Annotated in this window: 98 protein-coding genes; 46 read left to right on the top strand and 52 right to left on the bottom strand. The window is 70.6% G+C overall.

Annotation, left to right across the window (positions count from 1 at the left end; genetic code table 11):
* The coding region (gene mshA / locus ACFVWY_RS30495; protein WP_389878031.1) for a D-inositol-3-phosphate glycosyltransferase at positions 1 to 1324 on the bottom strand (1324 nt) is incomplete at its 3' end.
* Positions 1325 to 1519: 195 nt separating this feature from the next.
* Between mshA and ACFVWY_RS30490 the strand changes: the two genes are divergently transcribed.
* The 3 genes from ACFVWY_RS30490 (at position 1520) to ACFVWY_RS30480 (ending at position 5322) form a co-directional block, all read left to right on the top strand.
* Positions 1520 to 2296: a class I SAM-dependent methyltransferase gene (locus tag ACFVWY_RS30490; protein WP_389878029.1), complete on the top strand. Its 777-nt coding sequence runs from the start codon at positions 1520 to 1522 to the stop codon at positions 2294 to 2296.
* A gap of 216 nt (positions 2297 to 2512) precedes the next feature.
* Positions 2513 to 3568: an NlpC/P60 family protein gene (locus tag ACFVWY_RS30485; protein ID WP_389878027.1), complete on the top strand. Its 1056-nt coding sequence runs from the start codon at positions 2513 to 2515 to the stop codon at positions 3566 to 3568.
* A gap of 467 nt (positions 3569 to 4035) precedes the next feature.
* Positions 4036 to 5322 carry a PP2C family protein-serine/threonine phosphatase gene (locus tag ACFVWY_RS30480; protein WP_389878026.1) on the top strand — a complete coding sequence of 429 codons (1287 nt, stop codon included), beginning with the start codon at positions 4036 to 4038 and terminating at the stop codon, positions 5320 to 5322.
* A 114-nt stretch (positions 5323 to 5436) separates the two neighbouring features.
* Here the strand turns inward: ACFVWY_RS30480 and ACFVWY_RS30475 are convergent, their stop codons facing one another.
* The 3 genes from ACFVWY_RS30475 to ACFVWY_RS30465 form a co-directional block, all read right to left on the bottom strand.
* A complete protein-coding gene (locus tag ACFVWY_RS30475; RefSeq protein WP_389878025.1) occupies positions 5437 to 5772 on the bottom strand; it encodes a DUF2516 family protein in 336 nt (111 codons plus the stop codon).
* Between the two features lie 114 nt (positions 5773 to 5886).
* Entirely contained in the window at positions 5887 to 6537 is a 651-nt protein-coding gene (locus ACFVWY_RS30470; protein WP_389878024.1) for a hypothetical protein, read from the bottom strand.
* 118 nt (positions 6538 to 6655) lie between these two features.
* On the bottom strand, positions 6656 to 7081 hold the full coding sequence (locus ACFVWY_RS30465; RefSeq protein ID WP_389878023.1) for a helix-turn-helix domain-containing protein: 426 nt from the start codon (positions 7079 to 7081) through the stop codon (positions 6656 to 6658).
* A gap of 222 nt (positions 7082 to 7303) precedes the next feature.
* Here ACFVWY_RS30465 and ACFVWY_RS30460 point away from each other — a divergent pair, with 222 nt between their 5' ends.
* Positions 7304 to 7795 (top strand): hypothetical protein, encoded by a 492-nt coding sequence (locus tag ACFVWY_RS30460; RefSeq protein WP_389878022.1) that lies wholly within the window; start codon positions 7304 to 7306, stop codon positions 7793 to 7795.
* Between the two features lie 561 nt (positions 7796 to 8356).
* Here the strand turns inward: ACFVWY_RS30460 and ACFVWY_RS30455 are convergent.
* A complete protein-coding gene (locus tag ACFVWY_RS30455) occupies positions 8357 to 9475 on the bottom strand; it encodes an FAD-dependent oxidoreductase (protein WP_389878020.1) in 1119 nt (372 codons plus the stop codon).
* 53 nt (positions 9476 to 9528) lie between these two features.
* Between ACFVWY_RS30455 and ACFVWY_RS30450 the strand changes: the two genes are divergently transcribed.
* On the top strand, positions 9529 to 10221 hold the full coding sequence (locus ACFVWY_RS30450; protein WP_389878018.1) for a TetR/AcrR family transcriptional regulator: 693 nt from the start codon (positions 9529 to 9531) through the stop codon (positions 10219 to 10221).
* A gap of 467 nt (positions 10222 to 10688) precedes the next feature.
* Here ACFVWY_RS30450 and ACFVWY_RS30445 read toward each other — a convergent pair whose 3' ends face one another.
* Entirely contained in the window at positions 10689 to 11333 is a 645-nt protein-coding gene (locus ACFVWY_RS30445) for a glyoxalase (RefSeq protein ID WP_389878016.1), read from the bottom strand.
* A gap of 62 nt (positions 11334 to 11395) precedes the next feature.
* Positions 11396 to 11806 carry a VOC family protein gene (locus ACFVWY_RS30440; RefSeq protein WP_389878014.1) on the bottom strand — a complete coding sequence of 137 codons (411 nt, stop codon included), beginning with the start codon at positions 11804 to 11806 and terminating at the stop codon, positions 11396 to 11398.
* A 140-nt stretch (positions 11807 to 11946) separates the two neighbouring features.
* On the opposite strand from ACFVWY_RS30440, the gene ACFVWY_RS30435 reads away from it, so the two are divergent.
* The 3 genes from ACFVWY_RS30435 to ACFVWY_RS30425 all read left to right on the top strand — a co-directional run bounded on the left by ACFVWY_RS30435 (position 11947) and on the right by ACFVWY_RS30425 (position 14674).
* Positions 11947 to 13080, top strand: a complete 1134-nt coding sequence (locus ACFVWY_RS30435; RefSeq protein WP_389878012.1) for a MerR family transcriptional regulator — start codon at positions 11947 to 11949, stop codon at positions 13078 to 13080.
* A gap of 72 nt (positions 13081 to 13152) precedes the next feature.
* Positions 13153 to 14070 carry an oxidoreductase gene (locus ACFVWY_RS30430; RefSeq protein ID WP_389878011.1) on the top strand — a complete coding sequence of 306 codons (918 nt, stop codon included), beginning with the start codon at positions 13153 to 13155 and terminating at the stop codon, positions 14068 to 14070.
* A gap of 79 nt (positions 14071 to 14149) precedes the next feature.
* Entirely contained in the window at positions 14150 to 14674 is a 525-nt protein-coding gene (locus ACFVWY_RS30425) for a DUF2199 domain-containing protein (protein ID WP_389878009.1), read from the top strand.
* 4 nt (positions 14675 to 14678) lie between these two features.
* Here the strand turns inward: ACFVWY_RS30425 and ACFVWY_RS30420 are convergent, their stop codons facing one another.
* The 4 genes from ACFVWY_RS30420 to ACFVWY_RS30405 form a co-directional block, all read right to left on the bottom strand.
* Positions 14679 to 15356, bottom strand: a complete 678-nt coding sequence (locus ACFVWY_RS30420) for a TetR family transcriptional regulator (protein WP_389878007.1) — start codon at positions 15354 to 15356, stop codon at positions 14679 to 14681.
* Between the two features lie 39 nt (positions 15357 to 15395).
* A complete protein-coding gene (locus ACFVWY_RS30415) occupies positions 15396 to 16655 on the bottom strand; it encodes a GNAT family N-acetyltransferase (protein ID WP_389878006.1) in 1260 nt (419 codons plus the stop codon).
* Between the two features lie 228 nt (positions 16656 to 16883).
* Positions 16884 to 17876, bottom strand: coding sequence for an asparaginase (locus tag ACFVWY_RS30410; protein ID WP_389878004.1), 993 nt, complete (start codon positions 17874 to 17876; stop codon positions 16884 to 16886).
* Positions 17877 to 17923: 47 nt separating this feature from the next.
* Positions 17924 to 18538: an ABC transporter substrate-binding protein gene (locus ACFVWY_RS30405; protein ID WP_389878002.1), complete on the bottom strand. Its 615-nt coding sequence runs from the start codon at positions 18536 to 18538 to the stop codon at positions 17924 to 17926.
* 116 nt (positions 18539 to 18654) lie between these two features.
* Between ACFVWY_RS30405 and dtd the strand changes: the two genes are divergently transcribed.
* Complete coding sequence (gene dtd, locus ACFVWY_RS30400; protein WP_389878001.1) at positions 18655 to 19104, top strand: D-aminoacyl-tRNA deacylase; 450 nt, start codon at positions 18655 to 18657, stop codon at positions 19102 to 19104.
* An 8-nt stretch (positions 19105 to 19112) separates the two neighbouring features.
* On the opposite strand, the gene ACFVWY_RS30395 is transcribed toward dtd, so the two are convergent.
* The 6 genes from ACFVWY_RS30395 to ACFVWY_RS30370 all read right to left on the bottom strand — a co-directional run bounded on the left by ACFVWY_RS30395 (position 19113) and on the right by ACFVWY_RS30370 (position 24228).
* Positions 19113 to 20078: a YgfZ/GcvT domain-containing protein gene (locus ACFVWY_RS30395; protein WP_389878000.1), complete on the bottom strand. Its 966-nt coding sequence runs from the start codon at positions 20076 to 20078 to the stop codon at positions 19113 to 19115.
* A gap of 71 nt (positions 20079 to 20149) precedes the next feature.
* A complete protein-coding gene (locus tag ACFVWY_RS30390) occupies positions 20150 to 20611 on the bottom strand; it encodes a Fur family transcriptional regulator (RefSeq protein WP_389877998.1) in 462 nt (153 codons plus the stop codon).
* 76 nt (positions 20612 to 20687) lie between these two features.
* Positions 20688 to 21260 carry an FABP family protein gene (locus ACFVWY_RS30385; protein ID WP_389877997.1) on the bottom strand — a complete coding sequence of 191 codons (573 nt, stop codon included), beginning with the start codon at positions 21258 to 21260 and terminating at the stop codon, positions 20688 to 20690.
* Between the two features lie 339 nt (positions 21261 to 21599).
* Positions 21600 to 22535, bottom strand: a complete 936-nt coding sequence (locus tag ACFVWY_RS30380; protein WP_389877996.1) for a hypothetical protein — start codon at positions 22533 to 22535, stop codon at positions 21600 to 21602.
* Complete coding sequence (locus tag ACFVWY_RS30375) at positions 22532 to 23347, bottom strand: hypothetical protein (protein WP_389877994.1); 816 nt, start codon at positions 23345 to 23347, stop codon at positions 22532 to 22534. The genes ACFVWY_RS30380 and ACFVWY_RS30375 overlap by 4 nt, the downstream gene beginning before the upstream one ends.
* Positions 23344 to 24228 carry a hypothetical protein gene (locus ACFVWY_RS30370; RefSeq protein ID WP_389877992.1) on the bottom strand — a complete coding sequence of 295 codons (885 nt, stop codon included), beginning with the start codon at positions 24226 to 24228 and terminating at the stop codon, positions 23344 to 23346. The genes ACFVWY_RS30375 and ACFVWY_RS30370 overlap by 4 nt, the downstream gene beginning before the upstream one ends.
* Positions 24229 to 24334: 106 nt before the next feature.
* On the opposite strand from ACFVWY_RS30370, the gene ACFVWY_RS30365 reads away from it, so the two are divergent.
* Positions 24335 to 24697: a DsrE family protein gene (locus tag ACFVWY_RS30365; RefSeq protein WP_389877991.1), complete on the top strand. Its 363-nt coding sequence runs from the start codon at positions 24335 to 24337 to the stop codon at positions 24695 to 24697.
* A 97-nt stretch (positions 24698 to 24794) separates the two neighbouring features.
* On the opposite strand, the gene ACFVWY_RS30360 is transcribed toward ACFVWY_RS30365, so the two are convergent.
* The 8 genes from ACFVWY_RS30360 to ACFVWY_RS30325 all read right to left on the bottom strand — a co-directional run bounded on the left by ACFVWY_RS30360 (position 24795) and on the right by ACFVWY_RS30325 (position 30633).
* The gene (locus tag ACFVWY_RS30360; RefSeq protein ID WP_389877990.1) at positions 24795 to 25052 is read right to left on the bottom strand and encodes a DUF3099 domain-containing protein; all 258 of its coding nucleotides are present in this window, start codon (positions 25050 to 25052) and stop codon (positions 24795 to 24797) included.
* Between the two features lie 336 nt (positions 25053 to 25388).
* Entirely contained in the window at positions 25389 to 25676 is a 288-nt protein-coding gene (locus tag ACFVWY_RS30355; RefSeq protein ID WP_018490348.1) for a DUF1416 domain-containing protein, read from the bottom strand.
* A gap of 49 nt (positions 25677 to 25725) precedes the next feature.
* The gene (locus ACFVWY_RS30350; protein ID WP_389877988.1) at positions 25726 to 26571 is read right to left on the bottom strand and encodes a sulfurtransferase; all 846 of its coding nucleotides are present in this window, start codon (positions 26569 to 26571) and stop codon (positions 25726 to 25728) included.
* Between the two features lie 174 nt (positions 26572 to 26745).
* Positions 26746 to 26853, bottom strand: coding sequence for a putative leader peptide (locus ACFVWY_RS30345; RefSeq protein ID WP_350983699.1), 108 nt, complete (start codon positions 26851 to 26853; stop codon positions 26746 to 26748).
* 204 nt (positions 26854 to 27057) lie between these two features.
* The gene (locus ACFVWY_RS30340) at positions 27058 to 27747 is read right to left on the bottom strand and encodes a DUF2993 domain-containing protein (RefSeq protein WP_389877986.1); all 690 of its coding nucleotides are present in this window, start codon (positions 27745 to 27747) and stop codon (positions 27058 to 27060) included.
* A gap of 136 nt (positions 27748 to 27883) precedes the next feature.
* The gene (locus tag ACFVWY_RS30335; protein WP_389877985.1) at positions 27884 to 29413 is read right to left on the bottom strand and encodes a hypothetical protein; all 1530 of its coding nucleotides are present in this window, start codon (positions 29411 to 29413) and stop codon (positions 27884 to 27886) included.
* A 10-nt stretch (positions 29414 to 29423) separates the two neighbouring features.
* Positions 29424 to 29678 carry a MoaD/ThiS family protein gene (locus ACFVWY_RS30330; RefSeq protein WP_389877983.1) on the bottom strand — a complete coding sequence of 85 codons (255 nt, stop codon included), beginning with the start codon at positions 29676 to 29678 and terminating at the stop codon, positions 29424 to 29426.
* A gap of 61 nt (positions 29679 to 29739) precedes the next feature.
* Positions 29740 to 30633 (bottom strand): alpha/beta hydrolase, encoded by an 894-nt coding sequence (locus ACFVWY_RS30325; RefSeq protein ID WP_389877982.1) that lies wholly within the window; start codon positions 30631 to 30633, stop codon positions 29740 to 29742.
* Between the two features lie 258 nt (positions 30634 to 30891).
* On the opposite strand from ACFVWY_RS30325, the gene ACFVWY_RS30320 reads away from it, so the two are divergent.
* The 5 genes from ACFVWY_RS30320 (at position 30892) to ACFVWY_RS30300 (ending at position 36292) form a co-directional block, all read left to right on the top strand.
* Positions 30892 to 31695, top strand: coding sequence for a response regulator transcription factor (locus ACFVWY_RS30320; protein WP_389877981.1), 804 nt, complete (start codon positions 30892 to 30894; stop codon positions 31693 to 31695).
* A 24-nt stretch (positions 31696 to 31719) separates the two neighbouring features.
* Positions 31720 to 32763: a LacI family DNA-binding transcriptional regulator gene (locus ACFVWY_RS30315; RefSeq protein ID WP_389877980.1), complete on the top strand. Its 1044-nt coding sequence runs from the start codon at positions 31720 to 31722 to the stop codon at positions 32761 to 32763.
* A gap of 175 nt (positions 32764 to 32938) precedes the next feature.
* On the top strand, positions 32939 to 34000 hold the full coding sequence (locus ACFVWY_RS30310; protein ID WP_389877978.1) for a S1C family serine protease: 1062 nt from the start codon (positions 32939 to 32941) through the stop codon (positions 33998 to 34000).
* A gap of 106 nt (positions 34001 to 34106) precedes the next feature.
* Positions 34107 to 34838, top strand: coding sequence for a response regulator transcription factor (locus ACFVWY_RS30305; protein WP_389877977.1), 732 nt, complete (start codon positions 34107 to 34109; stop codon positions 34836 to 34838).
* Positions 34835 to 36292, top strand: coding sequence for a sensor histidine kinase (locus tag ACFVWY_RS30300; protein WP_389877976.1), 1458 nt, complete (start codon positions 34835 to 34837; stop codon positions 36290 to 36292). The genes ACFVWY_RS30305 and ACFVWY_RS30300 overlap by 4 nt, the downstream gene beginning before the upstream one ends.
* A 42-nt stretch (positions 36293 to 36334) precedes the next feature.
* On the opposite strand, the gene ACFVWY_RS30295 is transcribed toward ACFVWY_RS30300, so the two are convergent.
* Both ACFVWY_RS30295 and ACFVWY_RS30290 read right to left on the bottom strand, forming a co-directional pair.
* On the bottom strand, positions 36335 to 37633 hold the full coding sequence (locus ACFVWY_RS30295; protein ID WP_389877974.1) for a PQQ-binding-like beta-propeller repeat protein: 1299 nt from the start codon (positions 37631 to 37633) through the stop codon (positions 36335 to 36337).
* Positions 37634 to 37714: 81 nt separating this feature from the next.
* Entirely contained in the window at positions 37715 to 38305 is a 591-nt protein-coding gene (locus ACFVWY_RS30290; RefSeq protein WP_389877972.1) for a TetR/AcrR family transcriptional regulator, read from the bottom strand.
* 258 nt (positions 38306 to 38563) lie between these two features.
* Between ACFVWY_RS30290 and ACFVWY_RS30285 the strand changes: the two genes are divergently transcribed.
* Positions 38564 to 40516 (top strand): protein kinase, encoded by a 1953-nt coding sequence (locus tag ACFVWY_RS30285; RefSeq protein ID WP_389877971.1) that lies wholly within the window; start codon positions 38564 to 38566, stop codon positions 40514 to 40516.
* A 16-nt stretch (positions 40517 to 40532) separates the two neighbouring features.
* Here the strand turns inward: ACFVWY_RS30285 and ACFVWY_RS30280 are convergent, their stop codons facing one another.
* Positions 40533 to 41426 (bottom strand): phosphatidylinositol-specific phospholipase C, encoded by an 894-nt coding sequence (locus ACFVWY_RS30280; protein WP_389877969.1) that lies wholly within the window; start codon positions 41424 to 41426, stop codon positions 40533 to 40535.
* Positions 41427 to 41838: 412 nt separating this feature from the next.
* On the opposite strand from ACFVWY_RS30280, the gene ACFVWY_RS30275 reads away from it, so the two are divergent.
* Positions 41839 to 42369, top strand: a complete 531-nt coding sequence (locus ACFVWY_RS30275) for a hypothetical protein (protein WP_389877967.1) — start codon at positions 41839 to 41841, stop codon at positions 42367 to 42369.
* Between the two features lie 96 nt (positions 42370 to 42465).
* On the opposite strand, the gene ACFVWY_RS30270 is transcribed toward ACFVWY_RS30275, so the two are convergent.
* From ACFVWY_RS30270 to ACFVWY_RS30225, 10 genes are all read right to left on the bottom strand, one after another.
* Complete coding sequence (locus ACFVWY_RS30270; protein WP_389877965.1) at positions 42466 to 43467, bottom strand: hypothetical protein; 1002 nt, start codon at positions 43465 to 43467, stop codon at positions 42466 to 42468.
* A gap of 286 nt (positions 43468 to 43753) precedes the next feature.
* On the bottom strand, positions 43754 to 44200 hold the full coding sequence (locus tag ACFVWY_RS30265) for a hypothetical protein (RefSeq protein ID WP_389877963.1): 447 nt from the start codon (positions 44198 to 44200) through the stop codon (positions 43754 to 43756).
* Between the two features lie 68 nt (positions 44201 to 44268).
* Positions 44269 to 44550 carry a hypothetical protein gene (locus ACFVWY_RS30260; protein ID WP_389877962.1) on the bottom strand — a complete coding sequence of 94 codons (282 nt, stop codon included), beginning with the start codon at positions 44548 to 44550 and terminating at the stop codon, positions 44269 to 44271.
* On the bottom strand, positions 44528 to 45043 hold the full coding sequence (locus ACFVWY_RS30255; RefSeq protein WP_389877960.1) for an HAD domain-containing protein: 516 nt from the start codon (positions 45041 to 45043) through the stop codon (positions 44528 to 44530). Before ACFVWY_RS30255 ends, ACFVWY_RS30260 begins: the two co-directional genes overlap by 23 nt.
* A gap of 238 nt (positions 45044 to 45281) precedes the next feature.
* Positions 45282 to 46148, bottom strand: a complete 867-nt coding sequence (locus tag ACFVWY_RS30250; RefSeq protein ID WP_389877959.1) for an immunity 49 family protein — start codon at positions 46146 to 46148, stop codon at positions 45282 to 45284.
* Positions 46145 to 48802: a hypothetical protein gene (locus tag ACFVWY_RS30245; RefSeq protein ID WP_389877957.1), complete on the bottom strand. Its 2658-nt coding sequence runs from the start codon at positions 48800 to 48802 to the stop codon at positions 46145 to 46147. The genes ACFVWY_RS30250 and ACFVWY_RS30245 overlap by 4 nt, the downstream gene beginning before the upstream one ends.
* Complete coding sequence (locus ACFVWY_RS30240; RefSeq protein ID WP_389877956.1) at positions 48799 to 49224, bottom strand: DUF6507 family protein; 426 nt, start codon at positions 49222 to 49224, stop codon at positions 48799 to 48801. The genes ACFVWY_RS30245 and ACFVWY_RS30240 overlap by 4 nt, the downstream gene beginning before the upstream one ends.
* A gap of 188 nt (positions 49225 to 49412) precedes the next feature.
* A complete protein-coding gene (locus ACFVWY_RS30235) occupies positions 49413 to 49787 on the bottom strand; it encodes a hypothetical protein (RefSeq protein WP_389877954.1) in 375 nt (124 codons plus the stop codon).
* 335 nt (positions 49788 to 50122) lie between these two features.
* Positions 50123 to 50317, bottom strand: coding sequence for a DUF397 domain-containing protein (locus ACFVWY_RS30230; protein WP_389877953.1), 195 nt, complete (start codon positions 50315 to 50317; stop codon positions 50123 to 50125).
* Positions 50318 to 50336: 19 nt separating this feature from the next.
* Positions 50337 to 51188: a Scr1 family TA system antitoxin-like transcriptional regulator gene (locus ACFVWY_RS30225; RefSeq protein WP_389877951.1), complete on the bottom strand. Its 852-nt coding sequence runs from the start codon at positions 51186 to 51188 to the stop codon at positions 50337 to 50339.
* Between the two features lie 247 nt (positions 51189 to 51435).
* Here ACFVWY_RS30225 and ACFVWY_RS30220 point away from each other — a divergent pair, with 247 nt between their 5' ends.
* On the top strand, positions 51436 to 51897 hold the full coding sequence (locus ACFVWY_RS30220; RefSeq protein ID WP_389877949.1) for an ATP-binding protein: 462 nt from the start codon (positions 51436 to 51438) through the stop codon (positions 51895 to 51897).
* Between the two features lie 163 nt (positions 51898 to 52060).
* Here the strand turns inward: ACFVWY_RS30220 and ACFVWY_RS30215 are convergent, their stop codons facing one another.
* Together ACFVWY_RS30215 and ACFVWY_RS30210 are read right to left on the bottom strand one after the other, a co-directional pair.
* A complete protein-coding gene (locus ACFVWY_RS30215) occupies positions 52061 to 53911 on the bottom strand; it encodes a bifunctional metallophosphatase/5'-nucleotidase (RefSeq protein ID WP_389877947.1) in 1851 nt (616 codons plus the stop codon).
* A 281-nt stretch (positions 53912 to 54192) separates the two neighbouring features.
* A complete protein-coding gene (locus tag ACFVWY_RS30210; protein WP_389877945.1) occupies positions 54193 to 54639 on the bottom strand; it encodes a hypothetical protein in 447 nt (148 codons plus the stop codon).
* A 128-nt stretch (positions 54640 to 54767) separates the two neighbouring features.
* Here ACFVWY_RS30210 and ACFVWY_RS30205 point away from each other — a divergent pair, with 128 nt between their 5' ends.
* From ACFVWY_RS30205 to pstB, 12 genes are all read left to right on the top strand, one after another.
* Positions 54768 to 55595 (top strand): helix-turn-helix domain-containing protein, encoded by an 828-nt coding sequence (locus ACFVWY_RS30205; protein WP_389877944.1) that lies wholly within the window; start codon positions 54768 to 54770, stop codon positions 55593 to 55595.
* Between the two features lie 65 nt (positions 55596 to 55660).
* Positions 55661 to 56584: a mycothiol synthase gene (mshD, locus tag ACFVWY_RS30200; protein WP_389877942.1), complete on the top strand. Its 924-nt coding sequence runs from the start codon at positions 55661 to 55663 to the stop codon at positions 56582 to 56584.
* A gap of 89 nt (positions 56585 to 56673) precedes the next feature.
* On the top strand, positions 56674 to 57081 hold the full coding sequence (locus ACFVWY_RS30195; RefSeq protein WP_389877940.1) for a GntR family transcriptional regulator: 408 nt from the start codon (positions 56674 to 56676) through the stop codon (positions 57079 to 57081).
* On the top strand, positions 57081 to 57992 hold the full coding sequence (locus tag ACFVWY_RS30190) for an ABC transporter ATP-binding protein (RefSeq protein WP_389877938.1): 912 nt from the start codon (positions 57081 to 57083) through the stop codon (positions 57990 to 57992). Before ACFVWY_RS30195 ends, ACFVWY_RS30190 begins: the two co-directional genes overlap by 1 nt.
* A complete protein-coding gene (locus ACFVWY_RS30185; RefSeq protein WP_389877937.1) occupies positions 57989 to 58939 on the top strand; it encodes an ABC transporter permease in 951 nt (316 codons plus the stop codon). Before ACFVWY_RS30190 ends, ACFVWY_RS30185 begins: the two co-directional genes overlap by 4 nt.
* A gap of 308 nt (positions 58940 to 59247) precedes the next feature.
* Positions 59248 to 61506: an RNA degradosome polyphosphate kinase gene (locus ACFVWY_RS30180; RefSeq protein ID WP_389877935.1), complete on the top strand. Its 2259-nt coding sequence runs from the start codon at positions 59248 to 59250 to the stop codon at positions 61504 to 61506.
* On the top strand, positions 61493 to 62488 hold the full coding sequence (locus tag ACFVWY_RS30175) for a CHAD domain-containing protein (protein WP_389877933.1): 996 nt from the start codon (positions 61493 to 61495) through the stop codon (positions 62486 to 62488). The genes ACFVWY_RS30180 and ACFVWY_RS30175 overlap by 14 nt, the downstream gene beginning before the upstream one ends.
* Positions 62485 to 62958 (top strand): NUDIX hydrolase, encoded by a 474-nt coding sequence (locus tag ACFVWY_RS30170; RefSeq protein WP_389877931.1) that lies wholly within the window; start codon positions 62485 to 62487, stop codon positions 62956 to 62958. Before ACFVWY_RS30175 ends, ACFVWY_RS30170 begins: the two co-directional genes overlap by 4 nt.
* A 187-nt stretch (positions 62959 to 63145) precedes the next feature.
* Positions 63146 to 64282, top strand: coding sequence for a phosphate ABC transporter substrate-binding protein PstS (pstS, locus tag ACFVWY_RS30165; protein ID WP_389877930.1), 1137 nt, complete (start codon positions 63146 to 63148; stop codon positions 64280 to 64282).
* A gap of 202 nt (positions 64283 to 64484) precedes the next feature.
* The gene (gene pstC / locus ACFVWY_RS30160) at positions 64485 to 65480 is read left to right on the top strand and encodes a phosphate ABC transporter permease subunit PstC (protein ID WP_389877929.1); all 996 of its coding nucleotides are present in this window, start codon (positions 64485 to 64487) and stop codon (positions 65478 to 65480) included.
* On the top strand, positions 65477 to 66562 hold the full coding sequence (pstA, locus tag ACFVWY_RS30155; RefSeq protein ID WP_389877927.1) for a phosphate ABC transporter permease PstA: 1086 nt from the start codon (positions 65477 to 65479) through the stop codon (positions 66560 to 66562). The genes pstC and pstA overlap by 4 nt, the downstream gene beginning before the upstream one ends.
* A 28-nt stretch (positions 66563 to 66590) precedes the next feature.
* Complete coding sequence (pstB, locus tag ACFVWY_RS30150; RefSeq protein ID WP_389877925.1) at positions 66591 to 67367, top strand: phosphate ABC transporter ATP-binding protein PstB; 777 nt, start codon at positions 66591 to 66593, stop codon at positions 67365 to 67367.
* 170 nt (positions 67368 to 67537) lie between these two features.
* Here pstB and ACFVWY_RS30145 read toward each other — a convergent pair whose 3' ends face one another.
* Positions 67538 to 68536 (bottom strand): anion permease, encoded by a 999-nt coding sequence (locus ACFVWY_RS30145; RefSeq protein WP_389877923.1) that lies wholly within the window; start codon positions 68534 to 68536, stop codon positions 67538 to 67540.
* A gap of 5 nt (positions 68537 to 68541) precedes the next feature.
* Positions 68542 to 69162, bottom strand: coding sequence for a DUF47 domain-containing protein (locus tag ACFVWY_RS30140; protein ID WP_389877921.1), 621 nt, complete (start codon positions 69160 to 69162; stop codon positions 68542 to 68544).
* Between the two features lie 199 nt (positions 69163 to 69361).
* Between ACFVWY_RS30140 and ACFVWY_RS30135 the strand changes: the two genes are divergently transcribed.
* Entirely contained in the window at positions 69362 to 69712 is a 351-nt protein-coding gene (locus ACFVWY_RS30135) for a metal-sensitive transcriptional regulator (protein ID WP_389877919.1), read from the top strand.
* A 22-nt stretch (positions 69713 to 69734) separates the two neighbouring features.
* On the opposite strand, the gene ACFVWY_RS30130 is transcribed toward ACFVWY_RS30135, so the two are convergent.
* Complete coding sequence (locus ACFVWY_RS30130; protein WP_389877917.1) at positions 69735 to 69929, bottom strand: hypothetical protein; 195 nt, start codon at positions 69927 to 69929, stop codon at positions 69735 to 69737.
* 126 nt (positions 69930 to 70055) lie between these two features.
* A complete protein-coding gene (locus tag ACFVWY_RS30125; protein WP_389877915.1) occupies positions 70056 to 70955 on the bottom strand; it encodes a hypothetical protein in 900 nt (299 codons plus the stop codon).
* 131 nt (positions 70956 to 71086) lie between these two features.
* On the opposite strand from ACFVWY_RS30125, the gene ACFVWY_RS30120 reads away from it, so the two are divergent.
* Both ACFVWY_RS30120 and ACFVWY_RS30115 read left to right on the top strand, forming a co-directional pair.
* Complete coding sequence (locus tag ACFVWY_RS30120) at positions 71087 to 71275, top strand: hypothetical protein (protein WP_389877913.1); 189 nt, start codon at positions 71087 to 71089, stop codon at positions 71273 to 71275.
* A gap of 52 nt (positions 71276 to 71327) precedes the next feature.
* A complete protein-coding gene (locus ACFVWY_RS30115) occupies positions 71328 to 72941 on the top strand; it encodes an FAD-binding oxidoreductase (protein ID WP_389877912.1) in 1614 nt (537 codons plus the stop codon).
* Between the two features lie 170 nt (positions 72942 to 73111).
* Here ACFVWY_RS30115 and ACFVWY_RS30110 read toward each other — a convergent pair whose 3' ends face one another.
* The 7 genes from ACFVWY_RS30110 to ACFVWY_RS30080 all read right to left on the bottom strand — a co-directional run bounded on the left by ACFVWY_RS30110 (position 73112) and on the right by ACFVWY_RS30080 (position 81388).
* A complete protein-coding gene (locus ACFVWY_RS30110) occupies positions 73112 to 73843 on the bottom strand; it encodes a phosphatase PAP2 family protein (protein WP_389877910.1) in 732 nt (243 codons plus the stop codon).
* Between the two features lie 410 nt (positions 73844 to 74253).
* A complete protein-coding gene (locus ACFVWY_RS30105; RefSeq protein ID WP_389878034.1) occupies positions 74254 to 75216 on the bottom strand; it encodes an NlpC/P60 family protein in 963 nt (320 codons plus the stop codon).
* A gap of 217 nt (positions 75217 to 75433) precedes the next feature.
* Positions 75434 to 76054 carry a hypothetical protein gene (locus tag ACFVWY_RS30100; protein ID WP_389877909.1) on the bottom strand — a complete coding sequence of 207 codons (621 nt, stop codon included), beginning with the start codon at positions 76052 to 76054 and terminating at the stop codon, positions 75434 to 75436.
* Positions 76051 to 78375 carry an alpha/beta hydrolase gene (locus ACFVWY_RS30095; protein ID WP_389877907.1) on the bottom strand — a complete coding sequence of 775 codons (2325 nt, stop codon included), beginning with the start codon at positions 78373 to 78375 and terminating at the stop codon, positions 76051 to 76053. Before ACFVWY_RS30095 ends, ACFVWY_RS30100 begins: the two co-directional genes overlap by 4 nt.
* A gap of 273 nt (positions 78376 to 78648) precedes the next feature.
* Positions 78649 to 79203, bottom strand: a complete 555-nt coding sequence (locus ACFVWY_RS30090) for a hypothetical protein (RefSeq protein WP_389877906.1) — start codon at positions 79201 to 79203, stop codon at positions 78649 to 78651.
* Positions 79200 to 80987, bottom strand: a complete 1788-nt coding sequence (locus ACFVWY_RS30085; RefSeq protein WP_389877904.1) for an alpha/beta hydrolase — start codon at positions 80985 to 80987, stop codon at positions 79200 to 79202. Before ACFVWY_RS30085 ends, ACFVWY_RS30090 begins: the two co-directional genes overlap by 4 nt.
* The gene (locus ACFVWY_RS30080) at positions 80984 to 81388 is read right to left on the bottom strand and encodes a hypothetical protein (protein ID WP_389877902.1); all 405 of its coding nucleotides are present in this window, start codon (positions 81386 to 81388) and stop codon (positions 80984 to 80986) included. Before ACFVWY_RS30080 ends, ACFVWY_RS30085 begins: the two co-directional genes overlap by 4 nt.
* Positions 81389 to 81915: 527 nt before the next feature.
* On the opposite strand from ACFVWY_RS30080, the gene ACFVWY_RS30075 reads away from it, so the two are divergent.
* From ACFVWY_RS30075 to ACFVWY_RS30035, 9 genes are all read left to right on the top strand, one after another.
* Positions 81916 to 82677, top strand: a complete 762-nt coding sequence (locus tag ACFVWY_RS30075) for a DUF4232 domain-containing protein (protein WP_389877900.1) — start codon at positions 81916 to 81918, stop codon at positions 82675 to 82677.
* A 395-nt stretch (positions 82678 to 83072) separates the two neighbouring features.
* A complete protein-coding gene (locus ACFVWY_RS30070) occupies positions 83073 to 83507 on the top strand; it encodes a DUF6892 domain-containing protein (protein ID WP_389877898.1) in 435 nt (144 codons plus the stop codon).
* An 82-nt stretch (positions 83508 to 83589) separates the two neighbouring features.
* On the top strand, positions 83590 to 84216 hold the full coding sequence (locus ACFVWY_RS30065) for a DUF402 domain-containing protein (protein ID WP_389877896.1): 627 nt from the start codon (positions 83590 to 83592) through the stop codon (positions 84214 to 84216).
* A gap of 303 nt (positions 84217 to 84519) precedes the next feature.
* Complete coding sequence (locus ACFVWY_RS30060; protein ID WP_072489575.1) at positions 84520 to 84828, top strand: hypothetical protein; 309 nt, start codon at positions 84520 to 84522, stop codon at positions 84826 to 84828.
* 184 nt (positions 84829 to 85012) lie between these two features.
* On the top strand, positions 85013 to 85888 hold the full coding sequence (locus ACFVWY_RS30055) for a hypothetical protein (RefSeq protein WP_389877895.1): 876 nt from the start codon (positions 85013 to 85015) through the stop codon (positions 85886 to 85888).
* A gap of 58 nt (positions 85889 to 85946) precedes the next feature.
* The gene (locus tag ACFVWY_RS30050; RefSeq protein ID WP_389878032.1) at positions 85947 to 87221 is read left to right on the top strand and encodes a hypothetical protein; all 1275 of its coding nucleotides are present in this window, start codon (positions 85947 to 85949) and stop codon (positions 87219 to 87221) included.
* Complete coding sequence (locus ACFVWY_RS30045; protein WP_389877893.1) at positions 87218 to 88768, top strand: SCO6880 family protein; 1551 nt, start codon at positions 87218 to 87220, stop codon at positions 88766 to 88768. The genes ACFVWY_RS30050 and ACFVWY_RS30045 overlap by 4 nt, the downstream gene beginning before the upstream one ends.
* Before the next feature lie 46 nt (positions 88769 to 88814).
* Positions 88815 to 90245 (top strand): ATP-binding protein, encoded by a 1431-nt coding sequence (locus ACFVWY_RS30040; RefSeq protein WP_389877891.1) that lies wholly within the window; start codon positions 88815 to 88817, stop codon positions 90243 to 90245.
* A 1-nt stretch (position 90246) separates the two neighbouring features.
* The gene (locus ACFVWY_RS30035; protein ID WP_389877889.1) at positions 90247 to 91896 is read left to right on the top strand and encodes a type VI secretion protein; all 1650 of its coding nucleotides are present in this window, start codon (positions 90247 to 90249) and stop codon (positions 91894 to 91896) included.
* 17 nt (positions 91897 to 91913) lie between these two features.
* Here ACFVWY_RS30035 and ACFVWY_RS30030 read toward each other — a convergent pair whose 3' ends face one another.
* Positions 91914 to 92480: a GNAT family N-acetyltransferase gene (locus ACFVWY_RS30030; RefSeq protein WP_389877887.1), complete on the bottom strand. Its 567-nt coding sequence runs from the start codon at positions 92478 to 92480 to the stop codon at positions 91914 to 91916.
* Positions 92481 to 92671: 191 nt separating this feature from the next.
* Here ACFVWY_RS30030 and ACFVWY_RS30025 point away from each other — a divergent pair, with 191 nt between their 5' ends.
* Genes ACFVWY_RS30025 through ACFVWY_RS30010 form a run of 4 tightly spaced genes read left to right on the top strand, consistent with a single transcriptional unit; the run spans position 92672 to position 96507 of the window.
* Complete coding sequence (locus ACFVWY_RS30025) at positions 92672 to 93709, top strand: ABC transporter ATP-binding protein (RefSeq protein ID WP_389877886.1); 1038 nt, start codon at positions 92672 to 92674, stop codon at positions 93707 to 93709.
* Positions 93706 to 94512: an ABC transporter permease gene (locus ACFVWY_RS30020; RefSeq protein WP_389877884.1), complete on the top strand. Its 807-nt coding sequence runs from the start codon at positions 93706 to 93708 to the stop codon at positions 94510 to 94512. The genes ACFVWY_RS30025 and ACFVWY_RS30020 overlap by 4 nt, the downstream gene beginning before the upstream one ends.
* Before the next feature lie 34 nt (positions 94513 to 94546).
* Entirely contained in the window at positions 94547 to 95845 is a 1299-nt protein-coding gene (locus ACFVWY_RS30015; protein ID WP_389877883.1) for a sensor histidine kinase, read from the top strand.
* The gene (locus ACFVWY_RS30010; RefSeq protein WP_389877881.1) at positions 95842 to 96507 is read left to right on the top strand and encodes a response regulator; all 666 of its coding nucleotides are present in this window, start codon (positions 95842 to 95844) and stop codon (positions 96505 to 96507) included. The genes ACFVWY_RS30015 and ACFVWY_RS30010 overlap by 4 nt, the downstream gene beginning before the upstream one ends.
* Positions 96508 to 96614 lie beyond the last annotated feature (107 nt).

Genomic DNA, 96614 nt, shown 5'->3' with positions numbered 1-96614 from the left:
GGTGTTCCTGCATCGCGGCCGTATACACCTCGGCGGTCGCGGCGGCGGCGGTGTCCCAGCCGAAGCCCCCGGCGTGCGCGGCGGCCGCCGCGCCCATCCGGGTGACCAGCTCCGGCGAGGCGGCGAACCGGGCCAGCGCCCGCGCGTACGCCGCCGGGTCGTGCCCCGGTATCAGGAAACCGCTCACCCCGTCCCGCACGGCCACCGGGAGTCCGCCCACGGCCGCCGCGACGACCGGCGTGCCCGCCGCCTGCGCCTCGATGGCGACCAGGCCGAAGGACTCGCTGTGCGAGGGCATGACCAGCACGGACGCGGCCCGGAACCAGTCGGCGAGCTGCTCCTGCCCGACGGGCGGCTGGAACCGTACGACGTCGGCGATGCCCAGCCGCGCCGCGAGCTTCTGCAGCCCCTCCGGCTTGGCGAGCCCGCTCCCGCTCGGGCCGCCGACGATCGGCACGACCATCCGTCCGCGCAGCGAGGGGTTCTCGTCCAGCAGCACCGCGACCGCCCGCAGCAGCACGTCGGGCGCCTTCAGCGGCTGTATCCGGCCCGCGAAGAGCGGGATCAGGGCGTCCCGCGGCAGCCCGAGGCGGGCCCGTGCGGCGGCCCGGCCGTCGGCGGGGCGGAAGCGGTCCAGGTTGACGCCGGGGTGGACGACGGCGACGGCCGCGGGATCGGCCTCGTAGAAGCGGACGAGCTCGTCCGCCTCCTCGGCGGTGTTGGCGATCAGACGGTCCGCCGCGTCCACGATCTGGGTCTCGCCGATCACGCGGGCGGCCGGCTCGGGGGTGTCGCCCTCGGCGAGCGCCGCGTTCTTGACCTTCGCCATGGTGTGCATGGCGTGGACGAGCGGGACGCCCCAGCGCTGGGCGGCGAGCCAGCCGACATGGCCGGAAAGCCAGTAGTGGGAGTGGACCAGGTCGTAGTAGCCGGGGCGCTGACCGGCCCATGCCTGCATCACGCCGTGCGTGAAGGCGCAGAGCTGGGCGGGCAGCTCCTCCTTGGCCAGGCCCTCGTACGGCCCCGCGTCGACATGCCGGACCAGGACGCCGGGGGCCAGGTCGACCGACGGGGGCAGCCCGCCGGTGGTGGACCGGGTGAAGATCTCGACCTCGATGCCGATCGCGGCGAGCCGCCGGGCCAGCTCCACGATGTAGACGTTCATCCCGCCCGCGTCGCCGGTGCCCGGCTGGTGGAGCGGCGAGGTGTGCACGGAGAGCATCGCGATACGGCGGGGCTTGCGGTGGCCGCCGGGAAACGCGGCGGAGAACCTGCGGCGCGGCGCGGCGCGGCCACTGCCGAGCCGGGAGACGTACTGACTCACGTCGTCCGGTCCTCCTCATCCAGGGCATGACGGCGGAGGGACCGAGCCCCTGCCAAGGGCAGCAACATCGGAATTTCCCCTTTCATTTCCGCTTTACCAAATCATTACGGTGCGGCAGGCGCACGCCGGGTGCGCACCACGCGCACAGGCGGCTCGCCCCTCAACGCGCTCCGCGGAATCGTTACGCTCGGTGTCATGCGCCCCATCGGCACCGCGACCCGCGGGACCACCAACCCGAACCGGCTCCGCCGCATGGACCGCTGGATCGCCGCCACCCACGGCCCGGCCCTGCGCCGTGCCGACCACCCCGTCGCCGTCGACCTCGGGTACGGTGCCGCCCCCTGGACCGCCGTCGAGCTGCTGCACCGGCTGCGCACCGCCGAGCCGCGCACCGCGGTGGCCGGGATCGAGATCGATCCGGAGCGGGTCGCGGCGGCGAAGCCGTACGAGTGCGAGGGCCTGACCTTCCTGCACGGCGGCTTCGAGATCCCGCTGCCCGAGCGCCCCGACCTCATCCGCGCCGCGAACGTGCTGCGCCAGTACGAGGAGGGCGAGGTGGCCTCGGTCTGGCAGCGGCTGTGCGCCCGCCTGGCGCCGGGCGGGCTGCTGGTGGAGGGCACCTGCGACGAGATCGGGCGGCGGCACGTATGGGTGGCGCTCGGCCCCGAGGGTCCGCGCACGGTGACGTTCGCGGCCCGTCTCGCCTCCCTGGACCGCCCCTCCGACCTGGCGGAACGCCTGCCCAAGGCGCTGATCCACCGCAATATGCCGGGCGAGCCGGTCCACGCGTTCCTGCGGGACTTCGACCGGGCGTGGGCCGCGGCGTCCCCGTACGCCTCACTGGGCGCCCGGCAGCGCTGGATCACGGCGGTGCGCTCGCTGTCGGGCGACTGGCCGCTGGCCGACGGGGTACGGCGGTGGCGGCAGGGCGAGGTCACGGTGGAGTGGGCCGCCCTCCGGCCGAACCCGTAGGTCCCCACCGCCTCACTTCTGGCGGGAACGGGAACGGCGCTCCGTTCGTCCAGGGAGAGGGGAGCAGGGGGAGCAGGGGGAAGTGGCACCGGGGGGAAGCGACCGTCAGGACAGCTGCCGTGCGCCCCTGTTGCTTTTCGGTACGGCATGGCACGATCTCGACATCGGCGAAAAGTTACTGACGGTAAATCAGATTTATTCGGAGGGGTATCTCTCGTGAACCGACGTCACTGTGCCTCAGCCGCGATCACTCTGGTCTGCGCGCTGTCCGTGCTCATCACGCCGGTCCAGGCCCTCGCCGCGCCCACACCGCCGTCGCCCTCGGCCGGGGCGCCGAAGAAGACCCTCGAAGAGGTCCGCCAGGAGATCGACGCCCTCTACCGCAAGGCCGGGGCGGCCACCGACGCGTACAACCTCGCCGAGGAACAGGCCGAGAAGCAGTCCACCGAGATCGTGAAACTGGCCCGCTCCATCGTCGTCGGCCAGGCGAAGATCACCGAGCTCAAGGAGCAGGCGGGCGCCCAGGCCCGCGAGCAGTACCGCACCGGAGGGCTGCCGCCCAGCGCGCAGTTGATGCTCAGCGACGACCCCCAGCTCTTCCTGGACGGCGTGAGCCGGGTCCGGGAGGGCCAGCAGGCCGCCCAGGGCGTGCTCGGTGAACTGACCAGGACCCAGGAGGACCTGGAGACGTACACCAAGGACGCGAGCATCAACTGGAAGAAGCTCGAAGCCGGCCGGGTCAAGCAGGCCAAGGCCAAGAAGCGGATCAACGCCCAGATCGCCGCGGCGAAGAAGCTGGAGTCCCGGCTGAAGAAGGAGGAGCGGGCCCGCCTGCTCAAGCTGGAGGAACAGGCCGCGTACCAGCAGCAGACGGCCTGGCTCAGCTCCGGCGCCCTGCAGGACATCAACCGCGAGGCGAGCGCCCGCGGCAAGCAGGCGGTGGCCTTCGCGACCTCCCAGATAGGCAAGCCGTACGAATGGGGCGCGGAAGGGCCCGGCTCGTACGACTGCTCGGGGCTCACGTCACAGGCCTGGTCGGCGGCCGGTCGGCCGATCCCCCGCACCTCGCAGGAGCAGTGGCGGCTGCTGCCGCGCATCGCCATCAAGGACATGCGCCCCGGCGACCTGATCATCTACCACTCCGACGCCAGCCATGTGGGCATGTACGTCGGTGACGGCGCGATCGTGCACTCCCCCCGCCCCGGCCGCAACGTGACGCTGGCGGGCGCGGGCTCGATGCAGATACTCGGCGTCGTACGCCCGGACAAGTAGCCGGGCCGGGGCCGTCCGGGCCGGAGGGGTGGGCGGCCGGAGGGTGTGCGGCCGGAGGGTGTGCGGGCCGAGGAGTGTGCGGGCCGCCCGCCGGGCCGTTCGCTCCGGCTGGCGGGCCAGGTCGGTGCACCTGAGGGGCCTGAGCGCCTGCGAGCCGTGCGCACCGGCCGGAGGGCCGTCGTCACGTCCGGTGAACCGGGGCGGCGGAGCACCCGCCGACGGGGAGTGACCCGCGCCACCCGCCGTCCGGCGACCGCGTGACCTTTGTCATGTCCGGGTAGCAGCCCGTTCCTTGGTCCGGCGTGCCGGTTCCGTGACCTGACGCGGCTTATGCCGGTGCGCAGGCCCGAGGCCGGCCGCGGGACGCCATTCCGTTCCCCCGGCACAGACCGCTATCGTCCCCGTCTGGCGGATCGTCGATCGTCGTTCCGCCGTGCCCTCGGGGGGAGGGAAGGAAAACCGAACCGATGCCCGTACCCGTACCGCAGCACGATGCCGACGCCGCTGCGGAGGCCTCCCACGACGCCGTCCTCACCCTCCTGGTGATCGAGGACGACCCGGCGGGCACCTTCACCGCCCCCGAGCTCCCGGCCGCGGCCGGTACGAGGGTGCGCGTCCGTACCGCCCGCAACCTGACCGAGGCGGAACGGCTCCTCACGGACGACGTCGACTGCATACTGCTGGACCTCTCCCTGCCCACCGGCAGCGAGACCCGGGCCGCCAGGAGCGGCGCGGCAGGAGCGGACGGGCTCGCCACCCTTGAGCACGTCCTGCGGATCGCCCCGCGCCACGCCGTCCTCGCCCTCACCGCGGAGAACGACACCGAGCTGGCCGCCGCGGCGGTACGGGTGGGCGCCCAGGACTACCTCTGCCGCGACGAACTGGACGGACGGCTGCTCAGCCGCGCCATCCGGTACGCCGTCGAGCGCAAGCGCGCCGATGTCGCCCAGCGTCGGCTCACCGAGTCCACGCTGCGCGCCCAGGAGAACGCCCGCCTCGAACGCGGGCTGCTGCCCACCCCGCTGCTCGAAGGCTCCGACCTGCGCTTCGCGGCCCGCTACCGCCCCGGCCGCAGCCGCGCCCTGCTCGGCGGGGACTTCTACGACACCGTCCGCACCCCCGACGGCACCGTCCATGTGATGATCGGCGACGTCTGCGGGCACGGCCCCGACGAGGCGGCCCTCGGTGTGGAACTGCGCATCGCGTGGCGGGCGTTGACCCTGGCCGGGCTCTGCGGCGACGAACTGCTCGCCACCCTTCAGCAGGTCCTGGAGCACGAGCGGGAGAGCGAGGAGATCTTCGCGACGCTCTGCACCGTCGACATCACCCCCGACGGCAGGAACGCCGGTCTCTGCCTGGCCGGTCATCCGGCCCCGCTGCTCGCCCGGCACGGGCAGGGCGCGCGGCTCCTCCCGTACGAGGACGGCGGCCCGGCCCTGGGGCTGCTCCCGCACGCCCGCTGGCCCCGCCGCCAGGTGGAGCTGGGCAGCGACTGGAGCCTGATGCTGTACACGGACGGGCTGATCGAGGGGCGGGTCGGCCAGGACGGCGGTCAGCGGCTGGGCCAGGACGGCATGGTCGCGATGATCAACCGGCAGCTGGCGGAGGGGCTGACCGGCGAGGACCTTCTGGAGGCCGCGGTCGCCCAGGTGCGGGAGCTGAACGGCGGCGAGCTGACCGACGACGTCGCGGTCCTCCTGCTCGACCGCGACGTCGAGAACGCCCGCCTCCCGGTGACCGCCTCATCCCGGTGACCATCACGCCCCGGTGACCGTCACGCCCGGCTGACCGTCCCGTACCGGCGGCGGAATCCGGCCCGGTGAGGGGCCCGGTGACCGGCGCGGTCCCGGGGCCGCTGCGGTGCGCGCTCAGCGTCCGCCGTTGTAGGGGCCGTACGGGCCGTCGCTGCTGGAGCCGCCGCGCCGACCACGCCCGCCCGCGACCGCCTGGAGCGCGGGCCGCACGTCCACCAGGAAGACGATGGAGGCCACCGCACCCGCGAGCTGCAGGAACAGCATCGGCACGAAGAGGTTCACCGCGACGGTGATCCCGAGGATGAGCAGCCAGAACGATTTCTTCTGCTTGTCGGCGGCCCGGTAGGCGTCCTCGCGCGCCATCGCCGCCATGATCAGCGCGACCACGGCCAGCACCAGCATGAGCAGATAGAGCAGCCCGACGAATGTGCTGAATCCTGTGAGCAACATGGTGTGTACCGCCTAATAGTGGATGAGCGCTCGTCGCCAAGGTACCGGGGCAACGGGCCGGACACCTCTGATAGATGCCCGGCCCTCGCCCTGCGGCAAACCTGCTGAGCGGCGCTACTTCGCGCTCGGCGGAGTGGTCTTCTTCGCGGCGGGCTTGCGCGCCGGGGCCTTCCGGGCGGGCGCGGCGGCCCTGGGAGCGGGCTTCGCCGCGGGCGCGGCCTTCGCCGGACCGCTCTTCGCCGGACCCGCCGAGGCGGTCTTCGCCGTACCCGCCGGACCGCTCTTCGCGGTGCGCACCGGGCCGGACTCCCGGCGCGGCTCGACGACCACGGCGATCTCGACGGCTTCCTCGGCCGCCTCGCCGCGCCAGTGCCTCACGGTGCGCTCGCCGCGCTCGGCGACCTTCTCGTACGTCTCCCGGGCCCGTACCGCGTACTCCGCGGCCACGCCCAGGCTCCGCAGCGCCAGGTCCTGCGCGTTCTCGCCGAGCTTGCGCAGGTCGCTGTCGAAGGCGCCGATCACCTCGGTGACCTTGGCCTGCACGGTGGCCTGCGCCTCCTTGGCCTGCGTGGTCACCTTCTCCTGCACGGCCTTGGGGTCGGTGTTGCGTACGGCCTCGATGCGCTCCGGCGCCTCGGCACGCAGCTGGTCGAGCAGCGCCGGGACCTTGCGCGCCTGCTCGACGGCGAGATCGGCCGTACCGGCGGCGAAGTAGAGGGGGGTCGGGTCGGTGAGGGTCTTGCGCAGGTCATCGGTGATGGCCATGACTGTGGTCCTCCCGGATCATCAGGCTCGGTGCGAGGTCTTCTTCTGGAGTTGGAGGAATCGAAGGGGTCGAAGGAGCCGTCGGCGAAGCCGGGACGGCCGCCCGCGGCACCGACGGCTACGAGGGCTCGGCAGGCCCTGTGGCCGCGTCGGCACTGGCGTCCGTTACCGGTTCGTCGCCGGTCCGGGGACCGGGCTCGAAACCGTTCTCCCTGCGGAAGGAGTCGTAGATCTGGAGCAGCACGCTCTTCTGCCGCTCGTTTATCGACGGATCGGCGAGGATCACCGCCCGCGTCTCCAGCTCCTCCCGCTCCCGCTCGTCCAGAATTCCGGCCCGCACGTAAAGGGTCTCGGCGGAGATCCGCAGCGCCTTGGCGACCTGCTGCAGCACCTCGGCGCTCGGCTTGCGCAGCCCGCGCTCGATCTGACTGAGGTAGGGATTGGACACCCCGGCGGCGTCGGCGAGCTGCCGCAACGACAACTGCGCGTTGCGCCGCTGCTCGCGCAGGTACTCCCCGAGATTGCCGACGTTGAGTGATGCCATATCCCGATGGTGCGCCCCCCTTGCTAACTTTTGCAAGCAGACGCTTGCAAAAGTGCGCTACACCACTCCCCCGGCCCCGTGTGACTCGCAGCGATGACTGTCACTTCGCAGGGGTTTCTGTCACCAGTCGCCCGTAGTCGCCGAACGGTAGTCCCCCAGGCCCTGGCTGTGTGAGCCACTAGGTTGGTGTGCGTGGAGGCACGGGGGCAGAGGTATCGGTATGTGGGTCCAGCTGAGCTGAAGGAGCTCGTCCGGGCGGGTGGTGAGGGTCGGAGCATCCACTCGGCGGCAGACTTCGGCGAGTGGGTCTCGGCGCTGACCCTGGACGAGTTGGCCGAGCCGTTCACGTTCGTCGTCGATGGCGACGGGGTGCTGCGACTGGCTCCGCGCCGCAGTGAGCACGTGGTGTGTGCCGACGGCGGAGAGGTCCTGAGCGCCGGTGAGATCAGCTTCCGCGAGGAGTCCGGGTGGTGGGTGGTCGAGGAGGTCAGCAACCAGTCGACCGGCTACTGCCCGGACATCAGCTCATGGCCCGCCGTGGCCAAGGCTCTGGATCGGATCGGGATCCATCGGCCGCCCGGATTCACGCACGAGGTCGTCTTTCGCCGATGCCACTCCTGCCGGGAGCTCAACATCGTGCGGGAGGAGGACTTCGTATGCGTCTTCTGCGGCGAGGATCTGCCTCAGGAGTGGAACGTCGGTGAGCCCGGGTGACTGGTCAGACCGCGAAGATCGCATCGCCTTGCGCGTGCGGCAGCATGGCGGTGCGGCAAGTGAACCAGTTCGTCCTTCGCGATGAGTTGTGGTGGGATTCGGAGTTCTCTTGCGGGTCCTGTGGCACCTACCTGTGCGAACACGCTGGTCCGGGACCAGCACCTGATGATGTCCGGGCGGCTCTCCTCGCAGCGCATGGGTCCGTCAGACTGCGGCTGGTCGGTTCGGTTCCCAGTCTCGTCCCAGCTTTGAAGGTCTTTCGGGAGGTCGCGGCAGCCTCGTTGTCGCGGGCTCGTGAACTGGTTGGGGAACTGAGCCACGGTGGTCTGGTGGGGACGTTGCCGGAGATGGAGTTCCTGAAGGCCCGGATGCACATGCGTGGAGTTCCCGTCGACGTCGATCGGTAGCTGTCCCCGGAGGACCTCAAGGTCAGCTGCGGATCCGGCGGTGCCACCAGGGGAGGCCGGCAGGAGAGCGGTCACGGACGCCGTGATCCCGGGGATCGCTCGAAACTGGTTCCACCATGAATGGCACGTGCCGGTGTGCTCCCGCGCTCGACCGTCAGGACGGCTGGACCTGGTCGAAGAGGGCGAGGGCTTCGGCGGGGTCCGGGCTCACGAGGCGTTCCAGACCGGACATCGTGATCTCCGCCCATCTGCTGGCCCGCGCCCACATCTGTTCCTCGAAGGCGCGGACGGCCTCGTCCCGACCTCCGGAGCCGGTGGCGAGGGACTCGGCGAGTTCGGCTCCTTCCAGCATCGCGAGGTTCGCGCCCGCCCCCAGGGGAGGCATCAGATGGGCGGCGTCGCCCAGCAGCGTCACCCCGGGGACGTGGGCCCAGGTGTGGGACACGGGCAGGACGTAGAGGGGGCGGTGGGCGAAAGCGGTGCCGTGGCGGAGGAGGTCGAGGACGGGGGCGGCCCAGCCGTCGAACAGGGCCAGCAGGCTCGACCGCACGGCCTCGGCGTCGGCCGGGTCCAGGTTCGCGTGCCGGTCCAGCGGCGCGCGGAACTGGGCGTACACCTTGATGTGGCCATTGCTGCTGCGCTGCGCGACGAGCGCGCGGTTCACGCCGTACACCGCTACGGAACCGTCGCCGATCAGCCGGGCGAGGCCGGGGTGGCGGGTGTCGACATCGTTCAGGGAGGTCTCGACCAAGGTGACACCGGTGTAGTGCGGCGTCACCGGCGAGACCGCCGGGCGGACCCGGGACCAGGCGCCGTCCGCGCCGACCACGAGGTCGAACGTCCCCTGCCACCCGTCCGCGCAGTGGACCAGTACGCCGTCCCGGGCCCCCGGCGCCACCTGTGTCACGTCCCGGCCCCACTGGACGTCAAGCGGGCCGAGCAGCAGGTCACGGAGTTGCCCGCGGTCGATCTCGGGATGGGCCCGGTCGCCCGGACGGGGCTGCCAGTCGCGCAGGACGGTCCCGGCCGTGTCCAGGATGCGCATGGCCTGTCCCTCGGGGCGGGACAGCGTCTGGAACTCCGCCAGCAGCCCCGCCTTGTCCAGTGCGAGCTGGCCCAGCCCTTCGTGCAGGTCCAGCGTGCCGCCCGGGGGGCGGGCGTCGGGGGCGGGATCGCGTTCGAGGACGGTGACGGGGTGACCATGGCGGTGCAGGACACGGGCGAAGGAAAGACCGGCGGGACCGCTTCCGACCACAGCGATGCGATAGCTCATGCCGATACACTGTATTTATTCAATACACTGCATCGCAACAGTACGATGTGACCATGACTGTGTGGGACCGGCCGGAGCCGCCGACTCGCCCCGTGCCGCTCGACCGGGGCCGCATCGTCGCCGCCGCCGTCGCGCTGGCCGACGAGGGCGGCCTGGAGGCGGTGTCGTTGCGCAAGGTGGCCGCCCGGCTGAACGCCGGCCCCATGCGGCTGTACGGATACATCTCCACCAAGCAGGAGCTGTTCGACCTCATGGTCGACGAGGTCCAGGCCGAGATTCTCCCCGGGGAACAGCCCGGTGACTGGCGGGAGGCGCTGCGCGGCCTCGCCCACCGCACCAGACAGGCCGCGCTGCGCCACGCATGGCTGGCCGACCTGCTCGGCGGGCGCCCGTCCCTGGGCCCGAACGGCCTCGCCGTGACCGAGGCCACGCTGGCCGCCCTCGACGGCCTCGCCGACATCGACACCGTCCTGCGCGCCGTGGAGACGGTCAGCGCCTACTTCACCGGCGCGATCAGGCGCGAGATCGCGAACCTGCGGGCCGAGCGCGCCACAGGGCTGTCCGAGCACGACTGGCAGCGCGCCTCCGGTCCGCATGTGACGGGGATGCTGGCCACGGGCCGCTTCCCGGCGCTGGCCAAGGCCGTACACGACGGCACGGACGTGGACGCCGAGACGTCCTTCGCGACCGGCCTGGACTGGGTCCTCGACGCCGTGGCCGCCAGACTCGCCCTTCCGTCGGCGTGACGCTCAGCCACTGCCGTACGGGAGCGAGGTGGGGGCGGGGGCGGTGCCGGTGTCCACGGGCCGTGCGGGCCCGTGCCGCCGCCCCTTCATCGCACGGCCCGGCGACGGGGATCGCCCCCGACCGCGTCAGTCCGGGGGTACGGGTCGTCGACGACCCGCAGGCACGTGGGGCCGGTTCCCGGCTGGAGCGGGATCACGCGCCGCTGCTCACCTCCACGCCACAGGCGGGAGGGCCGGTGGAGCACGTGCGGCGCGCACGCCTCGGACTGCTCGCCTACCTGGAGGCGCTGTCGGCGCTCCGGCGTCCGGTCCAAGGCCCACGGCATCGGGCCAGCCGCCCCGTACGCCGCTTGACCCGGCATCGGGCCAGCCGCGCCGTACGCCGCCGAGGGCCGCACCATCAGGGTGGACCAGGCCGTCCCCCACGGTGGCCGTCCCACCACGACGGCCGCCGCTCCTCGTCTCCGTTACGAGGCAAACGGCCCGGCGGGCTCCCAGGTGAATCCGTCCGGGTCGGTGAAGGGGGCGGCGGCGCCGCCGAGGGTGACGCGGTGCGAACCGGTGCCGTCGACGGGGACGCCGAGGTCCTTGGCCAGGCCGCGGCGCCTGTACAGCGCCAGCTTGACGGGGTCGGAGCCGTCGGCGGCGAACTCGGCGTACGTGCCGCCGAAGCTCCTGGTCACGGTCAGGCCCAGGCCGGCGTAGAACTGCTTGCTCGCCTTCACGTCCTCGACACCGAGCAGGAGGACGACCTCGTCGATCTCGCGCGTGGCCTGGCCGGTGTCCTTCTTCGCCGAGGTGGCGACCTTCCAGATCGTGCCGTCCGGGGCCCGGACGACACCGCCGTAGCCCCACATCGACCTGGCGGCGGGCTTCAGCACCGTGGCGCCCGCGCCCTCGGCGGCGGCGACGAAGGCGTCGACGGTGGCGGGTCCGGAGACCGTGAGCGCCAGGGTGAAGCCGCGGAATCCGGTGGAGGGCGCCCCGGACGCCCGCAGCCGGATGCGCGACTCCACGCCGAAGGCGGTGTAGAAGCGGCGGGCGGCCTCAGGATCGGCCACCTCAAGGGTGACGGACGCGACGGACGTGGTGGACGTGGTGGTGGTGGTCATGGCTCTCACGCTAGGGACGGCCGGGCTGTCGGGGCTTCTCGATTCCTGACCGGTCGGCCGGGTCAGCGGACTTCCTGGATGCGGACCAGGTTGCCCGCGGGGTCACGGAAGGCGCAGTCGCGGATGCCGTACGGCTGCTCGGTCGGCTCCTGGACGACCTCGGTGTCACCGGCCTGCGCCTTCTCGAACGTGGCGTCGAGGTCGGGGGTGGCCAGCAGGATCCAGCCGTACGTCCCCTTGGCCATCATCTCGGCGATGGTGCGGCGCTCGTCCTCGGTGACCCCGGGGTCGACGGCGGGCGGGGCCAGGAGGATCGACGTGCCGGGCTGCCCGGCGGGGCCCACCGTGATCCAGCGCATCCGGCCCTGGCCGACGTCGTTGCGGACCTCGAAGCCGAGGACGTCGCGGTAGAAGGCGAGGGACTCCTCCGGATCGTCGTGCGGAAGGAAGCTCGTGTGAATGGTGATGTCCATGTCCGGCAGATTAGGGACGGCGCCGGGGGCCGTGCTTCTCGATTCCTGACCGGTTCAGGGGCGCCGGTTGACCTTGCCCCTGGGGGAGCCCGCAGCATCGGTGGAGCCGGGCGCCGCGTCCGGCACGAGGAAGGAGAGGCATGGACCTGTTGACCATCGGGGCGTTCGCGAAGGCGTCCCGGCTGTCGCCGAAGGCCCTGCGGCTCTACGACGAACTCGGGCTGCTGCCTCCCGCCCGGGTCGACCCCGTGACCGGCTACCGCCATTACGCGCCCGCGCAACTGGAACGGGCCCGGCTGGTCGCCTGGCTGCGGCGGCTCGGGATGCCCCTGGCCCGCATCCAGCGGGTCTGCGCGCTGGAGCCGGACCAGGCCGCCCAGGAGATCCGCTCGTTCTGGGCCCAGGCCGAGGCCGACACCGCCGCACGGCGCGACCTGGCGGCCTTCCTCGTCGACCACCTGTCACGAAAGGACCCCGCCATGACCCCGGTCACCGCCCCACTGGAGATCCGTTACGCCGCTCTCTCCGACACCGGGCTCGTCCGCGAGCACAACCAGGACACCGCGTACGCCGGTTCCCGGCTGCTCGCCGTCGCCGACGGATTCGGCGGGGCGGGCGCCCCCGCGAGCGCCGCCGCCGTCGACGCGCTCAAGCACCTGGAAACCGGCGGCATCCCGGCGGGCAGCCTGCTCAACGCCCTGGAGGACGCCGTCGAGCAGGCCGCGCGAGCCGTACGGGACATCGCCGGAACCGAACCCAGCACAGGCGCACCTTCCGAACTCGGGTCCGGACCCGGACCCGGGGCCGGAACCGGAGCCGGGGCCGGAACCGGAGCCGGAACGACGCTCACCGCGATGCTCTGGACCGGATCACAGCTCGCCCTCGTCCACATCGGCGACTCCCGCGCCTACCTCCTGCGCGAGGGGGAACTGTTCCGGATCACCGACGACCACACCCTGGTGCAGTCGCTCGTGGACGAGGGCCGCCTCACCCCGGAGGAGGCCGCCTCCTCCCCGCAGCGCTCGCTGCTCCGGCGCGCCCTGGGCCAGGGTGCCGACGGCACCCCCGACCTGCGCCTCCAGGAAGCCCGCCCAGGTGACCGGTACCTGCTGTGCTCGGACGGCCTGTCCACCGTCGTCCCGTCCGACGCGCTGCACCGGGTCCTCTCCGGGACACCGGAGCCCGAGCGGGCCGTCCGCGCGCTCGTCGGCCTCGCCAACGACTCCGGCGGGCCCGACAACGTCAGTTGCGTGGTCGCCGACGTCGTGGGCTGACCCGGACGGCCTCCCTGGCACCGCACGTAAACGGAGGCGACGCTTCAGCATCTGTGAGCGATGCTGCACCTCATGAACGCCTCGCAGAACACCCCGCCCCCCGGCCCCGGCCCGCTTTCCGCACCCGGCACCACTGGCCCCGGCGTCTTCGCGCTGGGCGGTACGGTCACCGTCCCCCGGCTCGGCTTCGGCGCCATGCAACTGCCCGGCCGGTGGAGCGGCCCGGCGGGCGACACCGAGAAGGCCGTGGCCGTCACCCGGCGCGCGGTGGAGCTCGGGGTGCGGTACATCGACACCGCCGCCTTCTACTTCTCCCCCACCCACCGGGCCAACGACCTGCTGCGCGAGGCGCTGTTCCCGTACGCCCAGGACGTCGTCATCGCCACCAAGGTCGGCCCGCTGCGGGACGAGACCGGCGAGATGTACGCCGAGGCCCGCCCCGACCAGCTGCGCGCGGAGGTGGAACGGAACCTGGAGGATCTGCGGGTCGACACCCTCGACCTGGTGCATCTGCGCGTGGGCCGCCTGGGCGCGGGCATCGCCGATTCGCTCGGCGAGCGGTTCGAGGTGCTGGCCGCCCTGCGCGAGGAGGGTCTGATCCGGCAGCTCGGCGTCAGCAACGTGACGTCCGGCCAGCTCGCCGAGGCCCGTTCGATCGCCCCGGTCGTCGCCGTGCAGAACCGATTCGGCGTACGCGACCAGACCGATGCCGCGCTCGTCGACATCTGCGCGGACGCCGGTATCGCGTACATGCCGTTCTTCGCGCTCGGCGGCGGGCACACCGCGCTCGACAGCGAGGAGATGCGGACCGTGGCCGCGCGGCACGGTGCCACCGAACACCAGGTCGCCCTCGCCTGGGGACTGGCCCGCTCCCCCTCGATCGTCCAGATCCCCGGCACCGCCTCGCTCGCGCACCTGGAGCAGAACATGGCCGCCGGGCAGCTGGACCTCGACGAGGAGGACATGGACCTGCTCGGCCGCCGCGGCTGAGCACGACAGCGCCTGGTCACGGCCGTGGGCTCGGCCCCGAGCCCACGGCCGTGTCCCTGACAGCACTTAGGATCCGCCCATGGCTATCGACCCCGGCTACACCTGCTCCCGCTGCGGCGAACACCACGCGGAACTCCCCATGGGGTACTCGACCATGGCGCCCGACGTCTGGGACGCGAGCCTGGAGAGCGATCCCGACAGCATGCTCTCCTCCGACCAGTGCATCGTCAGACACGAGCACTACTTCATCAAGGGCCTGATCGAGATACCCGTGTCCGGCAGCCCGGAGCCCTTCTCCTGGGGTGTGTGGGTCTCGCTCAGCCGGGAGAACTTCGGCCGCGCCCTCGACCGGTGGCAGGCCCCCGGCCGCGAGGCGGAGCCGCCGTACTTCGGCTGGCTGAGCACCGAGCTGGGGCTGTACTCCCCCCGCACCACCAACCTCAAGACCAACGCCCACACCCGCCCGATCGGCCTGCGCCCCCGCGTCGAGCTGGAGCCCACCGATCACCCGCTGGCCGTGGAACAGCGCACCGGCATCACCCTGGACCGGGTGCGGGAGATCGCCGAAGCGGTCCTGCACGGCGACGGGGGCACCGCGGGCTGAGCGGCTACTTCCACTCCCCCAGCCCGTCCCTCAGCTGCGCGAAGGCCAGCCCGGCCGCCTCGACCGCCTCCCCGTACACCTGGTCCGCGTGCTCCCCCGCGTCCATCCGCCGCCAGTTCTCCAGGGCCAGGACACGCAGGACGGCGCTGATCTGTCCGGCCGCCAGCCGGTCCTGCATCCGGTCGCCCAGCGCACCGGCGAGCGCCGCCTCCGAGCGGCTCTGGTAGGCGGACATGCGGGCCACCAGGGAGGGCGCCGCGTACAGCATCCGCTGGTATGCCAGCACCTCCGGCACATCGCAGAGTCCGGTCACCGGGTCGCGCCGCGCCAGGCCGTCCAGGAAGTGGCGGCGCAGGGCGTCGAGCGGGGACTCGGTGTCCGCACGGCCGGTCACCACCCGGGCCGACTCGTCCTCGTGGTCGGCGAACCGGTGCAGGGCCAGATCCTCCTTGGCCGGGAAGTAGCGAAAGAGCGTCGGCTTGGAGATGCCCGCCGCGGCCGCCACCTCCGCCACCGAGACCCGGTCGAAACCCCGCTCCAGGAACATCGCGATCGCGGCGTCCGAGACCGCCTGGTAGGTCAGCCGCTTCTTCCGCTCCCGCAGCCCCAGCCGCTCATCCCCGGACCGCCCGGCACCCACGTCCCCGCCCACGTCCCCGTCCACGCTCCCGCCCACGTCCATGGCTCCGAAGCGTACGCGGCGGGCCCGGCACCCGCCGCGTCAGAACACGTCCGGGCACCAGGCCCGCCGCGCCGCCCGGAACATTCCCTCGGCACGTGCCACCGCGCCCGGCACGCGCTCCTCGATCCGCCCCAGCGCGGCCAGCCGGACGGGGGATTCGTCGCCGAGGTAGAGGGTGCCCAGCTCCCGCACGTCGAGCGCGAGGTCGGCGTCGTCGGTGGTGGGGGCGCAGGCCGCGGCGCCGGAGGCGGAGGCTTCGAGGCGGTAGCGCCCACCGGCCAGGCCCGCGTCGTCGTGGACGTCGAGGACGAGCGTGCCGGGCACCGCGTACGTCCGGGCCTCCAGGGCGCGCACGACGTCCAGCACCCGCACCCACAGCCAGTCGGCCTGGGTCACCACGCGGGCCGCCCGCGGGTCCGGCAGGAAGAGCGGCAGCAGGTCGTCGGGGGCGCGGTAGCCGGAGCGGACCGTGGTGATCCAGTCGATCGAGCAGACGAAGTGCCACAGCGCGCGCTCGACGGCCGGAGTGGCGGCGATCAGGCCCGTCACCGTGGCGGCGTTCACCGGCTGCTTGGCGTCGCTCCAGCGGTTGTCGGTGCGGTAGGCGACCAGGCCGTCCGGCTCGCCGTCCGCGTCGCTGTGGACGGCGTAGAAGAGGTCCTTCCAGCTGTGGGGACCGACCAGGTTCTCACCGGTGTTCACCTCCCACCAGCGGGCGTCCCGGTCGGTCATCCCGTGCTGGCGGGCACGCAGCCGCTCGTGGATCGCCGGGCCCGTCTTGCGTACGGCCGCGCCGTCGATCAGGTCGATCCGGCCGCCGTCCGGCCCGGAGGCGACCGGCCGGTGCGGGTCGAGACCGCTCCTCAGCACGTCGATCTCCCACTCGGTCGTCCAGGCCGCCGGGCCGAAGCCGAACCGCCCGTAGATCGGGTACTCGGCGGCGATCAGGGTGGCGACGGCCTCGCCGCGCTCCTTCGCCTGCGCGAGGTCCGTGCTCATCATCCGGTGGAGCAGCCCGCGACGCCGGTGCGTGGCCAGGACCGTGACGTTGGAGACCGCGTCGGCCCGCACCACACCCCCGCCGACGACCGTCAGCTCCTGCGCAAAGGAGCGGTACGTGGCCACGCACCGCCCGCCGTCGAACGCGCCCTGGGTCCGGGCGAAGTCGGTGTACGCGAGCCGCCCCCGCGCCTCGTCGGCCACCTCCTCGTCGGTGACCGGTCGCAGGAATCCGGCGTGCTTGGCGCGGATCCAGTCAGGGAAGTCGGCAGCGGTGATCGTACGGACGTCGAGAGCCATGCGCGCCACGCTAGGTGCCCCGGGTCCGCGCTGTCGCCCGGATTTCCCCCCGCCCGGACGCCGGACCCAGCCACGTGCCGGGAAGGCCGTCCGTCGGCAGACCACCGCCCAGAAAGCCGCCCGCCAGCACACCACCACTCAGAAGGCCGTCCGTCGGCAGACCACCGCCCAGAAAGCCACCTGCCAGCACACCACCGCCCAGAACGCCGCCCGCCAGCACACCACCACTCAGAAAGCCGCCCGGATCTCGCCGACCTCTCCGTCGCCGCCCAGCAGCGGGGCGCGGCCGATCCGGCCGATCACCGGAGCGTCCACGCCGAGCAGGCGCAGCGTCCGGGCCAGCACCGGGCCCAGCGCCCGGGTCGCCCCGTCGTCCACCTTGAAGGCCAGCGCCCGGCCGTCCGCCAGCGCCACCGCCTGCACCGCCTCGGCCCCCATCTTGGAGAGCGCGCCGGGCACCTCCCGCATCAGCCAGGTGTCGGGGCGTCGCGTTCCGGCCACGTACTCGGGGTGGGCCCGCATCGCGTCGGCGACCCGGCGCTCCGCCGTCCCCGGTTCCGCGAGCACGAAGCTGCGGAAGGCCCGCGCCAGGCCCACCAGGCTGATCGCCATCAGCGGCGCCCCGCACCCGTCCGTGCCGACCGCCGTGACCGGCTCCCCGGCAGCCTCCTCGACGACCTGGTGGACCAGCCGCTGAAGGGGGTGCGCCGGGTCGAGGTAGCCCGCCTGGTCCCAGCCGTTGAGCGCGCAGGCCGCGAGCATCGCCGCGTGCTTGCCGGAGCAGTTCATGGTGATCCGCTCGCGGACGCGACCCGCGGCGAGGTACGTCTCCGCCTCCACCGGGTCGAGCGGCAGGTCCGGCGGGGTCTGGAGGTCGCCGGGCGTCAGTCCGTGCTCGGCGAGCATCGTGGCCACGAGTTCGAGGTGGAAGGGTTCGCCGGAGTGGCTCGCGGCGGCCAGGGCCAGCCGCTCCCCCGACAGGTCGAGCCCGGCCCGCAGCACGGCCGCGGCCTGCATCGGCTTGTTGGAGGAGCGCGGGAAGACCGGCGCCGTCGGGTCGCCCAGGGCCCGTTCCACACTGCCGTCGGCGGCCAGGACGACCAGCGAGCCCCGGTGGTGGCCCTCCACGAAGCCGGAACGTACGACCTCGGCCAGGACGGGAGGCTCGTGGGCTGCGGTGCGGGGGGCAGAGGGAGCGGCGGGGGCGGCGCTGGAGGACATGGGTGAGCCTTCCGGGGGCGGGCGGACCCGCTCCCGGAAGGGTCGCTTCAGGCGAGCAGGTCGTCTACTTGTGCTTCCCCGTCACGGTACCTGCGGGTGATCTCCGCGCTGCAATCGTCCGCGGTGCGCTGCAGCCGGTGGCGGCGGCGGGAGACCTGCTGTTCGTAGTGGACCAGGCGCCCCATCGCGGCGTGCAGCTCTTCGTCCGTACGGGCGTCGAGGTCGGAGAGCTCGACCTCGGCGAGCGTCTCGGCGGCCAGACGGCGGTACTCGTCGCTGCGCGGCGTGGTGAGCGTGACGTGCCGGGCGGAGGAGCGGTGCCGGGACGGGGTGTCGGTGAGGATCTCCGAGAGCCGGTCGAGCACCGGCGTCTCCGGGGCCAGCCGCCGGGCCAGCTCGGCCCGGAGGATGTCGATCCGGCCCTGGACCAGTCGGCGGACGTAGCTGAGGTCGGCCTCGTCGCGTTGCGATTCCCGGCGGAGCGTGCGCAGTTCCGGCAGCCGCAGCGTGCCCAGATGCGGGGTGCCCGGTTCGGACTGCGCGTCCCCGGAACCATGGCCGGTACGCTGCACGGGTGGGCGCATGGTGCTGGTGCTGGCACCGGCGCCGGTGTGCGTGACCGGCACGGCGCCGGGGGACTGCCCGGTTCCATAGGTACTCATGCTTGTGTCCATCCCCTCGACCGGTGCGTCGGCGCACCGCCTTCGAGCATGGTGCCACTTGGCCGGGGCCCGTGTGGATGCTCTGTACCCGTTCAGCCCAGGATAGGTTGGTCTGTATGCGTGCGGTGATACAGCGGGTGGACGGCGCGAGCGTCATGGTGAACGACGGCGCGGAGGGGGCGGACGGCCCCCGGGTGGTCGGCGAGATCGTCGGCGAGGGACTGTGTGCGCTGGTGGGAGTCACCCACGACGACACCCCGGAGAAGGCGGCCCAGCTCGCCCGGAAGCTCTGGTCTCTCCGGGTCCTGGAGGGTGAGAAGTCCTGCTCCGATGTGAATGCGCCGCTTCTGGTGATTTCGCAGTTCACTCTCTACGGGGACGCCCGCAAGGGACGCAGGCCCACCTGGAACGCGGCGGCGCCCGGCGAGGTCGCCGAGCCGCTGGTCGACGAGGTGGTCACGCAGCTGCGGGCGCTGGGCGCACGGGTGGAGACGGGCCGGTTCGGGGCGAGCATGCGCGTCTCGCTCACCAACAACGGCCCGTTCACCGTCCTCGTCGAGGTCTGATCCGCACCCTACGGTTCGACGACCGTCTCCTGGGCGGCGGCGGTGTCCCCGGCGAGCAGCGCCGCGTCCACCGCGACGTTCCGCTTGACCAGGGCCAGGGCGATCGGCCCCAGCTCGTGGTGGCGGGCGGACGTGGTGATGAAGCCCAGCTGGCGTCCCTCCGCCCCGTCCGCCGCGAGCCGGACCGGGGTGCCGTGTCCGGGCAGCACGACCTCGCTGCCGTCCAGGTGCAGGAAGACCAGCCGACGCGGGGGCTTGCCCAGGTTCTGCACCCGGGCCACCGTCTCCTGGCCCCGGTAGCAGCCCTTCTGGAGGTGAACGGCGGTGCCGATCCAGCCCAGCTCGTGCGGGATGGTGCGGTGGTCGGTCTCGAAGCCGAGCCGCGGCCGGTGCGCCTCCACGCGCAGCGCCTCGTACGCCAGGATCCCGGCGACCGGGCCGTTCTCCGCCGCGTACGCCGCCAGGTCGGCCCGGGGCAGGAACAGGTCCCGGCCGTACGCCGTCTCCCGGACCGTCGCCCCGTCCGGGGCCTTCGCGAGGGAGCCGGCCGGGAGGTACACCACGGCGAAGTCCTCGGTGCGGTCGGCGACTTCGACCCGGTAGAAGAACTTCATGGACTCCAGGTAGGCGACCAGTTCGCCCTGGGTGCCCGGCTCGGCGTGCATCCACACCGTCTCGCCGTCGTCGACGAGGTAGAGGGCGTGCTCGATGTGTCCGTTGGCACTGAGGATCAGGGCCTCGGTGGCGTGGCCGGGGGCGAGTTCGCTGACGTGCTGGGTGAGCAGCAGGTGCAGCCAGGACAGCCGGTCGCTGCCGCTGACGGCGATGACGGCGCGGTGCGAGAGGTCGACGAGGCCGGAACCGTCGGCGAGGGCGCGCTGCTCGCGGAACAGGTCGCCGTAGTGCGCGGCGACGCCTTCGTCGCGGCCTTCGGCGGGGACGGCGCCGGGCAGGGACAGCAGGGGGCTCTTCATGCGACCAGCGTACGACGCGGTCCGCGCGGGCCCGACGGGGAGCCGCGGACGCCGCCGGGCCGCGACGGGTGTCAGGTCGCGGGCCCGTCCGCCGCCGTCGCTTGCGTACCGCCCGCCTTCGCCGTGCACCCGGCACAGCGGCCGAAGATCGCGAAGTGCTTCATGTCCGTCTCGAACCCGAAGTCGGCGCGCAGCTTGGCGGTGAACTCGCCGACCACGCCGAGATCGGCCTCGATGACGTCCGAGCAGTCGCGGCAGACCAGATGGATGTGGTGGTGCCGGTCGGCCAGGTGGTAGGTGGGCGCCCCGTGCCCGAGGTGGGCGTGACTGACCAGACCCAGCTCCTCCAGGAGTTCGAGGGTCCGGTAGACGGTGGAGATGTTCACCCCGGAGGCGGTCCTGCGCACCTCGCAGAGGATGTCGTCGGGGGTCGCGTGTTCCAGCGTGTCGACGGCTTCCAGGACCAGCTGCCGCTGCGGCGTAAGCCGGTAGCCGCGCTGGCGGAGATCGGTCTTCCAGTCGGTGCTCACCACACGCCCAGTGTAGGACCGGGTGAGCGCCCGTCCGCCGGTTACGGGGAGAACCCGTACGGCCCGCCTCCCGTGCCGCCTACTTGAAGAAGGCGATGCCGTCGTCCGGCAGGTCGCCGAGGTTCTTGGCCATCGCCTCGACCTCTTCGGGGGTGACGACCTTCTTCAGGTGCGCCGACATGTACGGGCGGAGCTCCACCTCGGGGGTGGCCTTCTCGCCGACCCACATCAGGTCGCTCTTCACGTAGCCGTACAGCCTCTTGCCACCGCTGTACGGGCCGGAGGCCGCGGTCCGCGCCACCGCGTCGGTGACCAGGTCGATCTGCGGCTTCTGGTCGGCCAGCTCGCCGTACCAGATCTCGATGACGCCCTGGTCGCGGGCCATGACGACCTCGACCTTGCGGTCCTTGTCGATGCGCCAGTAGCCGGACTCGCTCTCCAGGGGCCTGACCTTCTTGCCCTCGGAGTCGAGCACCCAGCTGTGCGAGACGTACTCCAGGAAGTCCCGGCCGTCGTGGCTGAAGGTGACTTCCTGGCCGAAGTTGCACTGCTCGGCGCCGGGGAAGTCGGAGACGCCCGCGCCCGCCCAGTTGCCCAGGAGGAAGGCCAGCGGGACGAGGTCCGGGTGGAGGTCGGACGGGATCTCGATCATGAGCGGCTCAGACGATCTGTGAGGTGGGGGCGAGGGCGGGGGTGGCTGCGCACGTGGCACGTCGGGTACGCAGGCGGCGTCACGTCGCCGCGAGGGGGTACCCGCGGCGGCCGGATGCGCGCGACGGTCAGCGCTGACCCTGGTACAGCTTCTTCACGCTCAGGCCGACGAAGGCGAGAACGCCGACGCAGACCAGAACCAGCAGGGCGGAGAAGAATGCCTCAAGCACGGGGACTCCTTGCAACGAGCGTTATGGCAGCAGTACGGGCCGGGCCCCAGCCTAATGGGTTGGGGCCCGGCCCGCCGGTCCGGGGCTGGCCTCGGGGAAGGCCGGGCCGGTCAGCCCAGGAGCTGGGTCTGCAGGATCACCGTCTGGTGGAACGGGACGCTCCGGGTGCTCTCCTTGCCCGTGCGGGACTGGACGACGAGGCCGAGCGTGTCCCCGGCGACCACGTAACCCTGGCGGACCCGGGCCTCGCCGTACGGCTTCACCTCGTCGTAGACGTAGGGCGAGGTGCCCGCCACCTTGCCGCCGCCGTGCCAGCCCTCGTCGAGCTCCGTCCGGGGCGCCCCGGTGAGGGGCACCTCGGATCCGTCGGCGGTGAGCGCGTCCATGAAGGACTGGGCGAAGGCCGTCGAGTTGAACCGGACGAGGTAGATCCGGGTCGAGGTGCCGTCCGGCATCGTCCAGCCGCGGGCGGCGACGTGGCGCGGGGCCAGGTCCTTGAGCGTCCGCGCGAGGCCGGAGCGCTCGCTCTTCACGTACTCGGAGAGGTACGTCTGCGTGCTCACCCAGCCGCCGTCGAGCTTCTTGTCCACGGTCGCCCCGGCCGGGGCGGGCAGCAGCAGGCGCCGCAGGTCGGCGTGGTGGATCTCGGCGACGTTGCCGTCGGTGTACGGGCGGGGCGCACCGGCCGGCAGCGCGGGCAGGCTGAGCTCGGGGTACTCCCAGCGGCCGTCGCCCTCGGTGGCCAGACCGGGCACGTCGGTGCGCTCCATCGAGGTGATGCCGAAGGCCGTACCGGCACCGAGCCCCCCGAAGACCGCGGCCACGACGGTCCACCGGACGACGGCCCGCAGGACCCGCCGCGGCGGCTTCGGCGCCGGGGGCACGGGGCCTGCCGCAGCAGGCGCGTCGGGTGTGCCCGGCTCGGCCTCGGCGGGTGCGTCCGGGGCGGCGACAGGTGCGTCCGGCGCGGCGGCGGGTGCGTCCGGGGCGCCTGTGGGTGCGTCCGGCGCGGCCTCGGCGGGTGTGTGCGTCGTCTGCTCGGTCATACGTACTCCCCCGGGGACGCGATGTGGTTGAGCTGGTCCTTCAGGAGTTCGGCGACGGCCGCCTTGTCGAACGGCTTGGCGCCGGACGCCGTGAGGGTGATGCTCAGCTCGTCGTCGTACGCGAAGCAGTTCAGCGACGCCAGGTCGTCCCCGCTGCCCTCGCGGAGCTCGTAACACGTGGCGTTCTTCGTGTGCTCCTTGATCTTCGGCCCCTGCCGGAAGATACCGAGGGACTCCCAGAGGTCCGTCCTGAAGGTGTGGAGACCGCGGACCGCCTTCTTGTCCTTCATCCGCGTGATCTCGGTGCTGATCATCAGGGTGTTGCTGTCGTCGGTGTACGTACGGACGGCGATGCCCTCGATACGGAGCTTGTCGATCCGTTCCTCGTAGACGCGGCGCTTCTTGCCCGCGAGGCCCCGGGCGTTCTGCTTCATGGCGGCGGTCGCGCTCTTGCCGCTCCGCTCGCCGTCGTTGCCCAGCTCGCCCTTGTCGGGGCCGAGCCGGTAGCCGCTCGGGACCGGCAGCAGCAGCTTGCTCAGCTCGGTGGAGGCCCGGCCCCGCGCCACATCACCGGCGGGGTCCTTGCCCGGCTTGTGCGCGGGCTCCTCCCAGAGGCGGGTCTCGGTGCCGCGGGGGGCGTCGTCCACCGTGATCTTGGTGTACGCGGAGGCGAGCACCACCGCGACGACCACCGTCGCGACGGGGAGCAACGTGGCGGTCGCCCTGCGTCCCCAGCCCGGGGAGGCGGGGACGGCCGGGGCGGCGGCGGTGTCCTCTTCGGGTGTGCTGACCTGCGGGGTCACGTCGTTCACAGGCGCTCCAGCTGTCGCTCGGCCAGCGTCCGGATGTCCTTCTTGCTGATCGGCGCGGTGTCGTAGATGTGGATGTCGGCCGCGATGTCGCCCCGGTACACGATGGCCCTGGCGTGGTGGAGCGGCATGTAGCCGGGCTTCCGCTCGACTCGGTAGAGGTAGTAGCGGCCGTTGCCGCTGCCCTTGATCGCGTCGCCGTCGCTGCCCGCGCCGTTCTTGCTCCCGGGCATGTAGGAGAGCTGGCCCTCGACGAAGTCCTGGGCCCCCTGGACGGCCGACGAGCGGAACTGCACGAGGTGGAGCGTGGCGGTGCGGTACTGGCCGCGCTTCCAGGCGGCGCCCGCGACCCGGCGTACGTCGTTCTCCAGGAAGTACTCGTACATGCTGCCCTCCTCCTCGTAGGAGCGGGCATAGATCTCCGGTCTCACCCAGCCGTCGATGAGGCCCAGCTCCAGGGGCTCGTCGTCGCTCCAGCCCGCGGGCCGGTCCACGATCAGCTTGCGGAGGTCGCCGTCCGTCCTGAGCCTGCGGTCCTGGGACGCGGGCAGCGGTTCGGGGGCCTTGCCTGGCGGCAGCGCCTTCGCCGGATACGCCAGACCGGGCTGCGACAGGGCGGGCAGCGGGGTCGGGGCGCGCCGGGCCTGGATGTCGTAGCCCACGGCCGTGCCGCCCGCGATGCCGAGCACCGCGGCGGCGACGACGAACAGCGTCGTGCGCCCGCGCGGGCGCTTCACGACGGGCGCGACGGGCGGCTCGACGTGTTCCGTCTGCTCTATCTGCTCGGCCTGCTCGATCTGCTCGCCCGGCTTCAGCGCCGCAGGCTGGTCGGGCTGATCGGACTGGTCGGCCTGGTCATCAGAAATGGTGTCTTTTGATTCCAATTGAGGTCCCCCCACGAGACCTGAGGCGCTGATTCCGTTATCCGCGCACCCCCCTGACTGCCATCGCGCGGATAAAGTTGCCCGCCCTCCGATTACAGTTCGGCATATGCCGAAGAAGCTCGTGATCAAGGTGACCGCAGGTGCCGATTCCGCCGAGCGCTGCTCGCAGGCGTTCACGGTGGCCGCGGTCGCGGTCGCCAGCGGGGTGGAGGTCTCGCTCTGGCTGACCGGGGAGTCCTCCTGGTTCGCGCTGCCGGGGCGCGCCGCCGAGTTCGAACTTCCGCACGCCGCACCGCTGCCGGACCTGATCGAGTCGATCCAGGCGGGCGGGCTGATCACCCTGTGCACGCAGTGCGCGGCCCGGCGCGACATCACCGAGAAGGACGTGCTGGAGGGTGTACGGATCGCCGGGGCGCAGGTCTTCGTCAGCGAGATCATGGCCGACGGCGTCCAGGCCCTCGTCTACTGACATCCGCCTGCTGACATCCGCTTGCTGACATCCGCTTGCTGACGTCTGTTTGCTTACGTCCGGCCCCGTCCGCCGACGCCGGGCCGGTCTCAGCCGTTCAGCGGCGCTTCTTGCCGTCGAGTTCGTCCCACCACTCGTCGGACTTCGGGTCGCCGGACGGGTCGTCCCACCAGCGGTCCTCCGGCCCCCGCCGGTTGGCGACCATCGCCGCCAGGGGCGGGATGACCATCGCCACGACGCACATCACCACGGCGGCGGGCATCGACCACAGCCGGACGAACGACCAGGCGGACACGAAGAGGACGATGCAGACGCCCATCATGAGGAAATAGCCGCGACGGCGTCGCGCGTACATGCCTCCAGGGTAAGGGCTGTCCCCTCATCCCTGGCAGGCGTGCGACGACAGCCACGGCACCTCGCCGCGTTGTCGGAACGCCCGAATACATCCAGTATTCGGGCGTCCCCCCGCCGTGCGATGCACCGCGTCTGACGCCGCACGCTGATCCACCGGGGATGACGGGACAGCCCTTAGGCCCGCCCGCCGCTCCGGGGCAGTGCGCGCGCGGCACCCACGGCACGAGGGGCCGTACCCCGGATCAGGAAGGCGTCCAACCCCCTGGGGTACGGCCCCTCGGCCGTTTCACGGCCGTACGCGACGGCCTCGCGGCCGTACGGGACGGCCCACCCGTCGTCAGACGGCGATCGCGACCTCGGAGAGGCCACCGGTCTGCGCCACGACGGTGCGGTCGGCGCTGCCGCCGGGAACCAGGGCGCGCAGCGTCCAGGTGCCCTCGGCGGCGTAGAAGCGGAACTGCCCGGTCGCCGAGGTCGGGACCTCCGCGGTGAACTCACCGGTCGAGTCGAGCAGGCGCACGTAGCCGGTGACGGGCTCGCCGTCGCGGGTCACGCTGCCCTGGATGGTGGTCTCACCGGGCTTGATGGTCGAGGCGTCGGGGCCGCCGGCCTTTGCTCCACACATGGGGTTTCGTCCTTCGGGTCGGGGTTCGTGCTGGTCCGGTCGTGCGGAGTTACTTGTTGGCGCCGAGCTCGATCGGCACGCCGACGAGCGAGCCGTACTCGGTCCACGAACCGTCGTAGTTCTTGACGTTCTCCTGGCCGAGCAGCTCGTGCAGCACGAACCAGGTGAGCGCGGAGCGCTCGCCGATCCGGCAGTACGCGATCGTGTCCTTCGCGAGGTCGACCCGCTCGGACTCGTAGAGGGCCTTGAGCTCGTCGTCCGACTTGAAGGTGCCGTCGTCGTTGGCGTTCTTCGACCACGGGATGTTGCGGGCGCTCGGCACGTGGCCGGGGCGCTGGGACTGCTCCTGCGGGAGGTGCGCCGGGGCGAGCAGCTTGCCGCTGAACTCGTCGGGCGACCGTACGTCGACCAGGTTCTTGTTGCCGATCGCGTTCACGACGTCGTCGCGGTAGGCGCGGATCGACTCGTCCTGCGGCTGGGCCTTGTACGCGGTGGCCGGGCGGGACGGGATCTGGTCGCCGTCGACCAGGTCGCGGGAGTCGAGCTCCCACTTCTTGCGGCCGCCGTCGAGCAGGCGGACGTCCTGGTGGCCGTAGAGCTTGAAGTACCAGAACGCGTAGGACGCGAACCAGTTGTTGTTGCCGCCGTACAGGACGACCGTGGTGTCGTTGCCGATGCCCTTCTCCGACAGCAGCTTCTCGAAGCCGGCCTGGTCGATGAAGTCGCGGCGGACCGGGTCCTGGAGGTCCTTGGTCCAGTCGATCCGGATCGCGTTCTTGATGTGGTTCTTCTCGTAGGCCGAGGTGTCCTCGTCGACCTCGACGAGAGCGACCTGCGGGTCGTCGATGTGGGCCTCGACCCAGTCGGCGTCTACCAGGACGTCACTGCGGCTCATGCTGTTCTCCTCCGGGGCAGTCTGCGGCGGGATGATGCGAGACGGGTGCGGGGTGCGGATGCGTGATGCCGCGCGTCACGGCGCGTCGTGCGGCGCCCGTGCGACGGCGATCGGGAAGGGGCGGCCCCGACGTCGGTCGAAGGGCCCGGTAACGCGGGGTGCCTGGGCTCCCGCTCAGACAGTGCGACAGAGCATGGCGGCGACGCGGCACAGGTCCACTGCCCGCCGCTTCGTGAGATCCGCCCGGCCCCGCTGAGGGAGACCGCCAATAGAGCACTGCATGGGACCGATCGTAGGGAGGTACGGGCGGCCATGTCACCGCCGTGTCGAATCCTGAGACACGATCGTCCGCGATATGGGACAGAAGCTGGTTCGCCGACTCCCGGAAGCGGTCGAGCGCCACCGGGGAGCCTCGGTCATCTGCGGACCGGACGCGGCCGTCTCACTATGTGGCGAGGAGGGCCGGCTGGGCGGGGAGGGGCGGGGTCAGCCCGCGAGCCGTACCCCGGTGCCGGTCACCGAGATCTCCAGGCCGTCCGCGGTGGGCTGGATGCGCTGGAGCTTGAGGCCGCTCGGCAGGCCGTCGACCTTCCGGTCGAAGTCGGTCTTGCCGCGCACCAGCCCCTCCAGGCCGGGGATGCCCTCGCCGGGCACCTTGTCGGCGCGCACCCGGACGGTGCCGCCGTCGACCAGGGTGACACTGGAGAGCACGCTGCGCGAGAGCGGGCGGCCGAGGATGTCGACCGTTCCGGTCACCTTCACCTTGCCGTTGCCGCCGTACTCGACGACGACGCCGTCGCTGGCGGCTTTGGTGAGGTCCTCGTACGAGACGACCGCGGTGCCGGTGGCCCGGGTGGCGGTGGCGGCGGTGAAGCCGTCGGTCAGCTGTACGTCGTGCAGGGCCGCCTCGATCCTGCTGATCCGGAGCCGGCGGCCGTCGGCGGCGGTCTCGATGCCGGTGATCCGCACATCGACCTCCTCGAACCGGCGGTCCACCGCCTGGGTGAGGAACGGGAATCCCTTGATGGAGACATCCGCGGAGCCGATCGTGGCACCGGTGATCTCGATCCGTCCGGCGACCTCCGACTCGGCGAAGTACACCGCCGCCCGGTCGACGGCGACGAAGACGCCGCCCAGGATCACCACGACGACCAGCAGTATTCGCAGTGCGCGCATGCCCGCTCTCTCCCCACCCGCAGTCCGGCCCGGGGCCCCGCGCCGTCCACAGGCTGTGTACGACGCGTGCACGGCGCCCCTGAAGATCGACGAGCGGAGACCCCCGCCCGGTTCCCGGACCGGGCGGGGCATCCTGTTACGCGACCATGCGGCCGATCAGGTACACGGCGGGCGCCGCGGCGGTGAGCGGCAGGGCCACGCCCGCGGTCATGTGGACGAAGCGCGACGGGTAGTCGTAGCTCGCCACCCGCAGGCCGATCAGCGCGCAGCCGCCCGCGGCCAGGCCGATCAGCGCGCCCTTCGTACCCAGATCGGTGAGGGCCCCGCCCGCAGCGCCACCGGCCGCGGCGGCGAGCAGTGCCACCACGACCGAGACCGGGCCGGGCAGCGGCAGCGCGCGGACCAGCACGGCCGCCGCGACGGCCACCGCACCGGCCGTGACCGCGTCCGGGACCGCCGCCAGGTGCCCGGCGGCCAGGACCGACAGGGCCGCCGAGGCGAGGGTGGCCATCAGCCCCTGCATCCGGTCGTCGGCGTCGGCGTGGCTGCGGAGCTGGAGGACCAGGGTCAGCAGCACCCAGACGCCGAGGGTGCCGAGGAGGGCCGCCGGGCCGTTCTCCCGGCCCGCGGCGAGCAGCGCCACGTCCGCGACGAGACCGCCCGCGAAGGCGAGCGCGATGCCCTGCCGGGCGGGCCACATGCCGTTCAGCCGGAACCATCCGGCCGCGGTCAGGGCCTGGAGCAGCGCCAGCGGCACGACCAGGGCGTACGAGCCGATCGCGGCGCCCAGGGCGAGCAGCAGCCCGAGCCCCGCGGTGATCCCGGCGGGCTGCATGCCCGGCGCGATGATCGGCGAGCGGCCCTCGGCGCGGGCCCGCTGGGCATCGGTGACGCGGCTGTTGCCGATGGTGGTGGGGGCGCTGTACCCGGCGGCGTCGAGCGGGGAGCCGGAGGAGGGCGCGGACCCGGTGGCGGGCCCGGCGGCCGGGGCGGCGGCCGGGACGGCCTGTGCGACCGGCACCTCGGGCGGCAGCGGGTACGCGCCCGAGGCGCCCTGGGGCGGCAGCGGAGGCAGGTAGGCGGTCTCGGCGGCATCCGGAACGGGCTGGCCCTGCTGCGGGTGCGGGGAGGGCTGCGGGTACGCCGCCTGCTGCGCGGGCTGGACCGGCTGGAGGTACTGGGTCTGCTCGGCCTGCTGCGGGTACGCGGCGGGCTCGCCCTGCTGCGCGTTCTGCGGGTGCTGCGGGTACGCGGGCTGCTGCGCGTTCTGCGGGTGCTGCGGGTACGCGGCGGGCTCGGCCTGCTGCGGGTGCTGCGGGTACGCGGGCTGCTGGGGGGACTGGATGACCGGCTGGTACTGGGTGTCCCAGGTCTGCCCCTCCCAGGTCTGCGCGACGGCCGGGTCCGGCGTGCCGTGGGCGGCGGCCGGTCCCTGCGGGTACCCGCCCGGCCAGGACTGCCCCTGCCCCTGCGCCTGGGGCTGGTGCTGGTGCTGGTGCTGCGGGGCTCCGGTGCCGTACGGAGGCTGCGCGCCGTACGCGTCGGCCCCGTGCTGCTGGCCGGTGTACTGCTGGTCGCCGTACGACTGACCGTCGTACGCCGGGCCGGGGCCGTAGCCGTGGGCGGGGTCCTGCCCGTACGGGTGCTGCTGATCGTTGCTGCTCATGTTCTGCGGTTCATCCTCCTGCGAACGGCGGGAGCACCTCGACCGTGCCGCCCTCGGCAAGGCGTACGGTCTCATGGCCACGGGTGCCGACGGGGTCACCGTCGATGAGGAACGAGCACCGCTGAAGCACTCGGGTGAGCTCTCCGGGGTGCCGTTCGCGCACCGTGTCGAGTGCCTCGGCCAGGGTCGCCGCCGTGCACGGCTCCTCCGCGGTTCCGGCCGCGGACTTGGCGGCGGCCCAGTAGCGGATCGTCACCGCGGGCATGGCACCGCTCCTCTCGTCTTGTCCCGTCCGGTCCTGTCCCCGGCCGGCTGTCCATCATGGGTCACGCGGTGACCGCCCAGTCGGCGATCCGGGTGAGCACGTTCTCGTCCGCGGCGTTCTCGGCGTGCCCCATGCCGGGTTCCAGCCACAGCTCGGCCCCCTCGCCCGCCGCCTCGGCCAGCGACCGCGGGTGGTCCAGCGGGAAGTACGCGTCGCGGTCGCCGTGCACGATCAGCAGCGGCGCCGGGGCGATCCGCCGGGCCGCCTCGACGGGCGGGAGCGGCACCGGATCCCACTGCTCGCTGTCTATCCGGGTGCGCAGCCCGTACCGGCCCACCAGGCGGCCCGTCGGGCGGGTGACCAGCCAGTGCACCCGGCGCATCGGCGCCGTGCCCCGGTAGAACCAGCGCGCCGGGGCGCTCACCGCCACCACCGCGTCCGCACGCTCCTCCGGCCGCTCCGCGTACAGCGCCCCGTGCCGCAGCACCACCGAGCCGCCCATCGAGAAACCCACGGTCACCACCCGGCGGTGCCCGAGGGACCGCGCCCACGCCACCGCCGCCGCGAGATCCCGCACCTCACGGTCACCGACCGTCGACCGCCCGTCGGACCCGCCGTGCCCGCGGAACGAGAAGGTCACCACGGCCGCCCGCCCGGCGAACACCCCGGCCGCCCGCCGCACCGCGGGCCGGTCCACCGAACCGGTGAACCCGTGTGCGAGCACGATCGCGGTGACGTCCGCCGCGCCCTCAGCAGTACCGTCGAAGGATGGCCCCTCCACCGCACCCGGCTCGTACACCGCTTCGATCCGCACCCCGTCGTCGGTACGCAGAGCCGTGCGCAGGGCGGCGCCCGAGGTGGTGCGCGGGGCTGCGCGCGGAGTCGTACGCGGGGCACCGGGCGTGACCGAGGAAACAGCGGAACGTCCGAACGGCCCCTCGGACACAGAAGTCATGTGGGCTATTGTGCTGGGAAGAGGATCCGGGCAACGCAGCCCCCGGGTCCTTTTGTGCGTTCCGGATGGTGTTACGGCGACGTTTCCACAAACTCAGCGCCCACCGGAACCCGCACGACGAACCGTACGAAGAAGTGCCGCATACTCCCCCGGGCCCGGCCCGGGAGTGCCCCTCTCGCAGGGAACGAGGAGGACCGACGTAATGGGCGAGCGAACCGCGCACGATCATCAACCGATGCCCCGGGCAGGTGGGCGCCGATGAGTTCACTGCTTCTTCTGACGAATGCCCTTCAACCGTCGACGGAGGTGCTCCCCGCGCTCGGCCTGCTGCTGCACAGCGTGCGGGTGGCCCCCGCCGAAGGCCCCGCGCTCGTCGACACCCCCGGTGCCGACGTCATCCTGATCGACGGCCGCCGCGACCTCCCCCAGGTGCGCTCGCTCTGCCAGCTGCTGCGGTCCACCGGGCCCGGATGTCCGCTGATCCTCGTGGTGACGGAGGGCGGGCTCGCGGCCGTCACCGCCGACTGGGGCGTCGACGACGTGCTGCTGGACACGGCGGGACCGGCCGAGGTCGAGGCCCGGCTGCGGCTGGCCACCGGTCGCCAGCAGATCGCCGCCGACGGCTCCCCGATGGAGATCCGCAACGGCGACCTCTCGGTCGACGAGGCCACGTACAGCGCGAAGCTCAAGGGGCGGGTCCTGGACCTGACCTTCAAGGAGTTCGAGCTCCTCAAGTACCTGGCGCAGCACCCCGGCCGGGTCTTCACCCGCGCCCAGCTGCTCCAGGAGGTCTGGGGCTACGACTACTTCGGCGGCACGCGCACCGTCGACGTCCACGTGCGGCGGCTGAGGGCCAAGCTCGGGCCCGAGCACGAGTCGCTGATCGGCACGGTCCGCAACGTCGGCTACCGCTTCGTGGTGCCCGAGAAGGTGGAGCGCGCGGCGGAGGAGGCCAAGGGCCGGACCGCCTCCGGGAAGGGTTCCGGGGCGGTAACCCGTTCGGAGCAGCCGGTCCGTACGGGGGCGCGGGAAGAAGCCCCGGTCCGCCCTGCCGGACGGTAGGTATATCCGCGTAGACTGCCGCGCGTGGCCAAGGTGACGCGGGACGATGTGGCGAGACTGGCGGGGACGTCGACCGCGGTCGTCAGCTACGTCATCAACAACGGACCGAGGCCGGTCGCCCCGGCCACGCGCGAGCGGGTACTCGCCGCCATCAAGGAGCTGGGCTACCGGCCGGACCGGGTTGCCCAGGCCATGGCCTCGCGGCGCACCGATCTCATAGGGATGATCGTGCCGGACGCCCGGCAGCCGTTCTTCGCGGAGATGGCGCACGCGGTCGAACAGGCCGCGGCCGAGCGCGGAAAGATGGTGCTGGTCGGCAATTCCGACTACCGCGACGAGCGCGAGGTCCACTACCTGCGGGCCTTCCTCGGCATGCGGGTCTCCGGCCTGATCCTGGTCAGCCAGGGCCCCAGCGAGCGCGCGGCGGCCGAGATCGAGGCGTGGGACGCGCGGGTGGTGCTGCTGCACGAGCGGCCGGAGGCCATCGAGGACGTCGCGGTCGTCACCGACGACGTGGGCGGCGCCCAGCTCGCCACCCGGCACCTGCTGGAGCACGGCAACGCCTACGTGGCGTGTTTCGGCGGCGTGGAGTCCACCCCGGCGGTCGGTGACCCGGTCGCCGACCACGTGGAGGGCTGGCGCCGGGCGATGCAGGAGTCCGGGCGGTCGACGGAGGGCCGCCTCTTCCAGGCCCCGTACAACCGCTACGACGCCTACCGGGTGGCACTGGAGCTGCTCGCCGGACCGGACCGGCCGCCGGCCATCTTCTGCTCGACGGACGACCAGGCCATCGGAGTGCTGCGGGCCGCCCGCGAACTGCGGATCGATGTGCCCGGGGAGCTCGCCGTGGCGGGCTTCGACGACGTGAAGGAAGCCGGGCTGACCGATCCGCCGCTGACCACGGTCTCCTCGGACCGCCCGGCGATGGCGCGGGCCGCGGTGGACCTGGTGCTCGACGACTCGCTGCGGGTGTCGGGCTCACGCCGGGAGCGGCTGAAGCAGTTCCCCTCCGCGCTGGTGGTACGGCGCTCCTGCGGCTGCGGCGATCCGGCACAGGGCCCGCAGTAGCGGGCCGCTTCCCCGAAAACGCACGGCACCGTCCCGAAAACGCACGGCGCTGTGCCGGGAACGCACGGCGCCGTCCCGGGAACGCACGGCGCTTTATATCGGGCATACGCACTTCTGCCCGGCTTCTCAGGGCTGGCTCAGGCTTCTCTCATCTTCGGCGGACACGCTCGTAGCCATGACAGAGAGCCAGCGCCCGAGCGGCGAGTACCCCACGTACCCCTCGTATGGCAACGGCGACGGCGACGCGGCCGTCCCGCCGCCGCCGTCATACCCGCCCGTCCAGTCCGCCTGGCCCGCCCCGCCCCAGCCGGAACCGGCCGCTCCGCGTCACCGTGACCGGGCCAGGCGGCCGGTCGCCCTCCTGGCGGCGGTGGCGATGGCGGCGGCGGTCGTCGGCGGCGGCTCCGCCGCCCTCGTCGGCGAGCTCACCGGCCGGAACAGCGGCAGTTCCTCGGCCGATGTCATCCCCGGCACCACGGTCTCGCAGAGCAGCAAGGGCACCGTCTCCGGAGTCGCCAAGGCCGTCTCCCCGATGATCGTCGAGATCAACGCGGTCTCGACGGCGGGCGAGTCCACCGGCTCCGGTGTGGTCATCACGTCCGACGGCGAGATCGTCACCAACAACCACGTCATCTCCGGCGCCTCGTCGATCAAGGTGCAGCTCAGCACCGGCCGCTCGTACACCGCGAAGGTGGTCGGCACCGACCCCGACAAGGACCTCGCCCTGATCAAGCTCCAGGGCGCGAGCGGGCTGAAGACGGCCACGCTGGGCGACTCCTCGGCGGTGGCGGTCGGCGACCAGGTCGTGGCGATCGGCTCCCCCGAGGGCCTGACCGGCACCGTCACCAGCGGCATCGTCTCCGCCCTCGACCGCGACGTCACCGTCGCCAAGGAGGACAGCAACGGCGTCAACGGCCGGGGGCAGGGGCAGGGCGGTGCGGGCGGTGAGCAGTGGCCGTTCGAGTTCGGCGGACGGCAGTTCAACGGCGACACCGGCGAGTCCACCACGACGTACAAGGCGCTCCAGACCGACGCCTCGCTCAACCCCGGCAACTCCGGCGGCGCCCTCATCAACATGAACGGCGAGATCATCGGCATCAACTCCGCGATGTACTCGGCGAGTTCGTCCAGCGGTTCGGGAAGCGCGGGCGCGGGCAGCGTGGGTCTGGGCTTCGCCATCCCGGTGAACACCCTCAAGGCGGACCTCCCCTCCCTGCGGTCCGGTGGCAGCTCCTGAGCGGTCGGCCGTGCGAGGCTGAGACCCGGAAGGCACCGCCGTACGGGACCGAGAAGCCCGTACGCGCACGAGACAACCGGGACACCGGAGAAGAGGACCGCGACCGATGAGCCCCGCCGAGGACGGCCCGCAGTGCATCCTGATCGTCGACGACGAGCCCGCCGTGCGCGAGGCCCTGCAACGCAGCCTCGCGTTCGAGGGGTACGGCACCGAGGTCGCCGTCGACGGTCTCGACGCGCTGGCCAGGGCCGAGTCCTACGCCCCCGACCTCATCGTCCTCGACATCCAGATGCCCCGGATGGACGGCCTCACCGCGGCCCGGCGGCTCCGTTCCTCCGGCACCACCACGCCCATCCTGATGCTGACCGCCCGCGACACCGTCGGCGACCGGGTCACCGGCCTCGACGCGGGCGCCGACGACTACCTGGTCAAGCCCTTCGAGCTGGACGAGCTCTTCGCGCGCATCCGGGCCCTGCTGCGCCGCAGCTCGTACGCGGCCCCGGCGAGCGGCGGCGCCCCCGATGCCGACGAACTGTCCTTCGCCGACCTCCGGATGAACCTCGCGACCCGCGAGGTCACCCGGGGCACCCGCCGGGTCGAGCTGACCCGTACCGAGTTCACCCTGCTGGAGATGTTCCTGGCCCACCCCCGCCAGGTGCTGACCCGCGAGCAGATCCTCAAGGCCGTGTGGGGCTTCGACTTCGAGCCCAGCTCCAACTCCCTGGACGTGTACGTCATGTACCTGCGCCGCAAGACGGAGGCGGGCGGCGAACCGCGTCTCGTGCACACCGTGCGCGGGGTCGGTTACGCGCTCCGCCCCGGCGGCGGTGACGGATGACCGCGGCCCCCGACGGCCCCCGCCCCCGCCCTGGCGCCCTGCACCGCTTCCGCGCCCTGCCGCTGCGTTCCCGGCTCGCGCTGCTGGTGACGGCGGCGGTCGCGGTCGCGGTCGCGGCGGTGGCCGCGGCCTGCTGGTTCGTGACGCGGGAGCAGCTGGAGAACCAGCTGGACGCCTCGCTGCGCAATGTCACGGTCAGCGATGTCTATGTGAAGCAGCTGTTCACCGCCTGCACCCGGCCCGACCAGGCGACCGCCCCGCAGGTCGGGGGAACGTACACCGTGCAGCTCGTCACCGCGGCCAAAAGCACCTGCACCTCGGCCGGGGCCTCCCCGATCCGGGTGACGGCCGCCGACGCCGCCGTGGCCGCCGGGGTGCGGGACACCGCCCTGCACACGGCCACCACGGAGAACGGCCGGCGGATGCGCGTGTACACGTACGGGTACGAGAGCCACAGCCCGGTGTCCGACCTGCCCACGCGCAGCTTCGCGGTCTCCGTCGCCCGTCCGATGAGCGAGATCAACGACCCGCTCTCCTCGCTCGCCTGGATGCTCATGGTCGTCTCCGGCATCGGGGCCGTGGGCGCCGGGGCGGCCGGGCTCTGGGTGGCCCGCACCGGCCTGCGCCCGGTCGACCAGCTCACCGGGGCGGTCGAGCACGTCGCCCGCACCGAGGACCTCACCGTCCGTATCCCGGTCGACGGCGAGGACGAGATCGCCCGGCTCTCCCGCTCCTTCAACTCGATGACCGCGTCCCTGGCCAGCTCCCGCGACCGCCAGGCCCAGCTGATCGCCGACGCTGGCCACGAGCTGCGGACCCCGCTGACGTCCCTGCGCACCAACATCGAGCTCCTCGCCCGCAGCGACGACACCGGCCGCGCCATCCCGCCCGACGACCGCAGGGCCCTGATGACCTCGGTCAAGGCGCAGATGACCGAGCTGGCCTCGCTCATCGGGGACCTCCAGGAACTGGCCCGGCCCGACGCACCCGCCCCCGGCCCGCTCCAGGTCGTCGCGCTGCACGACATCGCGGACACGGCCCTGGAACGCGCCCGGCTGCGCGGCCCCGAGCTGACCATCCGGGCCGACCTGACCCCCTGGTACGTACGGGCGGAGCCCGCCGCGCTGGAACGGGCGGTGGTCAACGTCCTGGACAATGCGGTGAAGTTCAGCCCTCCCCGGGGCACCGTGGAGGTCGCCCTGCGCGGCGGTGAACTGACCGTACGGGACCAGGGCCCCGGCATCCCCGCCGACGAGCTCCCGCACGTCTTCGAACGCTTCTGGCGCTCCCCGTCCGCCCGCCAGCTCCCCGGCTCCGGCCTGGGCCTGTCGATCGTCGCCCGCACGATCCAGCAGGCGGGCGGCGAGGTAGCCCTCCGCCCCGCCCCGGACGGCCCCGGCACCATCGCCTCGATCCGCCTCCCGGGAGCCCCGAAACCGCCGCCGGGACTGTGAGTCGGCGCCCGTGGCCCGGGACCGGCGCCGCTACCGCTACCGCTACCAGCGGTCGTAGACGCTGAAGGGGCGCGCGCCGTCGTAGCCGCGGACCACGATCAGCAGGTCGCCGTGGGTGAGCAGATCGCGGACGGGGTTGCCGTAGTCCACGACCTGGTCGCGGAAGGCCCGGTCGTCCTCCTCGTCGCCGGTGGCCGCGTCGTGGACGTACAGCGTGTCGCCGTACTTCCAGTCCGTCCTGACGGTCGTCACCCGGCCGTCCGTCACGTCCAGCGCCTCGACGTTGCTGGAGCCGTTCCCGACCCGCTCCCGCCACAGTTCGCCGCCGGTCGCCAGGTCGAAGGCGACGAGCCGTTCCCAGGCTCCGCCCTGCCCGCCCTCGTACGAGGCGATCGTGATCAGCCGCCCGTCCGCGACGGCCGTCCGGCCGATCGAGCCGTAGTCGCCGACTGCACCGATCCGGCTCCGGGAACGGCCGTCGGGGCCGAAGGCGAAGAAACCCTTCCGGCCGCCCTGTTCGTCCACCCGCACCGTGGGCGGGTCGGCGGACACGACCGAGAGACCGGCGTCCGCGGCCACCCCGCGCCGGGCGTCCAGCGGCACCGTCCACCGCACCGTGCCGTCGTCCGGTCCGAACGCGGCGAGCATGGCCTCGTCCTCGCAGCCCAGGGCGGCCACCAGCCGCTTCGGCGCGAGGCCGAGGTCGCCCAGGCCGCACCCCTTCGGCAGCGCGGTCGTCCACCGGGCGGTGCCGGTCCTCAGGTCGACCGCGCGCAGCCGGCCGCCGTCCAGGAACACCCCGAGCCCGTGACCGACACCGACGACGGTGCCGCCGCCCGCCGGGCCGGCATCGGCGGTGCGCCACAGCTCGCGGCCGTCGGCGAGGCCGATCGCCACGACGGTGGCGCAGCCCCCGGCCTTCTTCTTCGCGGGTCCTGCCGCGCGGTAGGCGATCAGGGCGACCCCGGCGGCGGGGTCGGTGTCGGCCGCGCACACCTCGGTCCGGCCCGGGATGACGTGTTCCCAGCGCTTCTTCCCCGACCGGACGTCGTACCCGGTCACGCCGTCGAAACGGCTGCGGACCACGGTGTCGTCGACGAGCCAGACACCGTCACCGTCGCCGGAGGGCTCACTGTCGTACGGGAGCTGCCAGGCGGTGGTCATGGAGAAGAAGGGCATGTAGCCCGAGTCGATCAGGAAGACGGACGCGAAGCCGCCCAGAGCGGTCAGCAGGACCAGGAGGGCGGCCAGCGGGCGGCGCAGCCCGCGCCGTCCGCGCGGCGCTCCCCCCTCGCCTCTTCCGCCTTCGTTCCCACCACTGCCCCGGCCCGCTGCCGCCATACGGATCCCCACCCCTGGTACGGCTGTACGAAGATCCACAGCGTATGCGATTTCCGGCCATTCCGACCCGCTGGCCAGGACTTACCGGCTGACGGAGCGCCAGATGTGCTCCGCCATCGTCCGCTCGGCCTCCGCCAGGTCCACGTCTCCGATGGAGAGCCAGCGGCGCGCGATGGCCGTGACCGGGCCCATGATCAGCGATTCCAGTACGGGCAGGGGGAGGCCGACGAGCTCCCCCGACGCCTGGTGGGTGTGCAGCCAGGCCAGGAGCGGGGCCAGCCGGGCCTCCTGGGCGCCGCGTATCTGCTGGGCGTGCGCCCCGGTCTCGCGGTCCGCGGCGACCGAGTGCATGAGCCGGGCCGCGCCCGGGTTGAGCTGGACGAAGCGCAGATAGGCCCGTACCAGGGCGTGCACACCGTCGCGGGCGCCGTCCACCTGCTCCAGGGCCCCGCCCAGCTCGTCGAGGAGGCGGACCAGCCAGGACTGCGCGAGGGCGAGCACCACTCCCTGAAGGCTGCCGAAGTGGTGGTAGATGCTTCCCGCGCTGACGCCGCTGGCCGAGGTGATCGCGCTGAGCGTGAGACCGGCCTCGCCCTGCGCGACGTAGAGGTCGAGCGCGCAGTCGAGCACCTGCGCGGCCGTGGCCTCACCGCGTTGCTGTTTCGGGCTCATCGATGCCGTCCTCGTTCCCGGAACAGGAGGCCACCAAGGGTCCGTCGCGGCCCCCGGTCCCTCGTGGAGTGTCCCCCGCCCACAGCGTAGTGAAGTTTCTGGAATTATTTCCGGAAGTAGTTCCAATACCCGTGTGCCGTACCTCAGACTGAACATCGTCCGCGCCAAGTCCCGGCGCGGCAGCCCGACTTCGGGATCTCCGATGACCGGGTCGGCCCCATGGGCCACGGCAGGGGACGCGCGGGGGAGCGCTCAGACATGACCAGCGTGCACAACGGCGGCCGTCAGGACGGCGAGGACAACCTCGACGGCGGAATCCAGCCGCTGACCGCGAACGATCCGGCCCGCATCGGGCCCTACCTGCTGCTCGGCAGACTCGGCGCGGGCGGCATGGGCCGGGTCTACCTCGCCCGCTCCGAGGGCGGGCGCACCGTCGCGGTCAAGGTGGTGCACCCGGAGCACGTGGTGGATCCGCAGTTCAGGGCCCGCTTCCGCCGCGAGGTCGACGCGGCGAGGAAGGTGGGCGCGCGCCACACCGCACCCGTGCTGGACGCGGCCCCCGACGAGGAGCTCCCCTGGGTCGCCACCGGTTACGTACCGGGGCTCTCCCTGGAACAGGTCGTACGCGGCCACGGCGCCCTCCCCACCGAGTCCGTGCTCGCCCTCGCCGACGGGCTCCTGCACGCACTGCGGGACATCCACACGGCCGGCATCATCCACCGCGACCTCAAACCCTCGAACGTGATGCTCACGGTCGAGGGCCCCAAGGTCATCGACTTCGGCATCGCCCGCGCCGTCGAGACCTCGGTCGATTCCCTGCTCACCAGCACGGGGATGGTGATCGGCTCACCGGGGTTCATGGCTCCGGAGCAGATCCTCGGGGAGAGCGCGGGCCCGAAGAGCGATGTGTTCGCCCTCGGTTGCGTACTGACCTACGCCGCGAGCGGCACGCTCCCGTTCGGCCACGGTGTGAGCAACCAGCACGCGGTGATGTACCACATAGTCGAGGCCGCCCCGGAGCTCGGCAGGGTGCGCGACGAGGGCCTGCGCGCCCTGATCAACCGGCTCCTGACCAAGGAGGCGGACCAACGCCCCTCGGTGGACGAGCTGTTGGCGGAGCGCGACGGAGCGGACCGCGCCCCGGACGCGGCGGCGTGGCTGCCCCCGGGGGTGGTCGGCCACCTCGCACGGCAGTCCGCGCGACTCCTGGACGCGGAGGCGGAACCGGTACGCCAGGAGCGCGTGGACCGGAGCACGGTCGGCCTGCGCCCCGCGGCCGGTGACGCCCCCGGGACCATCCCCTCACCAACGGCCCCCGGGACCGCCCCCACTCCACCCGCTTCCGGGGCCGCGCCCGCCGATGTGACGCCCGAGCCGAAGCCAGATCCGAAGGCCGAGCCGAAGCCAAAGCGGGAGCGGGAGCGGCGGCGCCGGGTGGTGATCGTGTCCGTGCCCCTGGTGCTGCTCCTGGGCGGGGGCGGCGGGACGCTGGCCGTGCTGCAGCCCTTCGGCGGCGACCGCGGCGACCACGCGTCCCCGCCGGGCACCGCCGCCCCGCGCACGCCTGCCTCCCCCACGGCCGCGTCGTCCCCGGGAGGCACCCCGTCCCCGGGGAAGAAGAGCCCCCACGCCTCCCCCAGCGGCAAGGGCAAGGACAAGAAGGCCCGCGACGGCAAGGACGGGCAGGACGGGCGGGACGGAACGGACGGACTGGACGGCACCGGCCAGGGCGGGACCTCGGGCTCCTCCGGAGGCGGCAGCACATCGGCCGGAAGCGGCTCGGGGTCCGGGTCGGGCACGGGGTCGGGGTCGGGCTCGACATCCGGCTCCACGTCCGGGTCCGGGAGCACCTCGGGGTCCACGTCCGGTTCGGGGAGCTCGGGCGGCGGCGGGTCCTCCGTACCCTCCTCGTTCGTGGGCACCTGGAAGTACGGCGAGACGTACAACACCGGGCAGCCGGGCACCATCACCATCTCCCGCACCGGTGTGGTGCGCATGACCGACTACCCGTACAACAACTGCCCGTACGAGGGGAAGGTGACCTCCTCGTCGAGCAGCCGCGTCAACGTCGACGCCCTCGAACTCGTCGGCGCGAACCCCGGCTACTGCTACAGGTCCCTCGACGCGTCGTTCTTCGTCCTGAACGGCGGCGGCATCCGGCACAACGTCGGCCCCGCGAGCGGCGACGGCTACTTCTACAAGCGCCCCTGACGCCGCCTGGCCGCCGTCAGACCCCCGGATTGTGCCGGATCAGCGACTCCACCAGACCCGGGCGGGTCGCGGGGAAGTCCAGCGGCACGATGCCCAGCCCGGTCCAGCCGGAGGACTGCGCACCGTCGAGGAAGGAGTGCACCTGCGGGTTGAGCCGGTCCGCGTTCCAGCGCGGGGGCAGCAGGGCGGCCGTGCTGACGTAGTTCATGAACAGCTTGCCGGGCTGCTGGGCGGCCTTGCGGAACTGGTCCTCGACCTTGGAGTACTTGGCGATCGGCTCCGCCATGTAGTCGTCCTGGATGTCGAAGAGCGCCGGGTCCGCGTACCGGACCCCGGGCAGCCCGGCATTGTCGGCGAGCAGCACGACCTTGCCGCGCGCTTCGCCCAGCGACGGCAGCGAGGAGCCGATACGGAACAGCGGGCGCCAGCCCCGGTTGTCGAGGTAGTCGTCGAAGACCGCCCGGAACGCCGCGTCGCTCTCCTCCGAGTACTCCTGCTTCACCCGCATCAGCACGGTCTCGGCGGGGTGCGCGGCCAGGAAGTCCCAGCAGGCGCCGAGCACATCGCCGAACATGAGGTTCTGGTACGAGGCCCCGTGGTGGATCGCGAAGGAGCCGCCGGTGATCCGGCACCGTACGTCGAGGAAGCGGATGCCGCTGTCCAACTGCGCGGCGATCGTGGTGTTCTGGCACTCGGTCCAGGGCCCGCCGTACCGCGCGCCGGAGTCGTGCGACCCGGGGATGGTGAGGGCGCGCAGCGCGGTGGCATCGGGTATCGCACCCATCCAGTCCTGGGTGGTGAGGGCCTGCCGGCCGTCGGCGCGCGCGGAGCCCGTGCCGGCGAGCACGGTGGCGGTGACGGCGAGAGCGCCGGTCAGGAAGTTGCGGCGAGTGGCGGTGTACGGGCTCATGCGGGACGTGCCTCCGTCTGCCGTGGGGTCAGCCGTGGGATAGGCCATGAGATCAACCGTGAGATCGGTCGCGGCGTCAGCCGCAGGATCAGCCGTCAGATTATGACCGTTCCACGTCACATCGGGAACAGCCCCAACGGCCGTCCCAGAAAGACCGGGAGAACCGATGCCCGGAGAGATCCCATTCCCTTTGGGCAGGACCGGTCCGCCCGGTGGACGGAACCTCACGACGCGGACGAAACCGTTCCGAGCGTCGACGCCTGCCCCGCCCGAACCCACTCCGGCCGAGCCGCTACGGGACGACAACGAGCGTGCAACAGATGAGGGCGAGACTGCGGGCGAATACCGCTCGCCCCCTACGATCCGAAAGCAAGGGGACCTCACGCGCACCCCGGACCGGGGAGGGCCGAGCATGCCGTCGACCGCTCCACGTCCAGTCTTCCGACGCCTCGTCGGCGCCGTCGCGGTCACCCTCACCCTGGCCGCGACCTCAGGATGCACCGTTCCCTCCGACGCCGTCACCGGTATCTCCGTGACCGACGACGGCCATGTGCTCGGCGTCATCATGGTCTGCGGACATCACATCGACGGCGCGACCCTGTACGTGGACAGCGACGAGGTCACCGAACAGGTGACGGCGGGCAGATGGACCGCCGGCCGTCCCCTCACGGCGGGTCTCACCACCTGGACCCTGGACCCTCCCCCTGACGGCTGGACCGCGACCGGCCCGCTCACCCCGCTCGCCCCCAGAACCACGTACACGCTCTACGGGTGGACCACGGACGACTCGTGGTCGGCGAGCCACGTCTCCTTCACCCTGACCGACCTGGACCGACTGCCCCCGGGAAAGGTCCGCTACGACCACGTCACGGGTATCGGCAAGGAATCCGCGGCCACCGTCACCATGGCCGAGTTCCAGGCAAGGGCCTGCGAGGACACCTGAGGCCACCGCCTCTCCGGTCTCTCCACCACTAATCACCGGATTCTGTGGCGCTTCCAGCTTCCGGTCTTCCTGAATCCCAGCCATGCAGTTTTCCACTCACAAGAGAGGAAGCCTCCCCAGCTGCCAGACTCCACTTACCTCTAGGGGAGTTTTCCCCATCAGTACTCCCGCCTCGGAGGGTTGCTGCATAGAACGGAGCTCGATCAGTGCAGCAATCGGGGTAAGTCGACGCTCGCAAGCTTCATTTAGTCGTTTCAGCCATATGATTCCAGCCCGAAAGCAATCAAGATCGGCTTCATCCCTGGGCTCGAAGCTTGCCGCACCCTCGGTGTCCGATGCCCAGAGATACCCGAGAACCCCGCTGCGACCAAGGGCGGCGAAGTACAGCACAGATCCGGATGCCGTGCGCCGATATCCTGGATCGAAATTCGAGGTCTCTCTGAAGATCCCGTTTCGGTAGGGAATCTCGAACCGCCCCCATGAATCGGACGGTGTGCCGTCATCCTCGAAATGGCTCTCCACGCCATTTTCGGTAGGTTTCCCGAAGCGGGTCGGATCTTCCGGATCTGTCTCGGAGTCGAGAATCACGGAAGTTTCCTTCAGAGCAGAAGTCAACCTAGGCGCATTCTTGGCACACACAACTGGCTGAGGAATACCCTTGAGGTCATAGGCCATCCACGCATCGGAATAAGTAATCAAATCAGTGGTTACGAAATCCAGAAATGCCGAGGTTCCGAGATGGAAAAGGTCATCCTGGAGATAGCCGCCTTCTTTACCCATAAGAATCCCGGAGCATCGAACAGAGGTATCTACTGAGCCGATTTCTCCCGGGTCGAGATCCGCCTCGACGGCACGTGCAAGCCTCTCGGAAACCTCGATTACCGCACCTCCCCCCGAAGGGATTTCACCACGAAACAGATAGCTATTTGACTTCCCCGACTTCGTGACAGAAATTTTGAAATTGGGATTGCCGCAGGCAAGCTGGTGGGCTGACAGGACAGAGTAAGCACATAGCGAATCACGGATGCATCGAATAATCACGTCCACTTCGCTATCTCGCCCCCACAGCCAGCGGGCCACAGGCGTACTGGCAATCAAGACGCCCCTCCAGATGGGAATGACTCCGACCACATGCGTCACTTACCTCGGTTGGCTCAAGTGGGGAATTTCCCGAGCCACGCGCACTGAACCGGGCGCTTCGGGAGGCACTCAGGATCGGTATCGATGGGAGATTCCCGTCATGCGCAAGGCCGACGCACAACTATTTCACACGTCGGACTTTCTATTTCCTCTAACAGACTCTCGCACACGAAATTCTGCCCCTCTCTAGCCACGTATGCAAGTTCGCACTCAGGAGACCGGATTCCATCCACAGAGGGACTCGTCAGTCGATATCTGGTGTCACACACAAGACTGCTTCCGCGTTTGCAACCATTCGACCGATTTCAATTGGGGGATTCTCAAATTCCTCCATTGCGACATCATACGGCTCCACATGGCGCGTACGGCCATCTAGCCCACGAGCTTCGACGACATATCGATAGCCGACCAATGAGATTTGATCAGGGATCTTTTTCCAACGTGCACCGTGGCGAAGCACCAGAAGGTCACCCAGATACGACGTCATGTCCGCATGGAGAGCGATCCAATCGGATTGTTCAAATTCTTCAAAGGGAAGTCTTTTTACATAGCCCTGGAATCCCAGAAGAAGCACTAGAGGGTCTTCTGAGTATTGATCGGGCGTCAACCCAAACATCGCCGCCAGAGCCATGGCGTTGCGGTGAGCACCGTCCGCCCACTCCAACAAGTCTGCCTCTTCAGAATTTTGCATCAGTTCAATTCCCGAAGTCTCTTTAGTGGATCTTTCTTCTACGAATGGGCGGATCCCACTGGTCCCTCTCAGGGTGTCGGCGACTGCCCCGACAGCACGTCGTCGGCCTCCGACAAGGCGCCGAGACCCGGACGTACGGTCCACTCGATCCAGGCATCGCCGAGGCTCAGCGAGAGTCCGCAGGGTTCACCGCGATGGAGCGCGGCGAGAGGACCGACACATCCGCCGCCCTCGACCCAACTCAGCACACGGTGCCGTTCGAACGGCTGCATCCCGGCGGCCAGCGCCCGGACATCCACACGGATGAGGCGGAACGCCTCGGCCGGGTCAAACGCCGTGTGGCGCGACACCTCTTCGCAGCCATTCATCAAGGGCTGCGAAGTCGTCGTCAGCGAGGCCACGGAACGACTCGACGTGATGGAGGAGTGCGCGGCCCGGGTGGTGCGCGGACACCCAGTCCTGGTCGGCGCAGGTGATCTCGTCGTCGATCCAGATGAACGGGCGTCCGGCCGCCCAGTCCACGAGGAAACGGGTCTTCCAGCAGAGCCCGAACCAGTCGTCCTCACGCTCGCGCACGTCGGATGAATCAGGCCAGGAAATGACCGGCAGTGGGGGCAGGCCGAGGCGCGGTGCTATTTCCGTGTTCGCGGCGTCCTCCCAGGCAGTGGCCCAGACCAGCTCGCACGACAGCGCCGCCAGCCGACGCCCGACCTCGGGGTTGAGCCGCGCCAGGTGCGAGTCCTGTGCGACGTGCCGCGATCCGGGTTGCGGAGCTCCGCCGAACGGCAGCAACGGCCCATCGACGTCGAGGAACAGCAGCGGACGTTCGGCCATGTCGGGCATCACAGACCTATTCACGCCGCAGTCACCTCCTCGCGTTCGATGGGGATACCGCGCCCGGAAAACCCACGGTCACCAACGTGCCTAAGCAGGGCGGACACAGCTGAGAGCTGTCCCGCAGGTGAACAGTCGCCAGGTTTCGGCATGCCGACTTTGATTCCGCCTCCACCCTATTCACGTACGCGGGACTGCACGCTTCGGAGATTCCTCCCTGCATCGGCCCCTACACTCGAAGGTTGACTCAGGTGGGGAATTCACCGAGCCAAGTGTGCTGAAGCAGGTGCTTCGGGAGGTATTCCGATTCGACACCGATGGGGAACTTCCCGTCGTAGGCGAGACAGGCGATGGCGAGCGGCCCGAGCGCGATGCTGCCGCCGGTCTCGGTGGAGCGCTCTTCGGACAGGGTCCAGTACGCCTGATGCAGCTTCAGGGCCTCGATCAGAGCGGGAGTGAAGCCCTCGGTGCCCCTGGTAACGAAGTGGTAAAAGAGATTGATCGGCGGATAAAGCTGACCCTGCAATAGATCAGGCGGAGCAATCCGAGCCACGGACGGATCCGACAACTCAATCGCCGCAGTAAGCTTCTCCACCAAACCCGGCCGCCGCAGCCAATACGTCTGAAGAGTATCCACCCAGTGATAGATGTACTCGTCATAAGCACCCTCAGGAGCCCGCAACCGGTCCAACGGAATCTCACACAACTCCGTCACACGCTTCTGCTCCCTACAAATCACAGCCAACCAGAAAGCAGACAGCCAATTCCCTGCATCAGCAGACGACCGCGGCCCCCTGGCAGCGGGCAGCCTCCGCAGCCTCCGGTTGATCTGACACTCCACAGAACCTTCGGCAATTCCAGTCACAGCAAAGAGCGCCGACCCGAGCTGCATGGCATTCACGGCCGCTTCCCACGTCTCCACCGCCGCTGCACGAGGATCGGAGATACAACGGGCACGCAGCGACATAAGAGCGGAAGAGAAGGTGGAATCAATGACCTCAGCATTCTCTTCGAGGGAATCAATATCCTCGAAAAGATATTCATCCAGCTCTTCTGTAAACTGCTCAATATTGAGCCTGCCCGAGAAGTCGTGGCGGCCAAATGTCAAAGTCACGGAAGGGTTCCCTTACTGATGTCAAATCGCCTGTACTGATATCCGGCATACGTCCCCGTATTACTATTTCCCCTCACGGCGACGTACTCTAACTTTTCGCGCTTCAAGGCCTCCTGCAAGGCCGCCACGGTCTTGATTTCACCTCGCTCCTTCATTTTTTCGATGATATCAAAAAAATATTCACGACTTCCCTGTGAAACCTGCTTACCATTGGGAAGGGTTCTCCTTCCGAGATCAGTCTTCGGGCTGCTCTTGGCTTCGATGACAACGACACGACCATCTTCGTGAACCCAGACTTGGTCGAATTGATCGTTTCCGTTCTTCGGACCAAGCAGAGGCTGCTGTTCAAAGTCTGGATATTTGTCGGCCATGTAGTGAAGTTCCGCCGCCCCCTCACCCAGGGCCTCTGCAGCATCGCGCATTTCAGTATGAGCGACCTTATAATCTCCCGTCGCCTCTTCGAGAATTCTACCCGAATCGGGCGTGCTCAGAATCTTGTGATTTTTATCCGCATCTGCTCTCACTTTTTCCATCAAATTGTCCCACTGAATGGCTTCGAAGCGCTTCTTCGCTATTTCATTCAAAGCCTTGAGCCTGGACTTACTCTTTACGGTTTTTTCAGTGACAGATATGTACTTCTCATCCAGATAGTGGGGAGATGGTGGTTGTGGAGCGTCCTTGGCGCGGATCCATGGGTCGGTTTCCAACAAACGGGTGAGCTGGGGTGGCGTGAGTCCGCTCTCGTCTATCCGCTCCACCCTTACACGCGTTCCGTCCTTACGATAGAAACGCTCGAAGTAGCCCGGCTCCTCGTTGGCGCGGTAGACCTGGATTTCCTCTATCTGTTCCTGGGTCAGCGGCTTGCGGGAACGGTATGGATTGGGCCCGTCGTGCATGAAGTCGGGGCGCGGCACCGGCTGGCGTTGTGGCGGGGTCAGGCTGTCGCCGAGGCCGGATCCCCTGCCTGGGCCACCGGGATGCGGGAAGCCGGAGAGTCCGCCGTCTCCCGCAGAGCCTGCGGGTGGGTAATGACCGGTGGTGGAGCCTGTGCCTGGCTCGCCGGAGTGGTGGGTGAGATCACTACGGGTGGGTCCGCCGGTGGGGGTGGTGTCGTCGAGGTGGTTGTGGGGTGGGGTGTGGTTGGTGCCGCCTGGTGTGTGGTCGGCGGTGTGGGCGGTTGCGCCGACGAGGGCGGGTTCGCGGACGGGGGCCGGGATTTCGGCGTGAAGGCTGGCTTCTTGGGGGGCCTGGTCGACGCGTTGGATGAGGGCGCCGTCCTCGTTGTAGAGGTTGCCGTGGCGGTCGTAGTAGAGGGCTTCGTCGGGGAACAGGGAGCGGATGGCGCCCTCGGGGAGGGCCACCGCATCCTCGGGGAGCTTGATCGTGCCGTTGGGGAGGGCGGTCGCGCCCTCGGGGATCGTGGAGCCCTCGGGAAGGTGGAGGGTGCCGTCCGGGAGGCGGATGGCGCCTTCGGGAACGGTGATGACGTGATCCTGGAGAGCCGGGATAGTGGTCGAGTCCAGGCCCTTGAGGCGGGTGAAGGCGTCGCCGATGCGGGTGAGGCCAGCGCCCGCGCCCTTGAAGACGTACGTCATCGGGTCGACGACACGGGCGGCCTTACTGGTGAGGGAGAGGGTCTTGGCCGCGAGGCCCGCCTTGCCCGCGCCCGCGGCGGCGCTGCCGGTACCGCCGGTGAAGACCGTGGTCAGGACATTGAACGTGACCGCCCCGGCCGCGCGGGAGGGGTTGGAGCCCCACTGGTCCCAGGCCACCAGGGCCTTGCCGGTCTCCTTCATCGCGGTGCGTGAGTCACGCACCCAGGAGGGAAGTTTGTCGTCGGGAAGGGCCCAGAAGACGGCGTTCACACCCGGGGTGATGGCGATCGTCACCCCGGTGGCGAGTTTCGCCAGGCCGGTCCACGCCTGCTTCGTGGCGTCCCAGCCATCGACGCCGACCAGCGTACCGAGCCCCTTGATGGTGCCCCAGACCCCATCGACGAGGAAGCCCTTGCCGAAGTCGTAGGCGTGCTCCCACACCTGCCACCACGGCACCGACTCCTCCACCGCCTCGCCCCACGGCAGGCTCTCCGCCTGCTTCAGGGTCTCCGCGTCAAACCCGTACGTCCCCGCCTTCCCCGAGCCGTCACCGGTCTTCAGCGGCGTTCCGCCGACCAGGGCGACGATCTTCGCGTGGCAGGCCCGCTCCACCTCCTGGAACGCGGCCCACACCTCGGCTATCTCCGCCCGGCGCCGGTTGTTCTCCTCGACCAGGTCGCCGTCCTCGTCCCAGTCGTCGTCCGCGTTCACCTTCACCCGGAAGGCACCCGCGTCCCGCTTCAGCGCCTTCAGCTTCTCCACCAGCGGGAACGCGTCATCCGAGTACGTGCCCAGCGCCCCGGCGACCACGCACAGGTCCTCGCTCAGCGAGAGCCCCTTCGCCGCGACCGGAGCCGTCGTCGCGAACAACTGCTCCGCCTCCGGCGCCTGGTAGAAGGCCCGCAGCCCGCCGAAGGCACGGTGCACGTCCCCGGCCTTCTCCGCGATCTTCGCCCCGTGCCCCGACAGGGCCGTCACCTTCACGTCCAGCAACGCCAGATCGCCCGTGAACACGGGTATGCCGACCGGGTCGACCGGCGTCGCACCCCCGCCACTCACCGCGCCCCCCGCATACGGCGCAGCTCATCCACCCGCACGGCCCTCGCGGCGTTCTGCGCGCGCTCGGCCGTCTCCAAGTCCCCTCGCACGTAAGCGTTCGTCGCGTCCACCGCACCCAGCACCGCGGACTCGGTCCGCTCCGCCATGGACACGAAGTCCTTCTCACGCACCCGCAGAAACTCCGCCAGCGCCGCCGCCACCGGCCCCGACGCCGCCCTTGTCAGCGGAGCCTGCCCCGGCGCCACCGGCCCCTGAAGCGCTGTGGAAGCCTGCGGCCCCGGCACCGCCGTACCCGCGGCCTGCGCCGCCTCCGACACCGTCTTCAGCATCGCCGTCAACGCCTTCTGCATATCACCGGCATGTCCGCCGACCACCCGCAACTGCCCCTGCACGCCTTGCGGCCGTATGTCCCACCCCGTCATCCCAGGCCCCCCAGCACGTCGCGGTCGTTCGCATGCCCATTCCCCGGACAAGCGTTCCCGCGATCATCTGTATCAAGCCGAACATCGCGGCTGCAATCAGCAAATTGACTATCAGCCAACTCTGTCCGAGACCCTGCTGTCGCTGGAACTTCCCCATGCTCCCCGCCAGCGCACACCCTGACGCCCATTCACTCCTGCGACTGCCCCGACAGCACGTCGTCGGCCCCCGAAGGGGCGTCGAGACCCGGACGTACGGTCCACTCGATCCAGGCATCGCCGAGGCTCAGCGAGAGTCCGCAGGGTTCACCGCGATGGAGCGCGGCGAGAGGACCGACACATCCGCCGCCTTCGACCCAGCTCAGCGCACGGTGCCGTTCGAGCGGCGGCATCCCGGCGGCCAGCGCCCGGACATCCACACGGATCAGGCGGATCGCCTCGGCCGGGTCACACGCCATGTGGCGCGACACCTCGGCGATCTCGTCCGCCTCGCTGGTGCGGTAGACGACCCGCTCGCACCAGAACACGCGCGTCGCGGACGGTGTGGGATGTCGGCAGTCGAGCACGGGACCTCTCCTGGCGCCCAGCGGAACCGCCCCGCGCCCACCGCCGGCGTGACGAGCGGCGAGCGCGGAGCGACCCTCGAAACCCCGCCCAACGGGCGCAGCGGTGGCCGGAGTTACGCGCCCCGAACGTCGGCCCGCCGAAGGCCGGACCAGCCGGACGCGCATGCCGAAGCTAGCGTTTTATGGGAGGCCGTATCAAGCGTTTGATATCTAACGAGTGAGAGAGGTGTATCCAACGGGCGGAGACCGACGTCCCGGTCCAAGCCACCCGCACATGCGTCAGGCGGCCCCCACCTGCGCCGATGGAAGCCGCCCGGAAGCAAGAACCCTAGAGATCAGGCCAGATCGTCGAACTCGCCTTCCTTGGCACCGCCGAGGAAGGCGCGGAGCTTGGCACGGGTCGTGCGAATGACCACGTCCGGGTTGTCGCTCTCCCTCATCAGGATCTCCCCTCCGCTCTCGGCGAGTTCCAGACAGTTGTTGTCCTCGGCGTCCGCCGACTTGGACGACTTGCGCCACTGAATGTCCATGGTTTTCACGCCTTCACGTTCATACGTGCTCCGCAACTTCCCTGATGAATTCTCTCGAACTCTGTGGATCGAGCGATCGCCCTTCCGTCCGGTCGAGCACCGCCCTGAAGACCCGAAGGCGAGCCTCGGCGTCCAGGAACCCGGAGCCCGTCGGGGCATCCACGTGCACGGTGTCGAGCTGCGAAACGGGACCGTAGACATAGTGAGTCGAACTACCGGCGTTCGGAAAGCCGCCCGCCGCGAACGGGATCACTCGCACGGTCACGTTGTCCCGCTCCGACTCCTTCAAGAGGTGTTCGAGCTGTCCGGCGGTGACCTTGCGCCCTCCGTACTGCATCCGCAAAGCGGCCTCGTGGACGAGGAAAGTGCAGGTGGGCGGGTCCGGACGGTCCAGGACGTCCCGGCGCCTCAACCGGTACGAGAGTCGGCGGCGCAGGCTCGACGCCGCTGGCGTGGGCAGCGCTTCCGCGTACACGGCGCGCGCGTAGTCCTCGGTCTGGAGCAGGCCCGGCATGTGCATGATCTGCACGGACCGGAACCCGATCGCGTGGTGCTCCAGTTCGGCGAGGTCGAGCGCCCCTCCGGACAGCTCACCGCGGTAGTCCTCCCACCACCCCTTTATCCGCTCCTCAGCCATGGCGGCGAGCGCGTCGACGTAGGCCGCGTCGGAGCACGCGTAGTGCCCGGCCCAGGTACGCACCCGGGCGCCGCTCACTCCGAACCGCCCCGATTCGGTGTTGCTGATCGTGGTGCGGTCCGTGCCCAGGAGGGCTGCGGCCTCGGTCGGCGTCAGACCGGCGTGCTCGCGCATCTTGCGCAGCTCCGCGCCCAGTCGGCACTGCCGTGCGGTAGGGGGCTTCCTCGGTGGCATCAACCTCTCCTCTTGTCGAAACCCAGTCTGTCCGCATCCCTCGAAGGGGTCCACTTCTAGCAAGAATGATGGAACTACACACAACACTTGATACACCCACGCTACCGTTCTCATAGATCGCGCATCGCCTCGATGAGACCGAAGTGCAGCCGCATGTCCGCGCGTTGGACCGCGCCCGCATGCGGCCATCGCCACGGACGACGAGTGACGCGCGCCCGTTCGCACCGCATCGCGTTGGGAGAACGACATGACCCCCGTCCACGCCACCGCACACCCCTCGCCACCAGGTCCGCATGGCAGTGAGGTCTACCGGCTGGCCCTGCCCAACACGTCCTGTGCGGCCAAGGTGTCGCGGGACTTCGTCTCGTCGTTGCTGACCGTCAGCAGACACGCCGAGCTGGTGGACGACGCGCGGTTGTGCGTCACGGAAGTGGTCGCCAACGCGCACCGGCACACGGGTACGCCGCTGATCCGGGTCCATGTGGGTGTCCGGCGTGGGCGGGTCACCGTCTCCGTCGCGGACGACGACCACTGGGCCCTGCCCATGGCGCCGTGCTCACGGGCCGACAGGAGCGGATCGGAGGGCGGACGGGGGCTGTTGCTCGTGGAGCGGGTGGCGTTCGCCTGGGGGACGCGGGTGCTGGGCGGCGGCATGCCGTACCGGAAGGCGGTGTGGTTCACGCTCGTACGGGCCGGGGCCGCGCCCTGAGACTCCCGTGAGGCACCCGTCAACGTCCCCGGAAGCTCCGGAAGCCCCGGAAGAACCCCCCGGGAACGCCGAACGGGGCGGCGGGCCGGGAAGGTCCGCCGCCCCGTTCACCCGGGTGCGGGAGGTACTGCGGGCGGTACCGCGGGAGGTACCGCGCTACGTACTACTGGATGACCGTGATGCGGTCGGCCGCGGGCGGGGCCAGCGGGGCGGCGGCCGTGGAGTTGGCCGCCAGGTAGGCGTTGAACAGGTCCAGGTCCGAGGCACCGACCAGCTTGTTGGTGCCCTGGCCGAGGGCCGCGAAGCCGTCGCCGCCACCCGCCAGGAACTCGTTCATCGCGACGCGGTAGGTCTTGGCCGGGTCGATCGCCTCACCGTTCAGCCTGATGGTGTCGGCGACCACGCGGTCCGCGCCGGACTTCGTCATGTCCAGGGTGTAGGTCAGGCCCCTGGAGATCTGGAGGATCTTCGGGCTGGCCTCGTTGGAGCCGCTGACCTGCTGCTGGAGCGCGGCGACCAGCTGGGCACCGGTCAGGTCGACGACGTTCATCATGTTGGTGAAGGGCTGCACGGTGAAGGACTCCCCGTACGTCACCACGCCGTCGCCCTCGGCACCGCTCGCCTTGTGCACCAGGTCGGCGCGGATGCCGCCCGGGTTCATGAAGGCGACGACCGCACCGCCCTTGTCCGCCGGGGCCAGGCCCTCCAGCTGGGCGTCGGCGATCAGGTCGCCGAGCGGCTTCTCGTAGGCGGTGGAGCCACGGCCGTTGATGTCCGCGGTGATGTAGCCCTGCGGCCGGTTCGAGATCGGGGCCGCGAGGGCGTTCCAGCGCGCGATCAGGGCCGTCATGTCGTTGGCCTTGGCCTGGTCACGGCTGACGACGTGGTTGGCCGACTTCGGGTTCTTGACACCGGCCGACTTCACCGACGTACGGACGATGTCCTTGGTGCGGCGGTCGTAGGTGAGGGTCGTCTCGGTGTAGAGCTTGCCGAAGGAGGACGCCGAGGTGACCAGGCGCGGGTTGCCCGCCGGGTCCGGGACGGTGCAGACGTACGCCTGGTGGGTGTGGCCGGTGACCAGGGCGTCGACCTTGGGCGTGATGCCCTTGGCGATGTCCGTGATCGGGCCGGAGATGCCGTCGCCGGGGCCGTTGCTGTCGCAGTCGTAGTTGTACGAGGACGAGGCCGGGGCGCCGCCCTCGTGGATCAGCGCGACGATGGACTTGACGCCCTGGCGGTCCAGCTCCTTGGCGTACTTGTTGATCGTCTCGATCTCGTCGTGGAACTTCAGGCCCTTGACGCCGTTGGCCGTGACGATGTTCGGCGTGCCCTCCAGGGTCACCCCGATGAAGCCGATCTTGACGCCGTTCTTCTTCCACACCGTGTACGGCTTGAGGATCGGCTTGCCGGACTTCTCGTTCGTCACGTTGGCGGCGAGGTAGGGGAAGTCCGCTCCCTGGAACTTCTTGCCCTTCTCGTAGCAGCCCTCGACCGGGTGGCAGCCGCCGTTCTGGAGGCGGCCCAGCTCCGTGGCGCCCTCGTCGAACTCGTGGTTGCCGACGCTGGTGACGTCCAGGTCGATCTTGTTGAGCGCCTCGATGGTGGGCTCGTCGTGGAAGAGGCCGGAGAGCAGCGGGCTCGCGCCCACCATGTCGCCGCCCGCCGCGGTGATCGAGTACGGGTGCCCCTGGCGCGCGGTGCGCAGCGAGGAGGCGAGGTACTCGACGCCGCCCGCCTTGACGGGCAGCACACTGCCGTTAGCCTGCTTCTCCTGGACCTCGCCCGCTGAACCGGCCGGGGGCTCAAGGTTTCCGTGCAGGTCGTTGAAGGACAGCAGCTGCACGTCGACGGTGGGGCCCTGGCCGTGGTTCCCGTGACCCTTGCCGTTGCCCTTGCCGGGGTGCTCCTGGGCGCCTGCCGGCATCGCGGCGACGAGTGCGCCCACGGTGGCGAGCCCCGCCGCGGCGGTGAGCACCCGCCGGGACGCGCGGTTCTTCTGCGGTGTCGCTGACATCGGTCCCCTTGTGTTTCAGCGGGAGGTTTTCGATTTGTGACAAGTCTGGAGACTTCGAGCGCAGCCTAGGGTCAACGCGCGTAGCGCGACAGGTTTCCCGGGTTACGAACTGGTTGCCATGTGGTGCTGCCGCCAAGGCGGCCCGCCCCGCGCGCCCGGGGGCGACCGGCCGTCAGACCCGCCCCGCGCTCCCCGGGGGCGACCGGCCGTCAGACCCGCCCCGCGCTCCCCGGGGGCGACCGGCCGTCAGGGCCGCCCGGTGCTCCCGGGGCGACTGGCCGTCAGGCGGTCCGCGCCGTACGTACGAAGCGGCGCAGGCCGATCAGCTCCAGTTCGGCGAAGGCCGCGACCGCCAGCGCCCCGGACACCATGAAGACGACGCCCGCGCCGGTGAGCGGCAGCACGTCCGCGAAGGCGGCCACGAGCATCGCGGCGGCGCAGGCCGTGTTGGCGGCGACGACCGCGGCGGCGAGGCGTGCGGGGATACGCGGGCGGGCGGCCAGGAACAGCAGCGCGGCCCCGCCCACCGGCATCACGAGCCCGAGCAGCACGGACCACAGGGCCGGCAGCCCGAGCGGTCCGCCGAGCCACGGGGAGCCGGCCAGCATGACGGCGCCGAAGACGGCGGTGCTCCAGCCGTCGGTGCGCAGCGCGGTACGCAGCAGCCGGTCCGAGGAGGCGGTGGTGGCGGGGGCGGGGCGGTGGACGGCCCTGGGCGGAACGGACATGGCTGCGGTCTCCTTCGTCATCGTCTTCCCGTGCGTGGTGCCACAGACGGTGGCAGTCACCGGGTCGCGGACTCAATGACCTCCGAGGTCATGGTCCGCGCGACGGCCGCCCGGCTACGCTCCCCGGCATGAAGAGCGAACCGCCGTCCCGGGTCGGCCCCCTGCTCCGGGAGTGGCGGCGGCGCCGCAGGTTCAGCCAGCTCGGCCTCTCCCTGCTGGCGGACACCTCCGCGCGCCACCTCTCCTGCGTGGAGACCGGCCGCGCCCGCCCGAGCCGGGAGATGCTGCTGCGCCTGTCCACCGCCCTGGACATCCCGCTGCGCGAGCGCAACACCCTGCTGCTCGCGGCCGACTACGCACCGGCGTACCGGGAGAGCGGCCTGGACGCCCCGTACATGGCCTCGGTCAGCGCGGCGCTCGACGCGATGCTGACGGCGCACCAGCCCTACCCGGCGGTGGTCGTCGACCGCTGCTGGAACGTGGTGACGGGCAACGGCCCGATGGCCCTGCTCATGGACGGCATCCCGCCCCACCTGCTGACGCCCCGGCCGAACGTGTTCCGGCTGGTGCTGCACCCCGACGGGCTGTCCTCCCGGCTGTCCAACCCCGGCCAGATCCGCGGCCTCTTCCTCGAACGGCTGCTCCGCCAGGTCCACGCCACCGGCGACCCGGACCTGCGGGAGCTGTACGACGAGGTGTCCGGCTACCCCGCGCCCGCGGAGGCGGAAGGCGGCCCCGCCCCCGCGGCCGGGACGGCGGTGCCCGGCCCGATCCAGGTGCCGCTGCGCATCCGTACCCCGCAGGGCGAACTGTCCATGTTCAGCACGATGGCGACCTTCGGGGCTCCGGCCGACGTCACCCTGTCGGAACTGGCCATCGAGCTGTTCTACCCCTGTGACGCGTTCACGGCGGCAGCCCTGCGCGCACTCGGCGGGGAGTCCGGTCCGGTCGGCTGAACCGGGCCCCGCCCGTGCCGGCCGGGGCCGCCCGGTGCCCGGCCCGTCGCCGTACGCTCGTAGCCATGACGACTGACGCAGCTCTTCCCGCCCCCGGCCGTGAGATCCGTACCCTCGACGCGCTCTCCCCCGAGGAGGCGGAGGCCGTATCCGAACTGCTCTCCGAGGCGGCCCGGTCCGACGGCAGGCAGGCCGTGTCCGAGCAGGGACGGCTCCAGCTGCGGGGCGGACGGCGCGAGGGGGTCCGGCACCTGCTGCTGACCAGCGGGCCGGACCTGGTCGGGTACGCCCAGCTGGAGGACACCGACCCGGTGGAGGCCCCGGCCGCCGAGCTGGTCGTGCACCCGTCGTACCGGGGGCAGGGCCACGGGCGGGCGCTGGGCGCGGCCCTGCTCGCCACGACGGGCAAGCGGCTGCGGGTCTGGGCGCACGGCGGGAAGTCCGCGGCGCGGCACCTCGCGCAGGTGCTCGGCCTCTCGCTCTTCCGCGAACTGCGCCAGCTGCGCCGCCCGTTGACGTCCCTGGACATCGCGGAGCCGGTACTGTCCCCGGGGGTCACCGTACGCACCTTCGTGCCCGGCGAGGACGACGCGGCCTGGCTGGCGGTGAACCGCGCCGCCTTCGCCCACCACCCGGAGCAGGGCGCGCTGACCCAGCGCGACCTGGATGACCGCAAGGCGGAGCCGTGGTTCGACCCGAAGGGCTTCTTCCTGGCCGAGCGGGACGGCGAGCTGATCGGCTTCCACTGGACGAAGGTGCACGCCGAGGAGCGGCTGGGCGAGGTGTACGTGGTCGGCATCCGGCCCGACGCGCAGGGCGGCGGGCTCGGCAAGGCGCTCACCGCGATCGGACTGCGCCATCTGGCGGCCGAGGGCCTGCCGACCGCGATGCTCTACGTGGACGCGGACAACAAGGCGGCCGTGGCGGTGTACGAGCGGATGGGGTTCACGACGCACGAGGTGGACCTGATGTACCGCACGGAGTCCTGAGCACCGCTCGGCTCCCCGGGGGCGACGTCCCTTGACGTCGCCCCCTTCTTACGCCACCCTTTCACTACTCAATTAGTGAAAGGGTGAACATGGCAGAGTCCGCAGCGGTCGAATACCGCATCGACCGGCGCAGCGGCGTCGCCACGTACCTCCAGATCGTCCAGCAGACCAAGCAGGCGCTCCGCCTCGGCCTGCTGGAGCCCGGTGACCGCCTGCCCACCGCGCGCGAGGTCGTCGAAGCCACCGCCATCAATCCGAACACCGTGCTCAAGGCGTACCGGGAGCTCGAACGCGAGGGCCTCGTCGAGGCACGGCGCGGGCTCGGCACCTTCGTCACCCGGCGCCTCGGCGGCGCGGCGTCCGCCGACGACGCGCCGCTGCGCGCCGAACTCGCCGACTGGGCCCGCCGGGCCCGCACGGCCGGGCTGGAGAAGGACGACGTGAGCGCACTCTTCACCGCCGTACTGGACAGCACTTTCGAGGGGGACCGCGCCTGATGACAGGCATCGCGATCGAGGCCGACGGCCTCGGTGTGAAGTACCGGGGCGGGGACGGGACGTGGGTGCTCCGCGACTGCTCGTTCCGGCTGCCCGCCGGACGGGTCTGCGCGCTCGTCGGGCCGAACGGCGCGGGCAAGTCCACCCTGCTCGCCCTCGCGGCCGGGCTGCTGAGGCCCTCGGCGGGGTCGGTGCACGTGCTGGGCGGGACACCTGCCCAGACGCGCCCCCGGATGGCCTTCGTGGCGCAGGACAAGCCGCTGTACCCGCAGTTGACGGTGGAGGCGACGCTCTGGGCGGGGGCCGAACTGAACCCCGGCACCTGGGACCGGGACGTGGCCGAGGGCATCGCCGGAGACCTTCCGCGCGGCACCCGCGTCCGGCGGCTCTCCGGCGGCCAGCGCACCCGGCTCGCCCTGGCCCTGGCCCTCGGCAAGCGGCCCGAACTGCTGCTGCTGGACGAGCCGATGGCCGACCTCGACCCGCTCGCCCGCCAGGAGCTGATGGGCGCCCTGATGGCCCAGGTCGCCGAGCACGGCACCACCCTCGTGATGTCCTCGCACCTGCTCACCGAGCTGGAGGGCACCTGCGACTACCTGCTGCTCGTCGACGACGGCCGCATCCGGCTCGGCGGCGAGACCGAGGACCTGCTCGCCGCCCACACCCTGCTCACCGGCCCGGTACGGGAGACCGCACCGCACACCGCCGTCGAGTCCCGCACCGCGGGACGGATGCAGACCACCTTGGTACGGACGGAGGGCCCCGTGGACACCGGCGTCTGGGAGACCGCGGAACCCTCGCTGGAGGAACTGCTGCTCGCCCACCTGAGGTCGCCCCGGACCCCCGCGCTGCTGACGCCGAGCGCGGCGCCCCTCGCGGCCGGACACCGTGAGGCGGTGGCGGCGCGATGAGCACGATCGGTCTGCGCGGCCCGGTCCGGGTCACCGTACGCACGCACCGCACGACCCTGTGGACCGTCGGCGCTCTCGCGCTCGCCGGGATCGCCGCCGTGGTCGCCACCCAGCTGTGGGCGGCATCGGCCGCCGACACGTTCACGGGCACCGGCTGCTCGGTCGCCCACACGACGCGCGGCTGCGGCATCACCGTCCGCGACTTCCTGGACGTCGAATTCCGTTCCTACCGGCTGCTCCAGTACGCCGGGCTGGTCATGATGGCGCTGCCCGTGTTCGTGGGCATGTTCGTGGCCGGTCCGATGATCGCCCGTGAGCTGGAGAGCGGTACGTTCCGGCTGTCCTGGTCCCAGGGCGCCTCACCCGCGCGCTGGCTGGCGGCCAGGCTCGCGGTGCCGGCCGTGGCGGCGCTGGCCGGGGTCTCCGTCCTCTCGGCCGTCTGCGCCTGGGCCGTGTCGCGGGCCGAGCGGACGAACTATCCGCTGGAGACGTACGACCGCGACGTGTACGGCTCCATGGGCACCGTCCCGGTCGGCTACACCCTGTGCATGCTGGCCCTCGGCGCGCTGGCCGGACTGCTGCTGCGACGCACGATCCCGGCGATGATCGCGACCCTGGTCGCGTACGCCCCGCTGACGATGATCCTCAACCGCGTGCGCGAGGACCTCTGGCCGACCGTGCGCACGCCCGAGGACCGCTGGTCCGGGAACGACGGGTCCTGGACGGTCGACTCCGGGATGCTCACCGCCTCCGGAAAGCCGCTGGACCCGGCGGTCTGCGGGGAATCCGGCGCACCCGCCGCCTGCAAGGGCGCCATCGGGTACGTCGACCACCACCCGCTCGCGCACTTCTGGCCGCTCCAGCTCGTCGAGACCGGCATCCTGCTCGCCCTCGCCGCCCTCGCCGTCGCCCTCGCGTTCCGGGTGCTGCGCGGCCTGCACGCCTGACCGCCCGGCGGTGTCCGGGCCCCGCGTACGGGCCTGGGCACCGCCGTACACCACCGCACACCGCTTCCTGCACGTCATGTCGCCGTTACCGGCCATTCAGACGAGCTTGCGAACCTCTGGCAATGCAGCCAGCTGTGCCGACCCCTCGCAACGGGAGAAAACCCGGCAAGGAACGTACGGGCGAAGCCCCCCTCCCGTTCCCCGCGAAGCTCCCCGCGAACCCCCCGGGCCCCGGGGAACCCGCGGACTTCGCGGTCTCCGCCCCTTCCGGCGCGCCCGCGGAGCCGTCCGCGCGGAAGAATGGGGCCATGAGCCAGCAGCCCAGCTCCGAGGTACCGGTCCAGTCCGCCCCGCAGCCGCAGCCGTCGGTCGGCTCGCTCGCCGCGCACCGGCCACGCGCCGTCGCCGCCGCGTCCAGCGGGGCCGCCCTGTCCACCGCGGCCGACCTGGATCCCGACATAGACGCCGACGCCGACGCGTACGAGCCCGATGTCGACGGCGACGAGCTGCCACAGGGCCGCTTCCTGGACCGTGAACGCAGCTGGCTCGCGTTCAACGAACGGGTGCTCGAACTGGCCGAGGACCCGGCGACCCCGCTTCTCGAACGGGCTAATTTCCTGGCGATCTTCGCCTCGAACCTGGACGAGTTCTTCATGGTCCGGGTGGCCGGGCTGAAGCGCCGCATCGCCACCGGTGTCGCCACCCGGTCCGCCTCCGGACTCCAGCCCCGCGAGGTCCTCGACCTGATCTGGACCCGCTCGCGCGAACTCATGGCCCGGCACGCCGCCTGCTACCAGCAGGACGTGGCCCCCGCCCTGTGCGACGAGGGCATACAGCTGATCCGCTGGCCCGAGCTGACCGAGAAGGAGCAGGCCCGCCTGTTCACCTTCTTCCGGCAGCGCGTCTTCCCCGTACTGACCCCGCTCGCGGTCGACCCGGCACACCCCTTCCCGTACATCTCCGGGCTCTCGCTCAACCTCGCCGTCGTCGTGCGCAACCCGGTCAGCGGCCACCGCCACTTCGCCCGGGTCAAGGTGCCGCCGCTGCTGACCCGCTTCCTGGAGGCGTCGCCACAGCGGTACGTGCCCATAGAGGACGTCATCGCCGCCCACCTCGAAGAGCTCTTCCCCGGCATGGAGGTCCTCGACCACCACATGTTCCGGGTCACCCGGAACGAGGACCTGGAAGTCGAGGAGGACGACGCGGAGAACCTGCTCCAGGCGCTGGAGAAGGAGCTCATGCGGCGCCGCTTCGGCCCGCCGGTCCGCCTGGAGGTCGAGGAGTCCATCGACCCGTACGTGCTCGACCTGCTGGTCCGCGAGCTGAAGGTGTCCGACGCCGAGGTCTACCCGCTGCCCGGTCCGCTCGATCTGACCGGGCTCTTCGGGATCGCCTCGCTGGACCGGCCCGAGCTGAAGTACCCCAAGTTCATCGCGGGCACCCACCGCGACCTCGCCGAGGTCGAGTCCGCCTCCGCACCCGACGTCTTCGCCGCGCTGCGCGAACGCGATGTGCTCCTGCACCACCCGTACGACTCGTTCTCCACCTCCGTACAGGCTTTCCTGGAGCAGGCCGCGGGCGACCCCGACGTCCTCGCGATCAAGCAGACCCTCTACCGGACCTCCGGCGACTCCCCCATCGTGGACGCGCTGATCGACGCCGCCGAGTCCGGCAAGCAGGTCCTGGTCCTCGTGGAGATCAAGGCCCGCTTCGACGAGCAGGCCAACATCAAGTGGGCCCGCAAGCTGGAGGAGGCGGGCTGCCACGTCGTCTACGGCCTCGTCGGCCTCAAGACCCACTGCAAGCTCTCGCTCGTCGTCCGGCAGGAGGGCGACACCCTGCGCCGCTACTCCCACGTCGGCACCGGCAACTACCACCCCAAGACGGCCCGGCTCTACGAGGACCTCGGGCTGCTGACCGCCGACCCGCAGGTCGGCGCGGACCTCTCCGACCTCTTCAACCGGCTCTCCGGCTACTCCCGCCGCGAGACCTACCGCCGTCTCCTGGTCGCCCCGAGATCCCTGCGGGACGGGCTGATCGCCCGGATCGACAAGGAGATCACCCATCAGCGGGCCGGGCGCACCGCCTACGTCCGCATCAAGGTCAACTCGATGGTCGACGAGGCGGTCATCGACGCCTGCTACCGGGCCGCCATGGCCGGAGTGCCGGTGGACATCTGGGTACGCGGCATCTGCGCGATCCGCCCCGGCGTCCCCGGCCTCTCCGAGAACATCCGGGTCCGCTCGGTCCTGGGCCGCTTCCTGGAGCACTCCCGGGTCTTCGCCTTCGGCAACGGCGGCGAACCCGAAGTGTGGTTCGGCAGCGCCGACATGATGCACCGCAACCTCGACCGCCGGATCGAAGCACTGGTCCGGGTCACCGACCCCGCCCATCGCGCCGCGCTCAGCCGTCTCCTGGAGACCGGCATGGCCGACACCACCTCCTCCTGGCACCTCGGTTCCGACGGGAACTGGACCCGGCACGCCACGGACGCGGACGGCCAGCCGCTGCGGCACGTACAGGAAATGCTCATTGACGCCCGGAGGCGCCGGCGTGCGACGCCATGACCAGACGACGACCCAGGCGGACCTTACGGCGGGCGCCGTTCTCGCGCCCTACCTTCAGGAACAGGCCGCCGAATTCCTGCGCGGCCTGCGCCTGCACCGCGAGAACAGCGCCCCCACGGACGCCGGGGCCCAGGGCGCCGAGGAGGCCGCCGACGCGCTGCGCCGCTGCTCGCGCCGGATCGGCGGAACCCTGCACACCTTCCGGGCGGCCCTGGACGCCACCTGGGCCGAGCAGCTCCGTACCGAACTGGCCTGGCTCTCCGGCACCCTGGCCCGCGAACACGCCTACGCGACCCGGCTGACCCGGCTCCTCGACGCGCTGCACGCCCTGTCCGGCGCCGCGCTGCCCGCCGCCCGCACGGGCTCCGGCACCGCCCCCGACAAGGAACGCGCCGCCCTCGGGGTCGGCGCCGCCCGCGCCGGGGCGCTCCTGGAACGCCAGCTGACCCTCGCCCGGACCCGGGCCCACTCCGCCGCCCTCCAGGCGCTCGGCTCCTCGCGCTTCCACGCGGTGGCCGACGCCGTGGCGCTGCTCGCCTCGGAGGTACCGCTCGCCCCGGCGGCGGGCGCCCCCGCGCGGGAGCTGCTGCACGCCCCCGCCGACCGGGCCGCGCAGCAGCTGCGGGACACGGTGGCGTCGCTCCCCTCCGGCCGGGCGGCCGAGCCGTACAACGAGGCGCAGGACGCGCCCTGGCACCGCACCCGGCTCCTCCTGCGGCTCCACCGGTACGCCCACGAGGTGGTGCGGGGCGCCCCCGATCCGGTGCTGGCCGCGCCGGGGCGGGCGCTCGATCTGCACCGGGACGCCGCGGAGGCAGCCGCGGCGGCGGCCTCCGCGGCCCGCACCCCGCGCATCGCCCCGGCGACCGCGTACGCCCTGGGGGTGCTCCACGCCGACCAGCGCCACGCGGTGGAGGCGGCCCGGGGGGTCTTCCGGACGAGCTGGCCGGTCGCCGCCGCGGCGGCGGCGACCGCGCCATGAGCGGGACCGGGAAACCAGTGCGCGCCGGGACCGGGAAGCCGGAACGCGCCGGGACCGGCAAGCCGGTACGCGCCGCCGGGTGCGTGCTGTGGCGCCGTACGGACTGGGGCGGGCTGGAGGTCTGCCTCGTCCACCGGCCCCGCTACGACGACTGGTCGCACCCGAAGGGGAAGCTGAAACGCGGCGAGACGGCTCCGGACGCCGCCCGGCGCGAGGTCCTGGAGGAGACCGGGCAGCGCTGCGTGCCCGGTGCCGCGCTGCCCACGGTCCACTACACCGTGGACGGCCGCCCCAAGGAGGTCGTCTACTGGGCGGCCGAGGCGGCCGGCGGCTCCTTCACACCCGGCGGCGAGGTCGACCGGGTGTGCTGGCTCGCCCCGGCGGCGGCCCGGGTCCGTCTCACCCAGGAGCGCGACCGGGAACTGCTGGACGCCCTGCTCGCGGCCCTCTCCGGCCCGCCGGGCACCTGACGCGGCCAGAACCGCGCCGCCCCGCACGGTTCACCTCCCGTTCACTCTCCCCCGTAGGCCGCTTCACCTGTTCTGCCTAACTTCGTCAGTGCACGGTGCGCGGCGCGACAGCCAAAGCACCCACCCCAACGCACGCCGTCGTGAGAACCAACAAGACCTCGGCGGCTCCTGGAAGGAACACCCGAAAGTGAAGCTTCAGCGCAAGAACCGGCTTCGTGCCACCGCGCTCGGTGCCCTCGCCGTCTCCAGCGCCCTGGTCCTCACGGCGTGCGGTTCGGACGACAACAGCGGTGGCTCGACCGGCGGGAACGGCGGGAAGACCGACGCCGCGTCGAACATCAAGTGCGACGACGCCAAGGGCCAGCTGCCCGCCTCCGGCTCCAGCGCGCAGAAGAACGCCATGGACCTCTGGGCGAAGAACTACATGGCCGGCTGTTCCGGCGTCGAGATCAACTACAAGTCCTCCTCCTCCGGTGAGGGCATCGTCGCCTTCAACCAGGGCACCGTCGGCTTCGCCGGTTCCGACTCGGCGCTGAAGCCCGAGGAGGTCGCCGACTCGAAGAAGATCTGCAAGGGCGGCCAGGGCATCAACCTCCCGATGGTCGGCGGCCCGATCGCCATCGGTTACCACCTGGAGGGTGTCGACAGCCTCGTGCTGGACGCCCCCACCCTCGCCAAGATCTTCGACACCAAGATCAAGAAGTGGAACGACCCGGCGATCGCCAAGCTGAACAGCGGCGCCAAGCTCCCGGACAAGCCGATCCAGGCCTTCCACCGCTCCGAGGACTCCGGCACCACGCAGAACCTCGGCAAGTACCTCGGCGCGGCTGCCCCGGGCGAATGGAAGTACGAGGCCGAGAAGAAGTGGCCGGCGCCCAACGGCCAGGCCGCGTCCGGCTCCTCCGGTGTCGCCGCCCAGGTGAAGCAGGTCGACGGCTCGATCGGCTACTTCGAGCTGAGCTACGCCACCGCGCAGTCGATCTCCACCGTCGACATCGACACCGGCGGCGCCACCCCGGTCAAGGCCAGCTCGGAGAACGCCTCCAAGGCCATCGCCGCCGCCAAGATCAAGGGCACCGGCAAGGACCTGGCCCTGGAGCTCGACTACACGACCAAGGCCGAGGGCGCCTACCCGATCGTCCTGGTCACGTACGAGGTCGTCTGCGACAAGGGCAACAAGGCCGAGACCCTTCCGACGGTCAAGTCCTTCCTGAACTACACCGCCAGCGACGAGGGCCAGAAGCTCCTCACCGAGGCCGGCTACGCGCCGATCCCGGCCGAGATCAACGCCAAGGTCCGCGAGACGATCGCCTCCCTCTCCTAACACGCGGCAGGCGCACGCGCACCACGTAACGCGCGGCAGGTACACGCACACCGCGTAACGCGCGGCGCCCGACGCACACGTCACACCAGCAACACCCGGCGGACCGGTCCGGTGCACCCCTCCGGACCGGTCCCGCCACCACCCATCCGGTGCACCGCCGCCAGGGGAGCCAGCCGCTCCCCCACCACAGACCGGAAAGACCATGGCTTCCACCACACCGATAGACACGCCACCGGCCCCGCCGGTGGCGCGCAAGCCCGCCAGGACCTCGTCCGGGCGGGTGGGCGACAAGGTCTTCCTGGGCCTCTCCCGGGGCTCGGGCATCCTGTTGCTCGCGGTCATGGCGTCCATCGCCGTGTTCCTGACCTACCGCGCCTCGATCGCCGTCTCCGAGAACGAGGGCAACTTCCTCACCACGTTCGACTGGAACCCGGCGGGCGACCCGCCGGTCTTCGGCATCGCGGTCCTCCTCTTCGGCACGCTCGTCAGCTCCGTCATCGCGATGGCCATCGCCGTCCCGGTCGCCGTCGGGATCGCGCTGTTCATCTCGCACTACGCGCCGCGCAAGCTGGCCGCGCCGCTCGCGTACGTCGTCGACCTGCTCGCCGCGGTTCCGAGCATCGTGTACGGCATCTGGGGCGCCCTCGTCCTGGTGCCCTACCTCGAAGGCCCGAACCTCTGGCTCGACCAGTTCTTCGGCTGGACGTACGTCTTCGAGAAGACCGAACTGGGCGTCGCCCGCTCGCTCTTCACCGTCGGCATCCTGCTCGCGATCATGATCCTGCCGATCGTGACCAGTGTCAGCCGCGAAGTCTTCCTCCAGGTCCCCCGGATGAACGAGGAGGCCGCCCTCGCCCTGGGCGCCACCCGCTGGGAGGTCATCCGCCTCTCGGTGCTGCCCTTCGGCCGCTCCGGCGTGATCTCCGCCTCGATGCTGGGCCTGGGCCGCGCGCTCGGCGAGACGATGGCCGTCGCGACGGTCCTGTCGCCGAGCTTCGTCATCTCCGCGCACCTGCTCAACCCGGGCGGCGGCACCTTCGCCCAGAACATCGCGGCGAAGTTCGACGAGGCCAACGAGTTCGGGCGGGACGCCCTGATCGCCTCGGGCCTCGTGCTCTTCATCCTCACCCTGCTGGTCAACGGCGCGGCCCGGCTGATCATCGCCCGCCGCAAGGAATACTCGGGGGCCAACGCATGAGCCAGGCAGCCAACACCGGCATACAGGAGCGGCCCGCCACGGCGGCCCCCGCCCGTACGACCAGCCTGAGCAGCCGGGCCCTCCCCCGCTGGGCCCCCTTCGCCTTCGCCGCCGTCGCCCTCGTGCTCGGTGTCGGCACCGGCATCGTGGCCGGCTGGCAGAGCCGCACCCAGTGGGGCCTGGTCTCCGCCCTCCTCTTCCTCGTCATCTCGTACGTCGCCACCTCGGTCGTCGAGAACCGCCGCCAGGCCAAGGACCGGCTCGCGACCAGCGTCGTCTGGGTCTGCTTCCTGCTGGCGGTCGTACCGCTCGCCTCGCTGCTGTGGACCACGGTCAGCCGCGGCGCCGAGCGCCTCGACGGCTACTTCCTGACCCACTCCATGGCCGGTGTGCTCGGCTCCGAGCCGACCGGCGGCGTCTACCACGCGCTGATCGGCACCCTGGAGCAGGTCGGCATCGCCACCCTGATCTCCGCCCCGGTCGGCATGCTGACCGCCGTCTACCTGGTGGAGTACGGCAAGGGCGCGCTGGCCAAGGCCGTCACCTTCTTCGTCGACGTCATGACGGGCATCCCGTCCATCGTCGCGGGTCTCTTCATCCTGTCGATCATGCTGATGACCAAGACCCAGCCCTCCGGCCTGATGGGTGCCCTGGCACTCGCGATCCTGATGATGCCGGTCGTGGTCCGCTCCACCGAGGAGATGCTGAAGCTCGTCCCGAACGAGCTCCGCGAGGCCTCCCTCGCCCTCGGCGTCCCGAAGTGGCGCACCATCCTGAAGGTGGTCCTGCCCACCGCGATCGGCGGCATCACCACCGGTGTGATGCTCGCGATCGCCCGCATCGCCGGGGAGACCGCGCCGATCATGCTGCTGGTCTTCGGCAGCCAGCTGATCAACCCCAACCCCTTCCAGGGCGCACAGTCCTCGCTCCCCTTCTACATCTGGGAGCAGTACCGGGTCGGCACCGACCAGTCGTACGACCGTGCCTGGGCCGCCGCGCTGGTCCTGATCGCCTTCGTCATGATCCTCAACCTGGTGGCCCGCGGCATCGCCCGCTGGAAGGCCCCGAAGACCGGCCGCTGACCGCGGCACGAAAGAAGCAGTGATTCCGATGGCCAAGCGCATCGACGTCAGCGGACTGTCCGCCTACTACGGCTCCCACCTCGCCATCGAGGACATCTCGATGACCGTGGAGCCCCGCTCCGTGACCGCCTTCATCGGCCCGTCCGGCTGCGGGAAGTCCACCTTCCTGCGCACCCTGAACCGCATGCACGAGGTCACCCCCGGTGGCCGCGTCGAGGGCAAGGTGCTGCTGGACGACGAGAACCTCTACGGGCCGAACGTGGACCCGGTCACCGTGCGCCGCACGGTCGGCATGGTCTTCCAGCGCCCCAACCCGTTCCCGACCATGTCGATCTTCGACAACGTCGCCGCGGGCCTCCGGCTGAACGGCTCGTACAAGAAGAACGAGCTCGCCGAGATCGTCGAGAAGTCGCTGCGCGGCGCGAACCTCTGGAACGAGGTCAAGGACCGGCTGAACAAGCCCGGCTCCGGCCTCTCCGGCGGCCAGCAGCAGCGGCTCTGCATCGCCCGCGCGATCGCCGTCGAGCCCGACGTGCTGCTGATGGACGAGCCGTGCTCCGCCCTCGACCCGATCTCCACCCTCGCCATCGAGGACCTGATCGGCGAGCTGAAGGAGCGCTTCACGATCGTCATCGTGACGCACAACATGCAGCAGGCGGCCCGTGTCTCGGACCGCACCGCGTTCTTCAACCTCGCGGCGGTCGGCAAGCCCGGCAAGCTCGTCGAGATCGACGAGACGGAGCGGATCTTCTCCAACCCGTCCGTCCAGGCCACCGAGGACTACATCTCGGGCCGCTTCGGATAAGCGCCCCGGGCGGTACGGGGTCCGGTTCACCCGGCCCCCGTACCGCCCCCCACGACGGCCTTGAGGTGCTGCATGGCGGTGCCACCACAAGGCGAAGGGGCCGCCCCCGCTCCCGGCGAAGGGAGTGGGGGCGGCCCCGTTTGCACGGTGCGTGCCGCGGGGCACGGCCGTCAGCCGAAGAGCAGGTACACGACCCCGTAGCTCCCGGCGGCGACCAGTGCCGCGGCCGGCATCGTGATGAACCAGCCCATGATGATGTTCTTGGCGACGCCCCAGCGGACCGCGTTGACCCGCTTCGTCGCGCCCACGCCCATGATCGCGGAGGTGATCACATGCGTCGTGGAGATCGGTGCGTGGAACAGGAACGCCGAACCGAACATGATCGACGCACCCGTCGTCTCGGCGGCGAACCCCTGCGGCGGGTCCAGCTCGATGATCTTCCGGCCGAGCGTCCGCATGATGCGCCAGCCACCGGCGTACGTGCCCAGCGAGAGCATCATCGCGCAGACCAGCTTCACCCAGACCGGGATCGGGTCGCTCGGGCTCTCGACATCGGCGATGACCAGCGCCATCACCACGACGCCCATCGTCTTCTGCGCGTCCTGGAGGCCGTGACCGAGCGCCATGCCCGCGGCCGAGACCGTCTGCGCTATGCGGAAGCCCCGCTTGGCCTTGTGCGGATTGGCCTTCCGGAACATCCACATGATCGCGACCATCACCAGATAGCCGACGACCAGACCGATGACCGGCGAGACGAACATCGGGATGACGACCTTGTCGATCACCCCGTCCCAGTGCACCAGCGTCCCGCCCGCGAGCGCCGCGCCCACCATGCCGCCGAACAGGGCGTGCGAGGAGGAGGACGGCAGACCGAAGTACCAGGTGACCAGGTTCCAGATGATCGCGCCGACGAGCGCGGCGAAGAGGATGCCCATCCCCTTGTCGCCCTCGGGCGTCGCGATCAGGCCCTCGCTGACGGTCTTGGCGACCCCGCTGCCGAGGAACGCGCCCGCGAGGTTCATCACCGCGGCCATCGCCAGCGCCGCACGCGGGGTGAGCGCACGGGTGGAGACCGAGGTGGCGATGGCGTTCGCCGAGTCGTGGAAACCGTTCGTATACGTAAAGCCGAGCGCGACCCCGATGGTCACGATCAGCGCAAAGGTGTCCACGTCGTTCAGGACTCCTTGACCGCGATGGTCTCCACCGTGTTGGCGACGTGCTCGAACGCGTCGGCCGCCTCTTCCAGCACGTCCACGATCTGCTTCAGCTTCAGCACCTCGATGGCGTCGTACTTGCCGTTGAAGAGGTGGGCGAGCAGCTTGCGGTGGATCTGGTCGGCCTGGTTCTCCAGACGGTTGACCTCGATCCAGTACTCAGTGAGATTGTCCATGGTCCGCAGGCCGGGCATCGCCTCGGCGGTCAGCTCGGCCGCCCGCGCCAGGACCTCGATCTGCTGCGCGACGCCGTTGGGGAGCTCCTCGACCTGGTACAGCACGACCAGGTCGACGGCCTCCTCCATGAAGTCCATGATGTCGTCGAGCGACGACGCGAGGTTGTAAATGTCCTCACGGTCGAAGGGCGTGATGAAAGAGGAGTTCAGCTGGTGGAAGATCGCGTGGGTGGCATCGTCCCCCGCGTGCTCCGCTGCCCGCATGCGCTCCGCGATCTCGGCTCGGGAGGCTGTGTCCGCCCCGAGCAATTCCATCAGGAGTTTCGAGCCCGTGACGATGTTGTCCGCAGACGCGGAGAACATGTCGTAGAAGCTCGTCTCCCTGGGGGTCAGACGAAAGCGCACGTGGGGTCCTCGGATGCTTTGGATTCGGTCAGGCTGATGCTAGGCGCATCATCCGGCCACGGCTAACCGGCGTTCTTCAGTGTCGCGCATCAGGCACAGTGATCAGCACGGACCCCCGGTCACGTTTCAGAAGAATTCGTTAAGATATACCCACCAGGGGTATGTATACGGCAGGGTAAAGGGAAAACGGGAGGCAGTAATGACCACGACCGAGACCACCGTGACCGCCGCGGCGACGGAATCCCCGGTTACTGATCACGACCAGGGCATACACGGTTATCACCACCAGAAGGCCGAGCACCTCAAGCGGCTGCGCCGGATCGAAGGCCAGATCCGCGGCCTTCAGCGCATGGTCGACGAGGACGTGTACTGCATCGACATACTGACCCAGGTCTCGGCGTCCACGAAGGCGCTCCAGTCCTTCGCCCTCCAGCTGCTGGAGGAGCACCTGCGGCACTGCGTCGCCGACGCCGCGGTCAAGGGCGGCGAGGAGATCGACGCCAAGGTCGAGGAGGCCACGAAGGCCATCGCCCGTCTGCTCCGCACCTGACGGCGGGGCACGGACCCCGCGCTCACCCCCGGTGGTCGCCGTGCCGGGGGCCTGCGCACCGCTCGGCGGTCGCGTGGACGTCGAGCACCTCGTCGATCCGGGCCGCGCTGAGGCGTTCCCCGATCGCGCCCGCCGCGGCGATCATCAGCTCGCCGCAGAGCTCGATCTCGGCGAGGGCCACATGGTCGGACACCGTCCGCGCGCCGAGCGTCACCACGTCACCACTCACCTCTCACTGCCGTCGCGGGCTTCCTAGCCTAGGGAGCGGACCTCGCGCCGCGCATGGCACGGACGGACCATTTCCCCGCTCCGGCATGCCTAGGACCTCGCGCCCCGAGCCCCGCTACCGCTCCCGGATACGCCCCGTGTAGATGTCGCCCCCGTCCGGCAGCCGCACGGAGACCGGCGCCCCGAAGCCGAACAGCAGGGTCGTCGACACCACCTCCACGGCCGGTCCCTCCCCCGCGAAGCCGAAGCGGTGGCGCACCTTGCGCAGCCGCCCCTCCTCGTCGAGGTACGCGTCGAACGGCACCGCGTCCGTGCGGAACCCTTTCGCCGCCGCGGTCAGCGCGCCGCGCGAGCCCGCCCCCGCCCGGCGCGCGGCCAGCGCCAGGTCCGCCGTCCCCCGGTAGTGCCGCACGGGCACCCCGGCGATCTCCGTCCGCCCCACGTACGTCACCCGCCGCGCTCCGCGCAGCAGCTCGGCGGCGACCATCGGATCGGTCGCCCCGCCGGTGACGAGATTGCCGTCGGCCAGGGTCGTGGTGTCGACCCTGACCCATTTGTCGGCGGGCACTCCGGCGCCCCGGTTCTTCATGTAGAGCGCGCCGGGCGCCAGCAGTTCGGTGATCGGGCGGTGCTCGTCCGCCCCGGCGGCGTCCTCGGGCAGCACCACGGTGAGCCGCCCCGTGCCGGTGCGGAAGTCGTACGCGCCCCGGCCCCTGATGGTCACCCGCGTACCACCCGCCGCCGTCTCCATCGACGTGCGCACCTCCGCGGTCCCGGCCACCGCCCCACCGCCGGGAACATGACCAGCCACCGCCGCCGTACCCGTACCGCTCGCCGTGGCGGCGAGGACCTCGGCCGCGCGGTGCACCGCGTCGAGGGAGCCGGAGCCGCCCTGCTCGTCGGCGACGGCACCGCCGCCGCCCGAGCATCCGGCGGTCGCCGCCATCATCCCCACCACGGCCAGGGCGCAGACAGCGCGCGCCCCGCTCCCGCACCTGTGCTGCCGCGCCACCATCGTCCGCCAACCCCCAACGCCGTCACGCCTGCCCGAGAGGCCCATCCGTCCGGATAACGACGCCCCGTGTCCCCCGTCACGCCGCCCCTCGGGGCTCACCGCCCACGGGTCGTGGCCAGTACCGTGGTCGCGTGCATGACCGACACGTCGAAGAGGTCCCGCCGGCCACCCCCGCCACCGCGTCCACCGGGCACGATCCCGTCACCGTGGAACGCGGCTCCTTCTGCACCGCGCGCTGCTCCTGTGGCTGGTCGGGACCGGCCCGCCGCTCCCGCGACCGGGCCCGTACGGACGCCGCGGAGCACCGCGCGGCGCCCTGATCCCCCGGTTCCCCTTCCGGCCTCCGCCCCCCACTGTGACTTCGGAGATCCGATGAACCTGCCCCTCCCGCCCGCCCGGCGCACCCTGCTCACGGCGGGCACCATGGCGGCGCTCGCGGGAATCACCACCGCGTGCGGCGGCCCCTCCCCCACCCCGGGCGGCACGGACGGTGCCAACACCACCGGAAGCACCACCGGAAGCACCACCGGGCGCCCCTCCGCACCGGCGAAGCCCTCGCCCTCGGGCCGGGCCGACTGGCCGGCCCTGGCCAGGAGCCTCGACGGCAGCCTCGTACGGCCTCAGGACGCCGCGTACCAGACCGCCCGTCAGCTCTACAACACCCGCTTCGACGGGCTGAGACCGGCAGCCGTCGCCTACGTCCGGCACGAGGCGGACATCCGTGAGTGCCTGTCCTTCGCCCGCCGCACGGCCACCCCCGTCGCCCTCCGCAGCGGCGGCCACTCCTACGGGGGCTGGTCGAGCGGGAACGGACGGCTCATCCTCGACGTGTCCTCGCTGAACCGGGTGGCGGCGGACGGCACGCTCGGCGCGGGCGCCCGGCTCATCGACGTCTACCAGGGCCTGGCCCGCAGCGGGCTGACGATACCCGGCGGCTCCTGCCCCACCGTCGGCATCAGCGGCCTCACCCTCGGCGGAGGCCATGGCGTCGCCTCCCGCGCGTACGGCCTGACCTGCGACAGCCTGACCTCGGCGACCCTGGTCACGGCCGACGGCACGACCCTGACCGTGGACGCCGACCACCACCCGGACCTCTTCTGGGCGCTGCGCGGCGCGGGCAACGGCAACTTCGGCGTGGTCACCGAGCTGAGGTTCCGCACCCGCCCGGTGTCACCGGCCGTCGTCGCGTACCTGACGTGGCCGTGGTCGCGCGCCGGGTCCGTCGTCGAGGCCTGGCAGGAGTGGGGCCCGTCCCAGCCCGACGAGGTGTGGTCCTCCGCACATCTGGACGCCGGTCCGGCGGGCGCGGACCCGACCGTGTCGGTCGCCGCGTTCAGCCTGGGGACGTACGGCGATCTGCAGAACGCCGTGGACCGCCTCGCCGACCGGATCGGCGCCCCGGCCTCCTCGGTCTCACTGCGCCGCCGCGGCTACCAGGAGGCGATGCTCGGGTACGCGGGCTGTTCGGGCGTCAGTGACGCGCAGTGCCATCTGCCGGGGACGACGCCCGGCCGCACGCCCGAGGGCACGCTCCGGCGCGAGACGTACGCCGCCGCCTCCGACTTCTTCGACCGCTCGCTCTCCCCGTCGGGGGTCCGGGCACTGCTCGACCGGGCCGAGGCGTTCACCCGGATCACGGTGGCGCAGGGCGGCGGGGCCGGTTCGGTCGCGCTCACGGCGCTGGGCGGGGCGATCAACCGGGTCTCGCCCGGGGCGACGGCCTTCGTCCACCGGGGCTCGCGGATGCTCGCCCAGTACATCGGCGCCTGGGCCCCCGGCACGGCGGGCGACGCCCAGCAGGACTGGCTGAAAAACACCCATGCGGTGATGCGCCGTCACGCGTCGGGGGCGGCGTACCAGAACTACAGCGACCCGACGCTGACCGACTGGCGCCGGGCCTACTACGGATCGGCGGCCGATCGCCTCACCGCGCTGAAGAGGCGTTACGACCCCGACCGTCTCTTCTCCTACCCGCAGGCCCTCTGAGGACCGGGGCCGCCCGCACCACTCCCGCGCGGCTCCTCCCGCACATCCGCCAGTCACCTCCTGCGCCGCGCCTACGGCACTTCCCCGCCGCTTCCGCCCGGCTTCCGCCCGGCTCCCGCCCGGCTCCCGCGCCGCTTCCACGCCGCATCCACCCGGCTCCCGCGCCGCTGCTACGCGGCCAGGTCCTTCTCGCCGTTCCCGCCGCACGTGCCCGGCCGCGGCTCGGGAATCCCGAACGCCCCGCCCTGGCCCCCGGCCGGGGCCGTCGGCTCCGGCCGCCGCGACCGTACGAGCCGGCCGAGCCGCTCCGACCGTGAGACGGCCGCCACCAGCGGGGTCAGCAGCATGCCCGCCAGCGGGGCGAGCAGCAGGGCGACCGCCGTGCCGAGCGCGAATCCGCCGATGACGTCGGTCGGGTAATGGACGCCCATGTAGACCCGGCAGAAGCCTTCCAGGAGGGCGAGCCCGATCGCGGCGAGGCCGAACTTCCGGTTGGCCACGAACAGCCCGACGCCCAGCGCCATCGCCATCGTGGCGTGGTCGCTGACGAAGGAGAAGTCGTTCTTCCCGGTCACCAGGACGTCCAGACCCTGATGGTCCCGGAACGGACGGGGGCGCTCGACGAATCCGCGGATCGGGATGTTGATCAGGAGCGCGATCCCGGCGGCGAGCGGCGCCCAGACGATCCCGGCGACCGCCGCGACCGCGTCGTCGGCCGTACCGCGCCGTCGCACGCTCCACCAGCACCACAGGACCACCAGGACGAGGCCGAGCAGGATTCCGTACTCACCGACGAACTTCATGACCCGGTCGAACCAGTCGGGAGCGGACTTCGCGAGTCCGTTGATGTCGTAGAGCAAGCTGACGTCGGGGTTCGCCCCATCGACTGCGAGTCCAGCCATCTGCTGCGGCCCCTTGCCTTGTCTGCTGCCGCGGGCACACCCATGCGCACCGCTTTGACGAACCCCCGTGTCGGTTCGATTCCGGCCGCCGTCGCACAGTCGAGACGTCGATACGCCGTCAGCCCGGTCCTCCCAGGGAACGAGGCCCCTGGCGCGTGTGTTCCACTCTCCACCGAATGATCACCATGACGTTATCGAAGAGAGACTCATCGCCGCAGCTCAGGGCCCAGGCTTCACGGAGAGTTCCGGCCATCGCCGTCCTCGCGTCATGCCGCCCGCACCGCTGACACCACTGGCACCGGGAGCACGGTCAGCACCACTGGCATCGCTGGCACTGGTAGCACCGTCAGCACCGCTGGCACCGCCGGCATCCCCCGCCCTGCTGGCATGACTCGCGCTGCTCGCACCGCTCATGCCGCGGACCCGTTCCTCGGAAGGGCCGCGGCCCCGTCCTTGGTCACGCGCGTCGCGCCGAAGTAGTCCGCCGCGTCGATCTTGTCGAAGCGGATCACGGCCCCGGTGTACGGAGCGTTGATCATGTACCCGCCCCCTACGTAGATCCCCACATGGTGGATGGCCCGCGAATTGGACAGGTCGTTCGAGAAGAACACCAGGTCGCCGGGGAGCAGCTCGTCCCGGGAGGGGTGCGGCCCGGCGTTGTACTGGTCGTTCGCCACCCGGGGCAGCTCGATGTCCACCGTCCGGTACGCGGCCTGGGTCAGTCCCGAGCAGTCGAACCGCCCGTTCTGTTCGGGCGTGCCGTTGCCGCCCCAGAGATACGGCGTACCGAGCTTCTTCTGCGCGAAGTAGATCGCCCCGGCCGCCTGCTGCGAGGGCTGCACCCGGCCGACCGGGCGGGCGAAACTCTTCTCCAGGGTGCGGATGATGGTGACGTAGTTCTGCGTCTCCGAGATGTCCGGAACGCCACCGGCCTTGATCACCCGGTACGCCCCGGCGTTGTACGCGGCCAGCATGTTGTCCGTCGGATCGCCCGGCACCTTCTTCACGTAACCGGCGATCTCGCAGTCGTACGAAGCGGCGGAGGGGATGGCGTCGGCCGGATCCCACACATCCCGGTCGCCGTCACCGTCCCCGTCGATGCCGTGACCGGCCCAGGTGCCCGGGATGAACTGGGCGATGCCCTGCGCGGCGGCGGGGCTCTCCGCACGGGGGTTCCACCCGCTCTCCTGGTAGAGCTGGGCGGCGAGCAGGGCGGGGTTGATCGCGGGACAGAGGTTGCCCCACTTCTCCACCAGCGCCTGGTACTTCGCGGGCACCGCCCCCTTGGCCAGCGCGACCGCTCCGCCGCCACCGGCCCCGAGCCCGGCGGCGGCCGAGTACGTACCGACGACGAGCAGCGCCACGAAGCACATGGCGCTGCCCGCAGCGATGCCACCGACCACCCAGAATTTACGCACCCCTCAACCATCCCCCATCCGGGACGTGTTCATGGGCGGTTTCGACGGTGTGTGCGAGTAATCCGCGTCATGCGGGGCCCATCCGAACGCCACTCCGGCGCACGGAGCCGCAGGAAGGGCGCACCGGGTGCACCGGCCGGATCAACCGGCGCACCCGGCCCGCGCGTGACGGTCAGGACGCCCCGGCGGACCAGTGGTCCGAGCGGACGTTGGGGCTCGGCAGCGGGTACACACCCTTGTACGCCGGTCCGTTCGGCACCGACGTGGACTCGGCGACCTTCGACTCCTTCACGCAGGGAGTGTCCGCCTCGAAGAAGACCTGCCCCTTGGCACGCACGCTCACGCTGATGCCGAAGCCGTCCTTCGTCGCCGCGTAGACCGCGGGGAACTCGGCGTCCTTGTTCTTCGCCCTGATGCGGAAGTCGCTCGCCCGCCAGACCTGCTCGACCTGGTCCAGCAGGTCCTGCCTGCGGTCCGCGGACACGACGGTCATGACCGTACGTCTGCGCGTCACGTCACAGCTGCCCTTGGTCGTCGGGCCGTGCGCCCACTCGACCTCGGGATCGATCTTCTTCAGGACGTCGTCGAGCATGCCGTCGGCCCGGTCGGCGGCCTCCTGCATGTCCATCGTGCTCCCCTTGGTGCCTTCGGAGCTCTTGGTGCCTTCGGAGCCCGCGCTGGTGCTGGTCGAGGTGTTCGCGTCGGCCTGCGGGTGCGCCTTCTCGCTGCCACAGGCGGACAGCGCGAAGCCGACGGCCAGAGCCACCGCGACGATCTGGAACCTTCGGCTCATCGGTACTCCTCCATCTTCAGCCGGTCGGCGTGCCCGGACACGATAAGAGCGATGCTGTCGGCGGACACGGCGTCCCGCGACGGGGTGAAGTAGTTGGAGTGAGAATCAAAGCTCATGGGCTTCCCCGGGTCCACCGGGAACCGCCGGGCTCCGAACGCCTTGCTCGCCGGGTCCTTCCCGAACCAGAGGTCGTCGTCGCCCGGGTCGGCCAGGTCACCGGCGATGTACGAGCCGAGCGGACCGCCCAGGACCATTCCGATCCCGCCCACGACCACCTGGGACTTGGAGGGCAGCTTGGTGACCGGGTCGTTCTCCGCCGCGCCGACGAAGACGTGGTCGGCGCCGACCCCGAGATCGACGGCCCGGTCCACGCCCACCCCGGGGCTGCCGACCAGGATGATGTCGTCCACCCCGGGAATCCCGCCCAGGCGCTGGGCGGCGGCACCGACGGCACGTGAGCCGTAGGAGTGCCCGATGGCCGTGATGTGCGGGTCCTTGCTCTGGTTGGTCGCGACGATTCCGCTCATGAAGTCGTTGTACGCCGCGCCGCCCTGCTCCGCCCGCTTGGTGCCCGCGACCGCCAGGCTCTGCAGCCCGTCCGGCGTCTGCGGCGCGTCGTAGCCGAGCCAGATGATCGCGGCGCTGGACGGGTCGTAGCCCTGGGCGCCGAGCGCGGTGTCGTGGGCCCGCTTGAGGCCGCTCTTCGCGAACTCCTCGTCAAGGGCGGTGTTCAGCCCCGGCACGTAGGCCGACACGTTCTTCGAGGTGTCGGGGTTGCCGTACGAGACGATCGCCCGTCCGTTGCCCTCGTCGCTGATGCCGATGAGGTACATCGGGGGCTGGCTGCCCTCCTTGAGCTGCCGCTCGATCTCCCGCAGCCCGGCCAGCTGAGCCTTCGACGTCTTGTCGGTCTGGCCTTCGAGCTTCTGGATCAGGTTGGGCAGGTTCCGGCGGTTGGCCGTGTCCCGGTCCGCCACCGGAATGCCGTCCAGCATGCCGATCTTGTCCGGGAGGAGCTCCAGGTAGCGATCGCGCTGCTCCTGCGTCAGCCCCTTCCACCAGTACGCGCGGCCAGCGGCGCTGCCGTTGCGCGGGATGCGCTCGTCGAGGTACTGGCGTTCCCCGTCCCGTACCGCCGACTCGACCCGGGTGCCCGATCCGGGCAGCCCGGTGAGCGCGCTGCCGCCCCCGCCCGAGCCCTTGGCCACTTCCCAGGCGGCGTTGATGAACTTGCCCTTGCCCCACTTGTCGCCGCCCTTGTTCGCGGCCTGCGCGTACTGGTCGACGACGTTGCGGGCGGTGTCGACGGGGTGCGCGATGGTGTCGATGGCGCCGGTGACATCGCCTATCAGTCCGTCGTCGCCGACGATGCCGGTGAGGAAGTCGCCGTTCGAGCGGGGCTCGTAGTCCGAGACAACGGGTTGTCTACCCGCGTTGACTCCTACAGAAGAACCACCGTTCGCATCCAGACCACCAGCACCATCACCCCCACCAGACCCATCAGTCCCACTGGAGCCGCCAGCCCCACCGGACCCGCTGCCGCCGTTGGCCCCCGACCCCTCGGAGCCCCCGGACGCGGACCCGGACGCGCCGGAGTCAGACCCCCCAGCACCGGAACTCCCGGAACCCGAACCGCCCGAACCCGAGCCGCCTGACCCCGACCCACCAGTCACCGTCGCGCCGTCACTCCCGGCGCCGGAGCTGTCGCCACTGCCGCCGCTCCCCTTGCCGCCGTTCCCAGCGTGATTGCCGTCGGCGACGGCGGAGGGAGGCGGGCAGGCGCTCCCGGTCAGCTGGCAGACGGCGTTCTGGAGCTGGCCGGACACCTGGCCGCCGATCCCCGTGGCCACGAGCGCGCCGATGAGGGCGACGACCACCAGGACCATGCCCAGGTACTCCATCGCCGTCTGGCCGTTGTCCCGACGCCACTTGACCAGCCGCGCGACGTCGAACCTCTGGTGCTCCACGCGCCGCTCGGGCGCGAGCCTGAACCACGCACGGGCCTGGGCCCGGCACAGCAGTACGAGGACGAGGACCGGAAGCACCAGCTGGGTCACACCCCGGCCGTCCTCCGCGTCGTTCAGCGTGGCCAGCGCCCCGAGCGTGAGCCAGACGTGCACAGCCAGCAGCCCGCGCCAGACCCAGACGCCCCCGGTCCGCAGACGCAGCGACAACACGAACCCGGCGACGCCGGGCAACGAGGCGTACAGCACCATGCCCAGCAGATGCCCATCCACCGCATCGACGGACGAGGCCACGAGCAACGCGTCGAACGCGCCCACGACCGTGACCGCGAAGAGCAATCGGACGAGGATCAGCACTGCCTGCAGAGAGCGTGACAGTGGCTGTCTGCCGGGACGGTCCTCGACGGTGCTCAGGTCAGCACCGCCCGGTACCGCTAGTTCTCGTATGCCAGACACGGCAGGTCTCCCCAGCTTTGTGAGTGGGTGCAGCGACAGTTCCCCCCGGTATCCGTATGCGACCACAACACCCCAGGGCCCGGCATGGGCCCTGGGGCCCAATGCCGGACTCAATGTCCAGCCCGCTTTACCCCACCACTCCACTATTTAGGGCCAGTTGAAACGATCCGCCCCTCAGGAACCCCCACCCCCACCAGCCCCGGACCAGAAGTCGGAGTGAATGTTGGGACGAGGAATGATCTCGGTGCCCACCGGAAGCTGCCTGCCCGGTTCAGCAACAGGACCGACGACCTCGGACTCCTCTACGCACGGGCTGTCCACCTCGAAGAACACTTGCCCTTCACCCCCGACGATCAGAGCGACACCGAAGCCATCTCGCGTCTGAGCAAAGATGGCTGGGAAATCCATGTCATTGTTGACGCTTTTGATCCTGTAGTCGCGACTTCCCCACATACGCTCCACCACGCCCAGGAAATTACCTCTGCGCACCCGGGACACGATAGTCATCACTGCACGCCTACGCGTGACCGAACAGCTGCCTTTGGTTGTCGGCCCGTACACCCATTCAACCTGCGGCTTGATGTCGTTGACTGTCGCATCCATGATTTCATCTGCGCGGCTAGCCGCCTCCTGCATGTTCATTCCATCCACACTTGCCCCACCCGTGCATCCAGTAAGCAGCACACCCAGAACGAGTGCCGTCATCATTCCCCGGAAGCGTCCCGTCATCGATATTCCTCGACTTTTACCCTCTCGGGCTTTCCAGCGACAATCAGGGCGATACTGTTGGCAGATGAAGCGTCCCTTTCCGGATCGAAATACTGGCTGTGCGCGTCGAATCCACCACTGATCAAGCGTGGGCCCACGCCAACAGGAAAGCGTCTCGCACCGAAACCCTCGCTCGCTGGGTCTCTTCCGAACCACAGATCGTCGTCGCCCTGATCTACGAAATCGCCAGTCAAATACCCGGCCACTGGGCCAGCCGCAACCGCCCCCACTACACCTGCGACGCTCTGCCGCTTTGACGGAAGCTTGGTCACCACGTCATGCTCCGCTGCCCCGACGAAGACGTGATCACGCCCAACCCCGAGGTCTTCGGCACGATCCACACCCACCCCAGGGCTTCCAACAAGGACGATGTCGTCGACTCCGGGGATACCGCCGCCTTGCTGCGTCGCAGCGCCCACCGTTCGCGAACCGTAGGAGTGCCCGATGACTGTGAAGTGCGGGCTCTCTTGGTTGTGCGTGGCTGACAGACCACCCATGAACTCGTTGAAGGCCCGCCCACCATGCTCTGCTCTCTCCGTCCCTATCACCGCCAAGCTGTTCAACCCGTCGGGCGACTGCGGCGCGTCGTACCCGAGCCAAACAATCGCCGCGCCAGAGGGGTCGTACATACGAGCACCGATGGCAGTGTCACGGGCACGCTTGAGGTCACTCTTAGCAAATTCCTCATCAAGGGATGTGTTAAGTCCCGGGACATAGGCAGAAACATTCTTCGAAATGTCAGGGTTCCCATAGGAGACGATCGCCCGCCCATTCCCCTCACCACTGAGTCCCAGCAAATACATCGGAGGCTCCCCGGGATTGCTCTCCGCCCGCAACTGACGGTCGATCTCGTGAAGTGCGGCCAGTTGGGTCTTGGATGTGGCGTCGTCTCGGCCCTCCAGTTCACCCATCAACAGCTGCAGGTTGTCCCGGTTCGCCGCGTCGCGGACCAGAGACGGAATGCCGTCCAGGTTGCCGATCTGGTCCGGGTAGACCGCCAGGTATTCCTCGCGCCGCTCGTCCGTCAGGGCAGCCCACCAGTCCCTCCGTTCGGCGGGGGAGGCGTCGCGTGGAATCTCCTCCTTCAAGTACCCGAGCGCGGCGCCCCGGACCGCGGCCGCGTCACCCGCCGCGTCCCGCCAGGCGGAGTTCGGGACGCTCACGCCCTCCTCGGCCCTCAGCTCGTGCAGAATGCGGGCGTACCGCCAGTCGATCTCGGCGGCCGTGCGCACCGCCTTCGCCACCCGGTCCGCGATGTCCTGGGCCTCAGCCGCCCTCGGGTTGGGGCCGAACAGGCCCGTAGGCGGACGGAGTCCGGGTGCCGACGCCCCGGCCGTCGCCGTGCCGCCCGGCAGCGGCTCACCTCCGAGCAGGGCTTCGCCCGCCGCTGGGTAGGCCACCGATCCGTCCGCCCGGACGCCGAGTCCCAGAGCATCAGCCTCCTCCAACGTACGGCTCAGCTCCCGTTGCTGGACACGGAGCTCGTAGGCCATGCTGTTCAGCGTCGTACGGAGCAGCCCGCACTCCGTGTAGACGTACCCCAGGTTCCGGCTCATCCGGCGCAGCCTGCTCACCGCTGCACTCGCCGCCTCTCCGTGCTGGGTGCTGCGCAGGCCGTTCAGCAGTTGGTTCTCGATCCGGTCGCGCCCCGCGTCGGCTCGGTTGCTCGCCTTCCCCCAGCCATCGGCCGCTTTTTCCAGGTCGCCGCACTTCAGATCCCGTAGCTGGCCCCAATTCAGGCTCATCGCGCCACACCCCGCTCCGCCCGTTCCGTCCGTCCCGCGCCGTCCGCCACGGACATGCGCGCGAAGGCGGACTTCACGGCCTCCTCGGTCTCCCCCTGAGTCCGGGCTACCGCACGCAGCTTCCCCGCGAGCTCCTGGCACTCGGTACGTGCCGCCTCGAACCTCCGCGTCCACGAGTCCCGCACCGCGGCGAGTTCCGCCGGGGCGGTCAGCCCGCAGTTCGCGGCGAGGAGCCCCTCGTGCGCGGTTTCCAGCTCCGCCTTCACCGGCCCGAGGTGCGTGTACATACCGTCCGCCCCGTCGGCGGCCCGCAGCCACGGGCCGCCGCTGTGCTTCAGCACGCCGCCACCGCCACCCGCACCGGCTGCCACCTGTCCCACCGGTTGCCTCACCGTCGTCATGTCCGTCCACCCCGTTCGTCGTTCGCGCAGCGGCACTGTGCCAAAACGGACGCCCCGGCGCGGCGACGGCGCGCGCGGATCACCCGAACGGTGGACGATGGCGGCGACCGGGAACTACCCGCCCACCACCCCTTGCCATACGTCCTCAGGCCCTCCGTCGCGAGGCGGCGCAGCGCGGCGGCCGCCCGGCCCTCGGGGGCGGCCGCCGCTATCCGGGAGGTACCAGGCGCGGTGCTGCAGGAGAGCGGCAGCACGGCTGCGTGCCTGGCGAAGCCTTCGCAGAGATCGACGACTGCGCTTTGGAGCGGGACCGCGGCCCCTCAGATCCCGCCAGACAGATGGCGGCGCAGGTCGGTGGTGCCTTCGCAAGAGGGCGGGCGAAGGGATCGAGGCGGCGTCAGCGGGACGTCAGTGGGACGTCAGCAGAACGTGAGCGATCCACAGGATGCTTTTCATGTCAAGAGGTCGGAGCAAGCGGTTCGCCGCAGGATTCGGGCCTTGTTTCACGCTCATCCTGGGAGAAAACGATGCGTACGAACCGCACCCGCAAGCACACCGCCGCCCTCGGTGTCGTCACCGCCGTACTCGCCCTGGCGCTCACCGCCTGCAACGAGGAGGACGGCGGCACGGAGCCCGCGGGCGCCGCGGGCAACAGCTCCTCGGCCGCCTCCTCGACGGACGGCGCACAGACGGGCGGGAACGACTCGAAGGACACGGGCGCCTCGAAGTCCGGTGGCACCGCGCAGAACGCCGGATCGAAGACCGGCTCCTCGTCCGCGGGCAGCTCCAAGGACAGCGGCAGCTCCGCCGGGGGCGGCAACACCAGCGACAGCTACGCCTACAAGCACCCGTGCCAGGCCAGTGACCTGTCGATCCGGGTGTACCCCCGCGAGGGCTCGGCCACCCAGCACGTGATCGAGGTCAACAACACCGGTGCCAACTCCTGCGGGCTGAGCTACTTCCCGCGGGTCAGCCTGGGCTCCTCGAAGGCCTCCGACCACAGCGGTGACATCACTCCGGCGGTTCCCGGCGGCCTGGGCGGCGCCCCGGCGTACCCGGTCAACCCGAAGACGGCCGCCATCGCCGTGATCGACCTCAACCCGAAGGGCGCGGGTGGCGTGACCTGGATCAACGAGATGAACGTGCTGGCCGACGACGAGCACATGCCCAACGCCGACACGCAGAACTTTGACCTCGGCCCGGACGTCAAGGTGCTGGACCCGAAGCTGGGCCTGTACCAGGCCAGCGTCGCCGACGCGGTGAAGTCCATGCAGTCCGCGGGCAAGTAGCCCGCGCCCAACGCCGAAGGGCCCGGATCCGCACATCGCGGTCCGGGCCCTCGGCATGTGCCCCGGCCCTGCCCCAGCCCCGGCTACGCGCAGGCTCCGGATCGGGCTCATCCGTTGATCAGCGCGAAGCACACGTCCTGCTGCCGCACTGGCTGTCTCCGTGCTTGATCTCGGTGGGGACGCGCTGGCCGACGGCCCCCGGGCCTACTCCTGCCCGGTGCACTTCGTGATCGCCTCGGTGTCCGCGGCCAGCGCCGCGGGCGCGGGCATCGGCGGCCACACCGCCATGCTGTCGCGAACGGTCACCTCCCGGGGCAGAACCGGCCGGAACGGCCTGTGGGCGAGGATCCTCGACGTCCGCCCGTACTGTCAGAGCCCCTGTGTAAGGTCCCGGCATGCCCGCATTCCGCGACTTCAACTTCAAGCTGCTGGTCATCGAGAAGCTCATGTACGAGGACCGGACGCTCACTCCCGCCTTCAGTATCAACGAGCTCCTGCGCGCGAGGGGAATCGGGGACGCACAGACCTACGCGTTCGAGAACGACCTCGCCTACACGGTGCTCGACGAGTCCCGTGCCTACTTCGAGGCGCTGGAGATCAGCGAGGAGCTGCTCGCCACGGTGGACACCCTCCTCGTTGACGGCGGTCACCAGGTGTACTACGAGTGCTCCCCGGTCTGGGACGGCGAGGACGAGCTCTTCGACGTGTCCTCGCTCGACGACCTCGACCTGCTGCCGAACCTCCGCCGGATCAGCGGCGCTCAGGACTGCGGGATGGGCGTCCCGTTCACCGAGGAAGTCCTCGCCGCTCGCGGCATCGCCTCCGACTGAGCCGTACTCGCATTCTTGCTGTCCTCCCGTCAGGTGATCCGACAACGTGTCCGGTCGCTCCGTCGCGGGCATGATCACCGACATGAGCGACGAACCGGGCAGGATTCTCCGCTGGAACTTCTTCATCGGCGGCCACCTGAGTTCCTCGGTGCCCGTGCGCCTGGTCCAGCGCACCGACGCGGGCCAGCTGGTGTGGATGGAGTCCGGCACGCCGATGTGGCGTACGAAACTTCCGCGCGGGGCCCATCTCCGGGACATAGCCCCGGACGAGCGGCCGGTGGACGGCTATCCGGTCGTCGCCGGACGCTGGCCGATGGGCAACGCCCTCTTCTACCAGCCGACCGGCGCAGCGCATTCGGTGCTCTGGCTCTTCGGACGTGGACGAAAGTTCCGCGGCTGGTACGTCAATCTGGAGCACCGCACCCACTGCGGCGACGACATCGACATCTCCGACCACGAGCTCGACATCAATGTGGCACCGGACCGGAGCTGGAAGTGGAAGGACGAGGAGTCCTTCGCCGAGAAGACCGGTCACCCCGTCTACTGGTCGGCCGACGAAGCCTCCGCGATCCGGGACGAAGGCGCCGCGGTGGTTCGGCTCGCCGAGGCCGGAACGTTTCCCTTTGACGGCACCTGGTGCGATTTCCGGCCGCCACCCACCTGGACTACTCCGCCTCGGCCACCCGTTTCCCGCCACCCGCTGCTCTGATGGCCCTTCACCTGAAGCATCATCACCGCGCCGACCAGGAAATCTACCCATTTCAGGCCACGATGGCGGGATGGCAATCATTGCCCGGGGTCACACCCCATGATACATAGAGTAACCATACAATTTCAGTCATGCACCGTTCCGCCCCGCAGGCCAGGGCGGCCCGACCGGCCAAATGTGCGAGGTCGGGGTAAAGAGAGCTGTCGAGTCGTCGCCCGAGAGCAGTTTCATCAGCGAAGATAGAGAGCGACCCGTGCCATGGGGCAGGGGGAAACGAACTACCCAACAGGGGCGGTGACTTACATGATCCTGGCAGCGGAAAAGGGCGACATCACCACCATCATCGGCGGAATCGCCCCGAACTGGGGTCCGTTCGGGACCTTGGGCAACGAGGCCCGCGTAATGATCGAGGTCGTGATGGCCATCGCGATCCTGCTCTGCCTCGGCATCGCGGTCTGGGGTGCGGCGAAGCAGCGCATCGGTGCGACGGCCCTGCGCGACACCTTCAGCGCGGAACAGGGCAAGGGCCTGATCGTCGCCGGACTGACCGGTGTGTTCATCATCGGATCCCTCGGAACCGTCTTCACCATCGTCTACGGAATGGCCGTCTGACCGGCTGTCATCCCGCGCCAGGGGCTGTCCAGCCCGTCCACCACCATCCGTCATCCGCCCGTCGTGCCCACCGGCAGAGGTTGCGTTCCCTGATGTCGAGTCACCACACCGCGTCCGCGCGGAAACCCGCACGGCTACCGTCGTACTACCCGGTTCAGGAAACGGTTGAGGGGGCGTACGCGGCATGAGCCTCGGCGACGACAACGGCTACCGCAACGACTCAGGTCGTACGGACGATGCATACAGCACCATCGGCGGCACCCGCCAGACCCGTACGCGCCTCCCCGACGGCGAGGGCGGCGACGGCTACGGCAGCCCTCGCCGCCCGGTCCGCAAGCCCCGCTCCATGGTCATGATGGTCGGCGTAGTCGTCCTCCTGGTGGCGGCCATCGCGTTCGCCAACATGAGCGGAGGCGGCGGGGACCGCGACAACGGAGACCCAGGCCGCGCGGCCGGCAGCCCGAACACGTCGTCCACGGCGGCCACGGGCACAAAGCCCGTGCAGGGGAAGAACGGCACCATCGCCTCCGGCTTCGCCCACAACGAACAGGGTGCACAGAGCGCGGCGGCGAACTATGCGGTGGCGCTGGGCTCGGCTGAGATGTTCGACAAAGGCCGCCGTCGCGCGATCATCACATCTGTATACGCTCCCGAGGTCGCTGCTGCTCGTCAAGGCGATCTCGACAAGGTGTATTCCGGTCGTGATTTCCTGACCAGCATTGGCCTCGAGGCTGACGGTACGGCGCCAGCTGGCTTGACCTTCGTCTCCCGCTCTAACCCTGTCGGCACGAGGGTAGTGAAGTTCGATGGTGACACCGCGAGTGTCGCAGTGTGGTACTCAGCCCTGTTCGGACTGGCAGGGGAGGGCTCCAAGAACCCTGTGGCTGAGAGCTGGTTCACCAATACGTTCGAACTGACATGGCTGGATGGTGACTGGAAGGTAACAAACTTCACCCAGAAGGACGGCCCTACGCCGGTCGGTCGTGATCAAGCTGCCTCTCCCGCTGATGAAATGGCCGATGCGGTGGAACAGTTCGGAGGTTTCACCTATGCCCGGTAAATCTGGCCGAGCCCTTCCATTCGCAACCGCAGCGATCGGTCTGCAGGTGCTCCTGGTGATGCTGACCAGCCGCGCATTCGCTGCCCCTTCTCCAAGCCCGACTCCGGCCCAGAGCAACAACGCTTGCGACCTGATTCGCGGCCCCGCCAAGGACTACTGCGAATCCGGCGAATCCGGCTCACGCCGTGTCCCCACCACCCTGGACAATTCGCAAGACCCGCTCTCCTCGCTGGCCCGCGGCTGCGCCGACGCCGCCGCCTGGATTGTCGACAAGCTCAGCGAGGCCGTGAAGAGCACCGCCAACGTCGACTTCACGAACACCAAGTTCCTGCAGCAGTACGCGATCGTCTTCGCCGCCTCCACTGTCCTCACGCTCGTCCTCTGGCTCCTCGCCGTGGCCAAGCGCGCGATCCGCGGCGTGCCCCTGACCACCGCGATCTCCGAAGCCGTCGGGTACCTGTGGCTGACGGTCCTCGCGTCCGCGTTCACCCCGCTGATCCTCTACACGATCGTCTCCGCGACCGATGGCGTCACCGAGATCATCGCCAGCTCCTCGGGCGGGCAGACCGACGTCTTCTTCGGCTCGTTCGCCGAAGCCCTCAAGAAGGGCTCCGACATCGGCGGTGGGCCGATCATGCTGATCGTCGTCTCGCTCGTATCGATCCTCGCCGCAGGCATCCTCTGGCTGGAGCTCGTCATCCGGGCCGCCCTGCTCTACGTCGGCGCCCTCCTCGGCACCGTCGTCTACGCCGGACTCGTCGACAAGAACATGTGGGGCCACGTCCGGCGCTGGGCAGGCATCATGATCGCGGTGATCATGGTGAAGCCGGTCATCGTCGTCGTCCTCGGGCTGGCCGGCGCGCTCTCCCAGGACGACGGGCCCAACGCCGTCTCCGCCGTAGTCTCCGGCCTGGCCATCATCCTGCTGGCGATCTTCGCCTCCGCGATGATCTACCGCTTCGTCCCCGGCTTCGGCGACGAGATCCAGGGTGCCCGCACCAACCGCAAGCAGGCCACCGACGGCTCCCAGGCCGCCGCCCTCGTCAGCTCCCCCGCCGCCCTCGTCTCCCAGGGCATCAAGACGCACAGCAGCCGCAGCGGCCAGAGCGGCGACGGTGGCACCGGCGGCGGCAGGTCCGCCAACCCCGCCAGCGGCGGCATGGCCGCGCACAGCTCCCGCGGCTCCGGCTCCGGCTCCGGCAGCACCGGCTCCGTGACACCGCCGCCGCGCAGCGGATCGTCGCCCACCTCCGGCACCCCGCACGGCAGCCGCCCGCACCGCGGCGGATCAGGCAGTTCAGGTAACAACAGCACGGGAGGTGGAGGGCGTTGACGACTCCGTCCCACACGATCGCGCCCCGCCGTACGTATCTCATCGGCCGGGCCCGGCCGAACGCGATCGTCGGCAAGAACCGCGAGACCGGCGAGATCGCCCTGATCATCGCCGGAGCGTTCCTCGGCATGATGAGCGGCCTGATCGTGCAGGTACTGACCCTGCGGATCGTGCTGCTCATGGGCTTCCCACTGCTGGCCCTGGCGATCGTGTACCTCCCGTACAAGCACCGCACCTTCTACCGGTGGTTCGAGATCAACCGCAGCTACAAGCGCACCCTGCGCCGCGGTACGGCCTACCGCTCCGCGGCCATGGAGGCGGGCGTCGGCGCCGACGGACGCGAGGTCGAGATCGGCCCGCCCCCCGGCATCGGCCGGATCAGCTGGCTCGCCGCCCCCTTCGGCCCCGACGAGATCGCCGTACTGCTGCACGCCGACCGCCGGACCGTCACCGCCGCGATCGAGATCGAGGGCCCCGGCGTCGGCCTGCGCGACAGCGAGGACCAGGAAGCCCTCGTCGACCGCTTCGGCACCCTGCTCAAGCATGTGGCCAACGGCGACGGCTTCGTGACCCGCATCCAGATGCTGGCCCGTACGCTGCCCGCCGACCCCGACGCCCACGCCAAGGACGTCGCCCAGCGCGGCGACAAGTCCTCCCCCGGCTGGCTGCAGGATTCGTACGACCAGCTCCAGTCCATGGTCTCCACCTCCAGCGAGCAGCACCGCGCCTACCTCGTGGCCTGCATGCACTACACCCGCGAGCTGGCCGCCGAGGCCAACGCCATGGCCCGCGCCGCCCGCCCCCAGGGCGGCCGCAAGCTCGACCGGGACGCGGGCCTCGCCGTCGTCATGGCCCGCGAACTCACCGACATCTGCGCCCGCCTCGCCGAGGCCGACATCCGGGTCCGCCAGCCGCTCGGCCAGAGCCGTCTCGCCTCCCTGGTGCACTCGATGTACGACCCCGACCACCCCATCGACCACATCCAGGCCATGACCAAGCGCAACGCCTGGCCCGCCGAGCTGGACGCGGTCGAGCCCACGTTCCTCCAGGCCAAGACCCGCGAGTCGGTCACCCGCGCCCCCTGGTGCCACTCCACGGCCTGGGTGAAGGAGTGGCCGATGACCCCCGTCGGCGTCAACTTCCTGGCCCCGCTGCTCGTCCACACCCCCGATGTGATCCGTACGGTCGCGGTCTGCATGGACCTCGAACCCACCGAGGTCGCCATCGAGCGGATGCTCACCGAGAAGACCAACGACGAGGCCGAGGCCAGCCGCCAGGCCAAGATGAACCGCACCGTCGACCCCCGCGACATCGCCGCGCACGGCCGCCTCGACCAGCGGGGCGAAGACCTCGCGAGCGGCGCGGCCGGGGTCAACCTGGTCGGGTACATCACCGTGTCCTCCCGCTCCCCGGAAGCCCTCGCCCGCGACAAGCGGACGATCCGGGCCTCGGCCGGAAAGTCCTACCTCAAGCTGGAGTGGTGCGACCGCGAGCACCACCGCGCCTTCGTGAACACCCTTCCGTTCGCCACCGGCATCCGCCGCTGACGCCCCCGTCCCGAACACCCCAGACGAAAGGGAGGTCGGTCACGCCATGCGGGATCCGCTGTCCGCGTTGTCGGACGCCTTCGCCGCCTTCCTCTTCGGGAAGGTGGAGACGACCAGGCTGCCCGTCCGCACATCCACGGGGCAGGCCCAGGCCGTCTACCTGCCCACCGCGGCCCCCGGCCTCGGCGACTCGGGCGTGATCATCGGCCGCGAGGTCTACTCCGGCAAGGGCTACATCTACGACCCCTTCCAGCTGTACGGGCAGCAGCTCCCGGCCCCGCACTGGCTGGTGCTCGGCGAGTCCGGCAACGGCAAGTCCGCGCTGGAGAAGACGTACGTGCTCCGCCAGCTCCGCTTCCGCGACCGCCAGGTCGTCGTCCTGGACGCCCAGGGCGAGGACGGCGTCGGCGAGTGGAACCTCATCGCCCAGCAGCTCGGCCTCACCCCCATCCGCCTCGACCCGACCTCCGCCCTCAACGGCGGCATCCGGCTCAACCCGCTCGACCCCTCGATCACCACCACCGGCCAGCTCGCGCTGCTCCGTACGATCATCGAGGTCGCGCTGGGACACGGTCTGGACGAACGCTCCGGCTTCGCCCTGAAAGTCGCCCACGCCTACGTCAACGAGACGATCACCGACCGGCAGCCAGTCCTGACCGACATCGTCGAGCAGCTCCGCCACCCCGAACCCGAGTCCGCAGAGACGATGAACGTCGACATAGACGACGTACGGGCCTGGGGCCTGGATGTCGCGCTCGTCCTGGACCGGCTGGTCGACGGTGACCTGCGCGGCATGTTCGACGGACCGACCAGCGCGGGCATCGACCTCGACGCCCCGCTGATCGTCTTCGACCTCTCGCACATCGACCGCAACTCCATCGCCATGCCGATCCTCATGGCGATCGTCGGCGTCTGGCTGGAGCACACCTGGATCAGGCCCGACCGGAAGAAGCGCATCTTCCTGGTCGAAGAGGCCTGGCACATCATCAACTCGCCGTTCGTGGCCCAGCTCTTCCAGCGCCTGCTGAAGTTCGGGCGTCGGCTCGGCCTGTCGTTCGTGGCCGTCGTCCACCACCTCAGCGATGTCGTCGACGGGGCAGCCGCCCGCGAGGCCGCGGCGATCCTCAAGATGGCGTCGACCCGCACGATCTACGCCCAGAAGGCCGACGAGGCCAGGGCAACGGGCCGGGTCCTCGGCCTGCCCCGCTGGGCGGTCGAGATCATCCCGACCCTCACTCCCGGCATCGCCGTCTGGGACGTCAACGGAAACGTCCAGGTGGTCAAACACCTGATCACCGAGGCGGAACGCCCTCTGGTCTTCACCGACCGCGCGATGACCGAGTCCTCCGTCTCCGAGTCTCTCCCGGACTCCCTCCCGGAGGACGTACGCGCCGCGGACCTGGAGGCGGAGCAGCGCGCGGCCCGGATCGAGCGCCAGCAACGACTGAACGAGTCGTCCGAGTCAACGGTGGCCTGACATGGCGGGGCGTCCTCACAACCGTACCGGCCGCGACCGTGCCGACCACGAACACAACGGCGGCGGCAGCGGCGGCATCCCCGACGGCCTCCTGATCGGCCTGCTCGTCTTCCTGCTCGGGCTGTCGGTCCTGGCGTGGACGGCCACCGGCCTGGCCGGGCTGTTCGCGCACGGCGCCTGGCCCGAGGGCGTCACGCTCGCCGAGACACCCCTGGCGATGCGCCGCCTCATCACCGCACCACACGACCTGCCGGCAGCCTGGCCGAACACCCCGGCGGGCGAACTCTCCGGGTACGGGCTCTTCTGGGGCCTGTTCATCGGCGAGCTGATGGTGCTGCTGGTGCTGACGGTGTTCGTGCTGGGCGTGGTGGCCCGCTGGCGAGCCGTACGCGCCCGCCAACGCGACCCGCAGCAGTCACACGGAGACGAGCACGACACCCAGAACAGGTACGAGCCCAGCACCGTGAACAGGTACGAGCACGACACCATGAACAGGTGCAGGCACGAGCACGAGCACGGCACCGAAGACAGGCACGAGGACAAGGACGAGCACGGGCACGGGCACGGCTGCGGGCACGGGCACGGGGCCCCCGGCAAGGCCGGCCCCGCAGCCGCCCCCGTACCACCCCGGCATCAGGGCTCCCTTCCCCGGCAGGCACCCCCCACCGCTTCCCCGGAACAGACACCGGCAGCCCCCGTCCCCGCCGTGCCCCCGTCCCCCACTCCCTCCCCCGTCGTCTACGGGCCGCCCCCGGCCCGCCGCCCCACCACCGTGCAGGCCATCCGCGAAGCCGTCGGCCCCGCGCTCGTCATCACCTCCGACCCCACGGTCTGGGACGAGACGAAGGACGCCCGTGCCAAGCTCGGCCCGGTCCTCCTCTACGACCCGGGCCACCTCTGCGACACCCCGGCGCGTCTCCACTGGTCGCCCACCGCGGGCTGCGAGCTCCCCGGGACGGCCGCCGCCCGTTCCGCCGCCCTGCTGGCCCCGGTCCGCCCCCAGGCCAGGATCGACGCCGCTACCGCGGACACCGCCGAAACGCTCCTCCAGTGCTGGCTGCACGCCGCCGCCGTCGACGGCCGCCCCTTCCGCCAGGTCCACCGCTGGGCCCTCGGCGGCAGCGCCCACGAACCGGTCCGCCTGCTCCGTACGCACCCCAAGGCGGCCTCCGGGATCGCCGGGCTCCTGGAGTCGGCACTGACGGCCCACCCCGAACGCCGCGAAATGGCCCAAGAGCTGACCGTACGGGCGCTCAGCGCACTGTCGTCGGTACACATCCGCGACGCGTGCACCCCAAACCGAGCCGATTCGCTCGCGCTGGACTCCTTCGTGGCCGAGGGCGGCACCCTCTACGTGGTGGGCGAGCCGATCGAGGACCCCCGCTCGGGTCCGGGAGCGATGCCCCTGCTCACGGCGCTCGCCGCCCACGTGGTGGAGCACAGCCGCCGCCTGGCCGCACGGTCCCCCGAAGGCCGGCTCGACCCGCCGATGACGCTGGTGCTCGACGACGTCGCCGCCGTGGCCCCCGTCCCACGACTGCCCGAACTGCTGGCCACCGGCCCGGCCCTGGGCCTGCCGACCCTGGCGCTGCTCCGCTCCAAGGAGCAGGGCCGCGCCCGCTGGCCCCAGGAACTCACCCCGTCGACCTGAGCCGGGCGAGAAAGACCCTAAGCCGTCTCCTCCCGCTCCACCGCGTGCTCGATCTCCCGCGAGGACGGATCGCCCGGCATCGGCACCGTACGCCCGGTCGGGGAGAAACCGATCCGCCGGTAGAAGGCCGCCGCCCGCGGATTGTCCTCGTGCACGTACAGCCGTACGCGCTCGATCCTCGGCTCCGCCAACGACCAGGCCCAGTCCATCGCGACCCGGAACAGTTCATCGGCCAGGCCCGCGCCGCGCGCCTCCGGCCGTACGAACACACCGACCACATGCGCCTGGTGGACCGCGACCCCCTCGCCGAACACCAGCTCCGCGTCCGGCCGCTCGATCAGTACGGTGACGCTCCCCTCCCACCGCCCGTCGGGCGCGACGGCGGCGAACTGCCGCACCTCACCGCTCCCGGCCTCGGAGGCGTTGAACGCCCTCTCCTGCCAGAACGCGTCGGAGCGCTCCACGCCCTGCTCGTACGTCTCCAGGAACGCCACCGCCGCGACGGGATCACTCAGAGCCGCCAGCCGCAATTCCTTGACCTGCGGCCACTCGTCGGCGCGCACGGTTCTCACCACATGTTCCATCCACCGATCCTGTCGCCCGCCCGGAACCTGCGCAAACGACATTCCCCCGGCACTCCCCGCGACACCTCGTGCGACGCCGCCCCGCCGCGTTCCCCCACGGCTGCCGCGTCGTACCCCGGTACTACGCGCACCGCCAGGTACCGCCCCCGGTCCGACGCCGCCCGGGGGCCCGGCTCCGTAGTGTCCGACGCATGATCAAGGCATACGAACTCACCAAGAAGTACGGCGACAAGACCGTCGTCCGGGACCTCGACTTCACGGTCCGGCCGGGCACCGTCACCGGCTTCCTCGGCCCGAACGGCGCCGGGAAATCGACCACGATGCGCATGCTGCTCGGCCTGGACGCGCCCACCCGGGGCCGGTCGACGATCGGCGGCCGCGCCTACGCCACCCACGGCGCACCCCTCACCGAGGTGGGCGCACTCCTGGAGGCCCGCTCCGTCCACCCAGGACGCACCGCCTTCCACCACCTCATGGCACTGGCCCACACCCACGGCATCCCGCGCGGGCGTGTCGAGCAAGTCCTCGACCTGGCCGGGCTGACCGCGGTCGCCCACCAACGCGTCAAGGGCTTCTCGCTCGGCATGGGCCAACGGCTCGGCATCGCCGCCGCGCTCCTCGGCGACCCGGCGACGCTCGTCCTGGACGAACCCGTCAACGGCCTCGACCCGGAAGGCGTGCTCTGGATCCGCAACCTTCTCCGATCCCTGGCAGAGGAAGGCCGCACGGTCCTGGTCTCCTCACACCTGATGAGCGAGATGGCCCTCACCGCCGACCACCTGATCATCGTCGGCCGCGGCAGGCTCCTCGCCGACACCACGGTCAGCGACTTCATCGCCTCGGCCGGCGACATCCAGGTCAAGGTCGTCACCCCCCAGGCCGACACCCTGCGCAAGCTGCTCACTCCCACAAGCAGCACCACAAGCGCCACACACACCACCGCTCACATAAGCACCACCGTCTCCACCATCCCCGCCTCCCCCGACCACCTGATGGTCCGGGGCGCGGACGCCGCCCACATCGGCCGTACCGCCGCCGCCCACGGCATCCCGCTGTACGAACTCACCCCGCAGACCGCCTCCCTGGAGCAGGCCTTCATGGACCTGACCCAGGAATCGGTCGAATACCGGATCGCCACCACCGAACCCACCACAGCCTCCGCACCCGCCTCGCCTACCTCGACCATTTCGCCCACCTCGCCCACCTCGGCCACCGGAGCCTCGGCATGACCACCACAGCCACCCACCTCGACCGACACTCCCCGAGCCCGTACCGGATCACCCCCGCCCGAATCCTGCGCTCCGAGTGGCACAAACTCCGCTCCCTGCGCTCCTCCTGGGTCACCCTGGCCTCGGCGTCGGCCCTGATCCTCGCCATCGGGCTCCTGATGGGCATCACGTACACCAGCAACGGCGGTGACTCCGACGTCGACACCGTGGTCCTGGTGCTCTACGGCTCGCTGCTCGCCATCCCGTGCATCGCCGTCCTCGGCATCCTCATGACGGCGGGCGAGTACGCGACCGGCATGATCCGCGCCTCGCTCACCGCGGTACCCCGCAGGCTGCCGGTCCTGTGGGCGAAGGCGGCGGTCCTCGCCGCCACGGTCTTCAGCACCATGCTCGTCACCTCGCTGCTCACCTTCGTCCTCGCGCAGATCTGGCTCCAGGACACCGACCAGGCGGCCTCGCTCTCCGACCCGGGGGTGATCGGCGCGATCGTCGGCACCGCCGTCGGCATCACCCTGCTGAGCCTGATCGCGCTCGGGCTCGGCGCGTTGATCCGCTCGGTGCCCGGGGCCATCGGCGCCTACATCGGCGGCGTGCTCATCGTGCCCCAGATCCTCGCCGCGCTTCCGTACGAGGTACTGAAGAGCGCCGTCGCGTACTTCCCCACCCAGGCGGCTGCCGCCCTCGGCACCGCCACCCCGTCGGCGGACGACGCCACCACCACGGGCGCCCTGCTCGCCCTGGGTCTGTGGAGCAGTGCGATCCTGGGCTGCGCCGCCCTGCTGCTACGCCGACGCGACGCATGAGACAGAAGTGGGCGACGGGCCGGGGGACGGGCACGTGACGACGGACGGCAACACGGGCAGCGAGACCGACCGCACGCCCGGGGGTGACCAGAGTGGTGCCCCGGTCACCCAGCACCTCCAGCATCTGCTCCACAGCGTCCGCGCGTTCGACCACCGCCGCCCGATGGTCTGGAACGTACTGCTCACCAGCGCCTGGATGCTCTTCGCCGTACTCGACGTCACCTCGGGCGGCTGGCGGACCGTGGCCCTGGATCCGGATGCGCCCGGCACACTGGTCCTGCTGATGAGCGTGGCCTTCTCCGCGCCTCTGGTGTGGCGGCGTACGCACCCGATGGCCGTGCTGGCGTTCATGACGCCCGTCGCGCTGGTCAACATCTGGTGCGGCGCCGTCATCCAGGCCGCCTACGTCCAGGACGTCGTCGTCTTCCACATCGCGCTGCGGCTGCCGGGGCGGGCACTGGCTCGCGCCGGCGTCCTGGTGACCGCCCCGCTCCTGGCCGCAGCGGTGCTCCAGCCGCACGGCTGGGACCGCACGGCCGTCCCCCACCTCTGGGCGTTCGCACTCTCGGCGATGCTCGGCATCGTGGTCCGTACGCGCAAGGAGTACACCGAGGCGCTTGTCGACCGGGCCCGCCGCCTGGAGCATGAGCGCGACCAGCAGGCCCTCCTCGTGGCCGCCGCCGAACGGACCCGCATAGCCCGCGAGATGCACGACATCATCGGCCACAACCTGTCCGTCATCACCGGCCTCGCCGACGGCGGCGCCTACGCGGCTGCCCGCAGCCCCGAACGCGCCGCCCAGGCCCTGGAGGCCATCGGCACGACGAGCCGCCAGGCCCTCACCGAACTCCGCCGCCTGCTCGGCGTCCTGCGCGAGCACCCCGCCGAGGCCGACCGCACCCCGCAACCGACCCTGGACGACCTGGACACGCTCCTGACCGGCGTACGAGCGGCAGGCCTCCCCGTGCAGCTGCGCGTCGACGGCGTCCCCCCGGCTCTTGCGCCCACCGCCGGGCGGCAGTTGACGGTGTACCGGGTGGTGCAGGAGGCTCTGACGAACACGCTGAAGCACGGCGGGACACAGCCGCCGCCGTCCGCGGAGGTCACCCTGACCTACCGGCCCGGCGAACTGGAGGCCGTCATCACCGACACCGGCACCGGCTCCCGTAACCGCCCTGGCCCCAGGGACAGCGGCGGTCAGGGCATCACCGGGATGCGCGAGCGCGCGTCCCTCTACGACGGCATGCTCGAAGCGGGCCCGCTGCCGGACTCCACCCCCGCACCCGGCTGGCGGGTACGGCTCCGGCTCCCCCTGGAGGACGCACCCTCGTGACGACCGTGCTCATCGCGGACGACCAGCCCATGCAGCGCTTCGGCTTCCGCATGCTGCTGGAAAGCCAGGACGACATGACCGTGGTCGGCGAGGCCGGCAACGGCCTCGAAGCCCTGGAGCTGGTCCAGCGGCACCAGCCCGACGTCGTTCTGATGGATATCCGCATGCCGCTCCTGGACGGCATCGAGGCCACCCGCCGCCTCGTCAGAACCGGTGCCCGCACCCGCGTCCTCATCGTCACGACCTTCGACCTCGACCGGTACGCGTACGACGGGCTCCGCGCCGGGGCCAGCGGTTTCCTGATCAAGGACGCACTGCCCGAGGAAATGCTCTCCGGTGTCCGGGCCGTGGCGGGCGGCGACGCGGTGGTGGCCCCGAGCCTCACCCGCCGCCTGCTCGACGCATACGTCCAGCACCTGCCGACCGCTCCCGGCGGCCCCGCCACCGTGGACGCGCGCACCGCTTCACTGACCGAGCGGGAACGGGAAATCCTCACCGTCATCGGCCAGGGCTGGTCCAACACGGAAATCGCCGAACGGCTCCATCTCGCCGAATCGACGGTGAAAACCCATGTCAGCCGCATCCTCGCCAAGACCGGCTCCCGCGACCGCGTCCAGGCGGTCATCCTGGCCTACGACACCCACCTGGTCACGCCCCAGTAGAAACTGGTGGGCAAACGCGAAAAAGCCCCGTGTCCTGACGGACACGGGGCTTTCCCGAAAAGGAGTTCGGCGGCGTCCTACTCTCCCACAGGGTCCCCCCTGCAGTA

Source organism: Streptomyces sp. NPDC058195, assembly GCF_042883525.1.
GTDB lineage: Bacteria > Actinomycetota > Actinomycetes > Streptomycetales > Streptomycetaceae > Streptomyces.
Note: the sequence above shows the minus strand (reverse complement) of the source record. Positions and strands in the feature narration are given on the sequence as shown.

Excerpts from the sequence above, each read along its gene's own strand:
- ACFVWY_RS30490 (WP_389878029.1), top strand. The coding sequence starts at position 1,520 with ATGCGCCCCATCGGCACCGCGACCCGCGGGACCACCAACCCGAACCGG.
- ACFVWY_RS30480 (WP_389878026.1), top strand. The coding sequence starts at position 4,036 with ATGCCCGTACCCGTACCGCAGCACGATGCCGACGCCGCTGCGGAGGCC.
- ACFVWY_RS30475 (WP_389878025.1), bottom strand. The coding sequence starts at position 5,772 with ATGTTGCTCACAGGATTCAGCACATTCGTCGGGCTGCTCTATCTGCTC.
- ACFVWY_RS30470 (WP_389878024.1), bottom strand. The coding sequence starts at position 6,537 with ATGGCCATCACCGATGACCTGCGCAAGACCCTCACCGACCCGACCCCC.
- ACFVWY_RS30465 (WP_389878023.1), bottom strand. The coding sequence starts at position 7,081 with ATGGCATCACTCAACGTCGGCAATCTCGGGGAGTACCTGCGCGAGCAG.
- ACFVWY_RS30455 (WP_389878020.1), bottom strand. The coding sequence starts at position 9,475 with ATGAGCTATCGCATCGCTGTGGTCGGAAGCGGTCCCGCCGGTCTTTCC.
- ACFVWY_RS30450 (WP_389878018.1), top strand. The coding sequence starts at position 9,529 with ATGACTGTGTGGGACCGGCCGGAGCCGCCGACTCGCCCCGTGCCGCTC.
- ACFVWY_RS30445 (WP_389878016.1), bottom strand. The coding sequence starts at position 11,333 with ATGACCACCACCACCACGTCCACCACGTCCGTCGCGTCCGTCACCCTT.
- ACFVWY_RS30440 (WP_389878014.1), bottom strand. The coding sequence starts at position 11,806 with ATGGACATCACCATTCACACGAGCTTCCTTCCGCACGACGATCCGGAG.
- ACFVWY_RS30435 (WP_389878012.1), top strand. The coding sequence starts at position 11,947 with ATGGACCTGTTGACCATCGGGGCGTTCGCGAAGGCGTCCCGGCTGTCG.
- ACFVWY_RS30430 (WP_389878011.1), top strand. The coding sequence starts at position 13,153 with ATGAACGCCTCGCAGAACACCCCGCCCCCCGGCCCCGGCCCGCTTTCC.
- ACFVWY_RS30425 (WP_389878009.1), top strand. The coding sequence starts at position 14,150 with ATGGCTATCGACCCCGGCTACACCTGCTCCCGCTGCGGCGAACACCAC.
- ACFVWY_RS30420 (WP_389878007.1), bottom strand. The coding sequence starts at position 15,356 with ATGGACGTGGGCGGGAGCGTGGACGGGGACGTGGGCGGGGACGTGGGT.
- ACFVWY_RS30415 (WP_389878006.1), bottom strand. The coding sequence starts at position 16,655 with ATGGCTCTCGACGTCCGTACGATCACCGCTGCCGACTTCCCTGACTGG.
- ACFVWY_RS30410 (WP_389878004.1), bottom strand. The coding sequence starts at position 17,876 with ATGTCCTCCAGCGCCGCCCCCGCCGCTCCCTCTGCCCCCCGCACCGCA.
- ACFVWY_RS30405 (WP_389878002.1), bottom strand. The coding sequence starts at position 18,538 with ATGAGTACCTATGGAACCGGGCAGTCCCCCGGCGCCGTGCCGGTCACG.
- dtd (WP_389878001.1), top strand. The coding sequence starts at position 18,655 with ATGCGTGCGGTGATACAGCGGGTGGACGGCGCGAGCGTCATGGTGAAC.
- ACFVWY_RS30395 (WP_389878000.1), bottom strand. The coding sequence starts at position 20,078 with ATGAAGAGCCCCCTGCTGTCCCTGCCCGGCGCCGTCCCCGCCGAAGGC.
- ACFVWY_RS30385 (WP_389877997.1), bottom strand. The coding sequence starts at position 21,260 with ATGATCGAGATCCCGTCCGACCTCCACCCGGACCTCGTCCCGCTGGCC.
- ACFVWY_RS30380 (WP_389877996.1), bottom strand. The coding sequence starts at position 22,535 with ATGACCGAGCAGACGACGCACACACCCGCCGAGGCCGCGCCGGACGCA.
- ACFVWY_RS30365 (WP_389877991.1), top strand. The coding sequence starts at position 24,335 with ATGCCGAAGAAGCTCGTGATCAAGGTGACCGCAGGTGCCGATTCCGCC.
- ACFVWY_RS30360 (WP_389877990.1), bottom strand. The coding sequence starts at position 25,052 with ATGTACGCGCGACGCCGTCGCGGCTATTTCCTCATGATGGGCGTCTGC.
- ACFVWY_RS30355 (WP_018490348.1), bottom strand. The coding sequence starts at position 25,676 with ATGTGTGGAGCAAAGGCCGGCGGCCCCGACGCCTCGACCATCAAGCCC.
- ACFVWY_RS30350 (WP_389877988.1), bottom strand. The coding sequence starts at position 26,571 with ATGAGCCGCAGTGACGTCCTGGTAGACGCCGACTGGGTCGAGGCCCAC.
- ACFVWY_RS30345 (WP_350983699.1), bottom strand. The coding sequence starts at position 26,853 with ATGCAGTGCTCTATTGGCGGTCTCCCTCAGCGGGGCCGGGCGGATCTC.
- ACFVWY_RS30340 (WP_389877986.1), bottom strand. The coding sequence starts at position 27,747 with ATGCGCGCACTGCGAATACTGCTGGTCGTCGTGGTGATCCTGGGCGGC.
- ACFVWY_RS30335 (WP_389877985.1), bottom strand. The coding sequence starts at position 29,413 with ATGAGCAGCAACGATCAGCAGCACCCGTACGGGCAGGACCCCGCCCAC.
- ACFVWY_RS30330 (WP_389877983.1), bottom strand. The coding sequence starts at position 29,678 with ATGCCCGCGGTGACGATCCGCTACTGGGCCGCCGCCAAGTCCGCGGCC.
- ACFVWY_RS30325 (WP_389877982.1), bottom strand. The coding sequence starts at position 30,633 with ATGACTTCTGTGTCCGAGGGGCCGTTCGGACGTTCCGCTGTTTCCTCG.
- ACFVWY_RS30320 (WP_389877981.1), top strand. The coding sequence starts at position 30,892 with ATGAGTTCACTGCTTCTTCTGACGAATGCCCTTCAACCGTCGACGGAG.
- ACFVWY_RS30310 (WP_389877978.1), top strand. The coding sequence starts at position 32,939 with ATGACAGAGAGCCAGCGCCCGAGCGGCGAGTACCCCACGTACCCCTCG.
- ACFVWY_RS30305 (WP_389877977.1), top strand. The coding sequence starts at position 34,107 with ATGAGCCCCGCCGAGGACGGCCCGCAGTGCATCCTGATCGTCGACGAC.
- ACFVWY_RS30300 (WP_389877976.1), top strand. The coding sequence starts at position 34,835 with ATGACCGCGGCCCCCGACGGCCCCCGCCCCCGCCCTGGCGCCCTGCAC.
- ACFVWY_RS30295 (WP_389877974.1), bottom strand. The coding sequence starts at position 37,633 with ATGGCGGCAGCGGGCCGGGGCAGTGGTGGGAACGAAGGCGGAAGAGGC.
- ACFVWY_RS30290 (WP_389877972.1), bottom strand. The coding sequence starts at position 38,305 with ATGAGCCCGAAACAGCAACGCGGTGAGGCCACGGCCGCGCAGGTGCTC.
- ACFVWY_RS30285 (WP_389877971.1), top strand. The coding sequence starts at position 38,564 with ATGACCAGCGTGCACAACGGCGGCCGTCAGGACGGCGAGGACAACCTC.
- ACFVWY_RS30280 (WP_389877969.1), bottom strand. The coding sequence starts at position 41,426 with ATGAGCCCGTACACCGCCACTCGCCGCAACTTCCTGACCGGCGCTCTC.
- ACFVWY_RS30275 (WP_389877967.1), top strand. The coding sequence starts at position 41,839 with ATGCCGTCGACCGCTCCACGTCCAGTCTTCCGACGCCTCGTCGGCGCC.
- ACFVWY_RS30265 (WP_389877963.1), bottom strand. The coding sequence starts at position 44,200 with ATGCAAAATTCTGAAGAGGCAGACTTGTTGGAGTGGGCGGACGGTGCT.
- ACFVWY_RS30255 (WP_389877960.1), bottom strand. The coding sequence starts at position 45,043 with ATGCCCGACATGGCCGAACGTCCGCTGCTGTTCCTCGACGTCGATGGG.
- ACFVWY_RS30240 (WP_389877956.1), bottom strand. The coding sequence starts at position 49,224 with ATGACGGGGTGGGACATACGGCCGCAAGGCGTGCAGGGGCAGTTGCGG.
- ACFVWY_RS30230 (WP_389877953.1), bottom strand. The coding sequence starts at position 50,317 with ATGGACATTCAGTGGCGCAAGTCGTCCAAGTCGGCGGACGCCGAGGAC.
- ACFVWY_RS30225 (WP_389877951.1), bottom strand. The coding sequence starts at position 51,188 with ATGCCACCGAGGAAGCCCCCTACCGCACGGCAGTGCCGACTGGGCGCG.
- ACFVWY_RS30220 (WP_389877949.1), top strand. The coding sequence starts at position 51,436 with ATGACCCCCGTCCACGCCACCGCACACCCCTCGCCACCAGGTCCGCAT.
- ACFVWY_RS30215 (WP_389877947.1), bottom strand. The coding sequence starts at position 53,911 with ATGTCAGCGACACCGCAGAAGAACCGCGCGTCCCGGCGGGTGCTCACC.
- ACFVWY_RS30210 (WP_389877945.1), bottom strand. The coding sequence starts at position 54,639 with ATGTCCGTTCCGCCCAGGGCCGTCCACCGCCCCGCCCCCGCCACCACC.
- ACFVWY_RS30205 (WP_389877944.1), top strand. The coding sequence starts at position 54,768 with ATGAAGAGCGAACCGCCGTCCCGGGTCGGCCCCCTGCTCCGGGAGTGG.
- mshD (WP_389877942.1), top strand. The coding sequence starts at position 55,661 with ATGACGACTGACGCAGCTCTTCCCGCCCCCGGCCGTGAGATCCGTACC.
- ACFVWY_RS30195 (WP_389877940.1), top strand. The coding sequence starts at position 56,674 with ATGGCAGAGTCCGCAGCGGTCGAATACCGCATCGACCGGCGCAGCGGC.
- ACFVWY_RS30190 (WP_389877938.1), top strand. The coding sequence starts at position 57,081 with ATGACAGGCATCGCGATCGAGGCCGACGGCCTCGGTGTGAAGTACCGG.
- ACFVWY_RS30185 (WP_389877937.1), top strand. The coding sequence starts at position 57,989 with ATGAGCACGATCGGTCTGCGCGGCCCGGTCCGGGTCACCGTACGCACG.
- ACFVWY_RS30180 (WP_389877935.1), top strand. The coding sequence starts at position 59,248 with ATGAGCCAGCAGCCCAGCTCCGAGGTACCGGTCCAGTCCGCCCCGCAG.
- ACFVWY_RS30170 (WP_389877931.1), top strand. The coding sequence starts at position 62,485 with ATGAGCGGGACCGGGAAACCAGTGCGCGCCGGGACCGGGAAGCCGGAA.
- pstC (WP_389877929.1), top strand. The coding sequence starts at position 64,485 with ATGGCTTCCACCACACCGATAGACACGCCACCGGCCCCGCCGGTGGCG.
- pstA (WP_389877927.1), top strand. The coding sequence starts at position 65,477 with ATGAGCCAGGCAGCCAACACCGGCATACAGGAGCGGCCCGCCACGGCG.
- pstB (WP_389877925.1), top strand. The coding sequence starts at position 66,591 with ATGGCCAAGCGCATCGACGTCAGCGGACTGTCCGCCTACTACGGCTCC.
- ACFVWY_RS30135 (WP_389877919.1), top strand. The coding sequence starts at position 69,362 with ATGACCACGACCGAGACCACCGTGACCGCCGCGGCGACGGAATCCCCG.
- ACFVWY_RS30125 (WP_389877915.1), bottom strand. The coding sequence starts at position 70,955 with ATGGTGGCGCGGCAGCACAGGTGCGGGAGCGGGGCGCGCGCTGTCTGC.
- ACFVWY_RS30115 (WP_389877912.1), top strand. The coding sequence starts at position 71,328 with ATGAACCTGCCCCTCCCGCCCGCCCGGCGCACCCTGCTCACGGCGGGC.
- ACFVWY_RS30110 (WP_389877910.1), bottom strand. The coding sequence starts at position 73,843 with ATGGCTGGACTCGCAGTCGATGGGGCGAACCCCGACGTCAGCTTGCTC.
- ACFVWY_RS30105 (WP_389878034.1), bottom strand. The coding sequence starts at position 75,216 with ATGTGCTTCGTGGCGCTGCTCGTCGTCGGTACGTACTCGGCCGCCGCC.
- ACFVWY_RS30100 (WP_389877909.1), bottom strand. The coding sequence starts at position 76,054 with ATGAGCCGAAGGTTCCAGATCGTCGCGGTGGCTCTGGCCGTCGGCTTC.
- ACFVWY_RS30090 (WP_389877906.1), bottom strand. The coding sequence starts at position 79,203 with ATGACGGGACGCTTCCGGGGAATGATGACGGCACTCGTTCTGGGTGTG.
- ACFVWY_RS30085 (WP_389877904.1), bottom strand. The coding sequence starts at position 80,987 with ATGAGCCTGAATTGGGGCCAGCTACGGGATCTGAAGTGCGGCGACCTG.
- ACFVWY_RS30080 (WP_389877902.1), bottom strand. The coding sequence starts at position 81,388 with ATGACGACGGTGAGGCAACCGGTGGGACAGGTGGCAGCCGGTGCGGGT.
- ACFVWY_RS30075 (WP_389877900.1), top strand. The coding sequence starts at position 81,916 with ATGCGTACGAACCGCACCCGCAAGCACACCGCCGCCCTCGGTGTCGTC.
- ACFVWY_RS30070 (WP_389877898.1), top strand. The coding sequence starts at position 83,073 with ATGCCCGCATTCCGCGACTTCAACTTCAAGCTGCTGGTCATCGAGAAG.
- ACFVWY_RS30065 (WP_389877896.1), top strand. The coding sequence starts at position 83,590 with ATGAGCGACGAACCGGGCAGGATTCTCCGCTGGAACTTCTTCATCGGC.
- ACFVWY_RS30060 (WP_072489575.1), top strand. The coding sequence starts at position 84,520 with ATGATCCTGGCAGCGGAAAAGGGCGACATCACCACCATCATCGGCGGA.
- ACFVWY_RS30055 (WP_389877895.1), top strand. The coding sequence starts at position 85,013 with ATGAGCCTCGGCGACGACAACGGCTACCGCAACGACTCAGGTCGTACG.
- ACFVWY_RS30050 (WP_389878032.1), top strand. The coding sequence starts at position 85,947 with ATGCTGACCAGCCGCGCATTCGCTGCCCCTTCTCCAAGCCCGACTCCG.
- ACFVWY_RS30040 (WP_389877891.1), top strand. The coding sequence starts at position 88,815 with ATGCGGGATCCGCTGTCCGCGTTGTCGGACGCCTTCGCCGCCTTCCTC.
- ACFVWY_RS30035 (WP_389877889.1), top strand. The coding sequence starts at position 90,247 with ATGGCGGGGCGTCCTCACAACCGTACCGGCCGCGACCGTGCCGACCAC.
- ACFVWY_RS30030 (WP_389877887.1), bottom strand. The coding sequence starts at position 92,480 with ATGGAACATGTGGTGAGAACCGTGCGCGCCGACGAGTGGCCGCAGGTC.
- ACFVWY_RS30025 (WP_389877886.1), top strand. The coding sequence starts at position 92,672 with ATGATCAAGGCATACGAACTCACCAAGAAGTACGGCGACAAGACCGTC.
- ACFVWY_RS30020 (WP_389877884.1), top strand. The coding sequence starts at position 93,706 with ATGACCACCACAGCCACCCACCTCGACCGACACTCCCCGAGCCCGTAC.